This window comes from Flintibacter hominis (genome assembly GCF_014287965.1).
Lineage (GTDB): Bacteria > Bacillota > Clostridia > Oscillospirales > Oscillospiraceae > Lawsonibacter > Lawsonibacter aceti.
Genome location: NZ_JACOPO010000002.1, coordinates 56809 through 168018, shown reverse-complemented (window position 1 = coordinate 168018; position 111210 = coordinate 56809). Strand labels below are relative to the sequence as shown.

The 111210-nt window shown below is 56.7% G+C and carries 124 protein-coding genes, 7 tRNA genes and 1 pseudogene (2 of these 132 cut by a window edge); 90 read left to right on the top strand and 42 right to left on the bottom strand.

The window, feature by feature from the left end; all coding sequences use genetic code 11:
* The 3 genes from H8S11_RS04085 to H8S11_RS04075 form a co-directional block, all read left to right on the top strand.
* Nucleotides 1–428 carry the 3' end of an SPFH domain-containing protein gene (locus H8S11_RS04085; RefSeq protein ID WP_186852278.1) on the top strand. It extends 547 nt beyond the left edge of the window, so the window shows 428 of its 975 coding nt (coding positions 548–975); the start codon falls outside the window, past its left edge; it ends in the stop codon at nucleotides 426–428.
* Nucleotides 429–699: 271 nt separating this feature from the next.
* Nucleotides 700–2109, top strand: coding sequence for a TraB/GumN family protein (locus H8S11_RS04080; protein ID WP_240288615.1), 1410 nt, complete (start codon nucleotides 700–702; stop codon nucleotides 2107–2109).
* Nucleotides 2110–2267: 158 nt separating this feature from the next.
* Nucleotides 2268–3329, top strand: a complete 1062-nt coding sequence (locus H8S11_RS04075) for a helix-turn-helix domain-containing protein (protein ID WP_186852276.1) — start codon at nucleotides 2268–2270, stop codon at nucleotides 3327–3329.
* A gap of 39 nt (nucleotides 3330–3368) precedes the next feature.
* On the opposite strand, the gene H8S11_RS04070 is transcribed toward H8S11_RS04075, so the two are convergent.
* Genes H8S11_RS04070 through H8S11_RS04050 form a run of 5 tightly spaced genes read right to left on the bottom strand, consistent with a single transcriptional unit; the run spans nucleotide 3369 to nucleotide 5138 of the window.
* Nucleotides 3369–3731 carry a hypothetical protein gene (locus H8S11_RS04070; protein WP_186852275.1) on the bottom strand — a complete coding sequence of 121 codons (363 nt, stop codon included), beginning with the start codon at nucleotides 3729–3731 and terminating at the stop codon, nucleotides 3369–3371.
* 13 nt (nucleotides 3732–3744) lie between these two features.
* The gene (locus H8S11_RS04065) at nucleotides 3745–4077 is read right to left on the bottom strand and encodes a hypothetical protein (RefSeq protein WP_186852274.1); all 333 of its coding nucleotides are present in this window, start codon (nucleotides 4075–4077) and stop codon (nucleotides 3745–3747) included.
* Nucleotides 4061–4477: a DUF2178 domain-containing protein gene (locus tag H8S11_RS04060; RefSeq protein WP_186852273.1), complete on the bottom strand. Its 417-nt coding sequence runs from the start codon at nucleotides 4475–4477 to the stop codon at nucleotides 4061–4063. Before H8S11_RS04060 ends, H8S11_RS04065 begins: the two co-directional genes overlap by 17 nt.
* A gap of 12 nt (nucleotides 4478–4489) precedes the next feature.
* The gene (locus H8S11_RS04055) at nucleotides 4490–4921 is read right to left on the bottom strand and encodes a hypothetical protein (protein ID WP_186852272.1); all 432 of its coding nucleotides are present in this window, start codon (nucleotides 4919–4921) and stop codon (nucleotides 4490–4492) included.
* Nucleotides 4908–5138, bottom strand: a complete 231-nt coding sequence (locus H8S11_RS04050) for a helix-turn-helix transcriptional regulator (RefSeq protein WP_147573330.1) — start codon at nucleotides 5136–5138, stop codon at nucleotides 4908–4910. The genes H8S11_RS04055 and H8S11_RS04050 overlap by 14 nt, the downstream gene beginning before the upstream one ends.
* A 106-nt stretch (nucleotides 5139–5244) precedes the next feature.
* Here H8S11_RS04050 and H8S11_RS04045 point away from each other — a divergent pair, with 106 nt between their 5' ends.
* The 6 genes from H8S11_RS04045 (at nucleotide 5245) to H8S11_RS04020 (ending at nucleotide 11859) form a co-directional block, all read left to right on the top strand.
* The gene (locus H8S11_RS04045) at nucleotides 5245–6063 is read left to right on the top strand and encodes a polysaccharide deacetylase family protein (protein ID WP_243200924.1); all 819 of its coding nucleotides are present in this window, start codon (nucleotides 5245–5247) and stop codon (nucleotides 6061–6063) included.
* A 104-nt stretch (nucleotides 6064–6167) separates the two neighbouring features.
* A complete protein-coding gene (locus H8S11_RS04040; protein ID WP_186852271.1) occupies nucleotides 6168–6338 on the top strand; it encodes a hypothetical protein in 171 nt (56 codons plus the stop codon).
* A 190-nt stretch (nucleotides 6339–6528) separates the two neighbouring features.
* Entirely contained in the window at nucleotides 6529–7011 is a 483-nt protein-coding gene (locus H8S11_RS04035) for a MarR family winged helix-turn-helix transcriptional regulator (RefSeq protein ID WP_186852270.1), read from the top strand.
* Between the two features lies 1 nt (nucleotide 7012).
* Nucleotides 7013–8794, top strand: coding sequence for an ABC transporter ATP-binding protein (locus tag H8S11_RS04030; protein ID WP_186852269.1), 1782 nt, complete (start codon nucleotides 7013–7015; stop codon nucleotides 8792–8794).
* A gap of 50 nt (nucleotides 8795–8844) precedes the next feature.
* A complete protein-coding gene (locus H8S11_RS04025; protein ID WP_243200923.1) occupies nucleotides 8845–10947 on the top strand; it encodes an ABC transporter ATP-binding protein in 2103 nt (700 codons plus the stop codon).
* Nucleotides 10948–11016: 69 nt separating this feature from the next.
* Nucleotides 11017–11859, top strand: coding sequence for a glycosyltransferase family 8 protein (locus tag H8S11_RS04020; RefSeq protein WP_147573334.1), 843 nt, complete (start codon nucleotides 11017–11019; stop codon nucleotides 11857–11859).
* A gap of 76 nt (nucleotides 11860–11935) precedes the next feature.
* Here H8S11_RS04020 and H8S11_RS04015 read toward each other — a convergent pair whose 3' ends face one another.
* From H8S11_RS04015 to H8S11_RS03995, 5 genes are all read right to left on the bottom strand, one after another.
* A complete protein-coding gene (locus tag H8S11_RS04015) occupies nucleotides 11936–12235 on the bottom strand; it encodes a hypothetical protein (RefSeq protein WP_186852267.1) in 300 nt (99 codons plus the stop codon).
* Between the two features lie 85 nt (nucleotides 12236–12320).
* Nucleotides 12321–12731, bottom strand: a complete 411-nt coding sequence (locus tag H8S11_RS04010) for a hypothetical protein (protein ID WP_243200922.1) — start codon at nucleotides 12729–12731, stop codon at nucleotides 12321–12323.
* 106 nt (nucleotides 12732–12837) lie between these two features.
* Nucleotides 12838–13251, bottom strand: a complete 414-nt coding sequence (locus tag H8S11_RS04005) for a hypothetical protein (protein WP_186852266.1) — start codon at nucleotides 13249–13251, stop codon at nucleotides 12838–12840.
* Nucleotides 13241–14104, bottom strand: coding sequence for a DUF3021 family protein (locus H8S11_RS04000; RefSeq protein WP_186852265.1), 864 nt, complete (start codon nucleotides 14102–14104; stop codon nucleotides 13241–13243). The genes H8S11_RS04005 and H8S11_RS04000 overlap by 11 nt, the downstream gene beginning before the upstream one ends.
* Complete coding sequence (locus H8S11_RS03995; protein WP_147573338.1) at nucleotides 14101–14559, bottom strand: LytTR family DNA-binding domain-containing protein; 459 nt, start codon at nucleotides 14557–14559, stop codon at nucleotides 14101–14103. Before H8S11_RS03995 ends, H8S11_RS04000 begins: the two co-directional genes overlap by 4 nt.
* A 174-nt stretch (nucleotides 14560–14733) precedes the next feature.
* On the opposite strand from H8S11_RS03995, the gene H8S11_RS03990 reads away from it, so the two are divergent.
* The 3 genes from H8S11_RS03990 (at nucleotide 14734) to H8S11_RS03980 (ending at nucleotide 16508) form a co-directional block, all read left to right on the top strand.
* Nucleotides 14734–14810: transfer RNA gene (locus H8S11_RS03990), tRNA-Arg, on the top strand.
* 52 nt (nucleotides 14811–14862) lie between these two features.
* Nucleotides 14863–16257, top strand: a complete 1395-nt coding sequence (gene asnS / locus H8S11_RS03985; RefSeq protein ID WP_147573339.1) for an asparagine--tRNA ligase — start codon at nucleotides 14863–14865, stop codon at nucleotides 16255–16257.
* 2 nt (nucleotides 16258–16259) lie between these two features.
* The gene (locus H8S11_RS03980; RefSeq protein WP_147573340.1) at nucleotides 16260–16508 is read left to right on the top strand and encodes a helix-hairpin-helix domain-containing protein; all 249 of its coding nucleotides are present in this window, start codon (nucleotides 16260–16262) and stop codon (nucleotides 16506–16508) included.
* A gap of 32 nt (nucleotides 16509–16540) precedes the next feature.
* Here the strand turns inward: H8S11_RS03980 and H8S11_RS03975 are convergent, their stop codons facing one another.
* Complete coding sequence (locus tag H8S11_RS03975; protein WP_186852264.1) at nucleotides 16541–18904, bottom strand: SpoIIE family protein phosphatase; 2364 nt, start codon at nucleotides 18902–18904, stop codon at nucleotides 16541–16543.
* Between the two features lie 225 nt (nucleotides 18905–19129).
* On the opposite strand from H8S11_RS03975, the gene H8S11_RS03970 reads away from it, so the two are divergent.
* From H8S11_RS03970 to H8S11_RS03960, 3 genes are all read left to right on the top strand, one after another.
* Nucleotides 19130–19477, top strand: a complete 348-nt coding sequence (locus H8S11_RS03970) for an Asp23/Gls24 family envelope stress response protein (RefSeq protein ID WP_147573342.1) — start codon at nucleotides 19130–19132, stop codon at nucleotides 19475–19477.
* 27 nt (nucleotides 19478–19504) lie between these two features.
* Nucleotides 19505–21193, top strand: coding sequence for a DAK2 domain-containing protein (locus H8S11_RS03965; protein WP_186852263.1), 1689 nt, complete (start codon nucleotides 19505–19507; stop codon nucleotides 21191–21193).
* A 556-nt stretch (nucleotides 21194–21749) separates the two neighbouring features.
* The gene (locus tag H8S11_RS03960; RefSeq protein ID WP_147573344.1) at nucleotides 21750–22268 is read left to right on the top strand and encodes a QueT transporter family protein; all 519 of its coding nucleotides are present in this window, start codon (nucleotides 21750–21752) and stop codon (nucleotides 22266–22268) included.
* 465 nt (nucleotides 22269–22733) lie between these two features.
* Here the strand turns inward: H8S11_RS03960 and H8S11_RS03955 are convergent, their stop codons facing one another.
* The 8 genes from H8S11_RS03955 to H8S11_RS03920 form a co-directional block, all read right to left on the bottom strand.
* Nucleotides 22734–23723, bottom strand: a complete 990-nt coding sequence (locus H8S11_RS03955) for a hydroxymethylglutaryl-CoA lyase-like TIM-barrel protein (protein WP_186852262.1) — start codon at nucleotides 23721–23723, stop codon at nucleotides 22734–22736.
* A gap of 29 nt (nucleotides 23724–23752) precedes the next feature.
* Entirely contained in the window at nucleotides 23753–24214 is a 462-nt protein-coding gene (locus tag H8S11_RS03950) for a RidA family protein (protein ID WP_186852261.1), read from the bottom strand.
* A gap of 74 nt (nucleotides 24215–24288) precedes the next feature.
* On the bottom strand, nucleotides 24289–25308 hold the full coding sequence (locus H8S11_RS03945) for a TAXI family TRAP transporter solute-binding subunit (RefSeq protein ID WP_186852260.1): 1020 nt from the start codon (nucleotides 25306–25308) through the stop codon (nucleotides 24289–24291).
* A 20-nt stretch (nucleotides 25309–25328) separates the two neighbouring features.
* A complete protein-coding gene (locus tag H8S11_RS03940; protein WP_186852259.1) occupies nucleotides 25329–27239 on the bottom strand; it encodes a TRAP transporter permease in 1911 nt (636 codons plus the stop codon).
* Between the two features lie 2 nt (nucleotides 27240–27241).
* A complete protein-coding gene (locus H8S11_RS03935; RefSeq protein WP_186852258.1) occupies nucleotides 27242–27754 on the bottom strand; it encodes a LeuD/DmdB family oxidoreductase small subunit in 513 nt (170 codons plus the stop codon).
* On the bottom strand, nucleotides 27741–29012 hold the full coding sequence (locus H8S11_RS03930) for an aconitase/3-isopropylmalate dehydratase large subunit family protein (RefSeq protein WP_186852257.1): 1272 nt from the start codon (nucleotides 29010–29012) through the stop codon (nucleotides 27741–27743). Before H8S11_RS03930 ends, H8S11_RS03935 begins: the two co-directional genes overlap by 14 nt.
* Nucleotides 29013–29030: 18 nt before the next feature.
* Nucleotides 29031–30011, bottom strand: coding sequence for a threonine ammonia-lyase (locus tag H8S11_RS03925; protein ID WP_186852256.1), 981 nt, complete (start codon nucleotides 30009–30011; stop codon nucleotides 29031–29033).
* Complete coding sequence (locus H8S11_RS03920) at nucleotides 30001–31161, bottom strand: pyridoxal-phosphate-dependent aminotransferase family protein (RefSeq protein WP_186852255.1); 1161 nt, start codon at nucleotides 31159–31161, stop codon at nucleotides 30001–30003. Before H8S11_RS03920 ends, H8S11_RS03925 begins: the two co-directional genes overlap by 11 nt.
* 289 nt (nucleotides 31162–31450) lie before the next feature.
* Between H8S11_RS03920 and H8S11_RS03915 the strand changes: the two genes are divergently transcribed.
* Nucleotides 31451–32167 carry a GntR family transcriptional regulator gene (locus tag H8S11_RS03915; RefSeq protein ID WP_186852254.1) on the top strand — a complete coding sequence of 239 codons (717 nt, stop codon included), beginning with the start codon at nucleotides 31451–31453 and terminating at the stop codon, nucleotides 32165–32167.
* Between the two features lie 484 nt (nucleotides 32168–32651).
* Here H8S11_RS03915 and H8S11_RS03910 read toward each other — a convergent pair whose 3' ends face one another.
* On the bottom strand, nucleotides 32652–33167 hold the full coding sequence (locus H8S11_RS03910) for a putative ABC transporter permease (protein WP_147571080.1): 516 nt from the start codon (nucleotides 33165–33167) through the stop codon (nucleotides 32652–32654).
* A 181-nt stretch (nucleotides 33168–33348) separates the two neighbouring features.
* Here H8S11_RS03910 and pyrB point away from each other — a divergent pair, with 181 nt between their 5' ends.
* From pyrB to H8S11_RS03875, 7 genes are all read left to right on the top strand, one after another.
* Nucleotides 33349–34410, top strand: coding sequence for an aspartate carbamoyltransferase (gene pyrB, locus H8S11_RS03905; RefSeq protein ID WP_186852253.1), 1062 nt, complete (start codon nucleotides 33349–33351; stop codon nucleotides 34408–34410).
* A gap of 282 nt (nucleotides 34411–34692) precedes the next feature.
* Nucleotides 34693–36006 carry a hemolysin family protein gene (locus H8S11_RS03900; protein WP_147571168.1) on the top strand — a complete coding sequence of 438 codons (1314 nt, stop codon included), beginning with the start codon at nucleotides 34693–34695 and terminating at the stop codon, nucleotides 36004–36006.
* Between the two features lie 167 nt (nucleotides 36007–36173).
* A tRNA-Gly gene (locus tag H8S11_RS03895) sits at nucleotides 36174–36247 on the top strand.
* A 3-nt stretch (nucleotides 36248–36250) separates the two neighbouring features.
* Nucleotides 36251–36327, top strand: a tRNA-Arg gene (locus H8S11_RS03890).
* Nucleotides 36328–36465: 138 nt separating this feature from the next.
* A tRNA-His gene (locus H8S11_RS03885) sits at nucleotides 36466–36542 on the top strand.
* Between the two features lie 65 nt (nucleotides 36543–36607).
* Nucleotides 36608–36682 (top strand) — tRNA-Gln (locus tag H8S11_RS03880).
* Nucleotides 36683–36760: 78 nt separating this feature from the next.
* Nucleotides 36761–36836: transfer RNA gene (locus H8S11_RS03875), tRNA-Lys, on the top strand.
* A gap of 294 nt (nucleotides 36837–37130) precedes the next feature.
* Here H8S11_RS03875 and H8S11_RS03870 read toward each other — a convergent pair.
* Both H8S11_RS03870 and H8S11_RS03865 read right to left on the bottom strand, forming a co-directional pair.
* Nucleotides 37131–37580: a DUF4175 domain-containing protein gene (locus H8S11_RS03870; RefSeq protein ID WP_147571078.1), complete on the bottom strand. Its 450-nt coding sequence runs from the start codon at nucleotides 37578–37580 to the stop codon at nucleotides 37131–37133.
* 18 nt (nucleotides 37581–37598) lie between these two features.
* Nucleotides 37599–38036: a LytTR family DNA-binding domain-containing protein gene (locus H8S11_RS03865; protein WP_147571077.1), complete on the bottom strand. Its 438-nt coding sequence runs from the start codon at nucleotides 38034–38036 to the stop codon at nucleotides 37599–37601.
* Nucleotides 38037–38254: 218 nt separating this feature from the next.
* On the opposite strand from H8S11_RS03865, the gene H8S11_RS03860 reads away from it, so the two are divergent.
* The 5 genes from H8S11_RS03860 (at nucleotide 38255) to H8S11_RS03840 (ending at nucleotide 41353) form a co-directional block, all read left to right on the top strand.
* Nucleotides 38255–39046 carry a TatD family hydrolase gene (locus H8S11_RS03860; protein ID WP_147571076.1) on the top strand — a complete coding sequence of 264 codons (792 nt, stop codon included), beginning with the start codon at nucleotides 38255–38257 and terminating at the stop codon, nucleotides 39044–39046.
* A complete protein-coding gene (locus H8S11_RS03855; RefSeq protein WP_147571075.1) occupies nucleotides 39033–39713 on the top strand; it encodes a hypothetical protein in 681 nt (226 codons plus the stop codon). The genes H8S11_RS03860 and H8S11_RS03855 overlap by 14 nt, the downstream gene beginning before the upstream one ends.
* Nucleotides 39710–40330 (top strand): TatD family nuclease-associated radical SAM protein, encoded by a 621-nt coding sequence (locus tag H8S11_RS03850; RefSeq protein ID WP_186852252.1) that lies wholly within the window; start codon nucleotides 39710–39712, stop codon nucleotides 40328–40330. Before H8S11_RS03855 ends, H8S11_RS03850 begins: the two co-directional genes overlap by 4 nt.
* Before the next feature lie 283 nt (nucleotides 40331–40613).
* Nucleotides 40614–41189, top strand: coding sequence for a DUF6652 family protein (locus tag H8S11_RS03845; RefSeq protein WP_186852251.1), 576 nt, complete (start codon nucleotides 40614–40616; stop codon nucleotides 41187–41189).
* A gap of 2 nt (nucleotides 41190–41191) precedes the next feature.
* Nucleotides 41192–41353: a hypothetical protein gene (locus H8S11_RS03840; protein WP_186852250.1), complete on the top strand. Its 162-nt coding sequence runs from the start codon at nucleotides 41192–41194 to the stop codon at nucleotides 41351–41353.
* A 49-nt stretch (nucleotides 41354–41402) separates the two neighbouring features.
* Here the strand turns inward: H8S11_RS03840 and H8S11_RS03835 are convergent, their stop codons facing one another.
* The 3 genes from H8S11_RS03835 to H8S11_RS03825 all read right to left on the bottom strand — a co-directional run bounded on the left by H8S11_RS03835 (nucleotide 41403) and on the right by H8S11_RS03825 (nucleotide 45312).
* Entirely contained in the window at nucleotides 41403–42743 is a 1341-nt protein-coding gene (locus H8S11_RS03835; RefSeq protein ID WP_186852249.1) for a butyryl-CoA:acetate CoA-transferase, read from the bottom strand.
* Between the two features lie 105 nt (nucleotides 42744–42848).
* A complete protein-coding gene (locus H8S11_RS03830) occupies nucleotides 42849–44729 on the bottom strand; it encodes a DEAD/DEAH box helicase (protein ID WP_186852248.1) in 1881 nt (626 codons plus the stop codon).
* Entirely contained in the window at nucleotides 44716–45312 is a 597-nt protein-coding gene (locus tag H8S11_RS03825; protein ID WP_186852247.1) for a shikimate kinase, read from the bottom strand. Before H8S11_RS03825 ends, H8S11_RS03830 begins: the two co-directional genes overlap by 14 nt.
* A 196-nt stretch (nucleotides 45313–45508) precedes the next feature.
* Between H8S11_RS03825 and H8S11_RS14060 the strand changes: the two genes are divergently transcribed.
* From H8S11_RS14060 to rplL, 14 genes are all read left to right on the top strand, one after another.
* Complete coding sequence (locus tag H8S11_RS14060) at nucleotides 45509–45643, top strand: hypothetical protein (RefSeq protein ID WP_262669447.1); 135 nt, start codon at nucleotides 45509–45511, stop codon at nucleotides 45641–45643.
* A 59-nt stretch (nucleotides 45644–45702) separates the two neighbouring features.
* Entirely contained in the window at nucleotides 45703–47034 is a 1332-nt protein-coding gene (locus H8S11_RS03820; RefSeq protein WP_186852246.1) for a Na+/H+ antiporter NhaC family protein, read from the top strand.
* Nucleotides 47031–47960, top strand: a complete 930-nt coding sequence (locus H8S11_RS03815; protein ID WP_147571068.1) for a carbohydrate kinase family protein — start codon at nucleotides 47031–47033, stop codon at nucleotides 47958–47960. Before H8S11_RS03820 ends, H8S11_RS03815 begins: the two co-directional genes overlap by 4 nt.
* Nucleotides 47961–47989: 29 nt before the next feature.
* The gene (locus H8S11_RS03810; RefSeq protein WP_147571067.1) at nucleotides 47990–48247 is read left to right on the top strand and encodes an HPr family phosphocarrier protein; all 258 of its coding nucleotides are present in this window, start codon (nucleotides 47990–47992) and stop codon (nucleotides 48245–48247) included.
* A gap of 14 nt (nucleotides 48248–48261) precedes the next feature.
* On the top strand, nucleotides 48262–49887 hold the full coding sequence (gene ptsP, locus H8S11_RS03805; protein WP_186852245.1) for a phosphoenolpyruvate--protein phosphotransferase: 1626 nt from the start codon (nucleotides 48262–48264) through the stop codon (nucleotides 49885–49887).
* 409 nt (nucleotides 49888–50296) lie between these two features.
* Nucleotides 50297–52861 (top strand): heavy metal translocating P-type ATPase, encoded by a 2565-nt coding sequence (locus H8S11_RS03800; protein WP_186852244.1) that lies wholly within the window; start codon nucleotides 50297–50299, stop codon nucleotides 52859–52861.
* Nucleotides 52858–53121 carry a metal-sensing transcriptional repressor gene (locus H8S11_RS03795; RefSeq protein WP_186852243.1) on the top strand — a complete coding sequence of 88 codons (264 nt, stop codon included), beginning with the start codon at nucleotides 52858–52860 and terminating at the stop codon, nucleotides 53119–53121. Before H8S11_RS03800 ends, H8S11_RS03795 begins: the two co-directional genes overlap by 4 nt.
* A 390-nt stretch (nucleotides 53122–53511) precedes the next feature.
* Nucleotides 53512–53679, top strand: coding sequence for a 50S ribosomal protein L33 (gene rpmG, locus H8S11_RS03790; protein ID WP_008980220.1), 168 nt, complete (start codon nucleotides 53512–53514; stop codon nucleotides 53677–53679).
* 39 nt (nucleotides 53680–53718) lie between these two features.
* Nucleotides 53719–54015, top strand: a complete 297-nt coding sequence (gene secE, locus H8S11_RS03785) for a preprotein translocase subunit SecE (RefSeq protein WP_147571063.1) — start codon at nucleotides 53719–53721, stop codon at nucleotides 54013–54015.
* 11 nt (nucleotides 54016–54026) lie between these two features.
* The gene (gene nusG / locus H8S11_RS03780; RefSeq protein ID WP_147571062.1) at nucleotides 54027–54551 is read left to right on the top strand and encodes a transcription termination/antitermination protein NusG; all 525 of its coding nucleotides are present in this window, start codon (nucleotides 54027–54029) and stop codon (nucleotides 54549–54551) included.
* Nucleotides 54552–54722: 171 nt separating this feature from the next.
* A complete protein-coding gene (gene rplK, locus H8S11_RS03775) occupies nucleotides 54723–55148 on the top strand; it encodes a 50S ribosomal protein L11 (RefSeq protein ID WP_147571061.1) in 426 nt (141 codons plus the stop codon).
* A gap of 12 nt (nucleotides 55149–55160) precedes the next feature.
* Nucleotides 55161–55853: a 50S ribosomal protein L1 gene (gene rplA, locus H8S11_RS03770; protein ID WP_147571060.1), complete on the top strand. Its 693-nt coding sequence runs from the start codon at nucleotides 55161–55163 to the stop codon at nucleotides 55851–55853.
* A 272-nt stretch (nucleotides 55854–56125) separates the two neighbouring features.
* Nucleotides 56126–56683, top strand: a complete 558-nt coding sequence (gene rplJ / locus H8S11_RS03765; protein ID WP_186852242.1) for a 50S ribosomal protein L10 — start codon at nucleotides 56126–56128, stop codon at nucleotides 56681–56683.
* A gap of 77 nt (nucleotides 56684–56760) precedes the next feature.
* A complete protein-coding gene (gene rplL, locus H8S11_RS03760) occupies nucleotides 56761–57138 on the top strand; it encodes a 50S ribosomal protein L7/L12 (protein WP_147571058.1) in 378 nt (125 codons plus the stop codon).
* A gap of 55 nt (nucleotides 57139–57193) precedes the next feature.
* Here rplL and H8S11_RS03755 read toward each other — a convergent pair whose 3' ends face one another.
* From H8S11_RS03755 to asnA, 4 genes are all read right to left on the bottom strand, one after another.
* Entirely contained in the window at nucleotides 57194–58729 is a 1536-nt protein-coding gene (locus H8S11_RS03755; protein WP_243200921.1) for an oligosaccharide flippase family protein, read from the bottom strand.
* A gap of 125 nt (nucleotides 58730–58854) precedes the next feature.
* Entirely contained in the window at nucleotides 58855–59262 is a 408-nt protein-coding gene (locus tag H8S11_RS03750; RefSeq protein ID WP_147571057.1) for a CD1247 N-terminal domain-containing protein, read from the bottom strand.
* A gap of 77 nt (nucleotides 59263–59339) precedes the next feature.
* Nucleotides 59340–59903 carry an elongation factor P gene (gene efp / locus H8S11_RS03745; protein WP_147571166.1) on the bottom strand — a complete coding sequence of 188 codons (564 nt, stop codon included), beginning with the start codon at nucleotides 59901–59903 and terminating at the stop codon, nucleotides 59340–59342.
* Nucleotides 59904–60021: 118 nt separating this feature from the next.
* Complete coding sequence (asnA, locus tag H8S11_RS03740; protein ID WP_186852432.1) at nucleotides 60022–61035, bottom strand: aspartate--ammonia ligase; 1014 nt, start codon at nucleotides 61033–61035, stop codon at nucleotides 60022–60024.
* A gap of 299 nt (nucleotides 61036–61334) precedes the next feature.
* On the opposite strand from asnA, the gene H8S11_RS03735 reads away from it, so the two are divergent.
* The 13 genes from H8S11_RS03735 to H8S11_RS03675 all read left to right on the top strand — a co-directional run bounded on the left by H8S11_RS03735 (nucleotide 61335) and on the right by H8S11_RS03675 (nucleotide 68862).
* Complete coding sequence (locus H8S11_RS03735; RefSeq protein ID WP_186852241.1) at nucleotides 61335–61760, top strand: RNHCP domain-containing protein; 426 nt, start codon at nucleotides 61335–61337, stop codon at nucleotides 61758–61760.
* A gap of 110 nt (nucleotides 61761–61870) precedes the next feature.
* Nucleotides 61871–62323 carry a DIP1984 family protein gene (locus tag H8S11_RS03730; RefSeq protein ID WP_186852240.1) on the top strand — a complete coding sequence of 151 codons (453 nt, stop codon included), beginning with the start codon at nucleotides 61871–61873 and terminating at the stop codon, nucleotides 62321–62323.
* A 220-nt stretch (nucleotides 62324–62543) separates the two neighbouring features.
* Nucleotides 62544–63302 (top strand): exodeoxyribonuclease III, encoded by a 759-nt coding sequence (locus H8S11_RS03725; protein ID WP_186852239.1) that lies wholly within the window; start codon nucleotides 62544–62546, stop codon nucleotides 63300–63302.
* 24 nt (nucleotides 63303–63326) lie between these two features.
* Nucleotides 63327–63848 (top strand): NAD(+) diphosphatase, encoded by a 522-nt coding sequence (locus H8S11_RS03720; RefSeq protein ID WP_186852238.1) that lies wholly within the window; start codon nucleotides 63327–63329, stop codon nucleotides 63846–63848.
* A gap of 30 nt (nucleotides 63849–63878) precedes the next feature.
* A complete protein-coding gene (gene metF / locus H8S11_RS03715) occupies nucleotides 63879–64745 on the top strand; it encodes a methylenetetrahydrofolate reductase [NAD(P)H] (RefSeq protein WP_147571052.1) in 867 nt (288 codons plus the stop codon).
* 86 nt (nucleotides 64746–64831) lie between these two features.
* Entirely contained in the window at nucleotides 64832–65515 is a 684-nt protein-coding gene (locus H8S11_RS03710; protein ID WP_147571051.1) for a TVP38/TMEM64 family protein, read from the top strand.
* Nucleotides 65516–65611: 96 nt separating this feature from the next.
* The gene (locus tag H8S11_RS03705; protein WP_147571050.1) at nucleotides 65612–66031 is read left to right on the top strand and encodes a Fur family transcriptional regulator; all 420 of its coding nucleotides are present in this window, start codon (nucleotides 65612–65614) and stop codon (nucleotides 66029–66031) included.
* On the top strand, nucleotides 66028–66570 hold the full coding sequence (locus H8S11_RS03700) for an NADH peroxidase (RefSeq protein WP_186852237.1): 543 nt from the start codon (nucleotides 66028–66030) through the stop codon (nucleotides 66568–66570). Before H8S11_RS03705 ends, H8S11_RS03700 begins: the two co-directional genes overlap by 4 nt.
* A 426-nt stretch (nucleotides 66571–66996) precedes the next feature.
* Complete coding sequence (locus H8S11_RS03695; protein ID WP_186852236.1) at nucleotides 66997–67164, top strand: hypothetical protein; 168 nt, start codon at nucleotides 66997–66999, stop codon at nucleotides 67162–67164.
* Nucleotides 67165–67281: 117 nt separating this feature from the next.
* Complete coding sequence (locus tag H8S11_RS03690) at nucleotides 67282–67692, top strand: hypothetical protein (RefSeq protein ID WP_186852235.1); 411 nt, start codon at nucleotides 67282–67284, stop codon at nucleotides 67690–67692.
* Nucleotides 67693–67725: 33 nt separating this feature from the next.
* Nucleotides 67726–68181, top strand: coding sequence for a hypothetical protein (locus H8S11_RS03685; protein WP_186852234.1), 456 nt, complete (start codon nucleotides 67726–67728; stop codon nucleotides 68179–68181).
* Nucleotides 68182–68231: 50 nt separating this feature from the next.
* The gene (locus tag H8S11_RS03680) at nucleotides 68232–68624 is read left to right on the top strand and encodes a hypothetical protein (protein ID WP_186852233.1); all 393 of its coding nucleotides are present in this window, start codon (nucleotides 68232–68234) and stop codon (nucleotides 68622–68624) included.
* 64 nt (nucleotides 68625–68688) lie between these two features.
* Nucleotides 68689–68862 (top strand): hypothetical protein, encoded by a 174-nt coding sequence (locus H8S11_RS03675; protein WP_186852232.1) that lies wholly within the window; start codon nucleotides 68689–68691, stop codon nucleotides 68860–68862.
* A gap of 75 nt (nucleotides 68863–68937) precedes the next feature.
* On the opposite strand, the gene H8S11_RS03670 is transcribed toward H8S11_RS03675, so the two are convergent.
* A complete protein-coding gene (locus H8S11_RS03670) occupies nucleotides 68938–69246 on the bottom strand; it encodes a helix-turn-helix domain-containing protein (protein WP_186852231.1) in 309 nt (102 codons plus the stop codon).
* 173 nt (nucleotides 69247–69419) lie between these two features.
* On the opposite strand from H8S11_RS03670, the gene H8S11_RS03665 reads away from it, so the two are divergent.
* The 6 genes from H8S11_RS03665 (at nucleotide 69420) to H8S11_RS03640 (ending at nucleotide 75501) form a co-directional block, all read left to right on the top strand.
* Nucleotides 69420–71519 carry a hypothetical protein gene (locus H8S11_RS03665; protein ID WP_186852230.1) on the top strand — a complete coding sequence of 700 codons (2100 nt, stop codon included), beginning with the start codon at nucleotides 69420–69422 and terminating at the stop codon, nucleotides 71517–71519.
* A 497-nt stretch (nucleotides 71520–72016) separates the two neighbouring features.
* Nucleotides 72017–72295 (top strand): type II toxin-antitoxin system RelB/DinJ family antitoxin, encoded by a 279-nt coding sequence (locus H8S11_RS03660; RefSeq protein WP_007493621.1) that lies wholly within the window; start codon nucleotides 72017–72019, stop codon nucleotides 72293–72295.
* Entirely contained in the window at nucleotides 72285–72551 is a 267-nt protein-coding gene (locus H8S11_RS03655; RefSeq protein WP_007493622.1) for a Txe/YoeB family addiction module toxin, read from the top strand. The genes H8S11_RS03660 and H8S11_RS03655 overlap by 11 nt, the downstream gene beginning before the upstream one ends.
* A gap of 619 nt (nucleotides 72552–73170) precedes the next feature.
* Entirely contained in the window at nucleotides 73171–73995 is an 825-nt protein-coding gene (locus tag H8S11_RS03650; protein ID WP_186852229.1) for a hypothetical protein, read from the top strand.
* 401 nt (nucleotides 73996–74396) lie between these two features.
* The gene (locus tag H8S11_RS03645) at nucleotides 74397–75143 is read left to right on the top strand and encodes a type IV toxin-antitoxin system AbiEi family antitoxin domain-containing protein (protein ID WP_186852228.1); all 747 of its coding nucleotides are present in this window, start codon (nucleotides 74397–74399) and stop codon (nucleotides 75141–75143) included.
* A gap of 211 nt (nucleotides 75144–75354) precedes the next feature.
* A complete protein-coding gene (locus tag H8S11_RS03640) occupies nucleotides 75355–75501 on the top strand; it encodes a hypothetical protein (protein WP_186852227.1) in 147 nt (48 codons plus the stop codon).
* Nucleotides 75502–75799: 298 nt separating this feature from the next.
* Here H8S11_RS03640 and H8S11_RS03635 read toward each other — a convergent pair whose 3' ends face one another.
* Nucleotides 75800–76021 carry a helix-turn-helix domain-containing protein gene (locus tag H8S11_RS03635; protein WP_186852226.1) on the bottom strand — a complete coding sequence of 74 codons (222 nt, stop codon included), beginning with the start codon at nucleotides 76019–76021 and terminating at the stop codon, nucleotides 75800–75802.
* A gap of 211 nt (nucleotides 76022–76232) precedes the next feature.
* Between H8S11_RS03635 and H8S11_RS03630 the strand changes: the two genes are divergently transcribed.
* The 4 genes from H8S11_RS03630 (at nucleotide 76233) to H8S11_RS14175 (ending at nucleotide 79238) form a co-directional block, all read left to right on the top strand.
* Nucleotides 76233–76511 (top strand): hypothetical protein, encoded by a 279-nt coding sequence (locus H8S11_RS03630; protein ID WP_007493636.1) that lies wholly within the window; start codon nucleotides 76233–76235, stop codon nucleotides 76509–76511.
* Nucleotides 76512–76638: 127 nt separating this feature from the next.
* Nucleotides 76639–77286: a SprT-like domain-containing protein gene (locus H8S11_RS03625; protein ID WP_186852225.1), complete on the top strand. Its 648-nt coding sequence runs from the start codon at nucleotides 76639–76641 to the stop codon at nucleotides 77284–77286.
* Between the two features lie 161 nt (nucleotides 77287–77447).
* Entirely contained in the window at nucleotides 77448–78011 is a 564-nt protein-coding gene (locus H8S11_RS03620) for a tyrosine-type recombinase/integrase (RefSeq protein ID WP_243200920.1), read from the top strand.
* Nucleotides 78012–78116: 105 nt separating this feature from the next.
* Nucleotides 78117–79238 (top strand): helix-turn-helix transcriptional regulator, encoded by a 1122-nt coding sequence (locus H8S11_RS14175; RefSeq protein ID WP_186852223.1) that lies wholly within the window; start codon nucleotides 78117–78119, stop codon nucleotides 79236–79238.
* 52 nt (nucleotides 79239–79290) lie between these two features.
* On the opposite strand, the gene H8S11_RS03610 is transcribed toward H8S11_RS14175, so the two are convergent.
* On the bottom strand, nucleotides 79291–80502 hold the full coding sequence (locus H8S11_RS03610; protein ID WP_186852222.1) for a tyrosine-type recombinase/integrase: 1212 nt from the start codon (nucleotides 80500–80502) through the stop codon (nucleotides 79291–79293).
* Nucleotides 80503–80524: 22 nt separating this feature from the next.
* Nucleotides 80525–80731 (bottom strand): hypothetical protein, encoded by a 207-nt coding sequence (locus tag H8S11_RS03605; protein WP_186852221.1) that lies wholly within the window; start codon nucleotides 80729–80731, stop codon nucleotides 80525–80527.
* On the opposite strand from H8S11_RS03605, the pseudogene H8S11_RS03600 reads away from it, so the two are divergent.
* Nucleotides 80663–80800: pseudogene (locus H8S11_RS03600) on the top strand (rubrerythrin); the annotation flags it as partial. The gene H8S11_RS03605 and the pseudogene H8S11_RS03600 sit on opposite strands and share 69 nt — an antisense overlap.
* A 48-nt stretch (nucleotides 80801–80848) precedes the next feature.
* Here the strand turns inward: H8S11_RS03600 and H8S11_RS03595 are convergent.
* A complete protein-coding gene (locus H8S11_RS03595; RefSeq protein ID WP_186852220.1) occupies nucleotides 80849–81310 on the bottom strand; it encodes a low molecular weight protein-tyrosine-phosphatase in 462 nt (153 codons plus the stop codon).
* A gap of 94 nt (nucleotides 81311–81404) precedes the next feature.
* Between H8S11_RS03595 and H8S11_RS03590 the strand changes: the two genes are divergently transcribed.
* A tRNA-Ser gene (locus H8S11_RS03590) sits at nucleotides 81405–81493 on the top strand.
* Nucleotides 81494–81848: 355 nt separating this feature from the next.
* Entirely contained in the window at nucleotides 81849–82301 is a 453-nt protein-coding gene (locus H8S11_RS03585; protein ID WP_186852219.1) for a helix-turn-helix domain-containing protein, read from the top strand.
* A gap of 80 nt (nucleotides 82302–82381) precedes the next feature.
* Here H8S11_RS03585 and H8S11_RS03580 read toward each other — a convergent pair whose 3' ends face one another.
* The 6 genes from H8S11_RS03580 to H8S11_RS03555 all read right to left on the bottom strand — a co-directional run bounded on the left by H8S11_RS03580 (nucleotide 82382) and on the right by H8S11_RS03555 (nucleotide 88017).
* Nucleotides 82382–83014 carry a hypothetical protein gene (locus H8S11_RS03580; RefSeq protein WP_186852218.1) on the bottom strand — a complete coding sequence of 211 codons (633 nt, stop codon included), beginning with the start codon at nucleotides 83012–83014 and terminating at the stop codon, nucleotides 82382–82384.
* A gap of 44 nt (nucleotides 83015–83058) precedes the next feature.
* Complete coding sequence (locus H8S11_RS03575) at nucleotides 83059–83838, bottom strand: hypothetical protein (protein WP_186852217.1); 780 nt, start codon at nucleotides 83836–83838, stop codon at nucleotides 83059–83061.
* A gap of 44 nt (nucleotides 83839–83882) precedes the next feature.
* The gene (locus H8S11_RS03570) at nucleotides 83883–84605 is read right to left on the bottom strand and encodes a hypothetical protein (protein ID WP_186852216.1); all 723 of its coding nucleotides are present in this window, start codon (nucleotides 84603–84605) and stop codon (nucleotides 83883–83885) included.
* An 80-nt stretch (nucleotides 84606–84685) separates the two neighbouring features.
* Nucleotides 84686–84928 (bottom strand): hypothetical protein, encoded by a 243-nt coding sequence (locus H8S11_RS03565; protein ID WP_147571043.1) that lies wholly within the window; start codon nucleotides 84926–84928, stop codon nucleotides 84686–84688.
* Between the two features lie 169 nt (nucleotides 84929–85097).
* Nucleotides 85098–85952 carry a C39 family peptidase gene (locus tag H8S11_RS03560; protein ID WP_186852215.1) on the bottom strand — a complete coding sequence of 285 codons (855 nt, stop codon included), beginning with the start codon at nucleotides 85950–85952 and terminating at the stop codon, nucleotides 85098–85100.
* A 181-nt stretch (nucleotides 85953–86133) separates the two neighbouring features.
* Nucleotides 86134–88017 (bottom strand): TM1812 family CRISPR-associated protein, encoded by a 1884-nt coding sequence (locus tag H8S11_RS03555; protein WP_186852214.1) that lies wholly within the window; start codon nucleotides 88015–88017, stop codon nucleotides 86134–86136.
* Nucleotides 88018–88253: 236 nt separating this feature from the next.
* On the opposite strand from H8S11_RS03555, the gene H8S11_RS03550 reads away from it, so the two are divergent.
* From H8S11_RS03550 to H8S11_RS03490, 13 genes are all read left to right on the top strand, one after another.
* A complete protein-coding gene (locus H8S11_RS03550) occupies nucleotides 88254–88874 on the top strand; it encodes a TM1812 family CRISPR-associated protein (protein ID WP_186852213.1) in 621 nt (206 codons plus the stop codon).
* A 15-nt stretch (nucleotides 88875–88889) separates the two neighbouring features.
* The gene (locus H8S11_RS03545) at nucleotides 88890–89939 is read left to right on the top strand and encodes a hypothetical protein (RefSeq protein ID WP_186852212.1); all 1050 of its coding nucleotides are present in this window, start codon (nucleotides 88890–88892) and stop codon (nucleotides 89937–89939) included.
* 28 nt (nucleotides 89940–89967) lie between these two features.
* A complete protein-coding gene (locus tag H8S11_RS03540) occupies nucleotides 89968–91167 on the top strand; it encodes a Cas10/Cmr2 second palm domain-containing protein (RefSeq protein WP_186852211.1) in 1200 nt (399 codons plus the stop codon).
* Nucleotides 91160–91927 (top strand): hypothetical protein, encoded by a 768-nt coding sequence (locus tag H8S11_RS14055; protein WP_186852210.1) that lies wholly within the window; start codon nucleotides 91160–91162, stop codon nucleotides 91925–91927. Before H8S11_RS03540 ends, H8S11_RS14055 begins: the two co-directional genes overlap by 8 nt.
* Nucleotides 91928–92185: 258 nt before the next feature.
* On the top strand, nucleotides 92186–95389 hold the full coding sequence (locus H8S11_RS14170; protein ID WP_186852209.1) for an AAA domain-containing protein: 3204 nt from the start codon (nucleotides 92186–92188) through the stop codon (nucleotides 95387–95389).
* Complete coding sequence (locus H8S11_RS03525) at nucleotides 95373–96647, top strand: hypothetical protein (protein WP_186852208.1); 1275 nt, start codon at nucleotides 95373–95375, stop codon at nucleotides 96645–96647. The genes H8S11_RS14170 and H8S11_RS03525 overlap by 17 nt, the downstream gene beginning before the upstream one ends.
* Nucleotides 96648–96650: 3 nt before the next feature.
* Nucleotides 96651–97343: an anaerobic ribonucleoside-triphosphate reductase activating protein gene (locus H8S11_RS03520; protein ID WP_186852207.1), complete on the top strand. Its 693-nt coding sequence runs from the start codon at nucleotides 96651–96653 to the stop codon at nucleotides 97341–97343.
* 187 nt (nucleotides 97344–97530) lie between these two features.
* Nucleotides 97531–99918: a ribonucleoside triphosphate reductase gene (locus H8S11_RS03515; RefSeq protein WP_186852206.1), complete on the top strand. Its 2388-nt coding sequence runs from the start codon at nucleotides 97531–97533 to the stop codon at nucleotides 99916–99918.
* Nucleotides 99919–100015: 97 nt separating this feature from the next.
* Nucleotides 100016–100933, top strand: a complete 918-nt coding sequence (locus H8S11_RS03510) for an NAD(P)/FAD-dependent oxidoreductase (RefSeq protein WP_186852205.1) — start codon at nucleotides 100016–100018, stop codon at nucleotides 100931–100933.
* Between the two features lie 107 nt (nucleotides 100934–101040).
* Entirely contained in the window at nucleotides 101041–101952 is a 912-nt protein-coding gene (locus H8S11_RS03505) for a hypothetical protein (RefSeq protein WP_186852204.1), read from the top strand.
* A gap of 139 nt (nucleotides 101953–102091) precedes the next feature.
* Nucleotides 102092–103033: a metal ABC transporter substrate-binding protein gene (locus tag H8S11_RS03500; RefSeq protein ID WP_186852203.1), complete on the top strand. Its 942-nt coding sequence runs from the start codon at nucleotides 102092–102094 to the stop codon at nucleotides 103031–103033.
* Entirely contained in the window at nucleotides 103030–103833 is an 804-nt protein-coding gene (locus H8S11_RS03495) for a metal ABC transporter ATP-binding protein (protein ID WP_186852202.1), read from the top strand. Before H8S11_RS03500 ends, H8S11_RS03495 begins: the two co-directional genes overlap by 4 nt.
* Complete coding sequence (locus tag H8S11_RS03490; RefSeq protein WP_147571030.1) at nucleotides 103833–104678, top strand: metal ABC transporter permease; 846 nt, start codon at nucleotides 103833–103835, stop codon at nucleotides 104676–104678. Before H8S11_RS03495 ends, H8S11_RS03490 begins: the two co-directional genes overlap by 1 nt.
* 135 nt (nucleotides 104679–104813) lie before the next feature.
* On the opposite strand, the gene H8S11_RS03485 is transcribed toward H8S11_RS03490, so the two are convergent.
* Complete coding sequence (locus H8S11_RS03485) at nucleotides 104814–105227, bottom strand: hypothetical protein (protein WP_147571029.1); 414 nt, start codon at nucleotides 105225–105227, stop codon at nucleotides 104814–104816.
* Between the two features lie 256 nt (nucleotides 105228–105483).
* On the opposite strand from H8S11_RS03485, the gene H8S11_RS03480 reads away from it, so the two are divergent.
* From H8S11_RS03480 to H8S11_RS03465, 4 genes are all read left to right on the top strand, one after another.
* Nucleotides 105484–105930, top strand: a complete 447-nt coding sequence (locus tag H8S11_RS03480; protein ID WP_147571028.1) for a YwiB family protein — start codon at nucleotides 105484–105486, stop codon at nucleotides 105928–105930.
* A 67-nt stretch (nucleotides 105931–105997) separates the two neighbouring features.
* Nucleotides 105998–107746, top strand: coding sequence for an arginine--tRNA ligase (gene argS / locus H8S11_RS03475; protein WP_147571027.1), 1749 nt, complete (start codon nucleotides 105998–106000; stop codon nucleotides 107744–107746).
* A 53-nt stretch (nucleotides 107747–107799) separates the two neighbouring features.
* The gene (locus tag H8S11_RS03470) at nucleotides 107800–108120 is read left to right on the top strand and encodes a hypothetical protein (RefSeq protein WP_147571026.1); all 321 of its coding nucleotides are present in this window, start codon (nucleotides 107800–107802) and stop codon (nucleotides 108118–108120) included.
* A gap of 7 nt (nucleotides 108121–108127) precedes the next feature.
* A complete protein-coding gene (locus H8S11_RS03465) occupies nucleotides 108128–108754 on the top strand; it encodes an NUDIX hydrolase (RefSeq protein WP_186852201.1) in 627 nt (208 codons plus the stop codon).
* 47 nt (nucleotides 108755–108801) lie between these two features.
* On the opposite strand, the gene H8S11_RS03460 is transcribed toward H8S11_RS03465, so the two are convergent.
* Nucleotides 108802–109161, bottom strand: coding sequence for a DUF6709 family protein (locus tag H8S11_RS03460; RefSeq protein ID WP_147571024.1), 360 nt, complete (start codon nucleotides 109159–109161; stop codon nucleotides 108802–108804).
* A gap of 324 nt (nucleotides 109162–109485) precedes the next feature.
* Between H8S11_RS03460 and rplU the strand changes: the two genes are divergently transcribed.
* From rplU to obgE, 5 genes are all read left to right on the top strand, one after another.
* A complete protein-coding gene (rplU, locus tag H8S11_RS03455) occupies nucleotides 109486–109797 on the top strand; it encodes a 50S ribosomal protein L21 (RefSeq protein ID WP_147571023.1) in 312 nt (103 codons plus the stop codon).
* On the top strand, nucleotides 109797–110126 hold the full coding sequence (locus H8S11_RS03450) for a ribosomal-processing cysteine protease Prp (protein ID WP_147571022.1): 330 nt from the start codon (nucleotides 109797–109799) through the stop codon (nucleotides 110124–110126). Before rplU ends, H8S11_RS03450 begins: the two co-directional genes overlap by 1 nt.
* Nucleotides 110127–110129: 3 nt before the next feature.
* The gene (gene rpmA, locus H8S11_RS03445) at nucleotides 110130–110414 is read left to right on the top strand and encodes a 50S ribosomal protein L27 (protein WP_147571021.1); all 285 of its coding nucleotides are present in this window, start codon (nucleotides 110130–110132) and stop codon (nucleotides 110412–110414) included.
* A gap of 128 nt (nucleotides 110415–110542) precedes the next feature.
* Nucleotides 110543–110965: a PPC domain-containing DNA-binding protein gene (locus H8S11_RS03440; protein ID WP_147571020.1), complete on the top strand. Its 423-nt coding sequence runs from the start codon at nucleotides 110543–110545 to the stop codon at nucleotides 110963–110965.
* 24 nt (nucleotides 110966–110989) lie between these two features.
* Nucleotides 110990–111210, top strand: the 5' portion of a protein-coding gene (gene obgE / locus H8S11_RS03435) for a GTPase ObgE (RefSeq protein ID WP_186852200.1). 1060 nt of this gene lie beyond the right edge of the window; the window shows 221 of its 1281 coding nt (coding positions 1–221); it begins with the start codon at nucleotides 110990–110992; its stop codon lies beyond the right edge, outside the window.

Below are 111210 nucleotides of genomic sequence, written 5' to 3'. Positions count from 1 at the left end.
CCGAGCGCGAGAGGCGTGAGTCCATCCTCCAGGCCGAGGGCCAGAAGCAGTCCCAAATCTTGGTGGCGGAGGGCGAGAAACAGTCCGCTATCCTTCGAGCCGACGCGGCCAAGCAGGCGGCCATCCTTCAGGCGGAAGGCGCCAAGCAGGCCAAGATTTTGGAGGCTGAGGCCGAAGCCGAGGCCATCCTGAAGGTCCAGCAGGCCACCGCAGACGCCATTCGGCTCATCAATGACGCTGCCCCTGGCGACGGCGTCATCAAAATCAAGGCGCTGGAGGCATTCCAGGCCGCCGCCAACGGGAAAGCCACCAAGATCATTATTCCCAGCGAGATCCAGGGCTTGGCCGGTCTGGCTGCCGCCGCCAAGACAGTCTTCGACACCGAGGACCCCAAGGCTACCATCACCAAAACAGTAGTCAAAGAGTAAGCAACGGGCACGACCTTCATTCCGCCCAAAAGACAGACAGGAACAGGCCCCTTCGTGGCCTGTTCCTGTTTTGTTATATATTTCAGCAAATAATGAATAAAAAGTTTGAAAAAGTGTACTTTTTCAAACTTTTTTCAAAATAACCCTTGCGCTAATATAACACAAAGATCCAGATATTGCAACCGATTTTCCAAATCATTTTTCTTGACTTTGCCGGTTTATAAAAGTACACTTAAACAGACTAAGGCAAATGGAGAAAGGACGTCTCACTATGAAAAAATTTTTAGCGCTGCTGCTCTCCCTGGCTGTGGCCATGGGGGCATCCCCCGCCATTCTGGCGGCCGAGGAGCAGGTCCAGCCTCTCCCAACCTGGGCCTACGGCGTGCTGGCAGATGGATATGCTATGGGACTTTTTGGTGACGAGCTGTACACGGACCACGGCAAGACCATCACAGATGAGCAGTTGAACAAGATGACACAGGTGGTGGCTGACAAGCTGGCCCTGCTGGGTGTGGAGCAGCGGGAGGCGGATGACACCGGCCTGGTCCTCGATACGACCCGCGGCGGTGTGCTCAACGCTCTGTACCAGGAGGCGGCCGCTTACGCCTTTCCCGGCGTGGAGGAGGGACCAGAGGCCTTCATGACTGAGGTGGGCGCGATAGCCGGCGACGGCACCGGGCTGAATCTGGACCGTCCCTGCACTCTGCTGGAGGGGGCCGCTATGGCCAACAGCCTGATCCTCAATCTATATGACCAGCAGAACGCCGGCTCCCTGGGTCTGCTGTGGAAGGCGGAGGGCAACGGCAACACCTTGTACCTGCTGGGCTCCATCCATACGGACGTGAACAACACCTACCCCATCCATAAGCAGCTGCGGGACATCATTCTGAACGCCGAGCAGGTGACCTTTGAGTTGGACTTCAATGACCAGGCCCAGATCGCCGAGTTTGCCGCCATGCAGACCTATGCCGACGGTACGACCCTGGCCGACCACATCTCCCCGGAGCTGTATCAGGTGGTAGTGGAAACCGCCGCTCAGATGGGGATGGATGAGCAGACCATCGCCCAGTACAAAGCTTGGGCCCTGGCCAACAGCTTTTCCTCCCTGGCTACGATGGATGAGACCACCAGCTCCAACGCCATGGCCATTGATATGTATGTCAACGCCAAGGCGGTCAATGCCGGCATCGCCATCGACGCTGTGGAGACCTATGCCTTCCAGGGCGGTATTTTTGACGGCCTGTCCCCTGAGTACCAGGAGGTATACCTGGCCAGCGGCCTGCTGATGATTCTGGACCCTGATTCCATGAGCCAGCAGACGAAGGACGCCCTGACCGCCGTGCTGGGGGAGGAGGCCTTTGAGCCCGCCACCCAGGAGGCCCTGCAGGAGGAGGTGGCCCAGATCGGCGCCATGATGGACACCTGGAAGAGCCGGGACGTGGAGAGCTTTGACCAGATCTATGATAAGGATGCCATCCTGAACAGCGACGACGAGCTCAACAGCAAGCTGTTCACCGACCGGGACCCCGGCATGATCGCCTATGCGGATGAGTATCTGAAGCGGGAGGGCTCCCACACCGGCCTGCTGGTGGTGGGCGCCGGCCACATGGTGGGCGAGACCGGCGTCGTCCAGGGGCTGAAGGACCTGGGCTACACGGTAGAAGTGGTGCCTGCTCCCTGATATGAAATGATATGGAGAGATCCCCCGGCCAAAACCGGGGGATCTTTTGTGTTAAAATTAACTGAAGGTTAATATCCGCTCCCGTTCTCTGTCGTACTGCTCCATTGTAGCGGACGGGAAAGTCTGGTATGATGGTGGAAAGACAGGAGGAGAAGCTTATGAAAATCCATGACGTAATCCGTACCCGCCGCCAGACCATGGGACTGACCCAGGAGGGACTGGCTGATAGGCTCGGAGTTAGTGCCCCGGCAGTAAATAAATGGGAGAAAGGGCTCAATTACCCAGATATTACCCTTCTGCCTTCCCTGGCCCGGACCCTGGGGGTGGATCTGAACACCCTGCTGTCTTTTCAGGAGGATCTGACCCAAGAGGAAATTGGTTTATTTCTGAACCGAGTCTATGAGACAGCCCAGGGGGAGGCGCCTGCCGCGGCCTTTGATTTGGCCAGGAGTAAGCTGCGGGAGTTTCCCAATAGTGACCTGCTCGCCTTCAGCTTGGCGGGGCTGCTGGAGGGAATATTGACTCTGTTACCTGGCGGCACAGAGGGGGAGAGGCAGACCTGGCAGGAGGAGATCGACGCGCTCTATGAGCGGTGTGTCAGCAGTGCGGACGCAAGGGTGTGTGAAGCCGCTACTTACACTGTGGCCTCTAAGTGTATTAGCCGGGGGGAGTTGGACCGGGCCCAGACCCTGTTGGACCGGCTGTCCGATACCCATATGGACAAGCGTACTCTCACCGCCTCCCTGCGGAGGAAGGAGGGAAAGATCGAGGAGGCCTGGACTATCCTGGAGCGGGACTTGTTTGACCGGGCCCATGCTATCCAGACCACCCTCCTCCACATGATCGAGCTGGCGATTGAGGAGGGGGACAAGGAGGCGGCTCACCACTTTTCTGATACGGCTGAGGCAGAGGGGAGAGTTATGGGCCTTACCGATTACGCTGTGCTGTCCGCTCCCCTCCAGTTGGCCATGGCAGAACGGAACGGCCCACGGGCGCTGGAGCTGCTGGAGAGACTGCTCCACTCTTTGACGGTCCCCTGGGATTTGAGTGAATCTTCTCTGTATCGCCATCTACCCACCAAGAACGAAACCGGGGAGGCCCAGAGCATGTTGCTCAAGCCTCTGCTGGACCAGTTGGACCTGGACCCGGAGGCTCAATTTTTGAAAGGTGTACCAGGCTATCAGGAGCTAGTGGAGCAGTACCAGACGTGGAAGGGATAAAGGAGCGGGGCGGCCATTGGCCGCCCGCTTTTTATCTGTTTATCCCAGCTTACGGATCTTGGCCCACAGCTTTTCCTTGTTTTCGTCCAGCATCCGAACCGCCTTTAGAATCCCCAGCAGGGGAATGAGCAGGGCCAGCACAGCCGGAGCGGGGAAACAAAAATGGGAATAGAGCAGGTATCCCACCCAGCCCAGGGCCAGATGAGGGATAGTGTAAAAGACAAAGAACACAGCCGTATATCCCCGGTTGCTTAACGTCCTGAAATACTGGTCCCATTTTTCACCATCCATATGGGATATTTTCGATTTCATCCAGACGGCCAGCAAAAACAGTCCGATGGCTAACAGAGCAGCCAGCTTCTGCAGCAGGTAGAAGGAGAGCACGCCTCCAATGATCCACATGGATATCCTCCTTTCAGCTTCCGAAGGTGAACCAGGCCAGCAGGGTGGCGCCGAGAGCTCCCAGAAGAAGGCCGCCCCAGAGATAGTGCTTCTCCTCGTAGGCGCTGGAGCGGTACAGCATACTGGCGGACATTCCCAACAGGAGAAGGGCCAGACCGCCCCGCCAGGCGGGATCCCCCTTCACGGCGCATAGAACGGTGAACAATTCCAGACAGCCCGCCCCAAAGCCAAGAGCCTTGCTGTTGGCACAGGCCTCAATTTCCTGATCCCGCTCGTCATATAACGGGCGGCGATTGGCCCATTTGACAGGCTGTTCTATAACATTTTTCTTATCCTCGGCGCTCATAGTAGAGATTCACCCCCAACATAATGATGAACATGGCGATCAATACGCCGCACAGAGTGGCGGCAACGGACAGCGCGAGAGCGGACTTGGTAAAGCCGTACAGTACAAGGGCTATCCAGCAACCGCCCAGCAGCAGGTAGTTCATGATACGGACCGTCGCGTGGCCGGACTTGATCGCCAGATAGCGGTCCCGCTCATCGGCGTACCGGGAGAGCTCCTCCTTGATCCCTCGGTGGGTGAAGGCGAAATAAAAGCTGACCAGGGAAATGGACACAGCCAGCAGGGCGGACAGGAGGAAACGAAGCTGAAAGCCGTCCAATAGGAGTTTACAGGCACAGGCGGCCGCCAAAAACATCAACAGGATGCCGGAGGCCAGATTCCGGACGCTTTTGATCTTCACAGGACGAACCTCCTAGACATGTTTTTCATAATAGACGGCAAAGATAATGGACAGGATGAAGCATAGGCTCACATTCAGTCCACAGATTAGGAAAAGGTAGCCGAATACAAGTTTTTTTGTGACGGCATAGGCCAGAACCCCCGCCAGCATGAGGGCCATCTGAACATAAAAGAGGATGTTGCCCACCATGGCGTCCCCCTTCAGGCGGACCAGCTTGTTGCGTTCGTCCCGTTCCTCGGTCTTATCCTCGATGGTGGCCCGTTTGGAGAAAGCCCGGACAAAACCGGTGACGCCCATTGCCAACAGGAGCACGGAGAGGATCACCGACTTGATCTGCTGGGGCAGAAAATCATGGGGGTCGACAATATCTCGGTACAGACAGAAGAGACCGCCTATCGTCCAGAACACGCCCCAAATGAGACCTTTTTTGTTATATATTTTCATATTCCTTGTCCTCCAGCTCCTTGTTTTCTTCTAGGCAGCATAGCTCCTCCAGACTGACTCCGAACACCAGAGCGATGCGGTAGGCCAGCAGCAGAGAGGGGTTGTACTGCTCCTTTTCAATGGAGATGATCGTGCGGGAGGATACATGGACCAAGTCGGCCAACTGCTGCTGGGTCATGCCGGCGGCGGCCCGAAGCTCCCGGACTTTGTTTTTCAACCCCGATCCCTCCTCTTTCTAAATATGAAGCGTGCTTCACGTGAAGCTTGCTTCATATTATACACAGGCGGGAGCTTTTGTCAAGCTGCTGGAAAACATTTTTTTCATGGAGAAATTTCCGCTTGGCCGCACATACTGTTCCCGAAGGGACAAGGAAGGGGCGGAGCGGGTGAAAACAGGAAAAATACTTTGGCTGGCGGCATGGCTGGCGGCCTTTCTCCTATGGCCGGGACCGCCGCAGGAGCTGACTATGACAGGGGGAGCGACTACAGTGGAGCTTGAGGAGGGAGAGCCGCCGCTGGTGGCACTGACCTTTGACGATGGCCCCAGAAATTCCACCACCGGCCGGCTGCTGGACGGACTGGCGCTGCGGGAGGTGCCCGCCACCTTTTTCCTGGTGGGCAACCGGATCGAGGGTAGCGAGGAGCTGATACGCCGTATGGCGGCAGACGGACACCAGATTGGGATTCATACCTTTGAACACGTCGTGGTATCAGACCTATCCCGCAGGGATTTTGACCTTCAGGTGGGCAAGACAAGGGCTCTTTTGGCAGAGATCCTGGGCGATGGGGAGTTTTGGCTGCGTCCCCCCTACGGCCTGTTTGACAGCTCGGTTCGCAAGTGGGCGGACTGCCCCATCATTCTGTGGTCGGTGGACCCGGAGGACTGGAAGGACAAGGATGTGGACCGCATTGTGGCAGCGGTGGTAGAGCATGTGAAGGATGGGGATATTATCCTGATGCACGATATCTTTGACACCTCAGTAGATGCGGCGCTGCGGGTAGTGGATAATCTGTTGTCTGAGGGCTACTGTTTTGTCACCGTGGAACAGCTGATGGAGGAGCGGCAGGTGGAGCCGGCGGAGGGAACTGTATTCCGGGCCCTGCCACCGAAGGGAGAGGATGGGAAATCCTCTGGATCATAGATAAGGGCGGCCCTGGGACGATTAAATTTGTAAAAACGATTGTATTTTCCCCCGGTATCAGGTAAAATAGCGGTAACCAGTAAAAACAAAGGAGGAAAACAGATATGAAGATAGCCCGTTTCGTCCTGAAGATCGTGGCTCTGTCCCTGGGTGCCGCCGCTATGGTCTGCGCCATCATCGCCTATTGGGATGCGTTGGTTGAGCTGTGCGGGCACGCCAAGGGGAAGCTGCAGCGCACAGCCTGTGCCTCTGAGTATGACGATTACGAGGAGTAAATTCCCGTGAAAGGCCATAGAATAGAGGGCCGCCCAGGAAGGGCAGGCCCTCTATTTTGCTATTATTAGGGAAGGATGTAAACAGTTTTTGAATTTCAACGGGACCGTCTTGACATTTTTTAGAGCGGTGTTAAAATAATCAACGTGTTAATTATTAACCCGTTAATTAATTGGAAAGGAGAGGAGTGCTTTGATCCCGGTCTCCAACGAGCTGGAGCTGCTGTCCCAGCAGATTAACCTGGCGCACCGGGCCGCTGTTCAGGCGGAATTAATCGCCGCGGACCTAAACGAGATCGGCCACCCCATGCTGCTGACCATCCTGCAAAGCTGTGCCGACAGCGACCCGGACGGCCAGTGTCACGCCCAGCGGGAGCTGGCCGAGTTGCTGCATATCTCGCCGGCTGCGGTGGCAAACTCACTGAAATCACTGGAAAAGGGAGGATATATCCGGCGGGAGCGCGGACGAGACGCGCGGCGCAACCGTGTACTGCTTACCCCCAAGGGGCAGCAGGCGGTCATCGGCTGCCAAATGGCCTTTGAAACTGTGTCCCGGCGGATGCTCCAGGGCTTCTCCCCGGTGGAGCGGGAGCAGTTGCTCTCCTTCCGCCGGCGAATGCTCCATAACTTGCGGGGGGAGTCCCCCACAAAGACCCAAGCAAAGGAGGAACCTTAATTTGCTTTCTCTGTTTCTTACCCATTTGGAGGGGTACAAGAAGGACGCGATCAAGTCCCCCATCCTGATTACCCTGGAGGTCATCTGCGAGCTGATCCTCCCTCTGGTCATGGCGGAGATCGTGGATGTGGCCATCCCGGCCGGAGATGTGGGCTACATCTTTCTGATGGGCGGTCTGATGCTCCTGTTGTCCCTCTTCGCCATGGCCTGCGGCGTGGGCTCGGCAAAATACGCCACCTTCGCCAGCCAGGGCTTTGGCGCTAACCTGCGCCAGTGTCTGTTCGACAAGGTACAGGAGTTTTCCTTCGCTGACATCGACCGATTTTCTTCCGCTTCTCTCATTACCCGGATGACCAACGATGTCAACGCCATGACCATGATGCTGAATATGGGCCTGCGGATGCTGGTCCGGGCTCCGGTGATGCTCGTCGCCGCCCTGGTCATCTGTATTTCCATTAACGCCAGGCTGGCTATCGTGCTGGTGGTGGTCATCCCCCTGATGATACTGGCCATTGGAATTCTGATGAAGATATGTACCAGGCTCTTTGAGACGATGCAGAAGAAAATCGATGGGCTGAACAACACCCTGCAGGAGAACCTGGTGGCCATCCGTGTGGTCAAGGCATTTGTCCGGGAGGACCACGAGCGAGGAAAGTTCAAAAGGTCCAATGATGAGCTGATGGAGGCCGCTCTGAACGTAGGGCTGAAGATCATCGCTATCATGCCTATCATGATGCTGGCCATGAACGGCGCCACGGTAGCCGTCCTGTATCTGGGCGGCAGAATGGTTATGGCGGAGGGCTTTCTGCTGGGCGACTTGCAGGCATTTATCAATTATATCGCCCAGATCCTGATGAGCGTGATGATGGTGGCGATGGCCCTGCTCCAGCTCACCCGTGCCCAGGCCTGCGCCCACCGCATCCATGAGGTGCTGAACACCGAGCCCTCCGTGGAGAACAAACCCCAGGGCGAGATTTACCGGGTGGCCCCACCGGAGGGGCAGTCCGGGGCCGTAGACCGCGTCCTTCCCGCTCCCAGGGGCAGAGTGGAGTTCCAAAACGTTTCCTTCCGCTACGCGGCTGCCGGCACGGGGGACGACGTGTTGTCCGGTATTAGCTTTACTGTGGAGCCCGGCCAGTTCGTGGCCATTGTGGGCGGCACCGGCACCGGCAAGTCCTCGCTGGTCAACCTGATCCCCCGGTTCTATGATGTTACCGGCGGCGCCGTCCTGGTAGACGGTGTGGATGTGCGGGACTACCCGCTGGAGGAGCTGCGAGCCCGTATCGGCATGGTGCTTCAGACCAACGTGCTCTTTACCGGCACCATCCGGGAGAACCTGCTCTGGGGCCGCCCCGACGCCACAGAGGAGGAGATGATCCAGGCGGCCAAGGATGCCCAGGCCTATGACTTCATCATGTCCTTCCCGGACGGCTTCGATACCCTGCTGACCCAGGGAGGAACCAACGTGTCCGGCGGCCAGAAGCAGCGGCTGTGTATCGCCAGGGCCATGCTCCGCAAGCCAGCCATCCTGATCCTGGACGACAGTACCTCGGCGGTGGACTCGGCCACCGAGGCTGCCATCCGCCAGTCCTTCGCGGAGAACTTGAAGGATACTACTGTGATCATTATTGCCCAGCGGATCTCCTCCGTGCAGTACGCTGACGAGATCCTGATCCTGGACGACGACCACATCGCCGGCAGGGGCACCCATGAGGAACTGCTGGCCAACAATACCATTTATCAGGAGATCTATCAATCTCAGCAAGAGGGGGTGGGTGGATAATGCCAGGACCCAATAGAGCCCCAAGAGGGGGCTATGCCAAACCGAAAAATATGGCCAAGACGATCCGCCGCCTTGTAGGATATCTGACCAAGAGCAAGCTGCCGCTGGTCGCTGTGTTCCTGTTTTTGATGCTGTCTGTGTTTACCAACCTGGGCGGCTCCTATATGATGCGGGATATCATCAACAGCTTCATCTGGTCGGGCTGTACCGACTTTGCCGGGCTGGCCCTGTCTGTGGGCAAGCTGGTAGGCGTCTATCTGATCGGCTGTGTGGCCACCTACTGCCAGTCCGCCGTCATGGTCCGGCTGGCCCAGAGGGGCGTCAACCGGCTGAGAAAAGACCTGTTTGACAGCCTTCAGTCCCTTCCCCTCAGCTACTTTGACAAGCATCCCCACGGTGAGCTGATGAGCCGCTTTACCAATGACGCGGATAACGTACAGATGGCTCTAGAGCAGAGCGTAGTTTCTCTGTGCTCTAGCTGCCTGATGTTTGTGGGTCTGGTGGCCATGATGCTGTTCATCAACTGGAAGCTCTTTCTGGTTACCGCCCTGCTGCTGATAGTGACTGTGTATCTCTTTAGGACACTGGGCGGACGGAGCCGGAAATATTACCAGCAACAGCAATCTGCCCTGGGTGATGTCAATGGCGAGATCCAAGAGATCATTGAGGGGCTGAAGGTGGTCAAGGCCTTCACCCACGAGGAACAGGCCAAGGAGGACTTCCGCAAGCTGAACACCGCCTACCGGGACGCGGCGCAAAAGGCCAACTTCTACTCCATCATGATCATGCCGGTTTCGGGCAACCTAATGAACATCAGCTATGCCCTCACTGCCGCCTTCGGCGGCCTGTTGTCCGTCCTTCAGGGCTTTGACCTGGGTGGCCTGGTGGTGTATCTGAACTACTCCAAGCAGGTTGGCCAGCCCCTGAATCAGATCTCCCAGCAGATGACCACCCTGCTGTCCGCCTTGGCTGGCGCTGAACGCATCTTCGATGTGATGGACACCAAGCCCGAGGTGGACGAGGGCACCGTCACCCTGATCGAGGTGGAGAAGGATGCCAATGGCACCCTGTCCCCCTTCAATGGAAAGGGACACTCCCACACCTGGGCGTGGAAGACGCCCAGGACCAGCGGCATGGCGCTTGTCCCCGTGCTGGCGGAGGGCGACGTGCTCACCGAGCTGGGCCAGGCCGTTCGAGAGAAGACTGGGCTCAAGCTGCTGCTCCCCGGCGAGGACTCCCCGGATGGCATCTGGGTGCGGGTAGCGGCTGACGGCACCCTCATCGAAGTACAGGATCTGGCCTCTCTGGCCGGCCACGGCTGGGCCTGGAAATACCCGGACCACAACCACAATGCCTCCCTCCATCTTATCCGGGGGGCGGTCCGAAATGTCCCTGGGGAGGACTACTATCTCACTGAGCTGAAGGGCGCCGTCCGGTTCAGCCATGTGGACTTCTCCTATGTCCCCGGCAAGCGCATCCTGCATGATGTGTCCGTCTACGCCAACCCAGGCCAGAAGATCGCCTTCGTAGGCTCCACCGGCGCGGGAAAGACCACCATCACCAACCTCATTAACCGCTTCTATGAGATTGAGGGTGGTATGATCACCTATGACGGTATCAATGTACGTTCCATCCGAAAGGACGATTTGCGCCGGTCCCTGGGGGCGGTGCTTCAGGACACCCATTTGTTCACCGGCACCATTATGGACAACATTCGATACGGGCGGCTGGACGCCACCGACGAGGAGTGCATTGCCGCGGCAAAGAGTGCCAATGCCCACTCCTTTATCCGCCGTCTGCCGGACGGATACAACACTATGGTCACTGGGGACGGGGCCAACCTGTCCCAGGGCCAGCGGCAGCTGCTGGCCATCGCTAGGGCGGCGGTGGCGGACCCGCCGGTGATGATCCTGGATGAGGCCACCTCCTCCATCGATACCCGGACCGAGGCCCTGATCCAGAAGGGCATGGACGCCCTGATGGACGGACGGACTGTGTTTGTCATCGCCCATCGGCTGTCCACGGTCCGCAACTCCAACTGCATCGTGGTTATCGAACACGGCGAGATCGAGGAAAAGGGCAGTCATGATCAACTGCTGGAAAAGCGGGGCCGGTACTACCGCCTGTATACCGGGCAGTTCCAGCTTTCCTGACCGGAGGGAAGCCCTGCCCGGGGTTAGCCTGGGCAGGGCTTCAACAGACAGAGATAGGAGGACAGAGCGATGGAAACCACCCGGATGGATCTTCTTGTGACCCTGGACGAGCATTACCTGCCCCAGCTTAGGGTGATGCTGACATCCCTGCGTCTAAGTCATCCCGGCGTCCAGTGCAGGGTCTATCTACTCCATCGGAGCATCCCGGAGGAGCGGCTGGCCGCGCTGGAGAGCGGCCTTGCCGGATGGGGCTACCAGTTGGTGCTTATCCGAGTAGATGAGGCTGTTTTTCAGGATGCTCCGGTGACAGACCGGTATCCCCAGGAGATGTACTACCGCCTGCTGGCCGCCCGCTTTCTGCCGGAGGAGCTGAAACGGGTGCTGTATCTGGACCCGGACACCCTGGTGATCAACTCTCTGCTCCCTCTGTGGGAGCTGGAGCTAGACGGCCATCTGTTTGCCGCTGCGGCCCATACGGGCAAGACGGAGATTGCCAACAATGTCAACCGCTTCCGGCTGGGGACGGAGGGAGACTATTACAATTCCGGCGTACTGTTAATGGATTTAGAGCGGTGCAGAAACGAGATTCACACGGAGGAGCTGTTCGATTACGTGTCTAACCACGGGGACGAGCTGATCCTGCCGGATCAGGATATTCTCAACGCGCTCTATGGCGGCCGGGTGCTGGCTGTGGACGATTTTATATGGAACTATGACGCCAGAAATTTCAGCAACTACTTGGTGCGGAGTATGGGAGAGGCGGACCTGGACTGGGTCATGGCCCATACCGCCGTCCTGCACTTCTGCGGCAGGGAGAAGCCCTGGAAAAAGAACTACCGCCGCCGGTTCCGGGTGCTGTACCGCCACTATATGAACTTGGCGGACAAATACCTGCCGGAAGCCGGCACATGAGTTGAAAGGGCCCTGTCCACATGGACAGGGCCCTTTTTTCTTACAGATTTGAATGGGTCTCCGTTTGACGTTTTTTTCACTCCGACCACTGGGCCACGGAAAAGAGCGCCCCTGCCCCCAGGCCAAACAAGGCGGGCAGGGAGAACAGCATTCCATAAAAGTAGTCGGGGAAGGCGAGAAAGGAACCGTCATCCAGCCAGTAGGTGTTGGGCAGAGGAAGACAGTCTACTGCCCCCAGAAAGCAGACCATCCCTGCCAGCATGACCAGGACAGCGGGCCCCCGCTTGGCCCAGCGGGGCAGACGGCTCCGGGAGAGGAAGAACTGGATGATCCCTGCCGGCAGGGGCGTTAAGACGAAAAAGGCCAGGGCTTCCACAAGGCACCTCCGTTTTTCAATGTATAGGGATAAAAACAGTCAGGCTGCCGGGAAGACCCAAAGCGGCCAGATGGGAAACAAAACATTATATAGACGGATCTCTTTTTTCATGCTTGTCCCTCCCCCGGCCCAGCTTCCCAACACCCCATACAATCCAGGCCAGAATATAGCCTGCCGCTGGTGCCGCGCACCAATATAGAAACAGGACCCATCCCAGGACGGCCCATCCTGCGCTGCCCACAAAGACAAGTCCGGGGACCAGAAGCAACATCAGCGGGGCGAACAGCCGCCAGTGTGGCTTTGCCAGACGGCACAACAGCAGTTGGAGAAAAAACATGGGGATGCTGTGGAAGTACAGGAGCAGACCCTGGTGCCAGGGCGGGATGTTCAGAGGCAGGTCCCAAAAGGCGGAGAGAAAGATCACCAGATAGGCTGCCAGGGACATCAGAAACAAAGTCAACAGAATTTTATCTGTTTTACCCATGATAGGCTTCATCTCAACCGCTCCTTTCTTGTCCGCGATTCTATCACGCATCGGAAAAGGATCATAAGCCGGACACCGGCAGAGGCCAGCGGAACAGCCGCAAAGGAAACAAGAGGCTCTATTTCGGTTTGCCCAGCTTCCCTCCCAAAAAGAGGGACAGCGCCAACAGGGAGCAGTATATCCCGTACAATAGGTGCTCTAGCGTATCAAAGGAAATAAAACCGCCTCCGCTGGGATAGAATTGAATATAAGGCCCCACACCTATCGACAGGAGCAGGGCATAGCCGAGCAGCAGGGCCACACTGACCCGCGCAAGCCAGATCCCCAGAGTGTCCCGCCCGGCTCTGGCTGACAGCCGCCGTGTCAGGAAGCCAAACAGGAATAAAAGCGGGAATAGGCCGAGAAGAAGCCACATCATTACGGTATCACAGGACCCAGACACACTGTAATGGATATACCCATCCTGATATTCCGCTGAAATGTTCTCTACAAATCCCAGCATTTCCATGGGCCAATACCATTTAATCTCCATGGTCAGCCCCCTCACTGGGCGTTCGATTCTTTCTTGGGAACGCCCGACGGTACAGCCAGCCCATCACGTTGCCAGCCAGGGCGGGGAGGGCGATCATAAAGCAGTGAAACAGGGCGGAGCTGTTATATATCAGATATACCATGGGCAGATAGAACAGGAAACAGGCCAGGGGATATAGGGGGCATACTCCCTGCCGCTTTCCCAGGGACAGGCCGGATAGATAACCTACTACCGGCAGGATCAGATAAGGCAGAAGCAAACCGGACAGTACGGGAACATCTACCACAAAGGTCCTGTCCACCCACCTCAGCGCCGCCGGCAGCAGGTTGCACACCAACAGCAAGAAGGGCAGATAAGGCAGGGTTTCCCGCCACTTCAGGGGAGAGGGACCGGCAGCCAGCCCCAACAATTCCCGAAGCTGGATCACCTCCATATACCAGCCGATCCAGCGGCCCAGCCAGATCAGGAAATAGAGCAGGGTCAGCAGAGCCACCCACAGCAGCAAGTCCCAGCCGAAATCCAACCACCGGCAGCCTGTCAGTAACAGGGAGAAACAGAGGACAGTGGCCCCCCAATGGACCAGGGAGAGCAGGATCAGCTTTTTTCCCTCGTTTGCAAATGGCAGGGTGGCTAAGGAGACCACGGCCCCGAAGAGACCGCCTAACAGGAGCTGGACTACTAAGGCCAGTGCCGCCGAGCCGTAAAACTGGACCGCGGCGGGGGACACTGGGATAGACTGTCCATTGGATACTCCAAAGGAGAGGAGCAGCCAGGCCAGCAGGGTGGTCAGAATAGCGCCTAATAGGGCGCCGGCGGCCAGACGGATGGACCAGATTTTACGGATATCCCTCATGTTTTATCCCCACCTCTCAGGTTCAAGGTATCCTTGATCTTTTTCACATACCGCCGGGATACATAGGCGTGGACCGCCCCTTCCAGAGTCATTCGGATGGTCCCGGCCAGGGACAGGTCGATGGCAGTCACCCGGTCCAGATTGATGATCTCACTGTTGGAGATGCGGACAAAGCGGGTGGTGTCCAGCCGCTCCTCCAGCTCGTACAGCCGCAGATGGACCGCGTAGATCTGGTTTTCGGTCTGGGCGGATACGCCCTTGCCATCGGCAAAGAAGCGGAGAAATTCCTCCTGCCGGACCGGCAGGGCCCGCTCCCCGCGCCACACGGTGATGGGGCCCAGAGAGAGGCCGGACAGATGCGCTCGAAGCCGCTCCAGGGACGGGCTGTCCTCCCCGGCCAGGATGACCACCTTGGGTTCCTGCCGGCCAGGCTCCAGCTTCAGTTCTACCTCCATGACCGTTCCACCTCCCTATGTTTTTCTGTCCCCAGTATATCCGTTTTGACCCCGAAGGTCCAGAGATTTGGGACAGGTGGTCGTTTTTCCGGGATAAATGGTTTTACATTCCCCGTTGACAACCTCCTGACAGTGCGATAAAATACAAAAGATACCATGGAGAGTCCACCATACGCCCCTGTACCTCACCGGGATAGAGGGTCCGCCTCCTAAGCGGAATGTAGTGCGTTCGAGTCGCGCCAGGGGTGCCACTCCGGCGGACATCTCCATGGCATCGACTTTTTATACATGGAGATGAATGAAATGGAACGCGTCACCGTCGCCGCCATCTTTGCCGACCAGGAAAAGCTGGGCGGCCAGACCGTCACCGTATGCGGCTGGGCCCGGACCATCCGGGACATGAAAACCTTTGGGTTTATCGAGCTGAATGATGGCTCCTGCTTCAAGAACCTGCAGGTCGTCATGGACGCCAATGTCCTGGACAACTATAAAGAGATTGCCGGTCAAAACGTGGGCGCCGCGCTGATCGTCCGCGGACAGGTGGTGCTGACCCCCGAAGCCAAGCAGCCCTTGGAGGTGAAGGCCGCTTCTATCCAGGTGGAGGGTGTTTCCGCCCCCGATTATCCCCTGCAGAAGAAGCGCCACAGTGTAGAGTTCCTGCGGACCATCCAGCACCTGCGGCCCCGGACCAACCTGTTCTCCGCCGCCTTCCGGGTGCGCTCCGCCACCGCCCACGCTATCCACTGCTTCTTCCAGGACCGGGGCTTTGTCTATGTCCACACCCCCATCATCACCGCCAGCGACTGTGAAGGGGCGGGCGAGATGTTCCAGGTGACTACCCTGGACCTGGAGAACGTGCCCAGGAACGAGGACGGCACTGTGGACTACACCCAAGATTTCTTCGGCAAGCGGGCCAATTTGACCGTATCCGGTCAGCTCAACTGTGAGAACTTTGCCATGGCCTTCGGCAACGTGTACACCTTTGGCCCTACCTTCCGGGCGGAGAATTCCAACACGCAGCGGCACGCCGCCGAATTCTGGATGATCGAGCCGGAGATGGCCTTTGCCGACCTGAACGACTATATGGACAACGCCGAGGCCATGATTAAGTATGTCATCCGATATGTCATGTCTCACTGCCCGGACGAGATCGACTTCTTCAACTCCTTTGTGGACAAGGGCCTGAAGGAGCGGCTGGAGCACGTAGCCAACTCCGAGTTCGGTCGGGTCTCCTACACCGAGGCGGTGGAGATTTTGAAGAAGGTCAACGACCAGTTCGACTTCAAAGTGGAGTGGGGCACCGACCTGCAGACGGAGCACGAACGATACCTCACCGAGCAGGTGTTCAAGCGCCCCGTCTTTGTCACCGACTACCCCAAGGAGATCAAGGCCTTCTATATGCGCCAGAACGATGACGGCAAGACCGTGGCCGCCGCCGACTGTCTGGTGCCAGGCATCGGCGAGCTCATCGGCGGCTCCCAGCGTGAGGAACGGCTGGAACTGCTGGAGGGCCGCATCAGGGAGCTGGGCATGGACCCCAAGGACTACTGGTGGTACTGTGACCTGCGGCGCTACGGCTCCTGCCGGCACGCCGGGTATGGCATGGGCTTCGAGCGGATGGTGATGTACCTCACCGGTATCAACAACATCCGCGATGTGGAGCTTCACCCCCGTACTGTGGGCAATGCAGAGTTCTGACAATGAAGTCGGAGCTGGAGCGGATCCCTGGAGTGGGGCCGAATATGGCCCGCCACTTGGCGGATATTGGCTATACCACTTTGAATTCCCTGCGAGGCGAGGACCCGGAGCACATTTATCAAAAGGACTGCTTGTTCCAGGGCTGTCAGGTGGACCGGTGTGCCCTGTATGTCTACCGGCTGGCGGTGTACTATGCCGAACATGGGAGCTGTCCGGCGGATAGGCTAAACTGGTGGGACTGGAAGGATTAAAACATGGCGGACGCTACAGCGTCCGCCATGTTTCATTTTAACGATGACTTCATCTGGCCTGCTGCCCGCTTTTCAATGCGGATGACCAGAGCCGTTCGGTCATCGGTGACTTCTTTGGGGCTGTCGGTAATGAGTTCACGGGCCAGGTCCTTGGGGCTGGCCCCGTCAAACTGGGCTAGCTTGTCCTTGACCCACTGGTCTTCCCCGGCGCCGCAGATACCGTCGCTCACCATAAGCACTGTGTCCCCTGGCGCCAGCTTCAGGGTGAACTGGTCCAGCGCCCCCTGCTCTCCCTCGGCCAGCCCGGCGGGGAGGGAGGTGCCGGACAGCCTCTGGACCGCAGAGCCCTTTTTTACATAGCTGGGAGCGGCCCCCAGCTTGAACAGCTGGCCCTCGCCGGAGAACAGGTCCACCTGGAGCAGGTCTACCGTAGTAAAGCCGCCGGTTTCCTCTCCGCGGAGCGCCAAGGCGGAGGAGAGGGTGGACAGGGCGTGACGTGGTTCTACCCCGGCCTGGAGGAACTGCTCCAGCAGACGAACCGCCAAGGAGCTCTCCCGGTTGGCGTCAGGGCCGCTGCCCATGCCGTCGCACAGGAGGACATACAGCTTGCCGTCGGACCGCTTGAAATAGGTTCCGGAGTCGCCGCTCACCGTCTCGCCGCTCTTTTTCTGGGCGGCCACTCCGGCCAGAGCCATCAGCGGCTCCTGCTGGAGAAGGGAGATGGAGTCCTCTCCGGGCTGGTCCACCCGGAGGGGGACACCCAGCAGGTCAGACAGGTCGGACAGACGGCTGGGCCGTGCCAGGGCGGAGCAGCCGGGACCCTCTGCCTCCACCCGGAGCAGGCCCCTGCTGTCCCGGTATACCGCGGTCCGGATGTCCAGTCCCAGCTCCGCCACCCGCTGGCGCAGCTTCCGGTCTCCCAGCAGGTCGGGAATGAGCTCCCGGCTCAGTTCTGCAGAGGCAGCCCCCAGCAGATCAGCCAGTTGGGCATACTGCCGGCCCACTGCCGCCCGGCTCTCCTTGACCCGAGCGTTGTACTGGCGGCGGTAGAACAGGGCGGTAAGTTCCTCGTTTACGGTGGATAGAAAGGCGGAGAAATGGATGCATCGGTGGGAGAAATGGCTGGGAAAGTCACTCCCCTCCGCGCGGCCCCGCTCCACCATGGCGGGGGTGGCGTCATTGAGAGCGTTGAAGGTGGTAGTGTAATTCTGCTGCCAGCAGTTGTTCCGGAGAGAGCAGGAGCGGCATACCCTGCTGGCGGTTCGGTCAAAGACGGTGGCTACGTCATTGTCGTTCTCCGGGGGACGGAAGGCGGAGCGCAGGGAGTCGCACAGGGTACGGAAGGCCTTGGCTGTGGCCTCCAACTGATGCTGGACCAGGGCTTGGGCCCGCAGGTCCACAGGGCCGGCCATCTGGGGAGCCAGCCACACACCCAGCTTGCGCATGGGCCGCTGGGGCAGCAGGAGAAAGGCCACCGAGGCCACAAATACCTCGTACAGAATGGACAGAGGCAGCTCCCGCTCCCAGGTCCATAACACTGCGCCACCATTGACCAGTACATAGACCATGGCGGCCCACAGCCGTGCCTTGCCCCGGCACAGGCCAGCCATCATGCCGGACAGACCGTAGGCCATGGTGTACATGGGGATGCCTGCTCCGGCCAAGTCCATGGCCATGCCCAGAGACACCCCGGCGATGGCTCCGGTGGCCAGACCGCCCTGCCAGGCGGCGGTTATCACCGCCAACACAGCAAGGATGCGGCCTAGAGAGATATCCTTATAGATGTAGAGGGGGACCAGCGCCATCAGCGCGGTGGCCAATAAAACCAACAGGCCGGCCCGGCGGGTAGGGGAGAGGAGCCTGTCCTCCCGGTGGACACGCATAGGGACCAGGACCGCCCGGTAGCACCAGACGGCCGCTGCAGTCAGGCAGACCTCCAGAGAGAAATAGATGGCGTCAACTGTCTTCCATCCCTGTTGGGACAGATAGATAAAACCCGCCGCCCCGTTGATGGAGGCGGTGAGCAGCGGCATGGTCCAGGAGCGACGGATCGCCTTCAGATCGTAGAAGGCGAAGGCCACAGCAAAGGTGAGAATGGAGGCGGAGGCGTACCGCAGCCCGTCCGCAAAGCCCATCTGGCACAGATATCCGAAGCAGGCTCCCAGCAGAGCCGCCCCTCCGCACAGTCCGGAGCCCGCCGCCCCGACCAGGGCCACCCCGAAGGGGGAATACCCCTCAAAGATGACCGCCCCGGCCAGCACCGCCGCCAGCAGCAGATGGATACCCGCCTCCGCCCATAAGGTGAGGGCGGAGGCGGACAGCTGGATCTGACCGGTCTGTTTGGACTGCTGCCGAAGTTTGTTGAGCTTTCCGTGTATGCTTTCTCTGGCCGTCATGCCTGTTTCCTCCTATGTATACGGCCCCAGAGGGCCTGTCCTAACCTGATGTGCCCCATTATATTCCAATTTCTGGAAAAGATGCGTCGAATGGTGTAAGGGTGGGCCGGTAGAGGAAGGGAAAAGAGGACAGAAGTTGGGACTTGTATTTTTGCGGAAAATCGAATACAATAGAAACTGTATTAATATGGATTCCTATCCTGCGCGAAAGGAAGGTAGAGATCTATGAAACTGCAGAACGAGCTGGGCGAGATCCGCATCAGCAGCGATGTTTTTACCGCCATCACAGGAAGCGCCGCCACCAACTGTTACGGCGTGAAGGGGATGGCTGTCCGCTCTAAGACAGACGGTCTGGTCCATCTGCTGAAGCGGGAGTCTATGGCCAAGGGCGTGAAGGTCTATTATAACGAAGATGGAACTGTGTCCATCGAACTGCACATCATTGTGGAAAACGGGGTCAACCTGATGGCTGTCTGCCGCTCCATTATGAGCGAGGTCCGCTATGTGGTCAGCCAGACCACGGGAGTAGAGGTCGCCTCGGTGGATGTGTGTGTGGATTCCATGCGCTTTTAACCATTCATAGAAAGGAAAATAGCCACTATGGTACACAATATTGACGCGGCGGCTTTCCAACGAATGGTGATTCATGGAGCCGCTGCCATCAGCGCGCAGAAACAGCCCATCAATGATCTAAATGTATTTCCTGTCCCGGACGGCGACACAGGCACCAATATGTCCCTGACCATCGGCGCGGCCGCTGCGGAGATGAAAAAGAACCGCTATCAGGCTGTGGGTCAGGCCGCCCAGGGGACCGCTTCGGCCCTGCTGCGGGGGGCCCGGGGCAACTCCGGCGTCATCCTGTCTCTGTTGTTCCGCGGCTTTGCCAAGGCGATCAAGGAGAAGGAAACCATGGACGGCCGGGATCTGGCTATCGCTCTGGATTTCGGCGTGGCCGCCGCCTATAAGGCGGTTATGAAGCCCGCCGAGGGCACCATCCTCACGGTGTCCCGTCTGGCCGCCGCCCGGGCCGCCGGCTGTGCCCGGGAGAACAATGACGTCGAGGCCGTGCTGGAGGCTGCCATTCAGGAGGGACATGTGGCTCTGGCCGACACGGTCAACCTGAATCCCGTGCTGAAGAAAGCCGGGGTAGTGGACGCCGGCGGAAAGGGCTTTCTGGTCATCCTTCAGGGCATGCTGGATGAGCTCCGGGGACTACCCATGCCTGAGGTGATGGAGGAGAAGGAGGGCTCCGGGGATAAGGCCGACTTTGAGGCCCTGTCCGTGGAGGATATCACCTTTGCCTTCGACACCGTGTATATCATCCGCAAGGACCGGGAGGATGTGGACCTGGAGCCTCTGCGCCGCTATTTGAATTCCATTGGCGACAGTCTGGTCATTGGTGAGGACGACACCGCCTTTAAGGTTCATGTCCACACCAACATACCCGGCCAGGCCCTGACCGAGTCCCAAAAATACGGGACGCTGGAGCTGGCCAAGATCGAGAATATGCGTACTCAGGCGGAGGATCTGGCCGCCGGCAAGCACGTCCAGAGCACTGACGATCTGGAGAATGTGGAGCGGGAGCTGGAGGCCGGCGGGACTGAGGGCCCGGCCAAGGCGGCGCCAGAAAAAAAGTTTGGCTATGTGGCTGTCTGCGCCGGCGCTGGACTGGAGGCTGTATTCCGTGACTTGGGCGTGGACGGACTAGTAGGTGGAGGACAGACCATGAACCCCTCCACAGAGGACATTCTGAAGGAGATCGAGCGCACACCGGCTGAAATCGTCTATGTCCTGCCCAACAATAAAAACATCATTATGGCGGCCGAGCAGTGTGTGTCCCTGTGCGAGGATAAAAAGGTGGTAGTCCTGCCCACCAAGACTATCCCCCAGGGCATCTCCGCTATGCTGTGCGCCGAACCGGACGCCAGCGAGGAGGACAATACTGCCGCCATGACCGACGGCTTTAGCCGGGTCCGGACCAGTGAGATTACCTACGCGGCGCGGGACTCCGACTTTGGCGGCTTTGCCATCAAGCAGGGGGACTATCTGGCCCTGGAGGAGCACCAGCTCTTTGGCACGGACCGGGACTTGGAATCCATGCTGGACCGGCTGGCCCACTCGGAGGGACACCAGGAGGCAGAGTTTATCTCTATCTTCTATGGAGAGGACGTTACAGAGGAGCAGGCCCAGCGGGCGGAGGAGATCTTCGCGGCGGCCTGCCCCAAGGCGGAGGTCAGCCTGCTGCCCGGCGGCCAGCCCGTCTACTACTATATGATATCTGCGGAATAAGGACAAAACAGAGCAGGCCCTCTCCAGATATGGAGAGGGCCTGCTCTGTTTTGCGGTCAGGGACAGGGCGTTCCGTTTTCCTTCTGTCCTGTGGAAGGCTGATTTCAGAATAGCCAAGCGGGCAGTTGCCCGATATGGTGGCTGCCGATTAAACTAAGATTTGAGATTATTGCTGAACTATGAAATTGGAAATAATATCTGCTGCCTTTTCCGCGTTGGAAAAGAGAGCAGCGGGGTACCCTCCGGCTGGGAAAAGATATACAGAAGCTTGGGAAAGCATAGAGGCCATTTTTCTATATTCTTCCTCCGGCTTATGAAATAGCGGACGCTTTTCCTCTATGATTCACCAGCACGGAAAGGACAGAGATCCCTCTGGACAAACAGCGCGGACTGTGGTAAGATATTGCTCGACGAGTTCCTTCCAAACCTCGTCCAAGCATAGAAGCGCCGGGTCTCCGACCACGAGGGAGCGGAGCGTGGCAGGGGAAGATCCCTGGCTCTATGTTCGTTCAGCGGTTCCGCCGCTGTTCTCTAAACAAAAAATGGAGGTTTTTTCATGTCCAAATTTACCATCAAAGACCTGACTCTGGCGGCGCTGATCGCCGCCGTCTACGCCGTGCTCACCGTGGCTCTGCCTGTCCCTGCATTCAGCGGAGTCCAATTCCGGGTGGCCGAGGCCATGACGGTCCTGCCCTTCCTGTTCCCGGCCGCCACGCCGGGGCTGTTCGTGGGTTGCGTCATCGCCAATCTGTTTTCCCCCTATCCCCTGGATGTGGTGTGCGGCTCCGCCGCCACCCTCATCGCTTGCCTGCTCACCCAGCGGATGCCAAACCGGTGGCTGGCCTCCCTTCCCCCAGTGGTGTGCAACATGGTTATCGTGGGGGCGGAGATCGCCTGGTTCGAGGCCGGCTTCGGCCCGGGTTTTGGAGCAGCCTACGCCTTCAACGCCCTCACCGTAGGGTTGGGCGAGCTGGCCGCCTGCCTTATCCTGGGGCAGTTGCTGCTTTCCGCCCTGCCCAGGGTGCCGGCCCTCCGTCCTTTTATCCCGGAGCGGCGCCTGACTACGACCCGCTGAAGCAAAAGCTCCCGTCCAGAACCGCTGGACGGGAGCTTTTTGTATTCCGCCCCCCCGGCTATGCCGGGGGGGTCCTATTGTTGTATTATAATATCTTTCGGATATCAGGTAGTGCCATAAGAACTTTTTAAGGAAGAAGAAAAGAAGGTATCCCTTTGTATAATAAAGGGGGCGGGCTATTACGGTATAAAAGTACAATGTATGACAACAAAGAAAAATGCAGAAGCGATAGCAGAACATAACAAGCATTAATTTGTTTAGGACTGTATCACAGATTTATGATGCTGTTAAACTGTTCATAATACATAGATAAAACTAGATGACTACATACCATTCAATCTATACGTTAGGCATAGATTGAATGGTGTGCAAGTTGCTGAACTTCCGGTATTCACATCTTGTAGTGCGGCACTCTCAAATAAAAGATATAGAGCGGTAGCGATGCGATTTGGCAGCGGAAACAGCTTAAGCTAATTTTGTGGCGACCTCACGCATCAGTGTCTCGCTAGGATTCTTTCGGTTGAGTTTGGAGGTCTCAACTATCAACTGATACAAATCTACCCCAGCATCTGCGGCTACGGCGGTAAAGGTCTTCACGAAGGCTGAGTGACAACCGCTATAGCCTAAAATCAGATCTTTAGGCAGCAATGAGGGCTTATAACCCTGTTGTGTCATAGCAGGAATTAACTCTTGATCTAGAAAGTGTAGTAGACCATAGAAGTCAAGTTCGTCGCACTGGCCCTCTGTCTGCATGAGAGCAGTGGCCAACTCAGTTGGCATATTGCCGGCGCTACGAGCCATGCCCAGTAGGCCGCAATCCAGGATATCGGCACCACTGCGGTAGGCCGCTAAAGCGTTAGCAGAGCACATGCCCATATTAGCGTGACAATGGAAACCGATAGGCACTTTGACGGCGTTTTTCATAGCTTCCACAGATAGGCTAACCTGATTGGGAAACATACAGCCTGCAGAATCCATCAGAGTAATCTCATCAACACCAGCATCCTCCAGAAGACGGGCTTCCTCCGCTAGTTTATTAGGAGAGAGAATATATGCCTTCATTTGAGAGAAATATGCCTTCATTCCGTGCCCTTTGATATCTTTAATTTGCTTCAGATATAGGTGGGCATCACCTGCATCGCTACCACAACGTAGAAAGCCTAAGTTATAATGGGCGGCTAATTCAATGTTAGCCGCTTCGTAGCGCTTTGCGTTCAGAAACATACCAATTTCAGCCTTTTTAAGGAAAGGCTGGGCTAGTTTTAAATACTCTTCATCACTTAAAGGGGCCGGGAACCCTTTGTTGGAGGCACCGATTCCCTTGGCATTACCAAACTCAATGATTGGGTAGTGGTTTGTAGTCAGGCCCTTCAACATCAGTTGAGTTAATTCCGCTGAAAAGCCGTTGCCGACTACATTTGCCCCATCACGCAGGGTACAATCCATAATTTTCATAGCTGGGATCTCCTCTCAATAGAAACGATCTATATTGCGACTTGAGCAATCAGTTCGATCTCACATGCAGAATCTCCAGGCAGTTCAGTCACACCGAAGGATGTCCTAGCATGTAGCCCTAATTCACCAAATATCTGATACAGCAGATGTGAGGCTGCTTCTATCACTGCTCCCTGTTTGGTAAAACCATGTGCGCTGTTTACATAGCCCGTCAAACGCACAATACGCTTTACGTTGTCTAAACCACCGCCGAAGTCGTTAATGAGTGCCAAACAATTTCGTACGCAGATCTTTGCGGCTTCCTGCCCTTCCTCTAGGGTGAGATCACTGCCCACTTTTCCAATATAAAGTAACTTACCTTCTATTTTGGCCGTCTGACCAGAAGTAAAAACCAATTCTCCGACCTTTACCACAGGGGAGAAGGTGCCGCCGGGTTGCCTAGCGGTCGGAATCTCAATGCCTAACTTTTTGCATCTTGCTAAAATATCCATAGCGGTACCTCGTTGTCAATAAATTGTGCGGGAGCGAATCGTCTTATAATTCGCTCCCACAGGTAAGAGCCGATTTACAACACTCCGGCCTCTTTATAGTACTTTTCTGCACCGGGATGAAGGGGCGCAATACAGGCATCAGATATGTTTTCGGGAGACAAGTCACTAAAGAAACTGTGGGCCTTTACCAGTTCTTCCTTACCTTCCATAATGGACTTCACGATGCTGTAAGCAGTATCCTCATCCATGCTGGCATTACAGTATACAGTTGTCCAAAGTCCAACTGTGATAGCGTCTTCGCTTTGACCAGAGTAAGTTTCAGCAGGAATTGTCATCTGGGAATACTCAGGAGCGCCCTGTACGACAGTGTTGATTTGATCGGGAGTCAAGCTCAACAGAGTCCAGTCAGAACCATCACCATAGATGTCGGCAATCCAAGATGCGCCTAAACCGGTAGCGTCCAGAATGGCGTCTACCTGACCAGTTTTCAGACGGGAAGAGGCTTGCACACGACTGCCGCTATATTCCAAAGTCACATCGTCCAGAGAAAGGCCTAACATAGGCAGTAGCTTCATTGTGGCTAGCTCGACACCGTCACCAGGAGCCAAGCATTCAAATTTGGCACCAGCCAGATCAGTCACATTAGAGGCTCCCAGAGACTTTTTGACCAGAATATGAATGGGGGTAGCATTGAAGTTGAACAGGGTTCGGATATCCTCTGTGGCCATGCCTTCGTAACTGTCAGTACCGTTGATTCCGGAGGCCACGGCGCTGGCTTGGGACATACCCAGATCCAGCTCGCCATCATTGACAGCGCCTACATTATACACACTTCCGCCAGTTGCCTGTGCGGTGACAGACAGGCCTGTAGCATCCATGATTACAGAGGCAGCAGCGGCACCCATAGTAAAGAAATTACCGCCAAGACTTGCAGTTCCCAGACTAAGGGTCTTTCCGCTGGGATCTGGTTGCGAAGTTTGGCTGCCGACAGAGGAATTACCTTGGGATCCAGATGAGGGAGTGGTAGGATTGCCGCAGGCAGATAAGCTTAAAGACATTGCAACAGCCAGGCATAATGAGAGTAGCTTTTTCATGTTTATTTCCTCCATTTATATTAATTTTTTGGGGACACTAATTCCTTTTTCCTCAAAATAGAGACCACAACAACTATTGCTGATACCACTAAGCCAATCAAGGAAACCAGCACATCAGGCCAGATGAGTAGCAGCGCAATAATGGCAAAAGCAACACGTACATATGGGGCCACAGGCTTTATAAGCGCACCCTCAACAGCGGCACACAGGAACAGCAGTCCAAGACCTGTAACAAAGAAACTGAAAACTGTAGCCATAATATCGATATCCCCTGTAAGTAGTAATTCCGGGGAATAAATAAAGATGAACGGTACTATGAATCCAGCTACAGCTAGTCGCATAGATAAGAAGCCAATTTTGTTGGGGTTACCTCCAGACAGTCCGGCGGCGGTATAAGCACCAGTGGCTACAGGAGGAGTGATGGTGGACATGCAGCCGTAATAGAAAACAAACAAATGTGCATACAAGTCGCTGATACCTACTAAAGTCAAAGCCGGAGCGGCGCTTATACTAGCCAGGACATAGGCTGCAGAAGTGGGCAATCCCATACCCAAAATCATAGCGACCAGCATAGTCATCACGAGCGTCAGAAGTTTGACGCCCCCTGTGACCTGGAAAATAATGCGGGCGATGGTCATGGTGATACCGGTAAGAGAAAATGTGCCTACCACGATACCTACTACTGCGGTGGCAGTCCCTAGAGTCATGGCAGTTTTGGCAGAATTGTACATAATACGTACAATCTTGTCCAAATTCAGTCTGGTTTCCTTGCGCAACATGGATAGCACCAATGCAGTGACAATGCCGCCCCAAAACGCAGAAAAAGTAGGTGTATAATTCATAACCAACAGAACAACGATACCAACCATGGGTAGAAGGAGATAGGAACGTTTCAGTAAATTTCCCCAATTCTGCTTTGCTTCCCCACTACTGCCCAGGCCCAGACGAACCGCTCGGAAGTGAACAGTGCAAAACACGCTGACATAATACAGAAGGGCTGGTAGAATTGCAGCTACGGCTAATTTGATATAGGGGATTCCCAGTGTGTCAGCCAGCATGAAGGCGGTTGCCCCCATAACTGGAGGGAGAATCTGTCCACCGGCAGAGGCGGCACACTCCACAGCGCCGGCAAAGTTAGCGTCATATCCTACGCGCTTCATCAGAGGAATAGTGAAGGCTCCGGTGGTAGCTACATTAGCAGAAGTTTCGCCACTGACCATACCCATTAAGGAACTGGAAATAACAGCCACTTTTGCTGGACCGCCTCTGGCATTGCCGGCAATTGCATTGGCGAGGTCGTAGAAATAGTCGGAGATACCTACCTCCTGAAGTAGTGAGCCAAAAATGACAAAAATCACAATAGTTTCGGCAGAAACACCTAGAGCAAAACCAAAGATGCCTTCGCCTCCAAGTACAAGATGGTTAATGATCCGATTCAGCGTATAACCACTGGTTGCCAGAATGCCGGTAAGGTACTGGCCAAAAAATGCATAGGCCAGAACGATAAGGGATAAAATAGACAGACCGGGGCTGACTACCCGGCGGGCACCCTCATACATCAGGATCATGGTAAGTATACCCAGAACTACATCAACGTCGGCACAGCGCCCGCCCATTTTGATGAGTGCATCATAACGAAGGAACATTCCAATAAACACTGCTGCTGTGAAGATGACAAGGAGAGCGTCCATGATTCCAATATGATCACGTCTGCTTTGATGGAAAAACGGAGTTAGCAGGAAAATCATGATTAGTGCAAAGCCCAGATGTACAATGCGGACTTTGTGAGGAACCATGTAGATGATTTGTGCAGCGACCAGGATTTGAAAGAGCATCCACATAATACCTGCGGCTAAAGCGAACTTTTGAGAGGGACCGTCTAAGACTTTACGCAAACTTTGCCGACTGATTTTTTTCTGTTTTTCTTCCACGATCAACACCCTTCCTTTTGTCCACGTTGTTGTCTAACAAACTTGAGAAGCCCTCCGCTTAGGATAATATTCTCAAGCTCTTTACGAAAGCCGGGGCACCGGACAGACAGCTTATTACTTAAATCCTCTACCAGAATACCATTATCGTCCATGGTTATGCGGAGCAGATCCTTTTCACGGATACTACTGGTGTCCATTTCCACAATAAGTATACCGTTGTTGATAGCGTTACGATAATAGCTCCTTGCAAAGGACTTAGCTAATATGACAGGTATATTATTGCCCTTGACTACTTGAGCAGCCACTTCCATAGCAGAACCGCAACCAAAATTTTCCCCCGCTACCAAAATTGTAGTGCCGTTTAATTCATGGAAAAAACCAGGACGGATATCCTCCATGATATACTGCTTTAAAATATTTACATCCAAAGTGTCGCGTTTTCGACGGGAGGAAATAATATAATCGGTGTTGATGTCGTCCCCAAAGCAAAAAGCTGGGCCCTCAAACTGTACCATGATGCATCAACTCCTTTGGATCAGTGAATTTTCCTGTGAGGGCTGAAGCGGCTGCCACTAAGGGAGAACCCAAATAGATGTTGGCTTCGGTGTTGCCCATGCGGCCCAAGAAGTTCCGGTTAGCAGTAGATAAAACAGTAAAACCATTTCTGGGAACACCGGGGCTGCTGCCGCAACAGGGGCCACAGCTAGGCGTCAAAATCATAGCACCCCGCGACAGTAGTTCAGTGGCAATTCCTTCTTCCAGCATAGCCATATATATATTACGGGAGGCGGGTATAACCAAAGTTTCTGTCTGGAACTTTCGACCTGGGGTCTGTTTAAGCAGTTCATAAATAGTACGGAAGTCCTCCAGCCGACCGTTTGTACATGTGCCCAACAATACCATGTCCACTTTCAGGCCCTCTAGCTCGGACAGCTCTTTGCAGTTGGACACCCCGTGTGGACAGGCGATGATATGTTGAATCTTGGAAAGATTCACAGTGTAGTGCTCACAGTAGACTGCATCTGAATCAGAGGCAACTGCGCCATTAGAAGGCAGTCCCCTCTCACAGCAGTAAGCCATTGCTACTGCGTCAAAAGGCATCACACTACACTTTGCACAACACTCTGCCATCATGTTGCAGATAGTGCGCCTATCATTCATGGACAAGTGGACAAGACCTTCACCCCCATATTCCACAGCTTTATAGTTGCCACCATTAACACCTAACATCCGGATAAGCCACAGGGCTACTTCCTTCCCGCCAATTCCCGGATTTGGTTTGCCAATGAAATCAATCTTGATCGTTTCAGGTACCTTAAACCATAATTCGCCGCTTTGAAATACCATAGCCATATCAGACGAACCGATTCCGATGCCAAGGCAGTTCAGGTAACCATAGGTGGTGCTATGGGAGTCGCCGCCCACGATGAGACGACCAGGCTGAACATAGCCTTGTTCATCAAAGACCTGGTGAGCAATGCCCTCACCAGCTTGGAATATAGAAATACCATATTGTGTAGAAAAGTCGAAGACAGTCTGCTGTAACTCTGCTACTTTGCTATCTGGGCAGGGGACATAGTGATCTAAAATAAAAGCAATGCGTTCTGGATAGGGAACCTGAGTGGCGTCCATGTCGTGAAAAATTTCAATCGTCAGAGGGCCAGAGGCATCGTTGGACATGGCTGCATCGACCTGAGCTATGATTACATCGCCGGCCTTTGCATCCGATTTTGACTTTATAGAAAAAATCTTTTCAGCAATGGTCTTTCCCATAAATTTAGACTCCTTTGCTCAGCGGTGGATAACACGATCTAGCAGAGACAGGTCATTGTTGCCGCCAGTGAGGATAAAACAAACTTTATCAGTAGAATTAACGGATAATTGTCCGTCCATAGCAGCTGCCAATCCCATTACAGAAGAGGGTTCCGCCACCAGTTTTGCTTCCGTTATACATAAGGCCATGGCCGCAAGAATGCGGTCTTCACTAGCATTGAACAGTCCGTCCACCCGTTTGCGGATGATCTCGAGGTTCCCGGCGTCAGCGTGGTTACAACGGGTGCCATCAGCAATGGTGTACTGAGTCTCAATGGTGAGAGCTTTGCCATCTGCTAGGCTTTTTGCATAACGGGGGGCACTTGCTGGCTCAACGCCAAATACTCGGATAGAAGGTTTTAGTTCCTTGGCAGCGGTAGAGACGCCAGAAATCAGTCCACCACCACCTACAGGAGAGACAATGACATCCATATCCGGCTCATCCTCCAGTACCTCCAGCGCAATAGTGCCCTGACCAGCCAGGACGTAGAAATCGGCATGAGAGTGGATGAGTGTATAGCCCTTTTCCTCAACTAGTTGCCGAGCGAGGGCTACACGCTCACCGGTCTGAGTTCCTTTGAATCGTATCTCCGCCCCCAGTTTCTGGATACCGGCCAACTTGGCTGGATTGGGACCCTCGGGCATAACTACGGTGGCTTTTATGCCCATCTTCCTGGCAGCGTAAGCTACGGCCTTAGCATGGTTGCCCGAGGAGGCGGTGACCACACCATTCCGTCTCTCGTCATCTGTAAGGAGAGTCATGCGGCTGGTAGCACCCCGGACCTTGAAAGAGCCGGTAAGCTGGAACATCTCAGGCTTTAAGTAGACTTTACAACCAATAAACTCATCTAACGTGGGGACGCGAAGCAGAGGAGTGTGGATTATATAAGGGCGAATACGTTTATAGGCATCCTGGACATCTTTTAATTCCAGCATGATGTACCTCCTACTACTTGTCACTGTAAGCTAGGAAGGCTTGTAGACCTTTGCCGACAGTCTGATTCCAGCCTAGAGTTGCCATTGCACTCTCTAAAGCAGCAATGCACTGAATCATATCCTCAATATAACAATAGCCCATGTGTGCGATGCGGATAGTTTGGTTGGCATAATCCCCCAGACCTTTACCAATCTGTAGATGGTACTCGCTCTGCATGTAAGATGTAAGCTTGGCGATATCAACACCTTCGGGGGGCGTGGCGACAGTTAAGGAATCACTACGGAAGTTGCAGGTTTCAGGGAACAGCTTGAAACCCATGGCCTGAAGAGCCGCTCGAGTGCGGCAGGCTAAGTCATGGTGGCGGGCAAAAACATTCTCTACCCCTTCCTCATGGATCATCTTAACGGCTTCATGGACCGCTAATACTAAGCTAACAGGAGTCGAACCAGGAGTCTGACCGTTTTTCTCAATGCTCTTTTTGATGCTTTTGAAGTCAATATAGAAGTCACGGGATTCTATGGTAGCACAGGCATTCTCAGCTTTTTCGCTTAAGACGCAGAAACTCATACCCGCAGGGGACATCAGACCTTTCTGGGAGGCTGTAACCACAGCGTCTACCCCCCATTCATCAAATTTAAAAGGGGTGCAGCCGGCAGCACTGACAAAGTCCACGATAAGCATAAGGTCATATTTTCGGGCCAGTTTTCCGATTTCCCAAATCGGGTTGACCAAGCCATTGGAGGTATCGTTATGTACCACTGTGATGGCAGTAGCCTTCTCATCTTGAATCAGTTTTTCGAGGTATTCTAGATTCACAGTATCAGTCCAGCTTTCATAGCAGCGGACATTGGGGATACCATTGCGATCCATCATTGTAGCAGCCATTGTACCGAAGCTGCCGTTACATATAGCGATAGCTTTGTCATTAGGGGTAAGGATATTGTTGACCACGCCTTCCATGGCCCCCCGACCAGTAGTATGTATTGGATAGACTGGCCGCACGGTTCCAAAAAGAGGCTTCATAAGTTCCAAGGTTTCCGTTAAAATGTCAGAAAATACTTTGGTGCGGTGATGGTAGCAAGCACTGATAGATGCGAGTGCAACACGGTTTGGAATATTGACAGGCCCTGGAGTAAAAAGTTTATTGGGCCGCACTAAAAAAGCTTGATTCATAAGATTTCCTCCTCTAACAAGTTTGTCCATAGATTGCATGCTATTATTTAGATAATAGAATGCAATTTTTAATTATAAAATATCATTATATGTATTGTGTGTCAAGGGTTTTATTTAATATAGACTTAATATACATTTTTTGTGGGATAATTTTGTGCAGTATATATGATTTCGCTTGTAAGCTCTAATGATTGTTATTCGAACGAGTCTGTGGTATAATATGGGATAATAATTGCAATTTTAACTTTTCCTCTATAATAAAAACATCAGATGATAGGAGTATCTCTTCATGTCCGTTGGGCAAAAAGCTAGTGAAGTAGAAAAAATTTTTGTTGAGCTACAGCAACAGATAATACGGGGAGATTTACCACCGGGATATCGACTGGTGGAATCGCAAATTGCTGCGCAATTTGGTGTAAGCCGTACACCGGCCAGATTAGCGATTGAACGTCTAGCTACGGCCGGTTTGGTAGCGCATGAAACGAACCGCGGCGCTACCGTTCATCAGTTGAGTTTTGATGAACTGCGGGAATTGCTCCATATCAGGAAGATCAATGAGGGACTCACGGCCAGCATGGCTGCACAAAAGCGGAGTTCTGAGGATATCATGTTGCTGAAAAATACTGTAGCTCAAATGCAAAGAGCTCTTGAAGGGGAGGATGTCACTCTTTATTCATCTCTAAGTAGTAAGTTGCATACGCAGATTATGGAGATTGCTGGCAATCGTTTTTTGACTGATTTTGTGATGCGCATCTATATGATAACCTCCCCGTATCATATGGCTATTACTTCCCTTCCTGGACGATCAGAACAGTCGTTCCAGGAGCACTGTACTGTAGTAGATGCTATTATTGTTGGAGATAGTGATACTGCTTACCAAGCCATGGTTCAACACATTGGTATTATTGCTAATTTTTTTGATACAGAATACAGTCAAATTTACTATCGCTATTTAGATATTAAAGCTCAGAAAAAGGCCCAACTACGTGGAAAAAATGAGAGCTAAGTACTATAAAAAATGATTTCGCATACCATAGTTTATATTTGGTCCAATTCCTGCTGTTGTGGGTGACCTTGACAATCCGTTACTACCAGCGCCAGTACTTTAGAACAAGATAGTATACAGAATCCATTTCCGTCTGGGTATAGTTGTTTTATTTCTATATCAGACAGGTCATGTGGTAGAGTGACTGGAAGAGTGTACAATGTACATGTACCTCCTGTAAGAAAAGGTGCAAGACCTCACTTCCCCAGTCACAATGTAGGTATTCGATATACAGACCTTTGGCAAAAAAGCATCATATTAAAGTAGTATTTTTGCTGTGATGTTGGGCGCACCTAAGGCATACATTTTTAGTATGAACTAGTATCAAGCTATCGATTTGGAAAGTATATGACTGCCTGCGGGATAGTAAAACAGCCAGTCCATTTGGACTGGTTGTTTTTTCTGTATCTGCTGGAGGCAACAAACAGTAGTACCTTCCCCGGTATCAGGATCGGCGCCACTCCAGACAGGATCGGTCATGGGTTTGAGCCAACAGTGCCAGAGAAATCAAGGAGTCCGCCCCCACCGCTGTCACGGCGGACAGACTGACCGGCCCTGGGATGGCCTGAACCAATGGTGCTAGAGCCGGATGAACCCAGTAGATCAGAGGCAGAGCTAGAACACCCCAAGCCAGAGAAAAGGGCATACATATCCTGCCGTGGATGCTGCCTGGCAATCCTCGGTAGTCCCAGAAGGAAACCTTAAGGGCTTTTTCATAAAAGAGACTGACCCCATATTCTACCGCTGTGGCCGCTAGTCCGCCCAACAGAAAGACGGCCGGAGGAAAGCCTTTGACTGGAGCCAATAGCAAAATGGCGCAGGCACCCAACCCATAGACGGGGCATAGAGGCAGCACCAACAGACATTTGCGTTCCGGATATCCCCCGGTGATCCGGGCATAGGACACCTCTAACAAAAAGCCAAAAAAGCTGTATATCAAAAAATACCAAAACCAGACCAAATGAGACCCTCCATTCACATTTGTTAGGGTGTGGAAATGGATGATTTTCATGCGGGGAAATTTTTGTGATTTATTGGTGTGCTCCTGAGTTAAAAAATAGGAAAAGTTGTTCTGCCACCTTGCGGAGCGGGGTGGTTTGTGGTAGGATAGCTGGAAGAAAAAAGATGAGGAGTGAGGGACGATGCGGCACCTGATCGATTTTGGCGACCTGTCCCGCCAGGAGTGGGATCAGCTATATGCCAGGGCCAGTCAGATCATAGACGCCCCGGAGAAGTTCATTGATGTATGTCGGGGCAAGGTGGCGGCCAATTTGTTTTACGAACCCTCTACCCGAACTAACTTTTCCTTCCAGACCGCCATGCTTCGGCTGGGTGGGACGGTATTTGGGTTCGCGGACCCCAATTCCTCCTCTGTGGCCAAGGGAGAGACACTAAAGGATACTATTAAAATGGTGTCCAGCTACGCCGACGTTATTGTCATGCGTACACCTTGGGAGGGGGCGGCCAAGGCGGCCTCCCTCTACTCCCATGTTCCGGTGGTCAACGCCGGGGACGGCGGCCATATGCATCCCACTCAGACCATGGCTGACCTGACGACCATGACCAAGCTGCTGGGCGGCGTGGATGGACTGGCTATCGGACTGTGCGGCGACTTGAAGAATGGGCGCACGGTCCACTCCCTCATCAAGGCCATGGCCAAATTTGAACATATCCGCTTTTTCCTGATCTCGCCCCGCGAGCTGGCCGTCCCCGACTATGTGCGGGCTTTCATGCTGGAAAATGAGATGAAATTTACGGAAGTCACGGGGCTGGAGGCGGTCATTCCACAACTGGATGTGCTGTATATGACCCGGATCCAGCGTGAGCGGTTTGTAGATCCCCTGGAATATGAGCGGAACAAAGGGATCTATATTCTCACGCGGCGGAAGCTGGACAGGGCCAAGGAGAAGATGCTGGTCATGCACCCCCTGCCCAGGGTGGATGAGATTACTGTGGATGTGGATGACGATTCCAGGGCGGCCTATTTTCAGCAGGCTCGGTACGGGATGTTCGCACGGATGGCCCTGTTGTCCGACCTGGCGAACCAGCCCCGGCTGGAACGGACGGAGGCGGTGGAGATCGGGACCAAGCCGGTGTGCTCCAACCCCAGGTGCATCACCCAGACACAACCGTATCTGCCGCCTCTGGTGAAAAAGAACGGTGGGGTGGATTGCTGCGCCTTCTGTGACACGGCTCTGCGCTGAACGAACGGAGCGCCTGTCAATAAAGCGTTAAGGTTGCGGGGAATGCCTTGACGTGAGAGCCGCCTTTGGATATGATAATGTTGGCCGGTGCCACAGCGGCGCCGGAAGCCTGTGTAAAAAGGAGCCCCTCGATTCTTATGGATCCTGACCGAGACGGTCCCTGTCACTTACAAATCGATAACAGATGAAAAAAGGCATAGCCTGTTTCGCTTTGCGCGGAGCGGGCCATGCCTTTTGCATATGTCAGCACAGGCGGAAGAAATCAAAGGAGGAACTGATTTGATGACCATAGCGCTCCAACTGCTGCTCCAGGTGGTACTGATCGTGATAAATGCCTTTTTTGCGGCGACAGAGATTGCCGTGATCTCTCTAAACGCCAATAAGCTGCGCAAGTTGGAGGAGGAGGGGGACAAGCTGGCCCCCAGGCTGCTAAAGATGGTGGAGGAGCCAGCCGGATTTTTGTCCACCATCCAAATCGGAATCACATTGGCTGGCTTTCTGGCCTCGGCTTTTGCCGCCGACAGCTTCTCGGAGTACTTGGTGCGTTGGTTCTGCGAGGATCTGGGTATCACGATGTTGCCCATATCGGTGGTGGATACCCTGTCTGTGATTTTCATTACCTTGATCCTATCCTACTTTACACTGGTATTCGGAGAGCTGGTACCTAAGCGGATCGCCATGCAGAAGCCTATGGAGATGGCTCGCTTTTCCTGTCGAGTGGTATCCGCCATAGCAGTGCTGGCCCGGCCTGTGATCTTTCTGCTCTCCTGTTCCACCAATGGGGTGCTGCGGCTGATTGGGGTGCCCGTGGAGGTGGAGGAGGAGCAGGTCACCGAGGATGAGATCCGCATGATGATCGACCTGGGGAATGAAAATGGCGCTATTGACGCGGAGGAAAAGGAACTGCTACATAATGTATTTGACTTTTCTGAGCAGGCTGTGGGCGATGTGATGACCCGGGCAGCAGATGTAATTACCCTGTGGGAAGACGCGGATCGGGAGGAGGTGCTGGATGTAATTCAAAGCAGTGGGCTGTCCCGCTTTCCTGTATGTGGAGAGGACGACGACGATGTGGTGGGTGTGCTCTATGCCCGGGACTTCCTGCTGGACTGGACGGGCCGGGGCGGCCATACGGTGCGGGAGCTGATGCGCCCGGCCTACCTGGTACCAGACAGCCTGTCCGCCGGCGACCTGCTGCGGGATATGCAGCGAAAGAAGATACATCTGGCTGTGGTGATGGATGAATATGGAAGTTTGGCAGGTGTTATCACGGTGGAAGACCTGCTGGAGGAGATCGTGGGCAATATTTATGATGAGTACGACCCTGCGGAGCCGCCGGAACTGGAACAGATAGGCGAAGGCCTGTGGAGAGCCAGCGGCGCGTTGAGCGTGGGGGAACTGGCCGAAACTCTGGGGATCGAGTTGTCCGGCGACCTGGACTATGACACGGTGGGTGGAATGGTACTCAGCTGCCTGCGTACCATTCCAGAGGACGGCAGCCGGCCGGCGGTTCAAGTCAACGGACTGGATATCCAGGTGGAAAAAGTGGCGGACCACCGGATCCAATCGGCTCTGGTCCGGAAAGCGGCTACATAAGGAACACGCGGGAGAGGGGCAGCCCCCCTCCCCGCGGTTTTGACCGGAATCCCTGCCGGAGAGAGAAATATTTTATGAATTGCTGTAAACAGAAGAAAAGGGATTGACAAACCGGGTCTTGGTGTGCTACAATTTCAAGGCTGACGTGGAAGGACCGCGCCTTCTATGCGGGTGTAGTTCAATGGTAGAATCCCAGCCTTCCAAGCTGGTCGCGTGGGTTCGATTCCCATCACCCGCTCCATACGCGCCTGTAGCTCAGGTGGATAGAGCAACTGCCTTCTAAGCAGTGGGTCAGGGGTTCGAGTCCCTTCAGGCGTGCCATGTCGGAGCAATTTTGTTCTGGACATTGTGGCGTAGTCCGCCCCTGTATTCTCCCCTTATCCTCTCAAGTTGGATGGTCCTCTGACAGGGCGAAGGCCCCCGGTTTTGGGAGCCAATCTGTGAACAGTCAGCGATATGGTGGGTGTAGCTCAGTTGGTTAGAGCACCGGATTGTGGTTCCGGGTGTCGAGGGTTCGAGTCCCTTTACCCACCCCAGACCAATAAGGCGTAAGGGCCGGGAGCTTCGGCTCCGGCCCTTGCCTTTTCTTCGCGGCAGATACAGGGGTGTAGCCAAGTGGTAAGGCAAGGGACTTTGACTCCCTCATTCGCTGGTTCGAGTCCAGCCATCCCTGCCAAATCTGATGGAGACATCAGCCTCTGGCGACTTCTTATGGACTTGTGCCGGAGCCAATATTTCAAAAAAGAATATATATGACCCAGTAGCTCAGTCGGTAGAGCAACTGCCTTTTAAGCCGTGGGTCCGGGGTTCGAGTCCCCGCTGGGTCACCACGTCGGAGCAAAGTTTCTCTTTGCTCCGACGCTTTTTTATGTGTGTGCAAAAAGCGTTATCCCCCCGCCCACTTGCTCATCCTCTCCAAATCGCAACCGCTTGCTCCGACTTTTTTATAATTGGAACTCACCGGCTGGACCGGTGGTGATGATTCAAAAGGTAAAATACATATGTATTGCTGCACTGGGCTGCAATTTGATTTGGAATCAAAATGGGCTTTGCTGCGTATGGCTCGGAAATGTCCGACAAAACGGCAGGACATCCCTTCAGATGTCCTGCCGTAGTTTTGCCGTCTATTCATTCTGATACTGGCGCAGCCTCTCGTTGAGCCGTTGGGTATCCCGCCGGAGAGCCACATGGTCAGCGAACCACATGGAAGCCAGACCGAACTCCAGAAAAAGAGCCAACAGCGCGGCACCCCACAGAGGAACGCCATCAAACCAGCCGCACAGGGCTGCCCCTCCTACGAATCCCAGATTGGATGCCAGTGCCCACAGGGCGGTGCGGCGTATCAGGGCCTCGCCCTCCCATACCTCTCTCCGGGGAAAGATCCAGGACTCAAGGACAGCCACCCCCATAGATACCAGCAGCATCTCCCCCAGGACCAGGATGGGGATGGATTGCCGCCCCATAAGCCATTGGGCAATACAGTCAGTGAAAACAAGGGCCGCGGTATAGACGCCCATGTGGTACTTCATGGTGACGCCCCAGCTGTAATAGTGGATAAATTCTTCTCTGAACATAGATAACACTCCTTTCTCTCACAGTCCCAGCCGCTCCCGCAGCAGGGGCGCATAGTGGCGGGAGACCACCAGCCTCTCCTCTGTTTCCAAAGTGACCTCGATCCTCCCGCCAGGCTGACTTTTCAGGGCGCGGACACGGTGAAGATTGACGATGGACGACTTGCCTGTGCGGAAAAGGCCAAGGCTTCCATACCGCCCCTCTAGCTCCGCCAAGCTAAGAGCAGTCTGATAGACTGCCGCGGAGGTATAGAGGAAGGTGTGGTCATCCACACTCTCACAGTACACTACCTCACTGGGAGAGAGGAGGGTGACCTCGCGTCGCTCATCCCACGCACACAATTTTTGCAGGCCGGAGCGGAGAATGGACAGCACCCAGAGCATCTCCTGGTCCAAGTTGGAACAGCGCAGGATGACCTCGTTTTCCTCTAAAGGGGCGTGTTCTACTGAGATCTTCAAGAGGGACCCCTCCTTTCAACGACAGCATATCAGGCTTTGCGCCAAAGGGCAAGGGGAATACCGCTGACCTGCCTTTTTTGGGGGGCAGGAGGAAGAAGGGAGGAGTCCCCCCCATACCGACGTGAATGAAGGAGAGACAGGGGGGCCATCCACTTGCATTTTTGAGGGGATGGGAGTATGATAAAAGACACGCTTGATGAAGAAGAGAGGGGTAGCCTATGGCGGTATTCGACACCCACGCCCACTATGACTCCGGGGCCTTCAACGCCGACCGGCTGGAGGTGCTGGCCTCCATGCCGGGATGCGGGGTGGAGCTGATTTTAAATCCCGGCTGTGATTTGGAGAGCTCAAAGACGGCCCTGGAGCTGGCAGACCGCTTTCCCTATGTCTACGCGGCAGTAGGGGTCCACCCCTCCGACTGTGGAGACTGGGAAGACGGGGCTCTACTGGAGCTGCGGGCGTTGGCCGCCCACCCGAAGGTCCGGGCCATTGGAGAGATCGGACTGGACTACTACTGGAAGGATAACCCGCCTCGGGCCTTACAGCAGAATGTCTTTCGCCGCCAGCTGGAGCTGGCCCAGTCCCTCCATCTGCCCGTTATCGTCCATGACCGGGAAGCCCATCAGGACTGCCTGACCATTGTCCGGGAGTATCCCCAGGTTACCGGGGTGTACCACTGTTATTCCGGCAGTCTGGAGGACGCCAAGGTGCTGGTCAAGCTGGGATGGATGCTGTCCTTCACCGGCGTCATTACCTACAAAAACGCCAGGAAGGCCCTGGAGGTCATCGACTGGCTGCCCATGGACCGGATTATGATTGAGACTGACTCCCCCTACCTGACGCCGGAACCCTTCCGGGGAAAGCGGAACGACTCCAGCCATGTTCATCTGGTGGCGGAAGCCATCGCCCGGGTGAAGGGGCTGACTCCGGATGAGGTGGCCCGTATCACCCTGGAGAACGGGAAACGGTTTTTTGGCATCGAAGGGGGAGAGCCTAATGAGGCGCCGTAGTATCTGGTACTGGCGCTGGGACTTACTGCTGACTGTGCTGCTGTCGGCTGGGATCGCCTTTGGAGCGCAATACCTGTACGAACAGACACTGGAGGAGGGGTACCAGGCGTATTTGGAGAAGAACGCCGCGGAAGAAGGCTCAGTCGGTGCGGTGGCCAGTGAAGATATCCCTCTGGCTGAGACCTTGGCTGATATGGAGAACAACGAGTATTTTACGATGGAGATGGACTCCATTACTCTGAATAGCAACAGCCCCGGCGGCTATATCGACGGACTATTCTGGCATATTTTCCAGTTGGAAGACGGCACACGGATCGCCGCCAAAGTCAACTCGGACAGCGTGGTATACCGGGAGGAGGGGGAGACCCCTATGACAGCCAGCTATGCCCGCCTGCCCATCGGCACTCTGGCGCGGGAGTCCCTGACGGACGACCAGCTGGAGGAGCTGAACAAGTACCATGGAGTTACCGTGGATACCTGCTATATTGACATGGAGGGGGGCCACGCCACGGCTAGCCAGGAGGATTATGTGGAATACCACGGCCTGTTGGCCTGGGCCGCGGCCTTCGCGGCTGCCTGGATCATCATTCGGTTTGTGGGGGTGCGCACAGGTGTCTTTCCACCTATGCTGCCCAAGAAGAAAAAGGAGAGGACGGATCTACCATGACCATTACCTATGAATATGAGGACGCGCTGTATGTGAACCTGACCAACAAATGCAACTGCAACTGCGAATTCTGCCTGCGCCACGGCAGGGCGCAGGGGTCCATCTATACCGAGGACTCCCTGTGGCTGGAGCGGGAGCCTACCCGCCAGGAGGCTCTGGACAGCTTTTTGAGCCGGGATGTGTGCTCCTACCGGGAGATCGTATTCTGTGGCTATGGCGAGCCCACCTACCGCCTGGATGATATCTTGTGGCTGGTGGACGAACTGAAGGGGCGTTTCGGGGATAAGCTGCCCCCAGTGCGTATCAACACCAATGGACACGCCAATCTGATTCTGGGCCGGGATGTGTGCCCAGAGCTAAAGGGACGCATCGATACCCTGTCTATCTCTCTCAACTCGGACAACGCGGCGGACTACACCGCCCTGTGCCACCCCGTTCAGGGGGAGGCGGCCTATCAGGCCATGCTGGATTTTGCCGGAGAGGCCAAGCACTATGTGCCCCATGTAGTGCTGACTATCGTGGACAAGGACAAGACGCAAGAGGAGATCCAGAACTGCCGGGACATCGCTGACCGGTTGGGAGTGAAGCTGCGTATCCGCAGCTTTATCGACTCCTGAACGGAGAACACCGGCGCAGCCAATAAGAAAAGGGGGCGCCCCCGTAGGCACCCCCAAGTTGAATTTACGCGGTGAGAGCCAGCTCCTCTCTGGCCTCCCGCTCGTTATCGGCAGAGAAGCAGAACCGCCCTGCCCAGTCGTAGACCTCCACATGTCCCCGTACCCAAACGATGCTGTAATCCATAATGTTCTGCTCCTTTCTTGTCTGATCGACAACCTAAGTATAGGAAAAGAGCAGTCCCATAAAACGGACTTTTTACAGGGCGTTGAGGAGTGAGTAGACATGATCATCATAAGCGCTCTTTATTTAGTCAGCCTCTATGGGACCCAGGCCGTTTTACTGGGACCCATTCTGCTGTCGGACGGGAGTGGAGACCTGGATATCCCATGGGGACTGCTGCCGCCGGCGGTGATCGCCAACCTGATTCTTGCCGTGGTAGCCATCATCTTTCTGATCAAGCGGGTGAGGCGAGTCCAGGCAGACCTTTCCGCCCGGAGAAGGCTGAATCACTTGGCCTTGGCCATGAAGCTGCTGACCATCCCCTTTTTTATCACGCACCTGCAGATTTGGTCAATGGTGTTAGCCGCCTTTCTCGTGATTCCAGGTCTGCAGATCTTGCTGCCCTCCGGATTTCTTGGCGTAGCCTTTGCCTATTCCGTGGTGCTGGTCACCTCGGCCTACTCCATCAGCGGGCTGTATGTGCAGTACCGGCTGGGCAACCTGACGGGGAAAAAGTTTGCCCGAAATGTGATTTTTCAGCTGATCTTTGTGCTGGATGTAATCAGTTATCTCGTATTTTATTTCCAGATCCGCCGGTCCTGTAAGGAGCAGACGGGAAGTGAGAAAGGAGAGAGCTGAAATTGGACCCGATTTTTTACACAGTTCAGAGAGTCAACGGAGATTACGCCGACCTGCTGTCTGATGGGGGGCGGGAGCACTCTATTACCATGTTCCTGCTGCCGGAGGGGACCACGGTGGGCAGCCGGTTGAAGTGGGAGGACTTTCAGTGGGAGCTGATTTGAAAAATCCCTGTGCCTTTTGGACACAGGGATTTTTTTATTAGCAAGCTTTTTACTTGTTGCTGCGCCGCCAGATGCCCATTTTCTCCGCGTCCTTGATGAGCTGTTCACGGAAATCAGGGTGGGCGATGGAGATGGCTGCCTCAGCGCGCTGCCAAGTGGACAGGCCCTTCATACATACCATTCCGTACTCAGTCACGATGTAGTGGGTGCAGGACCGGGGGTCGGTGCAGATGGAGCCGGGAGTCAGAGTGGGGACGATGCGGCTCTTGACCGTGCCATCCTTGCCGGTGACGGTGGAGGACATACAGATGAAGCTCTTGCCTCCCTTGGACAGGTAAGCGCCCATGGCGAAGTCCAACTGTCCGCCAGTGCCGGAGATGTGCTTGATGCCGGCAGACTCAGCGTTGACCTGGCCGAACAGGTCCATGTCAATGGCGTTGTTGATGGAGATGAAATTGTCGATCTGGGCCATGACATGGACGTCGTTGGTATAGTCCACAGGGGCAGCCATCACGTCGGGATTGCGGTCCACGTAGTCATACAGCTTCTGGGTGCCAGCCGCAAAGGCAAAGACCTGGCGGCCTTTATCCAGCGCCTTGTGCCGTCCGGTGATCTTGCCGGCGGCGGCCATGTCCACGAAGGCGTCCACATACATCTCGGTATGGACAGACAGATCCTTTAGATCGGACTGAGCGATCATGGCGCCGATAGCGTTGGGCATACCACCGATGCCAAGCTGCAGGCAGGCACCGTTGGGAATCTGGGGCACCACCAGGTTGGCCACCGCTTTGTCCACCTCAGTAGCAGGGCCGCCGGCGCTAAGCTGGGCGATGGGGGGATTATCTCCTTCCACCACATATGTCACGTCCTGAATGTTGATTTCTGTACCAGTCAGGCCATAGACCCAGGGAAGATTTTGATTGACCTCTACGATGACGCGCTTCGCCCGGGCCAGCATATCCGCCAGGTGGGAGCAGGCCAGACCAAAATTAAAGTTGCCATGCTTATCCATGGGGGTGACCTGGAGCATTACCACATCTACGGGATCCAGGTGTTCCCGGTAGAACCGGGGCAACTCGGAGTAGCGCATGGGGCTGAAATAACCCATTCCCTTGGCGATGATCTTCCGGTCGATTCCGCTACAGTGCCAGGAGTGCCAGGCGAAGTGCTCCCCGGCGTCCTCGGCCTTGGCGATCTCGGGCATCCACATGGTGACGCCGCCCCGGACCTTGACATCGGTTAGCTCATTCTGCCGGGCGGCCAGGGCCTTGTCCAAGGCAATGGGGTGGTTGGTACACCAGGTGTAATCTACCCAGTCACCGGACTTGACCACCTTGACCGCCTCGTCGGCGGTGGTCAGCTTCTGCTGATAGAGGGCCTGATAATCCATACTGTTTTCCTCCATATTCTGTATATTAAATAGTATTTTGTAAGACAAATTGACTGGGAGCGGACATAGAAGCGGGAGAGAGCCCCTCTGCTCCGTCCACCGGGATCATCTGCCAATATCCAAGTAATAGGGCTTCATCAGGCTATGCTGCTCGGTGGAGTCCTTAGGCTGACCATTCCGGCGGGGTTCCGGTGGCTGGGAATGGCGCCTGTCGGGGCGGGAGGTCCGCTTCTTGCCGCCGGACTTCTTTTCCAACGTGGCCTTGGGCGCAGCCCCCCTGGACTCGGACTGCTGCCCGGCGCGGGACTTGGCCTTCTGCCGGTGCGCCTGACCGGGCTGGGGGGCCGGCTGGCCCTCTCTGCTGCTATGTCCCTTGCCGGCACGGCTCTCCTTTCGGTCACTCCCGCCGCGAGAGGGAACCAGGGGGGAGCGCCGGGGCGCCAGAAGCCGGGCGGTGGCGTCCATGATGACATCGCTGTCCAGAGGGTTGGGCCGGTGGAAATCGGTGCGTGGCATGGCGTCGCCGGTGTCCATCAGCGTGCCGGGACGTACTCCTCGCTTGGGTGGTTCGGAGCGGCGGATGGGACTCTCGTAATCCTGGAGGGCGGCGGGTGCGGTGTCGGGGGGCACCCCTTCAGACTGACTGGCCTTTTTCTTCCGGCGGCGGGAGCGGGAACGCTTTTCCTCCTGCTCTCCTGCCTCCTGGCCCTTCTGCTGGGCCTGGGCCGCCTTGCGCTGGAGGGTCTCCTTCTGGCTCTGGTCCCGCATCCGGCGCAGCTCTTTGGCAGCGGCCCGGGCCTCGGCGTCCTCAGCGTTGATGGGCTTGCCGTTTTTGTCCCGCTTGGGGGCCTCAAACACCTCCATAGGCCAGGGATGGTCCTCCACCACAGGTACCTTTCGTCCCATAAGCTTCTCAATATCATTCAACAGGGGTTTTTCCGAGAAATCGCACAGGGCCACGGCCACGCCCTCCCGGCCCGCTCGGCCGGTGCGGCCGATGCGGTGGACATAGGTTTCCGGGACTTCGGGCAGATTGTAGTTAAAGACGTGGGACAACTCCTCGATGTCCAGCCCACGGGCGGCGATATCAGTGGCCACCAGGCATTGGATCCGGCCAGCCTTAAAGTCAGACAGGGCCTGCTGCCGGGCGGTCTGGCTCTTATTGCCGTGGATGGCGGCGGCGGGGATCCCCGCTTTGACCAAGTCCCGGGCCACCTTGTTGGCCCCATGCTTGGTCCGGGTAAAGACCAGCGCGTTCTTCACCTTCAACTGTTCCACCAGAAGCGCCAGAAGCTGGGTCTTATTGCCCCGGTCTACGAAGTATACGGTCTGGTGGATGGCATCCACCGGGGAGGATACCGGATCTACCGCGACCTTGACTGGATCCTTCAGAAGAGAGTTTACCAGCTCGGTAATCTCCGGGGGCATGGTAGCAGAGAAAAAGAGCGTCTGCTTCTTTTGGGGCAGCCACTTGAGTATTTTTTTCACGTCGTGGATAAAGCCCATATCCAGCATCCGGTCGGCTTCGTCCAGGACAAAAATTTCCAGATGATTGGCGGAGATCAGCCCCTGGTCGTGGAGATCAATGAGCCGACCCGGAGTGGCTACCAGGATATCCACCCCCCGCTTCAGCGCCTCGGCCTGGGGGGCTTGACCCACGCCGCCGAAAATGACGGTGTGGCGCAGCTTCAGATACTTGCCGTAGGCCGCAAAGCTCTCTCCGATCTGGATGGCCAGCTCGCGGGTAGGGGTGAGGATCAGGGCACGGATCGGACGGCCGGCGGCGGGAGAGGCGGCCAGCCGCTGGAGAATGGGGGCGGCAAAGGCGCAGGTTTTGCCCGTGCCAGTCTGGGCACAGCCCAGTACGTCCCGGCCCTTCAAGGCAGGGGGAATGGCCTTCTCCTGGATGGGAGAGGGCTTGGCATAGCCCTGCTCCTCCAGGGCACGCAGGATGGGGGCGTTGAGCCCCAAATCACGAAATGTCATTGGATCCTTCCTTTTCTGATTCAGAACGGAGCCGGATCGCTGCCGTCTGGCCCACATTGACCCCGTGGGCTGGGGCAGAGAGGTCCTGGGACAGACAGTCCAGAACCGCACCCGTAGTCTGGGCAAGAGTCTGACCAGGCAGGCAATCGACGATGAGATCGGCATATTTTTCATAAAGGGGGCCTCGATAGGCCATTAAATCCGCCAGGCCCTGTCCCGGAGCCATGGCAATGCCCCGAGTGGCCAGATCCTGGATGCGGCGGTCCAGCTCCTCCAGAGGGACGCGGAGATAGATGACCCGGCCCAGTTCCTTCAAATACAGCGCGCCTTTTTCCCGGCATACCGCGCTTCCCCCTGGGGCAATGACCGCGTTCTGACACTGGAGGGAGAGAACAGCTTCCTCCTCCGCGTCCAGAAAAGCCTCGGCCCCCTGAGTATCCAGGATCTCTTGAAGAAGGGCGCCCTCCCGCCGCTGGATGACCAGATTTACATCGACAAAGCTCAACCCCAGGGCCTTGGCCAGCAGAACCCCCACAGTGCTTTTGCCAGAACCAGGCATACCGATGAGTACGAGGTTGTCCAAAAAGATTCCGCCTTTCCCTATTATAATATGCTCCAGTATGCCAAGGGCATAGGAACGATTCCAGGGAGAGGGAGGCGCACAACAAAATGGTCGGACAGCGGCCCGGCCCCGAAAAATAGTATTGTCCCATATGCTCTGAGAATTTATTATACCATACCTTTTTTGGAAAAGAAAGGGGGGACAGGACGAAAAGGAAATGGTGGGCCATGCTGAAAAACCGGATGACACTGGAGCGAAAAAATGCTATAATGGCGGCAAACAGGAGGGACACAACGGGACTGACAGCCCTGAGGAGGGGACCGAGCGGACCGACGGCATGGCACGATTGTAGTATTGCGGGATGAAAAAGTGTCCCATCTCGGGCGGAGAGGGATAAAAGGGGAGAAAAAAGTGGATCTTTTTGCGGCGTTTGGGGTGTTCCTGGCTTGTGTGGCCTGCTGTATGGTCATGGGGCTGCCCCAGTTTTTGGCCCTGCTGGTGGGGCTGGTGTGCTTTTTCCTGGTCGGGCTGCACCGGGGACACCGGGCGGCTGACCTGGTCCAAATGACCCTGACGGGAATGAAGACCTCAGTAAAGGTGCTGCGTATCCTGGTCCTGATCGGGCTGCTCACCGCCCTGTGGCGGGCGGGGGGGACGGTGGCCTTCTTCGTCTGGGGAGGCGCACAACTCATCACACCCAGGACCTTCATCCTGGTGGCCTTTTTGCTGCCAGCCCTGTTCAGCTTGGCCTTTGGCAGTTCCTTCGGTGTAGTGGGCACCGCGGGAGTGATCCTGATGGCCATCGCCCGCAGCGGCGGGGCCGATCTAACCGTCACCGCCGGGGCTATCATATCCGGGATCTATGTGGGAGAGCGGCTGTCCCCCGCTTCCTCCTCCGCGGCGCTGACAGCGGCGGTGTCAGGGGCGGAGCAGAGGGCCTTTCAGCACGAGATGTGGCGCGCTACCCCTCTGCCCATGGCTTTGTCGCTGGCTGTCTATGGTGTCCTATCCATCCTGTGTCCCATCCGGCAGGTAGACAGCCACATCATCGAGGCGTTAGAGAGCGGCTTTCAGTTGAGCTGGGTGACACTTCTTCCAGCCGCCGCCGTGCTCCTTCTGCCCTGGCTCAAAATAAGTGCGTTCCTGTCCATCGCTGTCAGCTGTGTCCTGGCCGCCATCTGCGCCCTGTTCGTCCAAGGGATGGATCTGGGTGAACTGCTGCTGGCCTGTCTGGTGGGCTACCAGACAGCTCAACCGGGTCTGGCGGACATTATGGCCGGCGGAGGCCTGAGTTCCATGATCAACGTCGTGCTGACTGTGGTCCTGTCCTGCGCCTATTCTGGTATCTTCAACGGGACCGGGCTGCTGGATCCGGTGACTGACCGGGTGGGGCATCTGGTAGACCGGGTAGGTCTGTTCCCCGTCCACATCCTGCTGTCCTTTGGCTGCTGCGGCCTGTTCTGTAACCAGGCTGTGGGCATTGTGATGGGGGCCCAACTGATGGAGGGGGAGTACCGTCGGCGGGGCCTGGATTCCATGGAACTGGCGGTCAATCTCGGAAATTCTGTGCTTAATCTAGCCGGTCTGGTGCCCTGGGCCATCTCCGCCAGCGTCCCGCTGACCACCCTTGGGGTGGGAGCGTCAGCGCTGCCCCTGGCGGTCTACCTCTATCTGGTGTCCCTGTGCTGGTGGGCTTGCCTGGTCTGGAAGGAAAAGAAGAGAAAGAAGGCGGCGGCATTATGAGAGATATCATAAGCGTTGGAGAGGTCCTCATCGACCTGACCCAGACGGGAACAACAGATCAGGGAATCCCAGCCTTTGCCGCCAATCCAGGAGGAGCCCCCGCCAATGTGGCGGTAGCGGCGGCGCGGCTGGGGGCGGAGACCGCCTTTTTTGGAAAAGTGGGCCGGGACAGCTTTGGCGCCTACCTGCGCCGGGTGCTGGAGGAAAATGGCGTGGACTGCTCCGGCCTGCGGACGGGCAGCCAGCCCACCACCCTGGCTGTGGTGTCGGTAGACTCGCGGGGAGAGCGGGACTTTCAGTTCATCCGGGGGGCCGACTGCACTTTAAGCCCGGAGGAGGTGGATGAGGAGGCTCTGGGCCGCACCAAATTTCTCCATTTTGGCTCGGTGAGCCTGACGGCGGGACTGGAGCGAAACGCTACCATTTTCGCTGCCCGCCACGCCCACCGAGCGGGCGTCCTGGTCAGCTATGACCCCAACTATCGGGCGCCCCTGTGGAAGAATCCAGAGGAGGCCGCCCAGTGGATGGCCATACCTCTGCCCCTGGTGGATGTGATCAAGCTGTCAGAGGAGGAGCTCCCCCTCCTCACCGGCACGCGGGACCCAGAGGAGGGCAGCCGCCTGTTGGAAGAGCGGGGCATTTCCCTGATCTTGGTCACGCTGGGGGAGCGGGGGGCCTTCTGCCGCTGGCGGGGAGAGAGCTTTTCTGTCCCCGGTGCCTCGGTCCAGGTCGCTGACACCAACGGAGCCGGAGATACCTTCCTGGGGGCTGTGCTGGCCCGGCTGTGCAGCCGGGGAAGGGAGCCGATGGCGGGGCTGACGGCAGAGGAGCTGCGGGACATTCTGACCTATGCCAACCGAGCGGCTGCCATCACCTGCTCCAGAAGCGGAGCGATCCCGGCTATGCCCAGGGCGGAGGAACTGTGAGTCTTGAGGGAAAAGGAGATGGTGACCAGGTGAAGCAGTTTCCGTACACGGTAAAGGACCCGCTGGGCCTCCATGCCCGGCCTGCCGGCCTATTGGTCCAGACAGCCAGAGGCCTGGACAGCACGGTTGCCATAATCAAAGGAGGGACAGCGGTGGAGGCTACCCGGATCATCGCCTTGATGACATTGGGCGTGCGCCAGGGGGATCAGATCACCGTGACCGTCCAAGGGGGAGATGAGGAGAGGTCCATAGCGGTCCTGGAGCGTTTTTTCCGGGAGAACCTGTAAAGGAGGCTGGTTTCATGGAGGCGATCAGGGGGACATGGAGCATCGGCGGAATTGCATTAGGTCCCATCCGCATCTGTCCCCGAATGGGCCGAACTGATACAGCCGGGCCGACATTGTCCCCGGAGGAGGAGCTGAACCGCTTTGAGGCCGCCCGGCGCGGCGCCATGGACCAGATGGAGGACCTCTATGGACGGGCCTTGGACCAGGCGGGGATGGAGGCGGCTGCCATTTTCCGCATCCACCAGATGCTGCTGGAGGACCCGGATTACCAGGAGGCGGTGCACACCTCCATTCGCCGGGGAGAGGGAGCTTGCCAAGCGGTTCAGAGGGCGGGAGCGCGGTTCACCGCCCTCTTTTCCGCTATGGAGGACGAGTATATGCAGGCCAGGGCCGACGACATGAGGGACATTACGCGCCGGGTGGCGGACCTGCTTACCGGAGTCCGGGAGGAGGACTTGCTGGGCGGGGAGCCGTCCATTCTGGCGGCAGAGGAATTGTCCCCCAGCCAGTTGATCGGACTGGAGCGGGACAAGCTGTTGGGGCTGGTTACCCGAGATGTGGGGGCCAGCAGCCATACCGCGATCCTGGCCCGGGCCATGGGCGTCCCGGCTGTGATGGGGGTAGAAATCCAGGAGGACTGGCAGGGAAGAACAGCCATGCTGGATGGAGACCGGGGCTGGCTGTACCTTGACCCCACAGAGCAGATAGTGGAGGAGGGGGAGCAGATGGCCCGTAAGGGCAGGGAGGAGCGGCTGCGGTTAAACCAGTGGAGAGACCGGGATACAGTTACTTTGGATGGCCGGGAGATGCCGTTGCTGGCCAATATTGGCAGCGGCGCTGAGGGGGAGCTGGCCCGGCAGAAGGGCGCCCAGGGCGTGGGGCTGTTCCGAAGTGAGTTCCTCTTCCTGGACCGGGATACCTGTCCGGATGAGGAGGAACAGTTTGCCGCCTATTCCCAGGTGGTGCGGGCGATGGCTGGCCGGCCGGTGGTCATCCGGACCTTGGATGTGGGGGGAGACAAACAGGCCCCCTGTCTGGGGCGTGAGGGGGACAGCTCCCCCTTGGGATGCCGGGGTATCCGGCTGTCCCTAGCCCGTCCCGACCTGTTTCGCCCACAGCTCCGGGCTATTCTCCGGTCTGGTGCTCTGGGACCAGTTTCCCTGATGCTGCCCATGGTGACAGCCCCGTGGGAGGTCCGGAAGGCAAGGGAGATCCTGGAGGAGTGCCGAAGTGAGTTGCAGAGCCAGGGCCGGGAGCCGGGAGAAGTGAGAGTGGGGATCATGGTGGAAACGCCTGCCGCCGTTGTGCTGGCGGATGAGCTGGCCTTAGAGGCGGACTTTTTTTCCCTGGGGACAAACGATCTGACCCAGTATACTCTGGCGGCAGATCGATGCCGCGCCGGCGGCGCTTACGATCCCCGGCACCCAGCCGTTTTGCGGATGATCCGCCACACCGTGGAGGCGGGACACCGGCACGGGCTCCGGGTGTCGATCTGTGGAGATCTGGGGGCAGATCCTGATTTGACGGAGACCTTCCTCCGGATGGGGGTGGACAGCTTGTCCATATCCCCAGAGTTCATTCTGCCCTTAAGAGAATTGATTAGCGGTCTGGATTTATCCGAAGACCGTCCAGCGGAGTGACAGACTAAGGAGCCGCGCGGTGTACAGCCGTGCGGCTCTTTTGATAAGATCCGGAAAAACGCCCATACTATCCTCTTGACAAAGCTGAGATGTCAGGGTATGATATATACACCCCACCCAGGGGGGGTATAAATAAGCGAGCGATACCTTCGAAAGCGATATCTTTGAGCGGGAAAGCTGGAGGATATGGTGGAGCGAGGACAGGAAGCAGGAATTCAATCAAACAGGCAGCGCCTGCTCCGTTTCCCATTCAGACCGTTCTATTTGAATGGTGGCACGCGCATTGTAATCTCTAAAGCAGCAGAGCCGCCCCCGAAAATCCTCCGCTCCGAATTTGTGCCGCCTCCGCAGTGTGGAGCGCGGCGAGCCCCATATGGGCGGAGCGGGGACAGCGCAACGAGGTGATACGATGAAGCAAAAATTCAACATCACAGGCATGACCTGTTCCGCCTGCTCCGCCCATGTGGAGAAGGCGGTCAGCAAGGTGAAGGGCGTCAGAAGTGCCGCGGTCAGTCTGATGACCAACTCCATGGTAGCGGAGTACGACGAAGGTGTCGTCACAGCACAGGATATCATTCAGGCGGTCACCGCCTCTGGCTATGGCGCCTCCCTGCCCCAGGAAAAAGGAAAGGCGGCTGCCCCGCAAAAAGATGACACCATGGAGCGGGAGCTGGCCTCTATGAAGCACCGGCTGATCTGGTCCTTCGTCTTTCTCATTCCCCTATTCTATATCTCAATGGGCCACATGATGGGCGCTCCCCTGCCTGCCTTCCTGCTGGGACATGAGAACGCCGTAGCCTTCGGGCTGACCCAGCTGCTCCTTACTCTGCCTATCATGTATCTCAACGATAAGTATTACAAGGTGGGCTTTAAAACGCTCTGGCATCGGGCGCCCAACATGGACTCCCTGATCGCCGTGGGCTCCATCGCCGCGGTTATCTATGGCGTGTTCGCCATTTACCAGATGGGCTATGGACTGGGCCACGGGGATATGGAGCGGGTGGCCCGCTACCACATGGACCTGTATTTCGAGTCTGCTGGAATGATTCTGACCCTGATTACCCTGGGGAAATTTTTGGAGACCCGCTCTAAGGGCAAGACCAGCCAGGCTATCACCCGCCTGATGGACTTGGCGCCCAAGACGGCCTCTGTCCTTCGGGGCGGGGTGGAGGTGGAGATTCCCGTGGAAGAGGTCCAGGTGGGGGACCGAGTGGTGGTCCGGCCGGGCCAGTCCATCCCAGTGGACGGCGTGATCGTAGAGGGCCAATCCGCTGTGGATGAGTCTGCCCTCACCGGGGAGTCTCTCCCTGTGGACAAATCTGTGGGGGATAAGGTGGCCGCCGCTTCCATCAACAAATCCGGTTTCTTTACCTTTGAGGCCAGCCGGGTGGGGGAGGATACCACTCTGGCTCAGATGATCCGACTGGTGGAGGAGGCTTCTGCCTCCAAGGCTCCCATCGCCAAGCTGGCGGATAAGGTAGCCGGTGTCTTTGTCCCGGTGGTAATGCTGATTGCCGCGGTCACCGCCGTCGTTTGGCTGGTTGTCACCGGCGGGGACGTGACAAAAGCTCTCACTGCCGGCGTGGCGGTGCTGGTCATTTCCTGCCCCTGTGCCCTGGGGCTGGCCACCCCCGTGGCCATTATGGTGGGGACCGGAAAGGGAGCGGAAAACGGCATCCTCATCAAATCCGCTGAGGCGCTGGAGACCCTCCACACCATTGATACGGTGGTACTGGACAAGACCGGCACCCTGACCCAGGGAAAGCCAGTGGTGACCGATATCCTGCCGGCGGCTGATCTGGAGGAGGACGGCCTGCTGACCTTGGCAGCCTGTTTGGAGGGGCCGTCGGAACATCCCCTGGCTGCCGCCATCGTAGAGGAGAGCAGGAGCAGGAAATTGCCCATCACTTCGGTGGGCAACTTTGAGGCCGTCCATGGCCGAGGGGTGCGGGCAACCATCAGAGACCGATACTTCCTGGGGGGAAACCGGGCGATGATGGAGGAGGCTGGAGTGGACCTGGCCGAATTTGGGGTCCAGGCGGACACTCTGGCCGCCCAGGGAAAGACGCCTCTGTACTTTGCGGACGGGGAGCGGGTGCTGGGCCTTATCGCGGTAGCGGACACCCCCAAACCCTCCAGCGCGGCCGCCGTGGCAGCTTTTCGGACGCTGGGACTGGACGTGGTTATGCTTACCGGCGACAACCGGCGTACTGCCGACGCCATTGGCAAGGAACTGGGGGTGACCCAGGTGATGGCCGAGGTTCTGCCCCAGGACAAGGAGCGGAAGGTGAAGGAGCTCCAGGATCAGGGCAGGAAAGTGGCCATGGTGGGCGACGGCATCAACGACGCCCCCGCCCTGGCCAGGGCGGACGTGGGACTGGCCATCGGAGCCGGGACTGACGTGGCCATCGAAAGCGCGGACATCGTGCTGATGAAGTCTGACCTGCTGGACGCGGCCTCCGCGGTGGAGCTGTCCCGGGCCACCATCCGAAACATCAAAGAAAACCTGTTCTGGGCATTTTTCTATAACTCGCTGGGTATTCCTCTGGCTGCCGGTGTATTTTACACCACCCTCCATTGGCAGCTCAATCCCATGTTTGCCGCTGCCGCCATGAGCCTAAGTTCGGTCTGCGTAGTGACAAATGCCCTGCGCCTGCGCTTTTTCAAAAGCAAATTCAAATCCCCGCCCACAGAGGAGCGGAGCGCCCGGGAGGGAGCCTGCCCCCTGGAGATAAAGGAAACAGAGCAAGGAGGAACAGAAACGATGAACAAGACCATGATAATCGAGGGCATGATGTGCGGCCACTGCACCGGACGGGTGGAGAAGGCCCTGTCCGCCATTGACGGAGTGGACAAGGTAGAGATGAGTCTGGAGGATAAGTCCGCCGTTTTGTCCCTATCTAAGGAAGTGGATGACAAGGTGCTCACCGACGCCGTCACCGAGGCAGGCTATGAGGTGGTGTCTGTCAAGTGAAGGCAGACCACGCCCAGGTGAACCGGCTGCTAAAGACCGCCCGCGGGCAGATCGACGGCATTTTGAAGATGGTGGAGGAGGACCGCTACTGCCTGGATGTATCCAGCCAGATCATGGCCGCCCAGTCCATCCTGAAAAAGGCCAACCGGATGGTGCTCAGGGCCCATATGGACTGCTGCGTCCGGGAGGCGGCCGCCTCCGGCGACCCGGACGCCAAGCTGGAAGAGCTGGCTGCCCTGCTGGATAAGCTGGCGGACTGAAGCGAATATTTGAGTAGACTGCGGCGGCGGGTCCTACAAATAGGGGCCCGCCGTCCATCCCGTTTCTTACCTTAACTTATAAAAAATAAAAAATTGCTTGACGAATAGCGGGAAAGATGATATAGTATCCCATACCTGTGAAAAGGGGCTTTTTTGTCGTGCGCATTTTTACGGTGTTTGACGTCCGACCCCCTTAGCCATACTTGGAACACAGGGAGGCAACAGAGCCGGATCCCACCGTAGACCATGGCGTACTACGCCCTTGTGTCGCTGGATCTGGCAATATGGCCGGGTCCGGCGTTTTCTGTTTTAGGAACGCTTTTTCTCCCGTCCGACTCAACGCGGGCCGCTGCGGCGGTCCCTGTAAATTCAAAAGGAGGTGCCGAACAAATGGCAAGCAAAGCCGGCGCGCGCATTAAGATCACCCTGCGGTGCTCTGAGTGCAAGCAGAGAAACTACAACACCATGAAGAACAAGAAGAATACCCCTGACCGCCTGGAGCTGAACAAATACTGCCCCTTCTGCAGAAAGCACACCGTCCACAATGAGACCAAGTAATTGGAGCCTCACAGGCTGAAAGGAAAGAAGGGTAGCAACATGGCTGAGAACGAGAAGCTGGAGCAGACTGCCCAGACTGCTTCTGACAAGGCCGACAAGGCCAAGAAGGACAAGAAGTCCGAGAAAAAGTCCAAGCCCGGCGTCTTTGCCCGCATTGGCAAGTGGCTCAAGGATATGAAGAGCGAGCTGAAGAAAGTCCAGTGGCCCACCCGCAAGCAGACGGTCAACAACACCCTGATCGTCATCGCCTGTGTGGTCGTGGTTGGCATCTTTATCTGGCTGTTTGACCTGGTGGCCAACAAGGGGATCGGCCTGATCCTTTCCCTGCTGGGCTGAGGGCGCGGACTATGGCTGACAACGCGAACTGGTATGTGGTACACACCTATTCCGGGTATGAGAATACGGTGAAGGCCACCATCGAGAAGTATGTGGAGAACCGCAACATGAGAGATCTGATCCACGAGATCAGCATCCCCATGGAAACGGTTACCGAGATCACCGACAACGGCCCCAAGGACGTGGAGCGGAAGGTCTTTCCCGGCTATGTCCTGGTCAAGATGGTGATGAACGACGAGACCTGGCACGTGGTGCGCAATATCCGCGGCGTCACCGGATTTTTGGGCGAGGGCAACAAGGCCATCCCCCTGTCTGAAGACGACGTGGCTGCCCTTGGGGTGGAGAAGCGCGAGATCGTAGTCAGCTACCAGCTGGGCGACACGGTCAAGATCACCGAGGGCGCCCTGGAGTCCTTCCTGGGCACCGTGGAAGAAATTGACCTGGAGCGCGGCAAGGTTAGGGTGGTAGTGTCCATGTTTGGACGCGAGACCCCCGTGGAGCTGGAGCTGGACCAGGTGGAGCCCGCAAATTCCTGACAATGACCGACTGGACGCAGGATGCGGCGGCTATGGCGCGCCGCATGCTTCAGGTTGGGTCATAAATGGCGCACCAGGGTCGCCGCGCCCTACAAAAGCGGCCCGCACAAGTGGGAGGAGCGATTACCGCTCCGCCAAACGACCACATTTTTCAAATGGAGGTGCTCTTTCGTGGCACAGAAAGTAACTGGATATGTAAAACTTCAGATCCCCGCCGGCAAGGCGACTCCCGCCCCCCCTGTTGGCCCCGCTCTGGGCCAGCACGGCGTGAATATCGCCGCCTTTACCAAGGAGTTCAACGAGCGCACCAAGAACGACGTGGGTATGATCATCCCCGTTATCATCACCGTATACGCCGATCGCTCCTTTACCTTTATCACCAAGACTCCTCCCGCCCCCGTGCTGATCAAGAAGGCCTGTAATCTGGAGAAGGCCTCCGGCGTGCCCAATAAGAACAAAGTGGCCACCATCAGCAAGGAAGACGTCCGCAAGATCGCCGAGATCAAGATGCCCGACCTGAACGCCGCCTCCATCGAGGCCGCTATGAGCATGATCGCCGGCACCGCCCGTTCCATGGGCATCCTGGTGGGCGAGTAAGGAGGGTTAGAGATGTTTAGAGGTAAGAAATATCAGGAGAGCGCCAAGAAGATCGACCGCAACGCTCTGTACGATACCGCCGACGCCATGAAGCTGGTCGTCGATACCGCCACCGCTAAGTTCGATGAGACCGTGGAGCTCCACGTGAAACTGGGTGTCGACTCCCGCCACGCTGACCAGCAGGTCCGCGGCGCCATCGTTCTGCCCCACGGCACCGGCAAGACCCAGCGCGTGCTGGTCTTTGCCAAGGCCGCCAAGGCGGACGAGGCCAAGGCTGCTGGCGCTGACTACGTAGGTGAGATGGACCTGGTGGAGAAGATCCAGAAGGAAAACTGGTTCGACTTCGACGTGGTAGTGGCTACCCCCGACATGATGGGCGTGGTAGGCCGTCTGGGTAAGGTGCTGGGCCCCAAGGGCCTGATGCCCTCTCCCAAGGCCGGCACCGTCACCATGGACGTGACCAAGGCCGTCAACGAGATCAAGGCCGGTAAGGTGGAGTACCGTCTGGACAAGACCAATATCATCCACTGCCCCATCGGCAAGGTTTCCTTTGGCCCTGAGAAGCTGGCTGAGAACTTCAACGCCATCATGGGCGCCATTGTTAAGGCCAAGCCCGCCGCCGCCAAGGGCCAGTATATCAAGAGCTGCACCGTGGTATCCACCATGGGCCCCGGTGTGAAAGTCAACGGCGCCAAGCTGATGTAAGACGCGCGCGTACCGCTGGGAGGACCTGGTCCTCGATCTGGCGGCTGCGCTGTGCCCCAATTTTGTTTGTCATGCCCGGACAGGTTTTGCTTGACAAGGCCTGTCCGGGATGATAAAATATCATTCGCGTTCAAAGACAGCAGGTTCCGGCCCGCCGGAGTAAGTCCTGCCGAGAGTGCTTTCAAAAGAATACCTTTTGATGGTACTGTCCTCCTGTCTTTTGACCGGAGGTTTTTTGTTGCGCGGAAACAATTTCTGGAGGTGAATCCAAAATGCCTAACGCAAAGGTCCTTTCTGAGAAGCAGGCTGTTGTGGCCGCTCTGACGGAGCAGCTGAAGGGCGCCGCCAGCGGCGTGCTGGTGGATTACAAGGGTATCACCGTTGCCGAGGACACCGCTCTGCGCGTCGAGCTGCGCCAGAACGAGGTGCAGTATGGCGTGGTGAAGAATACTCTGGCCCGGTTCGCCCTGAACAATGTGGGCCTGGAAAGCCTGGATGAGGTGCTCAACGGCACCACTTCCCTGGCGACCAGCGCCGGCGACCCAATCGCTCCCATGCGTGTGGTCAACAAGTACGCCAAGCAGCTGGGCGATCGCTTCAACATCAAGGGCGGCTTCATGGATGGCAAGGTGCTGTCCCTGGAGGAGATCCTGGCTCTGGCCGAATTGCCCGCTAAGGATGTTCTGCAGGCTCAGGCTCTGGGCATGATGCTGGCTCCCATCACCAGTCTGGCTATCGTGCTGAAGGCCATCGCCGAGAAGGGCGGCGAAGCCGCCCCTGCTGCCGAGGAGGCCGCCGCCCCCGCTGAGGAAGCCCCTGCCGCCGAGTAAGTCGGCGTACCTTTCCCCGCTCCCCGGTGGGGAGAAAAAATTTAGATTTTGATTACACAATTAGGAGGTAAATTATCATGGCAAGTGAGAAGATTACTGCTCTGATCGAGGAAGTCAAGGCTCTGACCGTGCTGGAGCTGTCCGAGCTGGTCAAGGCTCTGGAGGAGGAGTTCGGCGTGTCCGCCGCCGCTATGGCCGCTCCCGCTGCTGGCGGCGCTGCTGCTCCCGCCGCTGAGGAGAAGACCGAGTTTGACGTGGTTCTGGCCAGCTTTGACGCTGCTGCCAAGATCAAGGTCATCAAGGCCGTCCGCGAGATCACCGGCCAGGGTCTGGCCGAGGCTAAGGCTACCGTCGAGGGCGCTCCCAAGGCTCTGAAGGAGGGCGTGTCCAAGGACGAGGCCGAGGAGCTGAAGAAGAAGCTGGAAGAGGCCGGTGCCAAGGTCGAGCTGAAGTAAGCTGTCCCCATGCATTTAAAAGGACTGCCGCTTTTTGCGGCAGTCCTTTTTTCGTTTACCACTTGACCCGCAGTGTATCCCGCAGGCTGACTCCCTGGGCATGAAGAGCGGACAGGTAGAGGACCAGAGCGAAGGCTAGACTGCCCAGCCCAGCCCAAAGGGGAGGAAGCCCGCTGGCCTTTAGATACCGGAGCAGAAGATTGGTGTTCAATGCGGCCAGGAGAGAGGCCAGCCCAGGGGCAGTCATCCAGCGGAAGAGCTGGGGCCGCAGACCTGTGTGCCGTAGAACAAGAGACAGGCACAGGACAAGCTCCAGCGCGGTGGATACCAGAGCTCCGGCCACATAGCCTTTCATTCCAAGGCCAGGCAGGGGGATCAGAACCAGAGTGCAGGCCAGCTGCACCCCGCCGCCTAGCAGGGAAACAGCGGCCACCTCCTTCTGGAGGCCAACCCCGTTGAGGACGGCGGCCAATACGGAGCAGTAGCAACTCATGGCGGTGGTAACAGCCAGAGGGATCAGGTGCTCTCCTACGCCATCCTGCTTGAACATGAGCCGGCCCAGGTCAGGGCCCAGCACCACCATCAGAGCCATGGCAGGCAGAGTGAGGACAGAGACGGCAGCCATGGCTCGGGAGGACAGCCGCCGCACCTCACCCGGCCAGTTTAAGGCGCAGGCCCGAGCCAGACGGGGGACCAGGACCAGATTGAGGGCGCCCAGAAAGACAATGGGAAGGGAGAGCATGGGCATGGTCATGCCACAGACCACACCGAATTCGGAGATGGCCGCCGACCGCTCCATCCCTCCCTCTACCAGCTTCTGAGGAATTAAAGTGGCGTTGGCCGCTCCCATCAGGTTGCCCAGCAGGGCGTTGGCCCCTACAGGCAGGGCAATGGAGAGCACTCGCTTCCGGCGGATTCGGGCGGTTTCCCCCGGCCCGTTCAGCCCTAAACGGCCTAACCGGCGGCGGTACAGGATGGACAGGGTGCAGGCGGAGAATACCTCGCAGATCACCATCCCCAGGACGATAAGCCCGACCACCCGCTCCGGATACTGAGGCAGAAAGAAGAACAGCAGTCCAAGCACCGCTGCCGTCCGGATGAACTGCTCCACCAGTTCGACGATGGCCGGCGGCCGAACCAGCCCCGCCCCATAAAAGAAGTGCTTGTGTAGATTTTCCACACCGGTAAGGGCAACACAGGGGACCAGCAGAATAAGACCTAGCTGGGTCCTGGCGTCCCCCAACAGCTCCACAGAGATGGGGTCGGACAGCCAGATGACCAGCGCGCCTAGAGGGAGCAGAAGGAGAAAAAAGGCCCGCAGGCAGGTGCCCATTGTCTGGGACAGCCCCCTACGGTTGCCCAGGGCCAGATACTGGGAGGTAAGGTTAGACATGGCGGAGGTCAGGCCAATGGCGGTCAGAGAGAGAAGGACCGAATACACTGGCATGATAAGCTGGTATAGCCCCATGACTTCCGCCCCTACGGCCCGAGACAGGGCCACACGGTAGCCGAAGCCCAGTATCTGGGATACCGCGCCTACAGCGGTGAGGAAGAGCGCCCCCTTGCCCGCCGACAACATTTTTTCGCCCAACGATGATCACCCCTCCCTGTCACTCTATTCGCGGGGAGGGCGCTTCATGACCAAAGGAAAAAAGGAGGCGCGCCGTCTGGCGCGCCTCCTCGGCCGCTTTTTGAACGGGAGAGAGGGGAAGGGGGTTACTCCTCCTCGTCAGCCTCCACCACATCGTCGCTCAGGTCCAAAGAGAACTTGGACTGACAGTTGGGGCACTGTATAAAGCCCTCCGCCAGAGCCTCGTCGTCGATGATGAGAGGCTCCTCACAGGTGGGGCACTCCACCTCAAACCAGTCGTCGTCGTAGTCCTCCTCGTCGTTCTCATCCTCGTCAAAGACCACGGACTCCACATCAGCCAGGTCATCGGACAGCACATCGATTTCCTCTCCCAGAGCCAGAGCGTTCTCCTCCAGGTCCTCGATGGACAGGCCGACCTCCTCCAGAATGCCGATCATCACAGAGATGAGCTTTCCCTCCTTGGACTTCTCGGTATCCAAATTCAGGCCCTCGGCCAAACCTTTGAGATAGGCGACTTTTTCGGAAATAGTCATAATCGTTCTCCTTTTCAGGCGGCGGGGACAAACCCCGGCCTACGGTTGTTAGGTGGGACTCACGACGGCTGGGACACTTAACCCTTGCAACGCTCCAGATACTCGCCGGTGCGGGTGTCAATCTTGATTTTGTCGCCAGGATTGATGAACAAGGGGACCTTGATCTCGGCGCCGGTCTCCAAAGTGGCGGGCTTGGTCACATTGGTAGCGGTGTCACCCTTGAAGCCGGGATCGGTTTCGGTGACCACCAGCTCAACAAAGTTGGGGGGTTCCACACCAAAGACGCTGCCCTTATAGGACATGACCTTGCAGGGGGTATTCTCCATAACAAACCGGAAGGAGTCGCCCAGCAGATCCTTGCTGATGGGCAGCATATCAAAGGTCTCCATGTCCATGAAATAGTACAGGTCGCCGTCGTTGTAGCTATACTCCATGTCCTTGCGTTCCACGAAGGCCTGCTCAAATTTAGCGGTGGGATTGAAAGAAGTTTCGGTGACACCGCCGGTGATGATATTCTTCATCTTGGTGCGGACGAAGGCGGCGCCTTTGCCGGGCTTCACGTGTTGAAACTCGACTACCTGCATGACCTTTCCGTCCATTTCAAAAGTCACGCCATTGCGGAAGTCGCTGGCAGAAATCATTGCCATAGGAATCATCCTCCATTATCGTTGAAATAAGCTGATTTATTTTACCCTATTTTCCCTGCTTTGACAAGGGGTTTCCTGGGATTTGATGAAGCGGGCCGGTAAATTTCTCCCATTACAGCAGGATGACGCCGGACTCCTCGGCGGCCTTGAGGTTGGGCTCATCCCAGAGAGAGCTCTGGACCTCTCCGATATGGGCCTTGCCTAACAGGGCCATAGACACCCGGGATTGCCCGATGCCGCCGCCCATAGTCAGAGGCAGCTCGCCGTTCAGCAGCATTTTGTGGAAGGGCAGGCCGCGCCGGTCGTCACAGCCGGCCAGAGCGAGCTGCCGGTCCAGCGCCTCAGGGTCTACCCGGATGCCCATGGAGGACAGCTCCAGAGACTGACCGTTGACGCTGTCCCACACCAGCAGGTCGCCGTTAAGGGACCAGTCGTCATAGTCGGGCGCCCGACCGTCGTGAGGCTGGCCGGAGCGGAGCTTGCCCCCGATGCCAATGAGAAAGGTGACGGGATGCTCCTGGGTGAAGGCGTGCTCCCTCTCCTTGGGGGTCAACTGGGGGTACAGGTCCTCCAGCTCCTGGGAGGTGATAAAGGTCACTTCACGGGTCAGCTTGGGCAGGACGGACAGCTGGGGAAACACGGTGTGGAGGAAGGACTGGGTCTCGGCCAGGGCGCCCACGATGGAGCGGACGGTCTGCTTCAAGAAATCCAGGTTCCGGTCCTCTCTGGAGATGATTTTCTCCCAGTCCCACTGGTCTACATAGGCGGAGTGGAGGGCGTCCAGTGCCTCGTCTCGGCGAATGGCGTTCATGTCGGTGTACAGCCCCTCACCCACCTGGAACTGGTAGCGTTTCAGGGCCAGGCGCTTCCACTTGGCCAGGGAGTGGACCACCACCGCGGTTTCCTGACAGCCATTGATGTCAAAGGACACGGGCCGCTCTACGCCATTCAGGTCGTCATTCAGCCCGGAGGTGGAGGAGACGAACAGGGGGGCGGACACCCGGTGGAGGCGGAGAGCACCGGACAGCTTATCCTCAAAGAGCCGGTTGAGTAGACCGATGGCCTTCTGTGTTTCATAGATGGACAGCAGGGAAGTATAACCCTGGGGGATGTGGATCTGAGGCATGGTGGCAGGGTCCTCCTTTTTCAATCGAATCTCCCTTATTATAACGAATTATTTGCGGGAGCGCAACGGCGTTTTTTACAGTTTTATTACGATTTTGTTTCTGAACTTGCCTTTTCCACTCACTTTACAGTATAATGGCGGTGTTGCGGCCGCGGCGACGACAAAAATAGAAAATGAGGAAACCAAGATGAATTATCATTATGATTCGGAGCTTGTGGGTTAAACCGGGAGGTTTGCGCCCAAACGCTTCGCGCGCCTCCCAAAAGAACACATGATATCTTTTAGGAGGAAATATCCCCATGAATCGGGAAAATAAACGGAAAATATTTGAAAAAGGCTACTATAAGACACATCCCTGCCGAGATAGCTTTACCTGTAAGGTGTGCGGCTGGCTGGTGACGCCGGAGGCGGCGGGCAGCGATTACCGCAACCACTGCCCCAACTGTCTGTCCAGCCTGCATATGGATGAGGAGCCTGGGGACCGGGCCGCCGAGTGTGGTGGCGTGATGGACCCCATCGGGGTCTGGGTCCGGAAAAACGGAGAGTGGGCGGTCATCCACCGGTGCCGCCGGTGCGGTAAGCTAAGTTCCAACCGGTCAGCAGCGGACGACAACCCTGTGAAGCTTATGTCCATCGCGCTGAAGCCCCTTGCTATGCCTCCGTTCCCACTGGAGCGTATAGAAGCGATTACCACCCTCATGGGCGGAGAGGGCAGGCTTTTGTAACGGCCCATTTCAGAGCGTCCGCTTCGGCGGGCGCTTTATTTCATCTCTTGCCAAACCAGACCGCCATGGCTATAATGATAACCATAAAAAATGACAAGGAGGATCCCGCCATGAAACTGGCAGAGGCCCTGCAGGAACGGGCGGACCTGAACCGTCGCATCGAGCAGCTCCGAAATCGGCTGGAGAACAGCGCCCTCGTCCAGGAAGGAGAGCGCCCTGCGGAAGCTCCCGAGGTGCTTCTGGAGGAACTGGAGCACTGCGCCGCTAGGCTGGAGGAACTGATGGTCCGCATCAATCTTACCAATAGCAGAACGATGGTGGATGGTCTCACCCTTACGGAACTGATTGCGAAAAAGGACTGCCTGTCCCTGAAAATCAGCGTGTACCGGGATCTTCTTCAGCAGGCGGGGCAGACCACCCGCCGGGCAACCCGCTCTGAGATTAAGATTCTCAGCACAGTAGACGTGGCCCAGTTGCAAAAGGACACTGATCGGATGGCCCAGCGGCTGCGCCTTTTGGATAACAAGCTGCAGCAGACCAACTGGTCCACAGAACTGTCATAAGCTGACAAAGGATAGTTTCCGGAGCGAGTGCGATCTCTTTGGCTGAGAATGAGCCAACCATTGGTATGCGTCCTTGGGCGGACGCGGGGGTTCGATTCCCCGGCTTATCGTAATGCCCCGACCATGCATGACCGCATTGTGATCTGGCATCACGCACAACCCAGCACTGACCGGAGACGAGGGTGGGTACGGGGATTTTTGAACAACAGAGGAGCAAACAATGAAATTTATATCCTGGAATGTGAACGGGCTGCGGGCCTGTATGAAAAAAGGCTTTTTGGACTTTTATCAGGAGCGGCGGCCGGATTTTCTATGTCTGCAGGAGACCAAGATGGAACAGGGACAGGCGGATGTCCCCCTTGGGGAGGGTCTCCTGGAATACTGGAACTCCGCGGAGAAGAAAGGGTATTCCGGAACCGCCGTGTTTACCCCCCATACCCCCATCTCTGTGGCCTACGGTATGGACAAGGACCTCCACGACCACGAGGGGCGGCTCATTACACTAGAGTATGAGGGGTTCTATCTGGTGTGCTGCTACACCCCAAACTCCCAGGATGGCCTGAAGCGGCTAGACTACCGGATGGAGTGGGAGGACGACCTGCGGGATTACCTTAGCTCTTTGGACAGGCAAAAGCCGGTCATCTACTGCGGGGACTTGAACGTGGCCCACCAGGAGATCGACCTGAAAAATCCAAAGACCAACCGGATGAACGCGGGGTTCTCCGACCAGGAGCGGGAGAAGATGACGATTCTGCTCTCCTCCGGCTTTACTGACACGTTCCGATTCCTCTATCCCGACGCCACCGGGGCCTACTCCTGGTGGTCCTATCGGTTCAATGCCCGGAAGAACAACGCAGGATGGCGTATCGACTACTTTATCGTATCCGACCGCCTGCGGGATAAGATCCGCCGGGCGGAGATTCTCGCTGACGTAGAAGGCAGCGACCACTGTCCGGTGCTGCTGGAGCTGGACGTATGATATTAAGACGGAGAGGGAAACGCCATGCGATTTGAATACTGCCCACACTGTGGGACGAGAGCCGTCCAAAAGGAGATCGGGGACGAGGGGCTGATGCCATGGTGCGACCGCTGTAAGCGGCCTCTATTTGACATATTCTCCACCTGTATCATCGCTCTGGCGGTGGACGAAGAGGGGAATGTGGCCCTTCTGCGCCAGGGGTATATCTCCACCCGGCACTATGTGCTGGTGTCCGGATATATAAAGCCGGGAGAGAGCGCCGAGGAGTGCGCGGCCCGGGAGATTGGGGAAGAACTGGGCCTTGCGGTCCGGGGGCTCCACTTCACCGGGACCTACTGGCTGGGAAAAAAGGATATGCTGATGATCGGCTTTGTGGCCAACGTCCACCGGGAGGAGTTCCACCTCTCCCAGGAGGTGGACCAGGCGGTCTGGGTCACTCCAGAGGAGGCCCTGACTATGGTAAACGCCCATCCGGCCATTTCCCACCAGGTGGTGGAATATTACGTGGACCATCGGGAGAGCCTGACGCCCTCTGTTTTGGCCTAGTGCACATCAACAGAAAGGAAGAGAATTTCCATGAAGTTAGCAGAATTATTTGGGAAGGGGCGCACGGTTTTCTCCTGTGAGGTGTTTCCCCCTAAAAAGACTAGCCCAGTAGACAGCATCTACAAGACGTTGGACGGCCTGCGGGACATCCACCCAGACTTTATTAGCGTCACCTTCGGGGCGGGAGGGTCTCAGGTGAACCAGTCTACACGGGAGATCGCCGGACTGATCCAAAACCAGTACCACATCCCGGCCATGGCCCACTTGACTTGTGTGGCGGCCGGCAGGGAGGACGTGGACCGGCTGCTGGAGGAGCTGAAGGCCGAAGGGGTGGAGAACATCCTGGCGCTCCGGGGGGACGTGAATCCAGATATCCCGCCCAAGACAGACTTTGCCCACGCCAGCGATCTGGTGTCCTATATCCGCGCCCACAGCGACTTCGGAGTGTCTGCCGCCTGCTACCCCGAGGGACACCTGGAGAGCCCTGACCTGGTCAGCGATATTCGCCACCTGAAGGAAAAGGTGGATGCCGGGGCCCAGCATCTGGTCAGCCAGCTGTTCTTTGACAATGAGGATTTCTTTCGTTTCCTGGAGCGGGCCAGGATTGCCGGCATTGATGTGCCTATTGAGGCCGGCATCATGCCCGTGCTGTCCAGGTCCTCCATCCAGCGGATGGTGTCCATGTGCGGCGCCAGCCTGCCCAGCAAGCTGACCCGTATCCTAGCCCGGTATGGCGACCATCCGGCTGCCCTGCGGGAGGCTGGCATCGCCTATGCCATTGATCAGATCTCCGATCTCATTGCTGGAGGAGTGGAGGGTATCCACCTGTATACCATGAATGACCCCGCAGTAGCCCAGCAAATTGCCGGCAGCCTGACCTCCATCCGGTCGGTGTAGGATTTTAACAATTTTTAAGGAAAACTACCAGATATCCTAATTTTCCTGTGGTAGGATGAGGAAAACCACAGGAGAAGGCGGTCGTCATGAAGAAGAAAAAGCAGAGTTTGATCCTGGTCCTCGCCCTGCTGCTCCTTTTGGGAGGAGGGCTGTTCCTGTACCGAAGCGGCTTTTTCCAGGCAGCAACCTCAGCAGAAGGGCTGCAGGAGTATATCCGCCGGTTCGCTCCTTATTCACACCTGATTTTTTTCCTGCTCCAGTTCCTGTCAGTGGTACTGGCTCCGATTCCCAGCAATATCAGCGCCGCGGCCGGGGGTGTGCTCTTTGGTACCTGGCCTTCCTTCTGGCTCACTTTTGGGGCAGTGATGGCCGGCTCCCTCCTGGTCTTTTGGCTGGCCCGAGTGCTGGGCAGAGATTTTGCTGACCGGCTGGTCAGCCGAAGGCTGTCAGACCGCTACCAGGACGTGATTCGAGCGAAAACGGATATCTTTCTGCTGCTGGCTTTCCTGTTTCCCTTCTTTCCGGACGATGTGCTGTGCATCCTGGCAGGCCTGACAGAGATCCCGTTTCGCAGGTTCGCGCTCATTGCGCTGTGCGCCCGCCCTTGGGGCCTGCTGTTCGCCAGCGCATTAGGTGGCGCCTCCCTCCGGCTACCGCTGTGGGCTATGGCCCCTATCGGACTGGGCGGCCTGGCTCTCTTTCTGCTGGGAATGAAGTACGGGGACCGGGTGGAAGCAGAGATTTTGCGCCGGCTAAAGCGGGGAGGATAAGAGATAAAAAATTTTTGGGACTGGGTCTTTACAAACTCAGTCCCATATGTTATGCTTAAATAGCAAACGATAATTACTATTGTTAGGGGGGCGGATATGGAACGGTCCATTCGATACAGTAAAAAGAGAGAGGCCATCCTGGCCGCCATTCAGGGCACCAGCTGCCATCCCTCCGCCGAGTGGATCTACCAGCAGTTGAAACCCAGCCATCCCGACCTGAGCCTGGGCACCGTGTACCGCAATCTCATCTTCTTTCAGGAGAGAGGCGATATTCGGAGCGTAGGAGTCATTCAGGGACAGGAGCGTTTTGACGCCGTTGTCACCCCCCATAGCCACTTTGTTTGCGAATACTGCGGCGCGGTCATCGATTTGCCCCATCTTACTTTGGACAGTGAGATGGACCATGCCGTCAGTCAGCAATATGGGCTGATGGTCTACCGCCATGAGCTCACCCTGCATGGACTTTGTCCCGACTGTATAAAACAGAAAAAAAGTAAGGAGGAAACACGATCATGAAAAAGTTTGTTTGTACCATTTGCGGTTATGTCCACGAGGGCGACGCTGCCCCTGAATTCTGCCCCATCTGTAAGGCTCCTGCCGAGAAGTTCAAGGAGCAGGCTGGTGAGAAGACTTGGGCCGCCGAGCACGTTGTGGGCGTGGCTCAGGGCGTGGACGAGGAGATCATCAAGGGCCTGCGTATGAATTTTGAGGGCGAGTGCTCTGAGGTCGGTATGTATCTGGCCATGGCCCGTGTGGCTCATCGGGAGGGGTATCCTGAAATCGGCCTGTACTGGGAGAAGGCCGCCTATGAGGAGGCTGAACACGCCGCCAAGTTTGCCGAGCTGCTGGGCGAGGTGCTGACCGACTCCACCAAGAAGAACCTGGAGATGCGTGTGGACGCTGAGAACGGCGCCACCGCCGGCAAGTTCGAGCTGGCCAAGAAGGCCAAGGAGCTGGGGCTGGACGCCATCCACGACACCGTGCATGAGATGGCCCGCGACGAGGCTCGTCACGGCAAGGCTCTGAAGGGTCTGCTGGAGCGTTACTTCGGCTAATCCAAACCGAATAAAGAAGCACTTTTCGAGAGGGAATCGGGAAACCGGTTCCCTCTCTTTTCATTTTCATCTTGTACAAAAATGGTACATGGAGCTTTTCAGGCCCCATGTTTTCTCTTCAAGTGGTACAAACATGTACCATTTTGCATCTCTATGATACCCCGAAACCCCTTGAATTGCAAGCATTTCCGAGCATCTTTGAGACAAGAAAAATACATCTCTGAAACAGGAAAATAACATCTTTCAGGCATCTTTTTAGCCGCCATTTTTTGCGGGAAAGCACGGTTGATTTTTGACCGTGCTTTTTCTTTTACTTCAAAGCATCAGTACCATTATAACGACACGTGGCTATTCTGGAAATGCTATACTAAAGTCACAAAAGAGATGAGAAACACAAAACCTCACGAACAGAAAGGAAGAGTAAAAATGAAATCTGAGCGCATTATGATTTTGGTTTGGGCCGATTTGAACAAGCGAAAGATTTATGTTCCCCGCAAACTCATGGAGCGAGTACACATTCTGAATAGCGCCGAGGCGCAGTTGTACTTTACTTATCGAAACCGCTACCCCGACTTTGAGGTTATGGCAGGTTGAGTGAGTACCAATAAAACGACTTACGACTGTCCCGCCCCTGCTATAATAAGACCATAAAGAACAGGGAAACAAAGCCCTGAAAAAAACAAAAATATTTATAAAAAGGAGATTATTACCATGACTAACCTGACCATCAACAACAAGGCCCGCGCCATCGAGATGACCAAGAAGTTTGAGAAAGCCGCCAGCCGCTTCGGTTCCGACGAGTACAAGGCGCTCCAGGAGGCCCGCAGAGACAACCCCACTTACAAGGTCATTGTCAAGACCAGCACCGCCAAGAGCAAAGAGAGCTTCAAGGGCCTGACCTACGATTACATGAAGAAGTACATTGCCGCCCACGACGACAAGGACAAGACCATCATGGCCGAGTTTGAAATGCTCCGGGGCACCTCTGCTGAGGCGAAGGAAATGAACGCCGCCGCCCGTCCCTACGGCGAGATGAAGAAGTGGTTCTTCGACAAGTACCCGGCCTTCAAGGAGTTTACCGAAAACTGCAACAAGGCGCTGAAAAAGGAGAAGGCCGCCTAACCCCGATTACCAAAAGAAAGGAGCTGCCCGCACATGAAGAACTATGTGAGAATCGACGAAGCAAATCGGCAAATTATTATGGATAGGACATTTTCACGGCTTTCCAAGATTGTCGGTTCCGAGGAATACAACCTCTTGCAGAGGGCCCGCCAGGACTACGAGGGCTTCCATGTAGTGACCCGCACCATCCGCCGCAACGACAAGAAGGAGTGCTACCGTGGCCTCACATACGACTACATGGAGCGGTACATTCTGCTCCACGACAAGGCCGACGAGCGGAAGAAGGAGTTTGACGAGCTGCGCTTGATTGCCGAGTGCCACAGCAAGCGCTACCCCGTTATCAAACAGTGGTTCTTGCAGCAGTACCCCGAGATTGCCAAGTTCGGTATGCCCGACCTCCCCGAAAGTCCCGCCGCCGAGCAAGCCCCCGCCAATGCAGCGCCCGCCGCGCCGCTGGAAGATATGCAGCAAGTAGACCCCGCCGCCTGAATTGAAGTGTATTTTTCAAAAATGAAAAGAAAGAGGTAAAGATTATGAACATGAACAGCTACAAAATCAATTTCATCAACAACACCATGACCATCACCAAAACTTTTGAGAGAGCCGCAAACAATCCCTACTCCGAGGAATACAAGCTGGTGCAGAAAATTCGCGCCGACTTCCCCACCATGCAGTTTGTCCGTAAGGCTTCCCCCGCTGCCGAACGGCCTAACCCCTTCAAGGGCCTGACCTACGCCGCTATGGAGCGGTACATTCTCTGCGAAGGAAGCTCTGAGTTGATGAGCGAGTTTGAGAAGGTGCGGGAGCGCTCCGCGATTGCCCCCAATCCCTATCTCCTGGTTCGGAATTGGTTTGTGCAGCGGTTCCCGGAATACATGGAGCAAAGAAATGAGGGCCAGGAGCTTCATATCAAAACATACGAAGCCGCTTAATGATGAAATGCACAAATCAGTTTGAAGCGTATTTTTCAAAAATCAGAAAAGGAGTAAAGTTAGTATGAATACGAATTATGTAGTGGATGAAGCGATTGGCATGATTGAAGGTGCGTGTTTAGCGATTGAAGAGCATGGCTGGCTATGCAGCGACGGGCACTGGCTCACCGAAGAAGAACTTGAAAAATGGACAGATGAAATGTTTATTGAAGCCTACCACTTAATCTATGGCCGCTGAATATGGGCAAGAAACGGGATTGACAATGAAATACAAAATGAGAGAGGACGGTACTGCTGGTGTACCATCCTCTCTTTACTTTTGCAATAACCGCTCAACAAAAGATTGAATAAGATGTAAATCCTTCTCATTGAGCTGTTCCAAACCGGAGTTTACATCTTTTATCAGTTTAGGATTGCTGGCCCCACCAAAAAATTCGGGGAGGGTAATCTCAAAATAATCGCAGATGGCAAAAAGCTCTGTTAAGGAAGGTAAAGATTTTCCAGAAGTAATATTGTTGATATAGCCTCTGCTATGTCCGAGGTCATAACTCATTTGATATTCAGATATGCCCTTTGCCATGCGCAGTTGAGTAATACGTTCACGGACAAATGATGTATCCATCAAACCGCCTCCTTATGTACAAGGATAGCGGTATTGTCTGAAAGAATGTGCGGATTAAAAACTCGAAAATCATTGATTGGCCCGCCGAGAAATGTTATTATAGTTTTTGAAAAGTAGAGAGGTTAAAAATGTCGTTTTTTAGACTGCTATTTTTCTAAAGGAAGGTGGGCAATATGGAACAGTATAGTGAGAAGCAACTGAAAATTTTTCAAAATTTTTACGAAAGCTGCCGTAAGAAGGAAATTGACCCCACGGGCAGCGAGGCCGACAAGCAGCGGGCACTCCTGCTGGCGCAAGAGAACGCTGACTTAGTGCGGATATTTGGCGAAAAACTGGACGGAGGCCATGTGGAAGCCTACCGAATGGGAAAGCAGCGTATCGAGGAGCAGGCCGCCGCAGAGAAAAAAGCCGCCAAGGAGGCGAAAATCGCGGAACAGCGCAGGATTGACGAGCAAGCCGCCGCATTGGAGAAAGCAATATCCAAACTTTATGGACGCGACAAGCGGCTGTTCTTTTTACAGCAAGAGTTAGATGCTGCACTTAAAAACCGAAAAGAAGTGAAAGGGGTAGTAGACCGCTATGTTCAAAGGTACGAACAGGCGGACAAAGGAAGTCAGGGCAGTAGTTGGGGTACAATGGGTGGTATTGCTGCTGGTATTACTGGCAGTACTGCGGTGGGAGCTGTGGTTGCCGCTGATGCCATGAATAAAGACACAAACACCCGTGCTCAAAATGCTGCTCTAAAATCTGACCTCTTAAATCAATGGCCGATATACCAGTCTATGCAAGAAAATGCGGAAGCGAGGGTAAAGGCTGCTCAAGCAGAAATAGAAAAGGCAAAACTATCTCTTATGGAGGAACACCCATTAGCAGAACTCATGGATGAAATTTCCCTTGGTAAACCTCAGATTGCCTTTACGGCGGGCAATACAATGCTAATTCAAATAGAAGTGAGCGCTAAGAGTTATCAAATTGCAGAAGTGCCTGCCGTACTTGATGGTTGTTTTATCGCCGAAATTTATGAGAAAGAACAGAAGGTAGGAGAGGCATTTCTAAATTTCCCGCGGGACGGGATTACTACAAAGCAGCAGATATTGAAGGGACACTGTCTTGAGGCGCATCCTGGCGTTTCCTATACGGTACTCATCCTCCCGGCCGCTCTGTGGGTGATTGAAAAATACAAGTTTTCGGCTGAAGTTCCGACATTGGAGAAACTGATTCCTACCTACTCTAAGAAGTTTACATGGAAGGCAATCCCTACTCGAAATGTTTCCTGGCAACAGCGATTGGAAGAACTGCGTCTGGAGTCCGAACGCAGAGCGGAAGAGGCGCGTAAAACAGAAGAGGCGCGAAAAGCGGCGGCTGCGGAACGGGCCAAGAAAAATAAAAAGATTGCCATGATTGCCACGCCGATTGTTGCAATCGTTGTCATCGCGGGAGCACTGATTTGGAATAACCTACAAAAGAACCAACAAAATGATTCCGATTACCAGAGGGCTATTGCACTGATGGAAGCCGGAGAATACGATGCTGCCATCACCGCTTTTGAAGAATTGGGAGACTATAAGGACAGCGCAGAGCAAATTAGCAACGTGAGATATACAGAGGCACTTGAACTCGTTCAGGAAGGACGCTACGAGGATGCTATTTCCATATTTACAGAACTTGGAGATTATAGGGACAGCGCAGAGCAGGTCGAGATTACACAGGAGTTACAAACAGAAGCGGAACTGCTTATGCAATATCAGACCGCTATTGATTTACTGAACACCGAACCGGGTACAGAGCAATATTATGATGCCGTGTCGGAAAGCCGCGAGATATTGGAAGATTTAGGAGACTATCGTGACTGCGAAGAATTGCTGAAAGATTTTTATTTAGTAACAATCCGGAGAACTGGTAATACAAATTATGGCCCCTTTGAATATTATTATGGCTACGACAGCGAGGGGAAACTCATTGGTGATGGGGCCCGTGTCTATATTTATGGGGACGATGGAAGAGTTACTGGCTTTCGGACATCAGATGGTACTGCCACAGTTACCAGCTATGATGAGAATGGAAGAATGTTAAGTGCAGAAGATGCTTACGCAGTTTATACATTCAATTACGACTCCGACGGACGGTTAATTGAAATCAGTAGGACATCTTCGTATTCAGGGAACACGAATCGCGACACTTATGGCTACACTGATGAAAATGGTACCGTTCTTTCAGAAGGGGAGCAAATGTGTTATCTTGGCTGGATTTACGCGCCGGAAAAGAATAAATAAACTTGACCGCTATGCAAGGCGGGACGGATAAAATACTCCTTATTAGAGATGCTCTCAGCGAAGCTATGTCTTATCAAAAGGCCAAAGAGAGGGTGGGGAACTCCCGCCCTCTCTTTGGGCGTTAAATATCCCTTGTTTGCCGTTCCCGGTCGTGTTCTCCGTGATTTATCAGCGGTCGGGAAAACTCCCAAGAAAAGCCGCCGCCGCAAATTACAACTGTATTTTCCCAGAACCATCCCCCGCCGCCGCGAGGCGCTTCCCTGTTCCGCTCCACCTGGGGGTACTCCCAGCCTACCAGTTGACCTTCTTACAAGGGAAATTCCTTCACCCGCTCGCAATCAGGGTTCCGCTCCAAATTGAAAATGCACTTTCAAAAGTGAATTTGACAGCTCAAAGCAAAAGGAAAAACATGAACACTATGTAAATTTACGCGCAAAGTATTGATATTGCGCGTAAAAAGGAATAGAATAGTAGTGCCATAGAAAGGAGTGGTCACAATGGCAGAAACAACAAACCTCAATATCCGCATTGACAAAGACCTGAAAGAGCGTGCCGAAGCTGTCTTTGCCGACATGGGTATGAGCATGACAACGGCCTTCAATATCTTTGTGCGCCAAACCTTGCGGCAGGGCAAAATCCCCTTTGAGATTTACGCAGACCCCTTTTACAGTGACAGTAACATGCGGGCATTGGACAACAGCATCAAGCAGGCCGGGCAGGGCAAGGTGGTAGTCAAGTCTATGGACGAGTTGGAGCAGCTTGCCGATGGGGACTAACATCACATTCACGGAACAGGCGTTTGAAGAATACCTATCTTGGCAGGGACAGGACAGAAAAACACTGAAACGGATAAATGCCTTGTTGAAGGACATTTGCAGAAGTCCATTTGAAGGGATTGGCAAGCCAGAGCCATTGAAGGAAAACCTATCAGGCTATTGGAGCCGACGCATTGACGATACGAACAGACTTGTTTACCGCATGGTCGATGGACAGGTCGAAGTCTATCAATGCAAAGGCCATTATGACGATTGAGTGAGTGAAGCGGTGCTGCCAGCCGCTTCACTTTTTTGTTGTCCGGTTCCGCTCCAAATTGAAAATGCACTTTCAAACGGAAATTTTGTGTGTTGGAACAGGCGGGTTTGGAAGTGGAGCATGGCAAAGAAATTAGAGTTTTTGCGCCTCCACAAACTTCGATATTTGTTGCAGAATAAGCAACTTTTAACGAAAATAGCGGCTATTTGACGCAAAAATATTTTTATGGTATAATATATGTAGAAAGTGAGAGAGGGGGATTGAGAAAGAAAATCCTCAAATTCTCTCACTGATAAGGACAAGCAACAAGATAACGTCACGGTGCTGGGAAATCGTTATATCTTGTTCCTTTGTGGTAATCGTGTCCTTTACCAATAGGTGACCACCCAGCAGACTGTCTTGCCGCTTGCAAATTAAATTTTTTATACAAAAGGAGGATGCCCAAATGAGCATGAATAATTGTTTTGTGCTGGGCGCAAAAGCCAAAAATTAGAATGGAAAAATCATCAAGGTTCCTGTTTTCATCGACACAAAGGGCCGCATGTGTAAGCTATTCGGTGGCAAGAATGGAAATCTCTATAAAAAGTATGAGCTATCCTATGAAGATGCTAACCGAGCCATGCAAACCTATCTGCACAGCAAAAACCGAGGGCGCGGCGCTGAAAGTTTGCGTGTGAGCCTCTACCTGGACAATGCCAAGTGCGGCGATTTGCACCTCTTTGTCATCGACTTTGACAAAGTAGATGGTAAGGTCGATACGCAGAGCGCCTTTTTCCAGGGGGCAAAGAGCCTTGCCGACAGGGTAACGCGCTCCCAGGGAGGCGGCTATCACATGTTTTACGGCGTGGATAAGAGAGCCGCCGCACCGCTCTTCGACAGTATTAACCTTCTGACCGCCGAGGGCACAGAGAGCTTTGTGTGTAAGACGGGGTGTGTGACCACCGATGGCCGTAACAAGGTAGACATGTTCTGCGATGCGCTGCACTTCATTTACGAGTGGGAAGCGTGGGACAATAGCCTTGAATTGACAGACAAAACACAGCCCCTCTACGAGCTTATCAAGGCGCACTTCCAGTTGAAGCGCCCAATGGACGGCAGCAACGGAAAGCGGCAGAGTACGGGCAGAAATACGCCTTTGCTTGACAAGGTGAGCGAAGAGAGCCTGCGCCAAGAGATGACCGAAAAGCAGCAAAAGGTTTTCGATGACCTGAAAACGCAATCTTCTGATTGCTCCCGTGAACAGTGGTTCAGTATCGGAATTGATATTTTCCATGTTTTCGGGGCAGAGCTGGGCGGTAAGGTGTTCCGCTGGTGGAGCGCTCCGGGCCACAGCTTCCAGCCACAAGGTTGTGCCCGAACATGGGAGAACATTTGCAGCCGAGGCCCAAAAACAGAGTTGAAAAATTCCATTTGGATGGAACTGGTTGCTGAGAGTGCCTTTTGAGTGGAAATACCGAACTGTGTTCCGCTCCGCCGTGTGAACGGGGACATGAGGCCGAGGGCGCGGGCACCTCCGCGCCCCTGACCTTCCGTGGCAAACCGATAGCCTGGGTGGTGGTTCCGGCCATTAGGAAAACAATTCTCCCCAATGCCTTTGGGGAAGATGAGGTTTTGGAGGAACAAAGCGGTGCGAGACATCTGATTGTCTATGACGGTAAACAATAGGATAGGGGGGATTTCTTGAAAATGGTATTTCCCCAAGAGTACAAAAAGTACCCCTACAAGGTGCGCTTCAAGACGGATGATATTTTCCGCCTGGGCGGGAATTAGAGGGCGAAGCTCCAATACCATATTCTTTCACAGCATTTCCCTCTTGTCCATGTGAGAGAGCAGGACAAAAGAGATTTGGAACTGTTCTGCCAGTCTCACCATGCCGAAACCGCGCAGCGCTGGTTGAACCGTATGGGGTGGGAGAGCGGCCACGAAAAGATGATTTCCTTTGGCGTGGCGTTAGATGTGCGCGGCGCGGCCAAGGGTGTGTGGTGCTATTACGTTGCCAATCTTGACGAAAAGAGCGTTACCTACCACGGCGTACCTATGACCTGGGAAGGATGGATAAAGCCCATTCTCTTCTTCATGGACAGCCGCCGCGCCGAGCTGACCGCTCTGCGGAAGCAGCCAGACGGCGGAGCCGACGAACTGTTTCAATCGAGCTACGACACAGCCGTTATGATGCTGTACTATCAAAATGGAATGTACATGACGCTCCCCGGCAAAGAGGGAAAACTTCTGAAAACATGGGTGTTCCGCTATCTGTCCAATGGCTACGAGCCGTTCCCGTTTCCGCTCGATGATGATATTCCCGATGGTGATTATTCCTTCACCATTGATTTTGAGAGAGACACCGAGATTGTCCAGGCCTATGACCTGAAAAAAGAGATGGGCCAATACAATGCGGAACACAACGCTGTCCACAATCAAGAATTAGGCCGCAGACAGACCGAAGAGCGGTTTACACAGTTGAAGGGCGACACATGGACAGCACAAGAAATTCTTGACCAGGGCTTTAGCCGAAAAACTTTGGACAAGTTTGTAAAGTACGGCCTTATTCTGCGCGTCAAGAAAGGCCGTTATGTGAGAAATTCCGTGTGACCGCTGGCGCAATTCACCTGACCCCGTGCGTCATTTTATATAAATAATAAGACCCACGGGGCCGGGTAAAAATCCGCTTCCTGCACTTGAAAGTGTAGGTGCAAAAAAAGGAGGCAACAAAATGCTCACAATCACAGTTTAGGGACTTCCCTATGAAAACAGCTTTGACAAGCTCCCCGGCAAGTACAAGTACGCCCACATCGTTGAACCGATGGGCGGCGAAGCTCCCAGCGCCTTTGAGAACTACAAGCGCGCCAAGGAAGAATTTGTCGCGATGCTGGAAGCTGACCGGAAATGGCGCGAGGCCATCCAGCGAGAGCTTGACCGGGCTTTGAGCGATTATTTTGAAAAACGGTAAGGCTTAACCAATAGGGGGGCGGGAGTTACACTCCCGCCCCCTCTGTCATTTTTGTTTATCAGTCGTTTTCTGCTCGTCCTTTTCGTTATCCTGGGGCTTCTTCTCCCAGCCTAAAATCTCTTCCATGATAAGGGCAAGGGGCAAATCCGTATCTCCGAACATGGCGGCACACCTCCCAAGTATCGCTTGAAGCTGGCGCGTCGTGGCGAACGTCACGACGCGCTTCCTGTTTTTTGCGCTGCGCTGGATTTTCGTACTATTGTTATCCGCATTAGTGGCCTTTTGTAATTCCCATAAATTACCTATTGTCCGGGGCCTCCCTGACGTATTCCAGTAAATCGCCGGGCTGACAGTTGAGCAGCCCACAAATGGTTTCAAGGGTGGCCCACGACACCATTTGACCGCTGCGGATTTTTTGCAGCATGGCCTCTCCCATGATTTTCTCTTTCCGTATTCTTGTGGTGTTGTACCCGGCTTCTTTCAGCGCGGCGATTACATCAATCTTGTATTTGATTGGCATGTTTGGCCCTCCCTCCGGGGCGCTCCAAAAATTGCGCCTCTCTTCCATTGTCCTTATTCTAACACAAAATTACACCTTTTTCAAGTGTTGAAATTACACATAATTTGAGTGTAAATCTTGTGTATTTTGCGAATTGAATTACACTTAAAAAAGGTGTAAACTATAATCAGTTAAGGGGAACACCCCAAATAAAAAGCAAAGGAGAATGAACATGAGCAAGAACGAACTGGTAGCCAAAATCGAGGCGCTGAATGAGTGGGAAGCTGTTATTGAGGAAGCCAAGGCGGAGGCAGAGGCCATTCGGGACAGTATCAAGGCTGAAATGATGGAGCGCGACACCGAGGAAATGACCGCTGGAAAGTATATCGTCCGCTGGACTTCGGTTCTCTCCAATCGGTTCGACACCACGGCCTTCAAGAAGGCCCACGGCGAACTGTATAAGGAGTACACCAAACAGAGCGCCAGCCGCCGCTTCTCCATCAGCGCCTAAAGAAAAGCCCCTTGTCCGACACGCCGACCAAAGCAGAGGACAAAGAGCTTTACCCAAACCTCACGGAGAGGGCAAGAACATTATAGCTTGCCCTCTCCCCAAAATCAAGAATAGGAGAGAAAAAGACATGAAAGAACTGACAAGCTATAACCGCGTGGCCGGGTATCTGAACAAGGTTTTTGACCTGCTGAACGCTGAATTTTTTGAAAATGCACTTTCAAGGCCGACGATCACCATTCAATCCACGCCCCGCGCCTACGGCCATTTCTCCCTGCGGGAAGATACCTGGGTTTCCAAGCTGGGCGGCACCCACGAAATCAACATAGGAGCCGGGACACTGGCCCGGCCCATCGAGGACGTGGCCGCGACCCTGCTTCACGAAATGGTACATTATTACAACTACGAGAACGGCATACAGGATTGCAGCCGGGGCAACACCTACCACAATCGCCGCTTCAAAGCCGCCGCCGAGGCCCACGGTTTAATCGTGGAGCATAGCGACAAATACGGGTGGAGCCACACAAGCCCCTCTGACGAGCTGCTGGACTTCATATTGGAGAACGGCTTGACTGACATTCTCATAAGCCGCAACGAGTTCGCCGGGTTCCATATCACCGGGACAGGGACGCACAGCGGAGCAGAGGGCACCACACCAACGAGGACGAGCAGCACGAGAAAATATATCTGCCCCTGCTGCGGGAATTCCGTTCGAGCCACAAAGGAAGTCCACATAGCCTGTTTAGATTGCAGCGCACCGATGGTGCTTGCGGGGTGACAGGGAAGGGTGGGGAGCAATCCCCACCCAATTCCCCAAAGTTCGTATAATGCAGGTTATACGAACACCAAAACCGAGCAATCACGGGACTTTTCCGCCGCCGCCCATTATACACGAACTTTCCCGCTTGAAATAACGAACTTTTGACAATGGAGGCCACCATGAACAAGAAAACAAAGGCGCTCACCACCGAGCAATATAAAGAGATAATCCATACCATGCGCGAGGGGTTCAGTGGTTGCCGCCCCAATGAACGCATAGCCACCGCCCTTGTGCTGGAAGGGAATTTGGGCTTGCGGATCAGCGATATATTGAAGCTGCGCCCCTGCGATATTGTTCGGGACGGGGACAGATACCGCCTTGAAATCACCGAGCAGAAAACAGGGAAGCGCCGCGTGTTCACGGTTCCGCTTGTTATCCAGCAATACATAGAGAATTATTGCTTGCGCCACAATATCCGCCGTGAAGATCTGATTTTCCCCATCACCGAGCGAGCCATACAGAAACAGCTCCATATCGTGTGCGACTACCTGGGCTTTGAGGGTATCAGCACACACAGCTTCCGCAAGTGGTACGCCACCGAGATATACAAGGCGAACGGCTACGATATTGCTCTGGTGCAGAGGCTATTACAACACAGCTCCGCCGCCGTGACACAGCGCTATATCGGCATTGAGCCGCAACGGATAGAGGCCGCTATTGAGAAGCATACGCAACTAATTTGACGGCCGGGCCGCTCAACGAGCGGCCCGGCCTTATTGTTTTTTTACTGCATTTTTTGTGCTTTTGTGGTACACTTGACATAGAAATATGTAAAGGGGGCCGCGAATGTGAAAGAGAAGAGCGAAGAGAGAAATGAATTACAGATAAATCGCGGCAAGAAGCCCAATCAGAAGCTAAAGCCCTATCTTGTCTTGCAGTTTCTCTTGCGGGAAACGGATGAAAACAATGTTGTGACAGCCGATGACATTGTGGCGTATTTGAATGAGATAGGGATTGACGCAGAACGCCGCTCCGTTTACAAGGATATTGAGGAAATCAACAAGGCCACATGGATGATAGAAAACGGGAAAACGCTCCAGGAGGCAGAAGAGGCAATAGCCGATGAAGAAGAGCGACTTGTCATATTTGACCCGCACCGCAAGAAAAAGGGGTTCTATGTACGGCAACGCCGCTATGATTTGAACGACATACGCTTACTTGCGGAGTGCGTCTATTCTGCAAAGTTTATTCCCCAGGCACAGGCAGACCGCCTTGCCGCCATCGTCAGCGATTTTGTCAGCAGACACCAGGCGGAGAAGATACGCAACAACGCTCTTGTGATTGACCGGGTAAAAACAGTAAATAAGAGCGTTCTCAATAATATCAGTCTAATCAATGACGCTATGGCAACTATGCTGGATGGTAGCCCCCACAAGCCGCAGAAAATCAGCTTCCAGTATCTCGCCTATGAAATCGGAAATTTGGATAAGCCCACAGAGCGCCGCACCAAGTATATTGTCAGCCCATTTTATCTTGTCATTGATGCGGGCAACTACTATCTTTTGGCATTTGACAATATCAATCAGAAGAGGCGCACCTTCCGCGTTGACCGAATGAAAAATGTGTGCTTTGTGGACGAACCGCGAGAAGGGGCAGAAGCCTTTGCAAACCTTGATGTAGAGACTTTTATGCAGCGCACCTTTTCCATGTACAGCGGGGAAAGAACGCGTGTTAAAATGCGGTTTATTACAAAAAAACTGCTTAATACAGTCATTGACCGCTTTGGGCGGCGCGGCGTTATTTATGAAAAGGTGGACGATGACCATTTTTATGTGACCGCTGATGTGGAAGTGAGCAATCAATTCTTCGGGTGGATTTGTGGCTTTGGTCGAATGGCAAAAATCATCTCCCCGGAGCCAGTTGTAAAGAAATTTGAGGAATTTCTTGATAAAATCCGGGAAATGTATTAAGAAACGGCGGGATTTTGCTGAAATCCCGCCGTTTTCTATTAAAATCAACGATTTAGAGCAGATTTATATTACTTTTCAGCAAATCTACCCCCGATTTGGTGACCGCGAGGTAATATTTCTGCGTTACATGGATATAAGCATGGCCCATTTGCGCACAAAGAAGGTGCTGCGGCGTATTCAGTTCCGCCATCATCGTCCCGTATGTGTGACGGAGGTAGTGATATTTGAAGTTTATCCCCATGCGCTTTATCTCCCGCGTGGGATATTTCATGGAGTTCACCGTCTGGATTTGCCCGTTTGGGAGGCAGTTCACAAGCTCCGTGGAAGAAATTTTGCTTCCGTCCAGGTCATCAATGAAGCGCTGTTTCTGTTCCCGGACGGCGGCAAACTTGACGGCATCTTCCGCCCGCCGCCGCGCTAAGTCTTGAAAATACACTTTCAATTTGTCGTTCATGTAGATTGTCCGTCTGCCGCTCCGCGTCTTAACGGGGACAAGTTTGATAAGCCCGTCCTGATATTGCATCTGCCTGTCAATGGCAATTGTCCCTGCTTCCAAGTCCACATTTGACCATTTCAAGCCGTAGCACTCATTGATACGCAAGCCGCAGTACCGCCCCAGCATGTAGGCCGTTTCCGCGTTCGTGCCCTTAAAGTATTTATCCAGGACGGCAAGCTCTTCCTTGCTAAAGGAAATAATATCGTCATCATCATTTATCTTCCGTTTTGGCATGTGGATTTTGGTGTCTTTATTGACGCAGAGTTTATTGTAGGTGTCTACGTCCAGGTAATTCCGGGAGTAGGCTTGTCCAAAAATCAGGTAGAACATTTTCAAAAAGCTCTCCACATAGGTATAAGCAAGACCCTCTGTGTGGTACAGTTCCGAAAGGTAGTCGTAAATTTCCGCAACGCTAATATCGTCCACATAACGGTTTCCGAACCGGGCGTACAGGTGATTATCCCAAAGGCTGTCTTGCTTGCGGATGGTCTGATAGGCCCGGTCTGAACGTCCGTTTTTACAGTATTCGGAATAGACTTCTTTGACCGTCCTTCTACGGAGTTTCTTTTGACGGTTCCGCTCCAAGTGAGCCTGTTCGATTGCCGCCTCCCGCGCTTTTATGGCCTCTTTTTTCGTGTGCAGCTTGTTTCCGTGTTCGTCGGTTGACTTCCGCCGCGCTACCTGTTTCCCGTCAATCATCACGGCGAAACGGTAGGCCCACAGGCCATTTTCCATCTTGAACACCCCAGCATCTTTTGCTTTTGCCATTTTAGTACCTCCAAGGCTTGTACTAAAATGGTACATGGCTGCTCTTTTCACTTAAAAAGATGTACCAGACTTGTACAAAAGATGTTAAAAAGGTGTTCCGAAGTGCTTTGAAATATGTTCCCATTTCGCTTGATTTTCCAGGGAAACAGCCAATTTTTAAGCCGGCAAGTTCGAGCTGGCCAAGCTGGCGAAGCAGTACAACCTGGACGCCATCCACGACACCGTCCACGAGATGGCTCGCGACGAGGCCCGTCACGGCAAGGCTTTTGAGGGCCTGCTGAAGCGCTACTTCGGCTAATTAAGAAAAGAGTGACAGAGGGTGGAGTGTTGTGCTCCACTCTCTGTTTTATTTCGTACCGGTAAAGTGAGCTAATAACCCCTTACAGCCGGCTAAAACGTCCCGGAAGGTGCTCTCAAAGTCGCCTGTATACCAGGGGTCCGCGATGCCCTCTCCAGAACGACCCGCAAACTCCAGCAGCAGGTGGAGTTTTTCCTCTGGGTCGCCGCCTAAGATATAGGACACATTGCGGAGATTGGTGCGGTCCATGCCAATGAGAAGATCATATTGGCTATAATCTTCCTGTGTCAGCTGCCGGGCCGTCTTGCCGGCACAGCTGATGCCATGTTCCGCCAGCTTGCGCCGGGCAGGAGGATAGACTGGATTTCCCAGCTCTTCCCTGCTGGTGGCGGCAGAGGCAATATGAAACTTCCCACCAAGACCAGCATGTGTGACCAGATCCCTCATAATAAATTCCGCCATGGGGCTGCGGCAGATGTTGCCGTGGCATACGAACAGGATACGATACATCGTTTGTCCTTTCCTGGAGAGAGAACAAGAAAGTGCTTGATTTCTCCCCAATAGTTTGATATCCTATCACATAGACTTAAATGTGAATCCAAATGGAGACGTATCGAAGTGGTCATAACGGGGCTGACTCGAAATCAGTTTGCGGGCAACCGCACGTGGGTTCGAATCCCACCGTCTCCGCCACGTCGGAGCAAACGTTATATCGTTTGCTCCGACGTCTTTTTATGCCTGTGGCAAAAGAGACGTCATTTGTCCGCTCTCCTATGCCAACGGTTTCAAAAGTCAGGGGGGCTCATAGTTCACCTTACCACCCAGCTATTATTCTGGCGGGAAATACCGTTTGACACTGGTATGAGCAGTTCCTATTTTACCAGGAAGGACTATGGTGTCAATAGGAACAGAAGATAGGGGCAGCGACGACAACAAGAGAGGGCCGTCCACATGAGTACGTGGACGGCCTTCGCATACCTCTTTCCAATGAGGAAAAGAGGAGGTATAATAGGCTCTGGAAGACAACAAAACCAGGAGGGAAATGACCATGATCACATTGGCACAGCGAATCGAGGAGTTGAGGACCCAGCGGGGAATGAGCCGGCCTGGCCTTTCCGCAGCTCTGGGCCTTCCTAAGAACGCCATTGAGAAGTTTGAAACGGGCCGCCAAACACCCAACCAGAAGCAGCAGGAGAAGCTGGCCGCCTACTTTGGCGTGTCCATATTTTACCTCCGGGGAGAGAGCGACGACCGTACCCGTCAAGAAAGCTGGCTAGAAGGCGCGTACCAGGAGGACCCGGTCCAATCTCCCCCTCCCAGGCGGGAGCCTCGGAGTTCCGCTCAGTCTGTGGGAGGAGAGGGAACTGTGTTCGATTCCTTCCTGCGAAGTGCTCCCTTTCAGGAGCTGGTGCGGACGATGGTACTAGAAGTGCTCCGCTCTCCCGAAGGGCAGGAGCTCTTGTCTCGGACTGTCCGTCGGGAGCTGGACAGACAGAACTGAAGGCGCTCTGATTTCGGCGGAGCAAGGGCGTTTCCTCCTGATACTGGAGGAAATGCCCTTTTCTCTTCCTCCGGCGAAGCTCACGCTGCCCCTCCCTTCTGCGCCCGCTGGAGGGACTGGAGCAGTTGGTTATCGTCTGGGGCAGACAGAAGCTCCACTGCCAGGGCTAGGTCCTGCTCCGCTTGAGCGGACTCCAGCAGGGTGTTTTGGAGCTGCTGGTAGAACTGGGTAAGCGCCTGCCCCGTCAGCTGGTTCGCTGCTGCCTGTTGGAGCAGAGAATCCTTCCGACCACGGAGCTGGTCCCGGCGTGCCTCCAGCTGCCCCTTTTGCTGGGTCAAAAAGGCGCGTAGGGAGGAGGCCAGCCGCCCCAGTGCGGGGGAAAGGGGGACGGCGGAACGGGACGGAAGTTCAGAGGGAGAGGGGGCTACATCCGAGGGCGGAGCAGGAACAGGAGCTGGGGCGGAGCCCGCCTGTACCTCTGGCCTGGGTGTAGGGAAACAGTCAAAGGGCCGCAGAGGGGCGGGGGTGGACTTGGTCTTGGCGGCGGGTTCCATCTGCCAGCAGCTGCCGGCCATGGCAGGGCGCTTCATCACTTCCCTGACTTTATCCAGAGTGAGCGTGTCGGCCCGGTCTGGGCAGTCGGTCCGGCCGCCAGGGACCTGGGCCGCATAGTAGCGCTGATTCCGGTCCTTCAGCGTGTAAAGTGTATCCATCTAAAAAACCTCCATTCAAATCAAATCATCACCGGGTGTGAGATTCAGGCTACGGGGCACAGGGGTCTGCCCCAGGCCTTAAGATTGGCCTGATCCCGGGATACGCCGCTGATCTGGAATAGGATCTGGTCACCCGCTGCCGCCTGCCAGCCATCCGGGCGGGGGGAGATGGCATTGAAGCCGGGAAAGATCTGGAAGAAAATAGAGGCGTTCCGAGTGCCCACGACACGTGCCGGGAAGATCAGGCCGGGCTCCAGCTCCTCCAGGAAGGGATAGTTGAGGTAGTTCTCATCCTGGGGGGAGCGGAACCAGAGCCGCTGATGGGGAGAGGAGTTGGCGAAACAGACAGGGAGCAGGTCGCCCACGGAGACCTCCTGCCCCTCTGTGGGGCGGTAAAACTCCCGGAGGAGGATGGCGGGCTGATCCTCCACCATCAGAAAGAAGCCCTGCGGGGAGATGCCCATTACCCGGCCCTGGTAGACTTGGCGGCGGTCGGGATGAAGGAAGAGGCGGTCATAGATCAGCTCCTGGGCCCGCCGGCGGGAGGCCGTCAGGCTGCCGTCTTCCTCAAGCCCGCGGAGGACCACCCGGAAGCCCGGCTGCAGGTCCCGGATGGACACGGACTTATTCAACCGGTCCACCTGATTGGCGGGGACGGAGCACATCAGGGGCTCCGAAAAGCCGGGCACATCCACCAGGGCCAACAGAGAAGGGAGATGCTCCTCGGAGCGTAGGTACTTGAACAGCTTGGCGGGCAGCATTGCCTCCTGACTGATCAGAGTTTGGAGCTGGAGCTTCTGCTCCTGGGTGTAGTTTCTCATCATAAAACTCCTTTCTGTATACAAAAAATGAGGATAGAGGGATAGAATCAAGCGGTGTGGAGCTGTTCAGGGACCAACTGAGGTAAAAGCTCATACTCCACAGAGCAGGAGAGGAGTGTCTGCCAGCGATGGAAGCCGTCCTGGGGGGAGAAATCGGAGCGGAGGAGGGGGGTGTCCCCAAGCAGCAGCTTCAGCTGGGACAGCATCTGAGGGGGCAGAACAGCCCCCACAAGGTCGGCCATAGGCAGCAGAGGGAGCAGGTCAGCTACATCCCGGATGGGGAGGGGGTACTGGAGGACCGTCACTGGCCCGCAGTCGGCCTGGAGAGCGTCCAGGGCCGGCTGGGAGAGCTGGTGGCGGGACAGCCAGAGAAAGACACGGCCAGACGCGGGGGGAAGGGAGAGCTGGGCGGCGGGAAGCTCCTCCACGTCGCAGCGGAACAGCCTGCGCCAGCCCACAAACCGCTTTTCGTACTCGTCTTCCGGCAGCCCGCTGCAGTAGCCGGGGACTTTGCGCCCGGTGGCGATCCTCTGGGAGGCCCGGAACAGGACCGGAAAGCGGCCGGCGGCGGTGCGGAAGACCTGGGCGGCCTTGGGCAGAGGCAGGTTGACTACCAGAGATTCCACCCGGCTGCCCCGCAGCTGGAGCTGCTCCTCCAGCGATTCCGGCTCCATAGGCCGGATGAGAAGAGGCGCTCCGGACCGCTGGCAGAGGTCCTGGTACTCCTCCTGGTGGATGGGAGAATGAGAGATCCAAAAAATTTCTTTCATATCTATAACCTCCTTAAATGTATCATATTGGGACGGAATGGGAGAAGTCAGGCGGCGGCTCCTCCAGGGGCCGGCATTGACTAGGGGAGGGGGTCCAGAAAGGAGAGGGAAAGAACGTCCCACTGGGCCAGGTCCATAGCCTGGAGGGCGGTCCGCAGGCAGCGGTAAAAGCCCTCCGTCAGCCTGGGGTCCAGGTCGTGGGTCTGGTTATAGTCCAGTAACTGCTGGAGCTGCTCCTGCCGGCGGTCCAGCTCCCGATGGGCCTGAACACTCTCGCGCCGAACCATGGCGGCGATGGAATGGGACAGAGGAGAATGGTCCATAGCGACCTCCTTTCTTTCGACGGATGCCGGGCCGCTGTGACTTACAAGGTACTGTCCGGCTCCGGGAGCGGGAGAGAAGGGAAACAGAAAAATTATTTTTCCCACCGCTTCCGGTGCCCAGGGTACTGTCCGGACGGAAATGAGGGAGAGAAGCGAGCTGGGAAAAAAGTTACCGCACTACCACGGCGTGCTGCCGGACCAGGTACAGAGGCTCCAGCACAGAGGCGTCCTGCCAGTAAAAGTAGTCCTGCCCCTGACACTTCACGTTATAGGGGTCGGCTACATTGTACTGGTCGGTCTGGCTGTCATAGCCGCACAGAAGGACTGCGTGGTTGTTTCGCAGCAAGGTCTCCTCATGGTCCCCCATGCGGTAAGTGCGGTAGTATGGCTCCGCCCACCAGAGAGTGACATAAACCACGACAGGGTTGCCTGACAGCAGCTCTCTCTGGAGCTCCTCCACAGACCGTCCAGAGAAATCCGCCACGTCTCCGTACTTGCGCCCGTACTCCGCCAGCTTGGCGGGGTAGATAGTGGTGCGTTTGCTCTGGTCGGGCTGATAAGGGGAGCCGGCAAAGCCTTGGGCGGGGTCGTACTCATGCTTGGGCATGGCATCCAGGAAGGAGCGCAGGTCTACCTCCTGGGCATAGCCCTTGGCCTTTAGCCCCATGAGCAGGGAGGTGGGCTCGCAGCCTACCGGGGCGTACACCGGGGTCACCTGGCTGATGTAAGGGGTGTCGATCACCCGACGGTCGGGCAGGGCGGGGGCCGCGGGTTCCACCGGCTGGACTTCCTCCGACTCGGAGGGCTGCTGCATCAGGGCCAGCAGAGGGTTGGGCCCCAAAAGGGTGCCCAGCAGGTAGAGGAAGGAGGACGCGCCGTCCACCCCCGCATGGGAGAGGAGTGGGACGACCGAAGAAGCGGTACTCTGGCCCGCCGCCTCACCGGCGGCGAAGGCGGCGGGGAGTGAGGTCGTGATCAGACTGATGGCCAGGAGGAGGGCCGGGACACGGGAGTTTTTCATCATAAATCCTTCCTTTCTAACAGCGGCCTGGGGCCGCTGGGGATATCCGGCAGGCGCTGGACCGTACAGTTACCCTATCCGGAGAAGGATCAGTCAGAGAAGTGAAGCAGGAAACTTTTTTTCATAGAGAAATGCCCCGGCTGTTCAAAAAGAACAGCCGGGGCATTTTCCTTTGAAATATAGTTCATAGCATCTTGGCATTGGCCTTTTCCTGGAGCTGGCGCAGAAGGTCCTCTGTGACCTGGGGGGATGGGGACTCCGGCGGCTGGGGGAGTGGAGCGCCGCTGGCGGCCTTGACCTCGCGGCCCAAGTGCTCCAGCCGGCCTACAGACTCCAGGAAGAAGGAGGCCAGCTCCTGGGTGGTGAGACGGCCCAGGTTGGCATGGTAGCCCAGCCGGTTCAGGGCGTGCATCTTGCCCCGGTTGCTGGAGTCGCCCAAGGCGTGGTTGATCTGGTTGCGCATCAGGTTGACATACTGGTTGTCCAGGGCCAGGCGGACAAAGACCGCCACCGACGCACCGGGACGGAGCCGGAGCTTCCGGCGGTCCAGCAGGTCCAGCACCACCTGGCGGTAGGGGGCGGCGGACAGCGGGGTGAGGAGAATCCGGCGCAGACGGTCGCCATTGTGTCCGGGATCGGCCAGCCGCTCCAGTACATCGGCCATCTGGCTATCCTTTTTCCAGTCCTTTTGAAGCACTGGCAGAGCCAGCTCCAACTGGTCCTGCTGGGCCAGATAAGACAAGCTGCCCTCTCGGGTCCGCCGCTGTCCAGGGGACTGGAACAGGGCCCGGAGAAGGTGGACCAGAGCCTGACTCTCCACGGGCAGGCTGGGCAGGGCAGGGGGAATGGCCGTCCCCTCTAACGGGTCGGCGGCGGCCTCTACCATCAGAGCTGCTCGGACCCCCGGTTGGGACAGGGCCTGCTGGAGGATCTGCCGCCGCTCTGCTCCGGCGAGCTTGGGGAAGGGAACGTTTCCAGTGGAAGCGGCCCAACGCTCCAGCTCGGCCACCAGATGGTAGGAGAAGCTCTGGAAGCAGTCGGAGTCGGTGACCTCTCTCTGGGATTTGGCGTAGAAGGGTTCACGGGACAGCAGCTCCCTGGCATCAGGGGATACCAGAAGATAGGGGGTCTCCCCCTGGATCATGGCGTGGGCCAGATGCTCATTATAGATGGTCATAGCCTGCTGAATCATCCGGTTTTGGGCGCACCAGCGGACCAGGCCGGTGATGGTAAGCTTCCGGTCGCCAAAGCCCAGCTCCTGCCGAAAGACAGGGAGGAGAGCGGATAACAGGGGGTGGCTGTCCTGGAGTGCTCCACACCGGTCCAGGTCGCGGTTCAGGTCGGCAAGCATCTGCTCCAGAAGGTCCAGGTCCGCCCGACACAGGCGGATGGCCTCGGTAAAGGCCTGGAGGTCACGGATCAGGTCCTGTACCTGAGGTGCGGGGTCCTGGGCCAGCACCCGTACCAGAGTGTCGGCGCTGCCAAAGGAGGTGAACTCATGGAGGCCGTTGATGATGTCAAAGAGCTGGGGCACATTGGCCAGCTCCACCACCGCGTTCTGGCCGTTGACGATGCTGCTGTATACCACCTGCTCCACCGAGCAGTTTTTATAGGACAGAGCACGGGTGAGGAGCAGCATAAGAAAGCTGACGTTCCGGGGGCCGCCTGTCACATCCAGATAGATTCGGTCCCTGGGCTGGATGCCGGTCAGCAGGGCCCGGAGGGCCTGCTCCATGTCCGGATTGGCCGGATCGTAGTCCAGAGGGGTCATTTGGGGCTGGGGCAGCCCCCGGTCTTGGCAGAAGCGGGCCACCCGCTTCTGGAGGTACTCCTCAGCGGTGAGGGATCCCTCGCGGCCACAGTCCACCTGGTCCTCCCTTACCTGGCGGGTGCGTAGGTACAGGATCTCATCCACCGGGGCAAAGGTGGTCAGCAAATAGTAGAGCGGAGCCTCGTTCGTGTGAGCTCCAGACAGGGGCGGCCGGCCCTGCTGGCCGGGATAGCGGTATAAACGTTCGGTCAGGCCAGGACGCAGATCGCTGAAAAAGCTGATGATCCGTGTGGACATGGGGACACTCCCTTTTAGCTTCCGCCGGAAAATAATCATAATTATTATAGCATCCCAACATCTTTGGAACAAGGGAATCCCGCTTCTCTGGTAAAAAAATGTCCGGATAGGGGAGAAGAAGGGCCGGATAGGTCTGTCAAACGGAGAGGATGTGTGCTACAATATGTAAAAATGGCCCGTTATGGCTCCGTAATTGGAGCCAGGAGGAAAGATCAAACAGAAAGGACCGCGTTCCCATGAAGAAGTTTATTTGTGTCATCCCCAGGCAGAAGGCCGGGGACCTGAGCAACGTACGCTACCAGGCCCAGGGGAACCGGGCGCTGGACTATCCTGGGGCCACCCGGTTCCCGGTGATCCCGCTGATCTGGGGCTATGGCCAGGAGGGAGAGGAGATCCGTGTTATTGCCCTGTCGGCCGACTATGACAACTGCCGCTGCAATCTGGAGCTGCTCAAAGAGGAATTGGAGGCCCTCTGCAAAGACAGGGGACTCTCCTGTCCCAAGGGGGTGGAGGTGGTGGAGGTCCCCTTTGACGAGAGCCTGGACAGCCATATCACCACCTTTCAAAAGCTGATCGACCGGACGGAGGAGGGGGACGATCTATATGCCTGTCTTACCTTCGGAAGCAAGCCCACCCCGCTGGTGGAGGTGATGGCCATGCAGTATGCCTACCGGATCCACAGGGATGTGACCATCACCTGCGCGGTGTACGGCCAGATGGACCACAGCGTCCAGCCCCCGGCGGCAAAGCTCTATGACATCACCGCCCTTATCACGCTGGACGACATCGTGCGCCGCCTGGCGGAGCAGCGGGTATCCGACCCCAAGGCGGTACTGGACCGCATCCTGAACCTGTGAGGGGAGGGAAGCGGGATGGAAGAGAGGACAACAGGACCGGCGTTCACCCGACAGGAGCAGCGGGTCAACCAGCTGGCCGCCCAGTATGTAGAGCTGGTGAACAGAGGCCAGGACCGGAACAGCGAGCGGCTGACCGCTCTGTCCACCCAGATCTGGCTGGGCACGGTGGAGGCTATGGAACGGACCTTGGGGGGCCGAGCTCTGGACCAGGAGCGCCGAATCGCCAACAGCGGGCGGGATTATGAGGAACAGGACCTAAAGATGGAGCTGCTCACCGAGCTGATCATGAACGGCCTGACTGGTCGGCCAGGACAGGAGGGGGAGGGTGTTCCTCGCTTTGACCCGGAGCGGGCCCCCTGGCTGGTATATATCGCCAAGGGGATGAAATGGAAGCAGTCTGACTTCATCCGCAGGGAGCGGGACGGTGTGCCTGAATTGACCCATGGGGAGCGCCAACGCATCCGGGAGGCGGACCCGGACCGCAGGGACGAGGTGCGCCGGGCGGTCTACCGCGGCATCAGCGCCCTCTCGCTGGATGTACCGATGGGGGAGGAGGAGGCCACGCTGGGCGACATGGTCCAGGACCCGGAAGGGCTGAAGACCCTGGAGCGGGTGGAGGAGGACAGTGTGTTCGCCTCCATGGCCTGTGAGCTGGCGGCCAAGGTGTTCCTGCTCCAGCAGGAGCGGGGCCGGTCGGTCAGGAAAGACGTGGTCATTGCCTATTACCAGCTGTTTTTTACTGATAATGTGACCCAGATGGCCAGAGAGGGCTGGCTCCGCCAGGTGCGCCACCCCAGGGAGCTGTTTCGCAGTATGGACTTGGATTTTCTGGACCACTGCATGACTTGTGTGTGCCGCACACTGACGGAGCTGGGCCGGACGGCCCTGAAGGCATACCGGCTTCTGGTCCCAAAGCGGGACAGCGGAGCGGAGCCCCCTCTGCCCCTGCCCACAGACGTATATCAGGCATATGTGGCTCTGGCCTGGGGGAAGGAGGTCACCACCCGCAGCATCGACCTCCACCGGCAGAATTACAGGAAAACAATGGCTATGGCCATCCGATAAAAGGCTTCTAGCGGAGAGGAGGTCACCCATGGGGGAGCGGTACGGCTTGTTTTTTGAGGAATTTCCGGCAGATTACCCGGAAAAAAGCCGGGCGCTGCTTACCGGGTTTGCCCTGTCCGGCATCCAGGGCTATCTTTTTGGCAGGATAAACGGGGAGTGGACCCCGGCTATGGTGCGGCGGGCCTCCCGCTATGTGTCCCTGGCGACGGAGGCGGTGGGGGCCCACCTGGTCCGGGCCATGGAGGGCTACCGCCCCCATCCATTGATGATGAGCAGCGGAAAGGGTTGGCTCCTCACGGCGCCTGGGACGCCGCTGGAAAAGCTGGAGAGGGAGCTGGTCCGGCTGAAGCGGGGGCTGTTTCTGGCCTCCGGCGGCCAGCTGGAGCTGGAGGCGGGCACGGTCCCTGTTGTACTGGTCCGGCCTGGGGGCAGACGCCTGATGGGCGGGCCCTGGCCGGACGGGATGGCCCAGGTCCACCGGGCCATGGAGCGGGATAAGTTCCAGAGCCGGGCCCTGTTCGGGCTGGATTGGGCGAGGGACCGGATGCCCTGGCTGGAGCCTGCCGCCCTGCTAAAAGGGGAAGGAGAGCTCCTACCGCCTCCCTGGGCACAGCCTGGCCTGCTGAAGCTGGACTTGGACAACCTGGGCCTGTTCTTCTCCACCTTCGGCACCGTGGACCAGAGGGAGGCGGCGGGACAGGCTCTGGACCGGGCCATCCTGGGGGCTGTCACCCACCTGGAGGAGCTATATCCCCTCTTTGCCGGTGGGGATGATCTGCTGCTTCTGTGCCCACCGGAGCGGGCGCTGTCCGTGGCCGCCGCCCTGCGGCGGGAGCTGGAGCGGCAGATCGAGGGGGAGGCGGCGCTGGAGGCCTACCGCCCTCGCTTCGGCCTGTCCTGCGGCTGTCTGCCCTCCTTCGACCCCAGACTGCCCGCCCTGTACTATTTGGATCGGGCGGAGGGACAACTGGAGCTGGCCAAGGCCCAGGGAAAAGACCGGCTGGCGATGGGGGGCAGGACCTTGAGCTGGGTACAGGCGGAGGAGCTGGGCCGGCTGCTGGAGGAGAATGAATACCTGTTCCGGCAGCTTGGCCGGAGCGCCCATCACTATGGAGTTCCCCAACTGCTCCTCCAGGATATTTTGGACCACAGCGGCCGGGACAGCGACCGGGCACAGGCCCGTGAGCTGTTGGCTCTGTTTGGCAGAGAGGAGGTCCCATATGGCTGACAAGGCGCTCCGCCTGAAGATGGAGCGGGGTCAGTGCATGGATCTGTTTCCGGTACCGGCCTCCGCCGTGGCCCAAGCTCTGGCCCCCTTTGGGCTGGAGGAGAGAGACGCCCTCAGCGATCTGCTGCCTGAAGGGACATTTTATAGTCCTCTGGGGCCATCCGATGTCCAGAGCGGGGATCAGGGGGATGCTGCTAGCTATACGCTGGGTAAGAAGCTGAAGAAAAGCCAGTATGTAGCCCGGGCCCCGGGCCTGCTTCGGATGCTGTTTCAACCCTGGTTCTCTCAGGAGGCATTGGACCGGCTGGCCGCTGGCCGCTGGCGCTGTGAGAACGGGATATTGGCTCCGGCGGAGCTGGGGGAGGTGCGTCTTCCCATCCCACGGCCCCAGGCCCGACTGGACCGGGGCGGGCTGGTCCACCGGATGGTGTGGGAGGCGGACCAGGATCTGACGCTGGAGGTGTTCCTGCCCCGGGAGCTGGCGTTGGCGCCGGGGCGTGAGCTGGAGATGGCCGGCGCTGTGCTGACTGTGGAGGGGCAGATGGATGTCCCCCCGGTGGCCGGGGAACGCTGGCTGCTGCTGTCCGCCGGTATACCCGCCAGACCGGAGGAACTGCCCTCAGAGGATGGGGCTGGCAGCTGGCGGCTCTGTCTGGCGGAGGGGGGCCCCGCCTTAAAGCCAGGGAGCTGGCTGCGGTGGCCGGGCGTGCTGCCCACAGACTTTTGGGTGGGGCGGCCGCCCTACCTGTTCCGACTTTAGCCAGAGGAGAGGTGAACGGGGTTGATCCATAAAAAGAAAAACGGACAATACAGATACCGGGATGGAAGCCGATACGGAGATTGGATCTCGGCAGGCGGCGGTATGGTTTCTTTGATATGGGTCTTTCTTGCCATTGGGATATGGTTGTTTTTGTGTGATGTTCTTTACGACATCATAATAGAGTCAGGGCCAATCGGGACCGGACTGCTTTTTCTGGCCGCGGAGAGAGTCAGTGCCTGTATCAGCAGCCGGAGCCTGGTGTTTCTACAGGAACACAGGCATGGAATATTGCTGCGGACGCTGACTGTCCGGCTGCTGCTGTGTCTGACGGCAGGCTTCCTGCTGTGGAGGCTGATCGAGTATGTAAAATTCTTTCTGCCTCTGATCCCTGCTGGACTATGGATCTTTCGGGAAAAAATAGGGGCCTTGCTCCGCTGGGCCGATGGAGGCGCTGCCTGGCTGGAGGAGAGGGGCAGAGCCTCTGTGGGGACCGGAAAGGCGGCCAATGGAATCCGGATTGGCGGAGAAGCTACGGAAAGGACCGTACAGGCCGAACGTGATCTGGGATACCCTCTGGGCAATCCTCCGGCCCGCCAGACGGGGGTGCAGGTGGCTGGCTGTCCAACTGGGCTGACACCTCCTGTGGACGGGCGGCAGGCGGCCACCCTACGGGCGGAGCTGGCCGAGGGCCTGGACCTGACCGGCCCCACTCCGCTGTTCTTTCCGTCGGAGCAGATGGAGCGGAGGACCATCCCCAACGGGGAGCTGGAGCGGCTGGTCAAAGAGGAGCTGGCTCTGAACGACTACTTGTGGATTCAGCCAGGAAAGATTACGGAGCAATATGCCCAATACCTCCTCTATTCCGCTAACTGTGTCTTTGAGCTGCAGTGGAAAAAATTTGTTTCCAGCGGCAACTACTACGCTACCATCCATTTCCGGCACAGAAAGACCACCCTGGATACGGTGAATATGTTAGGGCGGACTGCCCGCTTCCGGCACAATAAAAAAATATCTCTGGCCAGGAAGGGGCAGTCCGGCGTGGAGTTGGCCTATGTGGAGCAGTTCATTAGCCGGGTGGACAGCTACTTCTGCCTGTTGGGCCAGGTGGAGTTGGAACGGGAGGAGGAACAGCGGCCCGAAGAGGAGCAGCAGAAACGGGTGGATTACTGTACCCTTCACTGTGACCTGATCGACGCCGAGGCGGCTTTGGAGCAGGAGAAGGCCATCCGGCTGTCCTACCGGGGTATCGAGAGCACGGACCAGTTCAACGCCGAGGGCGGCACCTACTGTTTCCTGCTGGCCGAGCCTTCTTCCCAGAGCGGTCAGGAGCTGGAGGGACAGGGCGTGGTGCTGTGCGGCCTGGGTGAGGAGCCGGGAGAGAACAGCCGGCGCACTGGGACCATCGTCCGGTATGAAAGCCAGCGCCCAGCGGTATGGGTCAAGCTGCCCCAGCGGCGGGAGTGTACCCTGGACGCCCTGCCGAAGGAGGGCACTTTGTTCAGCCGGCCCAATATCGGCTACGCGATCCAGAAGAGCGCCTTCCAGACTCTGGCGGAGGACAAGGCGGTGAACCGCTCTATTCTGGACATCCTGCTGGAAGGGCGGTATGCCCCCATGGGGCCGGTGGAGCAAGTGGCCAGAAAAGGAAACCCCGCCCAAAAACGGGCGGTAGACCTGGCAGTGGCCACTAAGGATTTCCTGCTGGTCCAGGGACCGCCCGGCACAGGAAAGACCACCATTATTATCGAGATGGTCCGCCTGTTTGTAGACCGGGGGATGCGGGTGCTGATCAGTTCCAAGAACAATCTAGCGGTGGACAATGTGTTGGAAAAGCTGGTGGAGAAGCAGGTAGACTGTGTCCGCCTGACCACTGACGAGGAGAAAATCCAAGTCCCCGTAGTCCGAGAGGTATGGACCAACCGGAAGCTGCTGACCATGCAGCGAAACGTGCTCCGAAACAGCGGTCGCCAGCGGGCCAGGCTGGAGGAGGAGATGACAGAGCTTGCCCCCCAGATCTCCGCCCTCCAGGACTGTGCCCAGAGCGCCGGACGCTATCAGGAGCTGCTGGAGGAGCGCCGAAGGCTGATGGGACAGCGCCTGTGGATGAAGCTGCTGGCCCTGTTCCGCTCCAAACGGACGAAGGAGTGGGAGCAGGAACTGGAGCATACCGAGGAGCGGCTGGCCTTTGCCCGAGAGCTGCTGGCCCGGTACTGTGTGGAGCACGGCATGGGGAGCCGGGATGTGGATGTGGGCCAGTTGGCGACCGATATCCTCCGGGAGTTGGCTGATCTCCAGGCCAAGGAGCGGACCTGGAGAGCCCGTCTCCAACTGTTGAGCCAGTGGGAGCGGGAGCTGCAAAACCGCTGCGAGGAACTGGAGGACGCCCTGTTTGCCCAGGTGAAGGTCATCGGGGCCACCTGTATTTCCAGCGAAACGGACCGGAACTTTAAAAAGCTGGAGTACGACGTTGCCATCGTGGATGAGTCGGGCCAGATTACCCTCCACGACGTAATCGTCCCCATGGCCAAGGCCAGGAAGGTCATCCTCATCGGAGACCACCTTCAGTTGCCCCCTGTGTCAGACAGCGACCTGATCCGGCGCATGGAGGAGGACGAACGCTTCCAGCAGGAGGAGGGCCTGGACCGATACTATTCCGTCAGCCTCTTTGAGGAACTGTTCGAGCGGGCGCCGGAGGCAAATAAAGTCATGCTGGATACCCAGTTCCGGATGCACAGCTCCATCGCGCGGTACATCTCGGACCAGTTCTATCACGGGACCTACCAAACCGGGTGCCTGGATGAATACCGTGTCCTGCCCCTTCGGGGGGGCGAAGCCCCCATCCGCTTTCTGGATACCATCGGCCTGCCCGACAAGGAGGAGACCATGGCGGAGGGAGGCGAGGGAGTATATAACGACTGTGAAGCTAGGATCCTGGTGGATGAAACCGTCAAGATACTCAAACAGCTGCCCTATGTGGTCAAGGATTTTGACGGCAGCCGGGAGTTTGACGTGGAGCTGAACTACCGCTCGGTGGGTATCATCACCCCCTATAAGAAGCAGATTGGCCGCATCCGCAAATTCTTACTCCCTGCCCTCGCCCGGGAGCTGTGCGAAGGTGACAAGCTCCACGCCCAGGAGATACTGGACCGGATCGACATAGCCACGGTGGACTCCTTTCAGGGGAGAGACAAGGAGATCATCTTCTACTGCTTTGTCCGCTCCTCTCCCCAGCACGGCATTGGCTTTGAGAGCGAGGTCCGCCGCTTGAACGTGACCATGACCCGTGCCAAGCGGCTGTTGGTCATGGTGGGGGACAGCGAGACCCTGACCCAGACCCGGGCCAAAAAGCCCCCCTTCCAGGGGAGCCGCTACCCCCGGGAGTATTTCTCCGCTCTGCTGGACTACTGCCGGCAGAACGGCGTCTATCAGCGGCTGGAGGTGTCCCATGGCAAGGAAGAATAACCGGCCCCGCCGGGTCAATGAGATATTGAGCGGCTTGGCCGCCGTACGGCCGGTGGCCTGCTTCGCCAAGGTGTACCACCCGGTCTATGGACTGCCTTTGGAGCTGGTAGAGGAGTTGGAGAGCGATTGGTCTGTGCTGGAGGAATTTATGGACCGGGCGGTGATGGAGTGCGCCCCCAGCCAGCGGTTGAAGGACCGGGACGATTTGCTCCGCCTGCTTGGGCTGGAGGGAGTGGAGATGGCCAAGAGTTTCTACTCCGCGCTGATAACCCAGGGGCACATCGTGGAAGGACCCCAGGGGTTGGAATACACCCAGCTGTGTGCCAAGTCCATCCAAAGAGGTAGGAAGATATACCCGGCCCGGTCGCTGCGGCGGCTCTATGTGGACGCCCTGGGGCTGATTCCCCTGACGCGGGAGTATCAGCCCGGTACCCGGCTGATCCCCTATAACAGCCAGGACCTCTACATTTCCCTCCACCATGAGGAGGGAGCCAAGGTACCCTTCCGGGACGGACTGCCACTGGACATGTTCGACGAGCGGGTGGTATTGGAGGAGGAGGCTCTGAAGCGGCGCATCCTGGACCCCTGGTCCGGCCAGGAGCGGATCGAGCGCAATCTGCCCCAGCGGGTGAGCCGGGTGGTCCTCAATAGCGGAGAGCCTTTGGAGCAGTATTTTACTCCCTACTACTTCGTATGCTGGCAGGGGGGCGAGACGGAGGCGCTGGACTACTACACCGGGGAGCCCTCTGAGATTTTTTCTCCCCTGCTCTACCGGAGACCTGACCTGCGCAAACAGATCCTTGGCCTGCTGGAGAACAGCCGGGATTGGACGGCACAGCAGCTGGCGGAGGGCAGGGGAGACCGGCTCTATATCCCGCTGAGAGGTTTTCCCCGCTCTCTGGGCCAATGTGCCAAAACCGGCTATCTGGACGACCAGGGCAATCTCCATTTCCGGGTGACCGACCAGGATATAGAGGTCCTGCTGGCCCAGGCCGGCGAGGGCCGGGGAATAGACGCCCTCCATGAGCTGTACCGCAACCCCTGGCTGGCCAACACACAGCCGCAGACTATGGGGAGCGTCTGCCACCCCGTGTTGGACGAAGGGCAGCTGGACCGGCTCCAGCAGACACTTTTAGAACACCGTCCCGGACCGGAGGGGGAGGAAGAGGACCAGCGGTACCTGGATAGGCTGACGGTCCGCCGTCGGCCCGCCGACAGCCCCCAGGAGCTGGCCCGTACGGAGAGAGAGGAGGTATAAGCCATGGAGATACACGGACTGCAAAAAATGACGCTGCTGGACTATCCCGGCAAAGTGGCCTGCACCGTCTTTTTGAGCGGCTGCGATTTCCGCTGCCCCTTCTGTCATAACGGCGAGCTGGTTACCGGCACCTGTCCCCCAGAAACAGACGACCAGGGGCTTCTGGCCTTCCTGAACAGACGAAAGGGCCTGTTGGACGGGGTGTGCGTCACAGGGGGGGAGCCCTTGCTGCGCCCCGACCTGCCCCTACTGCTGGGCGAGATCAAGGAGCTGGGCTTTCGGGTCAAGGTGGATACCAACGGCACCCATCCGGACCGGCTGCGCCGGCTGGTGGAGGAGGGGCTGGTGGACTATGTGGCCATGGACGTGAAGAACAGCCCGGAGCGGTACGGGGAAACAGCGGGGGTGTACGGCCTGGAGCTGGCGTCTGTCCGGGACAGCGTGTCCTATCTGCTGTCTGGGGCGGTGGACTATGAATTTCGGACCACCGTGGTACGGGAGTTTCACAACCGGGACTCCTTCCGGGCCATCGGCCCCTGGCTGTCCGGCGCCAGGAGGTACTTCCTCCAGTCCTTCGCGGACCGGGACACCGTACTCCAGCCGGGCCTCCACCCCTGCTCCCGAGAGGAGCTGGAGGGCTTCGCCGCCCTGGTTCGCCCTTATGTGGACGAGGTGAGCCTGCGGGGGCTGGAGTGAGAGGGCTTTGGCGAGGGTGACCAAAAGTTGCCCTCGCCTTTTTGTATATAGCAACAAGATATTGTGTTTGTTGAAAATATTTGAAACTATATATTGACGGCCGCTCCAGCCGGTGGTATAGTAAAAAGGCGCTGAAACGCCGGGAGAGGCCGGCTTTGTCATAGAAAGAAATGTGGAGGGACTTCTGATGTACCAGGTGACAAAACGGGACGGCACCGCCGCCAGCTTTGAGCTCAACAAGATATCCGCCGCCATTACCAAAGCCTTTGAGGCCATGGAGAAGCAGTATCACCCCAGTGTGATCGATATGCTGGCCCTGCGGGTCACCGCCGATTTTGAGCCCAAGATCAAGGACGGCCGGATCGCCGTAGAGGATATCCAGGACAGTGTGGAGCGGGTGCTGTCTGAGGCGGGCTACGCCGATGTGGCCAAGGCCTATATTCTGTACCGCAAGCAGCGGGAGAAGGTGCGCAATGTCAACTCCGCCCTGCTGAACTACAAGGACCTGGTGGACGACTATCTGCAGATCAACGACTGGCGGGTGAAGGAGAATTCCACCGTCACCTACTCCGTGGGCGGTCTGATTCTGTCCAACTCCGGGGCTATTACGGCAAACTACTGGCTCAGTGAGATCTATGACCAGGAGATCGCTGACGCCCACCGGAACGCCGAGATCCACATCCACGACCTGTCCATGCTCACCGGCTACTGCGCCGGTTGGTCTCTGAAGCAGCTCATCCAGGAGGGGCTGGGCGGTATTCCGGGTAAGATCACCTCCTCCCCCGCTAGCCACCTGTCTACCCTGTGCAACCAGATGGTCAACTTCCTGGGCATCATGCAGAATGAGTGGGCTGGGGCCCAGGCATTTTCCTCCTTCGACACCTATCTGGCCCCCTTTGTCAAGGTGGACAACCTGACCCAGAAGGAGGTCAAGCAGTGCATCCAGTCCTTTGTCTACGGCGTGAACACCCCCTCCCGCTGGGGGACTCAGGCCCCCTTCTCCAACATCACCCTGGACTGGACGGTGCCCAAGGACCTGGAGAACCTGCCCGCCATCGTGGGTGGGAAGGAGATGGACTTTACTTACGGCGACTGTAAAAAAGAGATGAATATGGTCAACAAGGCCTTCATCGAGATTATGATCGAAGGGGACGCCAACGGCCGGGGCTTCCAGTATCCCATCCCCACCTACTCCATCACCCGTGACTTTGACTGGAGCGAAACGGAGAACAACAAGCTTCTCTTTGAGATGACCGCCAAGTACGGCACCCCCTATTTCTCCAATTACATCAACTCCGATATGGAGCCCTCCGACGTGCGCTCCATGTGCTGCCGCCTGCGGCTGGACCTGCGGGAGCTGCGGAAAAAGTCCGGCGGCTTCTTCGGCTCCGGCGAGTCCACCGGCTCTGTGGGCGTGGTCACCATCAATCTGCCCCGCATCGCCTATCTGGCGGAGAGTGAAGAGGATTTCTACAAGCGACTGGACCACCTGATGGACGTGGCGGCCAGATCGCTGAAGACCAAGCGCACCGTTATCACTAAGCTGCTGGATGCGGGGCTGTATCCCTATACAAAGCGTTATCTTGGGAGCTTTGATAACCATTTCTCCACCATTGGCCTGATTGGCATGAACGAGGTGGGGCTCAACGCCAAGTGGCTCCAGGCTGACCTGACCCACCAGGAGACCCAGGCCTTTGCCAAGGACGTGCTCAACCATATGAGGGAGCGTTTAAGCGACTATCAGGAGAAGTACGGCGACCTCTATAACCTGGAGGCCACCCCCGCCGAGTCCACCACCTACCGCTTCGCCAAGCACGACAAGGCCCAGTTCCCCGACATCATCACCGCCAATGAGAACGGGACCCCCTACTACACCAACTCCTCCCATCTGCCCGTGGGCTACACCGAGGATATCTTCTCCGCCCTGGATGTCCAGGACGAGCTCCAGACCCTCTATACCTCAGGTACTGTGTTCCACGCCTTCCTGGGGGAGAAGCTGCCCGACTGGAAGGCGGCTGCCGCCCTGGTGCGGAAAATTGCGGAGAATTATAAGCTGCCCTATTACACCATGTCCCCCACCTACTCGGTCTGCGCCGACCACGGCTATCTGGCAGGGGAGCAGCACGTCTGTCCCCACTGTGGCAAGGAAGCCGAGGTGTACAGCCGTATTACTGGCTACTACCGCCCGGTGAAGAACTGGAACGACGGCAAGAGTCAGGAGTTCAAGGACCGAAAGGTGTACGACATTAGCCGCTCCTCTCTGCGTCGGGCGGGCATCGCCGGCAGCCAAGTGACGGTGGAGGACCATGCGGCCCGGCCTGTTCCCGCGGAGGAACTGATGCTCTTCGCCACACGGACCTGCCCCAACTGCCGTCAGGCGGAGGAACAGTTACAGAAGGCGGGCATCCCCTACCGGAAGGTGCTGGCAGAGGAAAATCCCGACCTGACCACTCGATACAGCGTCCGGCAGGCCCCAACCTTAGTCTTTGAGGGACAGGGCGGCCCGGCCAAGGTGGTTGGCCTAGGGCCCATCCGCCAGTTTATCCAGGAGAATCGGCCTGCCAGTGTAGGATGACCCTTGCGCTGGAGGACAAACTCGTGTATCATAAAAACAGCCCCGGATTCCGGGGCTGTTTTTCCTTCCACGACCTGACAGGAAGAGGTGCTTTGATATGTATGATATTATCGTTGTGGGCGGCGGGCCCGCCGGTCTGACTGCCGCCCTGTATGCTGCCCGGGCGGGCAAGTCGGTCCTGGTCCTGGAGCAGGAGACTTTGGGCGGTCAGATCGCCTATGCCCCCCTGGTGGAGAACTATCCGGGGCTGCCCGGCATGAGGGGCGGCGACTTTGCCGACCAATTGGCCCGGCAGGTCCGGGAGCAGGGGGCGCAGCTGCGGATGGAGGGCGTGTCCGCCATGCGCACCAGAGGAGAGGTTATTGAGCTGACAACGGACGGAGGAACGGAGGAGTGTCTGGCCCTGGTGCTGGCCACTGGGGTGAGCCACCGGAAGCTGGGACTGGCCGGGGAGGCCGACCTGGTGGGAGCTGGCCTGTCTTACTGCGCGGTGTGTGACGGGGCCTTTTACCAGGGGCGTCCGGTGGCGGTGGTGGGCGGCGGTGACGCGGCCCTCCAGGAGGCCCTCTTTCTGTCCCAGCGGTGCGCCCAAGTGACGGTCATCCACCGAAGGGACCTGTTCCGGGGGGAACAGCGGCTGGTGGACCAGCTCCGCGGCCGTGACAATGTGGACTTCCGCCTGTCCAGCCAGGTGACCAGCCTGTTACAAGCCAACGGGGAGCTGACCGGCCTGCGGCTGGCTGACCGGAAGAGGGGGACAGAGGAGGAGCTGAAGGTTGACGGCCTTTTTGTGGCCGTGGGTCAGGAGCCCCGGAACGAGATATTTGCCAACCTGGTCATGACGGACGACAGAGGCTATTTTGTGGTCCATGAGGACTGCGCTACAAGCCTGCCTGGGGTTTTCGCCGCCGGTGACTGTCGGGCGAAGGAGGTCCGCCAGCTGACTACTGCCGTGGGCGACGGGGCTGTGGCTGGTCTGGCTGCCTGCCGCTATGTGGACCAGCGCAAGAATTAAATGAGGATGGCCCCGGACCTGTCATGAGAAGCGTGTTTTTCCGTCTATACCAGTAGAAATGTACCGCCGGGAGTGGCGGGGACATGGATGATTGGGAGGGAAATGACATGAGAAAAAAGACGCTGATCAGATTGGCCTGCCTGCTTCTGATGTTGTCCGCCATGGCTCTGCCCGTCTACGGGGACACGGGGCCCAAGCCGTCAGTGAATGTAACGATCGAGGGACTGGAGGGGCGGGCTTGTTGGGCCACCCTGCTGTCTGCCCGTTCCTCCACCGGCCCACACAGCTCTCTGTGGCGGGAAAGTGAGAGGGGGCAGTGGGTAAAAAACCAGCATATCTTGCCACGGTATACCCAGCTTGATCCGGAGTATCCCGCATGGGCTGCCTTCGCCGAGTATGAGGAGGAGAGGAGGGACTGGTTTTTCCTTCAGGAGGTGTGGGACGCCTCCGATGGAGCGTTTGCCTGGACCTACTACCCGCCGGACCAGTTCCAGATAGCGCTGTGGTTTCCGGGGGAGAATGCCGTCGTTCTTAGCCAGACCTGCGAGCAGTACGCCTTTGACAGCTACTACCATCTGGATCTGTCCGGGGCGGAGTTGGAGCCTGGCGGGGCGGTCCGGCTCCCAACGGCGGCTCGGAGCTATGACTACACCAAGGAGCTGGTTTCCTTGGCCGTCCGGGTGGTGCTGACGGTTGGGGCGGAGTTGGGGGTGGCCTGGCTGTTCCATCTGCGGAGCAGGGGGCAGATGGCGCTGATTCTGGTTGTCAACCTGCTTACCCAGGGCGCGCTGAACCTGGGACTAAACTGGTACGCCTATAAGAATGGCACCATGTTCCTGTTCTTGCCCTATCTGTTGATGGAGCTGGGGGTGGTGCTGGCAGAAGGAGGGGCCTATCTCGGCCTCATGCCCGGTGGGAAGGGGCGGGGGAAACAACTCGCCGCCTATGCGCTGGCTGCCAACGGCCTGTCGCTGGCCTTGGGTTGGGTGCTGGCCCTGTTCGTCCCCGGAATATTTTAATGAAAAGGAAGGCTGTCCGCTTACTGGCGGACAGCCTTCCTTTACAAACAGAGGAAACTGCGATATACTAAATCAGTTCCGGATACCCTATGCGCCGCAGGCGCGGCTTGGGGATTCAATTTTTTCAAAAGAGGTTTCCATGAAAAAGATTATTTTAGCTTTCCTGCTGCTGGCCTTGCTCCTGCCCGCAGTTGGATGTGCGGCCCAGGAAGAAAAGGAAAGAGTGACTGTGGTGGCCACCACATATCCCATCTATCTGTTTGCGCGGGCGGTGACCGATGGGACGGAGGGGGTAGTGGTAGAGCGGCTGGACACAGGAAGCGCCAGCTGTCTCCACGATTACACCCTGTCCATGGCGGACATGAAAAAGCTGGAGAGAGCCGACCTGATTGCCCTGAACGGGGCGGGGCTGGAGGACTTTTTGTCCGATGCCCTAGCCACCTCGGACGCGGAGGTGGTGGACTGCTCCGCTGGAGCAGAGCTGCTGGAAAATCTCTCCCACGACCACAAGGAGGGGGACGAGGACCATGATCACGGCCATTATGACCCCCACTACTGGATGGACCCTGCCAGCGTGCCCACCATGTTGGACAATCTAGTGGAGGGACTTGTTCAAATTATGCCGGAGTGGGAGCCTCTGCTCCGGACCAATACTGGGCTGGCCGCTGACTTGGTGGAGAGAGAGTTGCTGGATACATACCAGGGGCGGGACGGTGGTGGGTTGACCCACCGGGAACTGATTACCTTCCACGACGGGTTCCAATATTTTGCCAGGGCCTTTGATCTGGAGCTGCTGGCTGCCATCGAGGAGGAGGCGGGCAGCGAGGCCTCCGCCAAGGAGATTGTGGAGATCTCCCAGCTGGTGCGGGAGCATGATATTCCGGCAATCTTTACCGAGGTCAATGGCTCTGACGCCACCGCCAACGCTATCGGACGGGAGACGGGCTGTCAGGTCTGGATGCTGGATATGCTGATGAGCGGTGACGACGTGCCCCAGGACTGGGGACTGGAGAAGATCATGGAGCAATACATCTCCCGGCTGAAGGGAGATCTAGAGACGGTGAGGGAGGCTCTGGGATGAGAAAGTTCAAGCATGGAAAATTATCCGGTGGCTGCGCCGACTCCTGCTGCCTGAAACTGGAGGGCCTGTCCGTCAGCATGGAGGGGGACCAGATCCTGGAGGATGTGTCCTTCCACCTCCACTGTGGGGAGATCGTGGCTTTGATCGGACCAAATGGCGCTGGCAAATCCACCCTTTTTCGAAGCATTTTAGGGCAGACCCCCTATAAAGGGAGTATTACCTTCTCCCCGGCGGGCGGCCCCGCCATCCGGCTGGCCGACGGAGCGGCGGCTGGGGGCACCCGGCCACTGGTGGGCTATGTGCCCCAGTCTCCCAGCTTTGACCGGGGAGACCCGGTGTCAGTTTTAGACTTCTTTACCGCCGCAACCTCTAAGTGGCCGGTTTTTCTCCCTATCCCGCGGGAATACCGGGACCGGGCGGCGGCCATCTTGGCCCGGGTCCATGGGGAGGACTTACTGGACCGGCCCATGGGGGCCCTGTCCGGTGGCCAGCTCCAGCGGGTGCTGCTGGCCCTGGCCCTGGAGCCAGTGCCTCACATTCTGATTCTGGACGAGCCCCTGTCCGGCGTGGATATTGAGGGGGAGCACCAATTGCTGGAGATGCTGGATGAGCTAAGAACCCAATATGATTTGTCCATCTTCCTGTCCACCCATGACTTCGCCACCCTGGGCCAGTTCGCGGACAAGGTCATTTTGCTGAATAAGAGAATGCTGCGGGCGGGTCCGCCGGACGAGGTGCTGTCCTCTCCGGAATTCTATGACACCTTCCATCTGCGGATGGGGAGAGGGGGAGAGCGCTGATGGAGCTTTGGTATTCTCTCCTGTCGGTCCTGCCCTTTGACTGGGCCCAGCCTGGGCAGATGTACTTTATGAAGCACGCCCTGCTGGCCGTGCTGGTCATCACGCCCCTGTTCGGTATCCTGTCCACTATGGTGGTCCACAGCCGGATGTCCTTTTTCTCCGACGCCCTGGGCCATTCCGCCTTCACCGGCATGGCCATCGGAGCCATTTGTGGCTTCGACCGCCCCACGCTGGCGGCGGTGATCTTTGCGGTGGTTTTCGCCCTGCTGTTCAACCTGGTCCGCCGCCGGTCCGCTCTGGCCAGCGATACGGTCATCGGGGTGTTCTCTTCCACCGCCGTGGCGCTGGGTATCTTCCTGTCCACAATGAACGGCCGGTCCTTCACCAAGTTCAACAGCCTGCTTATCGGCGACATCCTGTCGGTGGAGCCGGCCATGATCGGGGTTCTGGCGGGTATTCTGCTGCTGGTGCTGGCACTGTGGCTGCTGTCCTTCAACAAGCTGATGCTGTCCGCTGTTCACCCGGCCCTGGCAGACAGCCGGGGGATTCAGGTGTTCTGGCAGGAGACGGTGTTTTCCGTAGCCATCGCCGTGGTGGTCACCCTGTCCATGACCTGGGTGGGCCTGCTGGTCATCAATTCTCTGCTGGTGCTGCCCGCGGCGGCGGCCCGGAACCTGGCCCGGAACATGAGGCAGTACCATCTGTTTTCTCTGCTGGGAGCGGTGCTGGCCGGCGTGGCCGGCCTGATGACTTCCTATCATCTGGGTCCCTCCGCTGGAGCGTCTATCACTCTCTATCTGGCGGTGTGGTTTGCGCTGTCGTTTTTGCTCCGGAAAAAGGGATAAAATAGGCGCGCCCCCAGCAGATAACTGGGGGCGCGCCTGCTTTTCTTGAAAAAAGGAAATACTTCTCAGGTGAAATGGCCGTTGATTTGGCCAGTATATCCATACCTTACGGTCTAGTTGAATCAAAAGGGCGGATCAGCTATCAATATCCACTAAAATGTTGTCTGTGCCGTGTTCCTCAAATTCGGCGATATAGGCGTCGATGCGGCTGGTCAGTTCGGCGTAGTTGCTCTCATCGATGGGGGCGTCATCCATGTCCCGGCGGGCCAGGTCCTCGGCCAGAATATCAAAAAAGACGTTGTTTTCATATTCAATGATGGCCTCGTGGATGCCTCCCTCCACAAAGGCCCTGGAGGGAACAACCTCCCCCTGGTACAGCTCGGCCAGATCAGGCATCCCCTCTAAAGCGGCCCGGCCGAACAGCAGGCTCTCCACCTGGTCATAGTCGGCGAAACGCTGGTCTCCACGGGTGGAGTTCAGGATCCAGTTGCCGATGTATACCAGGTCCAGCAGACGGCGAAATTGCTTCTTACTCAATTCCAAGTTCATCGTCAGGACCTCCTTCCTTGGAATGGGTATCTATATTATAATCAAGTCTGAGGGATTGTCAAATAGGGGAACGGAGAAAAAACGGGTATTTTCCATGGAAATTTCCCCTTGTCTTTCCAGAGAAGATAACATAAAATAAAAAATACCTAGCTTCGCCCCCTCTGCCCTTTACAACCAGGGCGGGGAAGGGTATAATACCCCCTGCCCGGTGGCGGTCCGCCTCCGCGGCGCGAGAATGAATACCCTGGAGGGACTCATGGAAAAGGATGTCATCATCTCCATCAAAGGGACGCAGAAATACGACGGAGGGGAGCCCGGCGCTGTCGAGTTGGTCACCGCCGGGCGGCTGGCCCAGGACGAGGCTGGCTACACCCTCTCCTATCAGGAGAGTGAGCTCACCGGCCTGGAGGGGACGATGACCACCATCCAGGTGGAGGGGGAGCAGGTCACCCTGATGCGGGTGGGCGAGTTCAATACCCAGATGGTGTTCCGGGAGGGGCGGCGCCACCTCTCCATGTACAATACACCTTATGGCGCAATGGCCATCGGGGTGAATACCCGGCACCTGCTGGCCGAGCTGGACGACCACGGCGGGAACATCGAGATCGACTACTGTATCGAGGTGGACCACGCGGTAGCCAGCAGGAATATTTTTTGTATCCAATTTAAGGAGGCGGAGGGTTCCGGGAGCCTGAAGCAGTAGAGAAATATACAGACGCGGGACGGGCGATGGAGAGAAAGTCCGCGTGAGAAATGAGGATGTGATCGCTATGACAAATATGATCCAAGGCGCCAAGGCACAGGTGGCCAAACTGACCCAGGCGGCCTATGAGAAGGCCGCCGCCGAGGGCTTACTCCCCGCTGGAGCCGAGGTGAGGGCCACAGTGGAGATCCCCAAGGACACCTCCCATGGGGACTACGCCTCCTCCTTCGCTATGGCCGGTGCCAAGGCCCTCCATATGGCCCCCCGGCAGATCGCCCAGATTATCGTGGACCACCTGGAACTGGAGGGGAGCTACTTCCAGAAGGTGGAGATCGCCGGCCCCGGCTTTTTGAACTTCACTCTGGGCCCCAAGTGGTACGGCGAGGTGCTGTCCGCCGTGGAGACTGAGGGGGACCGCTACGGCTCCGGCGAGGAGGGCCGGGGCAAGCGGGTCATGGTGGAGTTCGTCTCCGCCAACCCCACTGGCCCCATGCACATGGGCAACGCCCGGGGGGGCGTGCTGGGGGACACCCTGGCCAATGTGCTGGCCCGGGACGGCTGGGACACCTGGAAGGAGTTCTACGTCAACGACGCCGGCAACCAGATCCACAAGTTCGCCGTGTCCATCAACGCCCGGTATATGCAGCTCCTTCTGGGGGAGGACAATTTCCCCTTCCCCGAGGAGGGATACCATGGGGATGACATCCGGGAGCTGGCCAAGGCCATCTATGAGGCCCACGGGGAAAGCTGGGGGAACCTGCCCGAGGAGGAGCGGCTGGACAAGCTGGCCGAATACGGCTTGTCGGTCAACATCCCCAAGATGCGGGAGGACCTGAAGAAATACGGCATCGTCTATGACCAGTGGTTTTTCGAGTCTGAGCTGCACAACAGCGGCTATGTGGAAAAAACGGTACAGATGCTCACCGAAAAGGGCTGGACCTATGAGAAGGACGGGGCCCTATGGCTGAACACCACTCAGTTGCTCAAGGAGAAATTCATGCGGGAGGGCAAGAGCCAGGAGCAGGTGGACAAGCTGGATCTGAAGGATGATGTGCTCCGCCGGGCCAACGGCTTCTACACCTACTTTGCCGCTGACATCGCTTACCACCGGAACAAGCTGGAGGTGCGAGGCTTTGATCTGGCCATCAACATCTGGGGCGCCGACCACCACGGCCATGTGGCCCGACTCCAGGCTGCCCTGGACGCGCTGGGGCTGGACGGCTCCCACCGGCTGGTCATTGTGCTGATGCAGCTGGTCAACCTGATGCAGGACGGCAAGCCTGTCCGAATGTCCAAGCGGTCGGGCAAGGCCATCGCCCTCCACGACCTGCTGGACGAGGTAAGCGTGGACGCTGCCCGGTACTTTTTCAATTCCCGGACGGCCACCAGCCCGGTGGACTTTGACCTGGACCTGGCGGTTCGCCAGGACAGCGACAACCCTGTGTACTATGTCCAGTACGCCCACGCCCGCATCTGCTCCCTGGTGAGCCGCCTGGCGGAGGAGGGAGCCAAGGTGCCCGCCGCCGCGGAGGTGGACGCCAGCCTGATGGCGGCGGCAGAGGAGTTGGCCCTGGTAAAGTCCTTGGCCCAATACCCCGAGGAGCTCCATCTGGCGGCTCGTGATTATGACCCCAGCCGCATCAACCGGTATCTGTCCGCCCTGGCTGGGGACTTCCATCGGTTTTATAATGCCTGCCGCATCAAGGGAGAGGAGTCCGCTGTGCTGTCCGCTCGGCTGAAGCTGGCGGACACAGTGCGTGCCGTTCTGGCTAACGGCCTGAAGCTGCTGGGCGTGTCCGCCCCGGAAAAGATGTAAAGAACGGGAAAACACGCCCCGACGGGGCGTGTTTTTCCAAAGGAGGATGAGCCATGGCAAAGCGTGAATGGTTCCCACGCCAGAGGGACGCCCTTCAGCGCCACCGCAATCTGATCACTTACCTGCTGGTGGTGCTGGGCCTGCTGGGCGCTCTAGTGGGCTGGGGGCTGCTGCCTGATATGGTGACCATCAGGCCCCCAACGGCGGCGAACCACCACTATGTCCCCAAGGGGCAGGGCTTGCTGCTCAATCTGGCAATGACGGAGATCTTTGCCGCCCTGTTTTGGCGCTGGCCAAGAGAGTGGGTCTATCTGGCTGGCTCCCTCATTGGGCTGCTGTTCACCTTTGCCCTGCTGTACAACAACCTGGTGTGAGGTGGCTATGGAACTGGATGCGCTGACTCGCCTGCTGGCCCGCCGCCAGCCCGGCCTGATGGACGCCACGGGGAGATATGCGGTACTGGTCCCCATGGTGGAGGGAGAGGAGGGCCTGTCCCTGCTGTACGAGGTCCGGGCCCATACACTCCGCCGCCAGCCGGGGGAGGTGTGCTTTCCCGGCGGCCGGATCGAGGGGGCAGAGTCCCCGGAGGAATGTGCCCTGCGAGAAACGGAGGAGGAATTGTCCATCCCCCGGTCTGCCGTCCGGGTGCTGGGACGGCTGGACTTTATCGCCCACCGGGCCAACTTCATCATGTACCCTGTCCTGGCCCTGGTGGACAGGAGGGCGGTAGAGAAAATGTGCCCAAACTCGGCGGAGGTGGAGGAGACCTTTCTGGTGCCCCTCCGCCACCTGCTGGCCACCCAGCCCCTGGAGTATGACTATCAGCTGATTCCCCAGACGGGGGAGAACTTCCCCTATGAGCTGGTGGGCATCCCGCGGGACTACCGCTGGCAGCCGGGAGGAGAGAACGTCCCCATCTACCCCTGGAAGGGGCGGGCCATCTGGGGACTCACCGCCCGGATCACCCGCCATCTGGTGGCGCTGGTCCGCTCCCTGGAGAGGAACTGAAAACGGCCCGGCCGCCTATGCGGCCGGGCCGTTTTGCCTATGTCTGGTCAGGGGTGGTAGCCGATCTCAATGGCGGGATTGGCGGCAGCGAGGAGGGCCAGGGCCTCCTTCCCCTTCTCCTTGGACAGCACCTGTCCCCGGCGCAGCTGGCCGTCGGTCCCACGGACCATGAGGAAAAACTGGTCAAAATTGGCCCGGCCACAGCACAAATTGGCGTTGACCTCCTCCTGACGTAGATAGGCGTTCACGATCTGGCTGTATGGGAGATAGGTAGTGCCGGAAAATTTGGGAAAGAACAGACAGCTTTCCCCCAGACGCACCCGCCCCGCCTCCCAAGCGGCGGAAAATTCCCGGTCCAGAAGCTGCCGCTCCAGGACGGCGGTGGACAATTCGGGCTTGAATTTCATGGGGAACGCCTCCTCTCAATGGTATTGGATGAGAAGAATATAGCACAGAACAAATATTAACGCAAGTGATTCTTATTAATTGGATGGTATATTCCACCTTTGGAGGAAAGAGGCCAAAAAAGGTGGAAACAGGAGAAAAAATCTCCGTTTTCTATTGACAACCTTCTGCTCTGCTGATAAACTATCATAGCCGCATTGAACAGGAAAAGCACCAGATTTCCGGTCAGGGGAGTGAACGACCCGGCCGCAAGGGGACCCAGGTGTGACAAGCGGGGAACGGCCCCCTCCTGCGAGAGCGAGCCCGTAATGAAGGAGTTGAAACAAATGCAGGCAATCATCGTGACCGGCGGCAAGCAGTACAAAGTGAACGAAGGGGACACCCTGTTTATCGAGAAGCTGGAGGCCGAGGCCGGACAGACCATCACCTTTGACCAGGTGCTGGCCATCCTGGATGGGGACAAGGCTACCTTCGGCGCTCCCGTGGTGGAGGGTGCCTCTGTGGCTGCCACTGTCGTGAAGAACGGCAAGGGCAAGAAGGTCCGTATCTTCAAGTACACCCCCAAGAAGGGTTATCGGAAGCGTCAGGGCCACCGCCAGCCCTATACCAAGGTGCAGATCGGCGCCATTAAGGCCTGATGACCACCGTAACCTTTCAGACTGAGGGCAGCCGGATCGTGGGCTTCGAGGTGAAGGGCCACAGCGGTTATGCCCCGGAGGGAGAAGACATCGTCTGCGCCGCCATCACCAGCGCCGTGCGCCTGACCGAGTGCGCCGTCAACGACGTACTGGGGCTGGAGGCCGCTGTAAAGGTGAAGCAAAAGGACGCATCCATCTCCCTCAAGCTCCCCAGCGCTCTGGGCCAGACCAACGAGAGCACCTGCCAGACCCTTCTGGCGGCGCTGATGGTCCACTGTGTCCAGTTGGCGGAGGAGTACCCAGAAAATATTTCCGTCATGGAGGTGTAAGTTATGCTGAATATCGGTTTGCAGTTTTTCGCCCACAAAAAGGGCGTTGGTTCCACCCGGAACGGCCGTGACTCCGAGGCCAAGCGCCTGGGCGTCAAGCGGGGCGACGGACAGTTTGTGCTGGCCGGCAATATCCTGGTCCGTCAGCGCGGCACCCACATCCATCCCGGCGTCAATGTGGGTAAGGGCAGCGACGACACCCTGTTTGCTCTGAAGGACGGCAGGGTCAAGTTTGAGCGCCTGGGCAAGGATCGCAAGCAGGTTTCCATTGTGGAGATCGCCCAGTAATTTCGTTGCTTAACAGAAGGCCGCAAACGGACTCCGTTTGCGGCCTTTTTCCAGTCCCGGAATGTGACGCCCCGCCTTGGACGGGGATTGGGACAGAAAACGGGAAATATTGTGAAGGAGGATAAAATATGGACTACCGCAAATTTGAACAGGGCTATGTGCTTCGCCTGGACCCCGGCGAGGAGATCGTGGGCAGCCTGACCCGGCTGGTGGAGCAGGAGAGTATCCAACTGGCCAGCGTATCCGCTCTTGGGGCGGCCAACGACGTGACCATTGGTATTTTCAACACAGTGGAGAAGAAATACTACTCCCAGCGATACCAGGGGGACTATGAAATTTCCGCTCTGGTGGGGAATGTCACCCGTAAGGAGGGCGAGCCCTATCTCCACCTCCACATTACCATCGGCAATCCGGTCACCGGCCAGGTCCATGCCGGCCACCTGTCCTCCGCCACCATCAGCGCCACGCTGGAGCTGTTCCTCCAGGTGTGGGACGGCCAGGTAGGGCGGAAATTCAGCGATACAGTGGGGCTGAACCTGCTGGAATTTTGATTTGAGAGTGAGGAGGTGCCCCAGATGGCAGCGCCTTTTGTAGATACCGCAAAGATCACCGTCCGCTCTGGCAACGGGGGAAACGGTGTGGTCTCCTTCCACCGGGAGAAATATGTGGCGGCCGGCGGCCCCGACGGGGGCGACGGCGGCCGGGGCGGAAATATTGTGGTAGAGGTCAACGACCATATGTCCACCCTGATGGATTTCCGCTATAAGAGGAAGTATGTGGCGGGAAATGGGGGCGA

Coding starts and splice junctions, on each gene's coding strand:
- H8S11_RS04080 (WP_240288615.1), top strand. CDS start 700: ATGAAAAAATTTTTAGCGCTGCTGCTCTCCCTGGCTGTGGCCATGGGG.
- H8S11_RS04075 (WP_186852276.1), top strand. CDS start 2,268: ATGAAAATCCATGACGTAATCCGTACCCGCCGCCAGACCATGGGACTG.
- H8S11_RS04070 (WP_186852275.1), bottom strand. CDS start 3,731: ATGTGGATCATTGGAGGCGTGCTCTCCTTCTACCTGCTGCAGAAGCTG.
- H8S11_RS04065 (WP_186852274.1), bottom strand. CDS start 4,077: ATGAGCGCCGAGGATAAGAAAAATGTTATAGAACAGCCTGTCAAATGG.
- H8S11_RS04055 (WP_186852272.1), bottom strand. CDS start 4,921: ATGAAAATATATAACAAAAAAGGTCTCATTTGGGGCGTGTTCTGGACG.
- H8S11_RS04045 (WP_243200924.1), top strand. CDS start 5,245: ATGGAGAAATTTCCGCTTGGCCGCACATACTGTTCCCGAAGGGACAAG.
- H8S11_RS04040 (WP_186852271.1), top strand. CDS start 6,168: ATGAAGATAGCCCGTTTCGTCCTGAAGATCGTGGCTCTGTCCCTGGGT.
- H8S11_RS04025 (WP_243200923.1), top strand. CDS start 8,845: ATGGCCAAGACGATCCGCCGCCTTGTAGGATATCTGACCAAGAGCAAG.
- H8S11_RS04020 (WP_147573334.1), top strand. CDS start 11,017: ATGGAAACCACCCGGATGGATCTTCTTGTGACCCTGGACGAGCATTAC.
- H8S11_RS04010 (WP_243200922.1), bottom strand. CDS start 12,731: ATGAAGCCTATCATGGGTAAAACAGATAAAATTCTGTTGACTTTGTTT.
- H8S11_RS04005 (WP_186852266.1), bottom strand. CDS start 13,251: ATGGAGATTAAATGGTATTGGCCCATGGAAATGCTGGGATTTGTAGAG.
- H8S11_RS04000 (WP_186852265.1), bottom strand. CDS start 14,104: ATGAGGGATATCCGTAAAATCTGGTCCATCCGTCTGGCCGCCGGCGCC.
- H8S11_RS03995 (WP_147573338.1), bottom strand. CDS start 14,559: ATGGAGGTAGAACTGAAGCTGGAGCCTGGCCGGCAGGAACCCAAGGTG.
- asnS (WP_147573339.1), top strand. CDS start 14,863: ATGGAACGCGTCACCGTCGCCGCCATCTTTGCCGACCAGGAAAAGCTG.
- H8S11_RS03980 (WP_147573340.1), top strand. CDS start 16,260: ATGAAGTCGGAGCTGGAGCGGATCCCTGGAGTGGGGCCGAATATGGCC.
- H8S11_RS03975 (WP_186852264.1), bottom strand. CDS start 18,904: ATGACGGCCAGAGAAAGCATACACGGAAAGCTCAACAAACTTCGGCAG.
- H8S11_RS03970 (WP_147573342.1), top strand. CDS start 19,130: ATGAAACTGCAGAACGAGCTGGGCGAGATCCGCATCAGCAGCGATGTT.
- H8S11_RS03965 (WP_186852263.1), top strand. CDS start 19,505: ATGGTACACAATATTGACGCGGCGGCTTTCCAACGAATGGTGATTCAT.
- H8S11_RS03960 (WP_147573344.1), top strand. CDS start 21,750: ATGTCCAAATTTACCATCAAAGACCTGACTCTGGCGGCGCTGATCGCC.
- H8S11_RS03955 (WP_186852262.1), bottom strand. CDS start 23,723: ATGAAAATTATGGATTGTACCCTGCGTGATGGGGCAAATGTAGTCGGC.
- H8S11_RS03950 (WP_186852261.1), bottom strand. CDS start 24,214: ATGGATATTTTAGCAAGATGCAAAAAGTTAGGCATTGAGATTCCGACC.
- H8S11_RS03945 (WP_186852260.1), bottom strand. CDS start 25,308: ATGAAAAAGCTACTCTCATTATGCCTGGCTGTTGCAATGTCTTTAAGC.
- H8S11_RS03935 (WP_186852258.1), bottom strand. CDS start 27,754: ATGGTACAGTTTGAGGGCCCAGCTTTTTGCTTTGGGGACGACATCAAC.
- H8S11_RS03930 (WP_186852257.1), bottom strand. CDS start 29,012: ATGGGAAAGACCATTGCTGAAAAGATTTTTTCTATAAAGTCAAAATCG.
- H8S11_RS03920 (WP_186852255.1), bottom strand. CDS start 31,161: ATGAATCAAGCTTTTTTAGTGCGGCCCAATAAACTTTTTACTCCAGGG.
- H8S11_RS03915 (WP_186852254.1), top strand. CDS start 31,451: ATGTCCGTTGGGCAAAAAGCTAGTGAAGTAGAAAAAATTTTTGTTGAG.
- pyrB (WP_186852253.1), top strand. CDS start 33,349: ATGCGGCACCTGATCGATTTTGGCGACCTGTCCCGCCAGGAGTGGGAT.
- H8S11_RS03900 (WP_147571168.1), top strand. CDS start 34,693: ATGACCATAGCGCTCCAACTGCTGCTCCAGGTGGTACTGATCGTGATA.
- H8S11_RS03870 (WP_147571078.1), bottom strand. CDS start 37,580: ATGTTCAGAGAAGAATTTATCCACTATTACAGCTGGGGCGTCACCATG.
- H8S11_RS03860 (WP_147571076.1), top strand. CDS start 38,255: ATGGCGGTATTCGACACCCACGCCCACTATGACTCCGGGGCCTTCAAC.
- H8S11_RS03855 (WP_147571075.1), top strand. CDS start 39,033: ATGAGGCGCCGTAGTATCTGGTACTGGCGCTGGGACTTACTGCTGACT.
- H8S11_RS03850 (WP_186852252.1), top strand. CDS start 39,710: ATGACCATTACCTATGAATATGAGGACGCGCTGTATGTGAACCTGACC.
- H8S11_RS03845 (WP_186852251.1), top strand. CDS start 40,614: ATGATCATCATAAGCGCTCTTTATTTAGTCAGCCTCTATGGGACCCAG.
- H8S11_RS03835 (WP_186852249.1), bottom strand. CDS start 42,743: ATGGATTATCAGGCCCTCTATCAGCAGAAGCTGACCACCGCCGACGAG.
- H8S11_RS03830 (WP_186852248.1), bottom strand. CDS start 44,729: ATGACATTTCGTGATTTGGGGCTCAACGCCCCCATCCTGCGTGCCCTG.
- H8S11_RS14060 (WP_262669447.1), top strand. CDS start 45,509: ATGGTGGGCCATGCTGAAAAACCGGATGACACTGGAGCGAAAAAATGC.
- H8S11_RS03815 (WP_147571068.1), top strand. CDS start 47,031: ATGAGAGATATCATAAGCGTTGGAGAGGTCCTCATCGACCTGACCCAG.
- ptsP (WP_186852245.1), top strand. CDS start 48,262: ATGGAGGCGATCAGGGGGACATGGAGCATCGGCGGAATTGCATTAGGT.
- H8S11_RS03800 (WP_186852244.1), top strand. CDS start 50,297: ATGAAGCAAAAATTCAACATCACAGGCATGACCTGTTCCGCCTGCTCC.
- rpmG (WP_008980220.1), top strand. CDS start 53,512: ATGGCAAGCAAAGCCGGCGCGCGCATTAAGATCACCCTGCGGTGCTCT.
- secE (WP_147571063.1), top strand. CDS start 53,719: ATGGCTGAGAACGAGAAGCTGGAGCAGACTGCCCAGACTGCTTCTGAC.
- nusG (WP_147571062.1), top strand. CDS start 54,027: ATGGCTGACAACGCGAACTGGTATGTGGTACACACCTATTCCGGGTAT.
- rplA (WP_147571060.1), top strand. CDS start 55,161: ATGTTTAGAGGTAAGAAATATCAGGAGAGCGCCAAGAAGATCGACCGC.
- rplJ (WP_186852242.1), top strand. CDS start 56,126: ATGCCTAACGCAAAGGTCCTTTCTGAGAAGCAGGCTGTTGTGGCCGCT.
- rplL (WP_147571058.1), top strand. CDS start 56,761: ATGGCAAGTGAGAAGATTACTGCTCTGATCGAGGAAGTCAAGGCTCTG.
- H8S11_RS03750 (WP_147571057.1), bottom strand. CDS start 59,262: ATGACTATTTCCGAAAAAGTCGCCTATCTCAAAGGTTTGGCCGAGGGC.
- efp (WP_147571166.1), bottom strand. CDS start 59,903: ATGATTTCTGCCAGCGACTTCCGCAATGGCGTGACTTTTGAAATGGAC.
- asnA (WP_186852432.1), bottom strand. CDS start 61,035: ATGCCTCAGATCCACATCCCCCAGGGTTATACTTCCCTGCTGTCCATC.
- H8S11_RS03735 (WP_186852241.1), top strand. CDS start 61,335: ATGAATCGGGAAAATAAACGGAAAATATTTGAAAAAGGCTACTATAAG.
- H8S11_RS03730 (WP_186852240.1), top strand. CDS start 61,871: ATGAAACTGGCAGAGGCCCTGCAGGAACGGGCGGACCTGAACCGTCGC.
- H8S11_RS03725 (WP_186852239.1), top strand. CDS start 62,544: ATGAAATTTATATCCTGGAATGTGAACGGGCTGCGGGCCTGTATGAAA.
- H8S11_RS03720 (WP_186852238.1), top strand. CDS start 63,327: ATGCGATTTGAATACTGCCCACACTGTGGGACGAGAGCCGTCCAAAAG.
- metF (WP_147571052.1), top strand. CDS start 63,879: ATGAAGTTAGCAGAATTATTTGGGAAGGGGCGCACGGTTTTCTCCTGT.
- H8S11_RS03710 (WP_147571051.1), top strand. CDS start 64,832: ATGAAGAAGAAAAAGCAGAGTTTGATCCTGGTCCTCGCCCTGCTGCTC.
- H8S11_RS03705 (WP_147571050.1), top strand. CDS start 65,612: ATGGAACGGTCCATTCGATACAGTAAAAAGAGAGAGGCCATCCTGGCC.
- H8S11_RS03700 (WP_186852237.1), top strand. CDS start 66,028: ATGAAAAAGTTTGTTTGTACCATTTGCGGTTATGTCCACGAGGGCGAC.
- H8S11_RS03695 (WP_186852236.1), top strand. CDS start 66,997: ATGAAATCTGAGCGCATTATGATTTTGGTTTGGGCCGATTTGAACAAG.
- H8S11_RS03690 (WP_186852235.1), top strand. CDS start 67,282: ATGACTAACCTGACCATCAACAACAAGGCCCGCGCCATCGAGATGACC.
- H8S11_RS03685 (WP_186852234.1), top strand. CDS start 67,726: ATGAAGAACTATGTGAGAATCGACGAAGCAAATCGGCAAATTATTATG.
- H8S11_RS03680 (WP_186852233.1), top strand. CDS start 68,232: ATGAACAGCTACAAAATCAATTTCATCAACAACACCATGACCATCACC.
- H8S11_RS03675 (WP_186852232.1), top strand. CDS start 68,689: ATGAATACGAATTATGTAGTGGATGAAGCGATTGGCATGATTGAAGGT.
- H8S11_RS03670 (WP_186852231.1), bottom strand. CDS start 69,246: ATGGATACATCATTTGTCCGTGAACGTATTACTCAACTGCGCATGGCA.
- H8S11_RS03665 (WP_186852230.1), top strand. CDS start 69,420: ATGGAACAGTATAGTGAGAAGCAACTGAAAATTTTTCAAAATTTTTAC.
- H8S11_RS03660 (WP_007493621.1), top strand. CDS start 72,017: ATGGCAGAAACAACAAACCTCAATATCCGCATTGACAAAGACCTGAAA.
- H8S11_RS03655 (WP_007493622.1), top strand. CDS start 72,285: ATGGGGACTAACATCACATTCACGGAACAGGCGTTTGAAGAATACCTA.
- H8S11_RS03650 (WP_186852229.1), top strand. CDS start 73,171: ATGCAAACCTATCTGCACAGCAAAAACCGAGGGCGCGGCGCTGAAAGT.
- H8S11_RS03640 (WP_186852227.1), top strand. CDS start 75,355: ATGGGCGGCGAAGCTCCCAGCGCCTTTGAGAACTACAAGCGCGCCAAG.
- H8S11_RS03635 (WP_186852226.1), bottom strand. CDS start 76,021: ATGCCAATCAAATACAAGATTGATGTAATCGCCGCGCTGAAAGAAGCC.
- H8S11_RS03630 (WP_007493636.1), top strand. CDS start 76,233: ATGAGCAAGAACGAACTGGTAGCCAAAATCGAGGCGCTGAATGAGTGG.
- H8S11_RS03625 (WP_186852225.1), top strand. CDS start 76,639: ATGAAAGAACTGACAAGCTATAACCGCGTGGCCGGGTATCTGAACAAG.
- H8S11_RS03620 (WP_243200920.1), top strand. CDS start 77,448: ATGAACAAGAAAACAAAGGCGCTCACCACCGAGCAATATAAAGAGATA.
- H8S11_RS03610 (WP_186852222.1), bottom strand. CDS start 80,502: ATGGCAAAAGCAAAAGATGCTGGGGTGTTCAAGATGGAAAATGGCCTG.
- H8S11_RS03595 (WP_186852220.1), bottom strand. CDS start 81,310: ATGTATCGTATCCTGTTCGTATGCCACGGCAACATCTGCCGCAGCCCC.
- H8S11_RS03585 (WP_186852219.1), top strand. CDS start 81,849: ATGATCACATTGGCACAGCGAATCGAGGAGTTGAGGACCCAGCGGGGA.
- H8S11_RS03580 (WP_186852218.1), bottom strand. CDS start 83,014: ATGGATACACTTTACACGCTGAAGGACCGGAATCAGCGCTACTATGCG.
- H8S11_RS03575 (WP_186852217.1), bottom strand. CDS start 83,838: ATGATGAGAAACTACACCCAGGAGCAGAAGCTCCAGCTCCAAACTCTG.
- H8S11_RS03570 (WP_186852216.1), bottom strand. CDS start 84,605: ATGAAAGAAATTTTTTGGATCTCTCATTCTCCCATCCACCAGGAGGAG.
- H8S11_RS03565 (WP_147571043.1), bottom strand. CDS start 84,928: ATGGACCATTCTCCTCTGTCCCATTCCATCGCCGCCATGGTTCGGCGC.
- H8S11_RS03560 (WP_186852215.1), bottom strand. CDS start 85,952: ATGATGAAAAACTCCCGTGTCCCGGCCCTCCTCCTGGCCATCAGTCTG.
- H8S11_RS03555 (WP_186852214.1), bottom strand. CDS start 88,017: ATGTCCACACGGATCATCAGCTTTTTCAGCGATCTGCGTCCTGGCCTG.
- H8S11_RS03550 (WP_186852213.1), top strand. CDS start 88,254: ATGAAGAAGTTTATTTGTGTCATCCCCAGGCAGAAGGCCGGGGACCTG.
- H8S11_RS03545 (WP_186852212.1), top strand. CDS start 88,890: ATGGAAGAGAGGACAACAGGACCGGCGTTCACCCGACAGGAGCAGCGG.
- H8S11_RS03540 (WP_186852211.1), top strand. CDS start 89,968: ATGGGGGAGCGGTACGGCTTGTTTTTTGAGGAATTTCCGGCAGATTAC.
- H8S11_RS14055 (WP_186852210.1), top strand. CDS start 91,160: ATGGCTGACAAGGCGCTCCGCCTGAAGATGGAGCGGGGTCAGTGCATG.
- H8S11_RS03525 (WP_186852208.1), top strand. CDS start 95,373: ATGGCAAGGAAGAATAACCGGCCCCGCCGGGTCAATGAGATATTGAGC.
- H8S11_RS03520 (WP_186852207.1), top strand. CDS start 96,651: ATGGAGATACACGGACTGCAAAAAATGACGCTGCTGGACTATCCCGGC.
- H8S11_RS03515 (WP_186852206.1), top strand. CDS start 97,531: ATGTACCAGGTGACAAAACGGGACGGCACCGCCGCCAGCTTTGAGCTC.
- H8S11_RS03510 (WP_186852205.1), top strand. CDS start 100,016: ATGTATGATATTATCGTTGTGGGCGGCGGGCCCGCCGGTCTGACTGCC.
- H8S11_RS03505 (WP_186852204.1), top strand. CDS start 101,041: ATGAGAAAAAAGACGCTGATCAGATTGGCCTGCCTGCTTCTGATGTTG.
- H8S11_RS03500 (WP_186852203.1), top strand. CDS start 102,092: ATGAAAAAGATTATTTTAGCTTTCCTGCTGCTGGCCTTGCTCCTGCCC.
- H8S11_RS03495 (WP_186852202.1), top strand. CDS start 103,030: ATGAGAAAGTTCAAGCATGGAAAATTATCCGGTGGCTGCGCCGACTCC.
- H8S11_RS03490 (WP_147571030.1), top strand. CDS start 103,833: ATGGAGCTTTGGTATTCTCTCCTGTCGGTCCTGCCCTTTGACTGGGCC.
- H8S11_RS03485 (WP_147571029.1), bottom strand. CDS start 105,227: ATGAACTTGGAATTGAGTAAGAAGCAATTTCGCCGTCTGCTGGACCTG.
- H8S11_RS03480 (WP_147571028.1), top strand. CDS start 105,484: ATGGAAAAGGATGTCATCATCTCCATCAAAGGGACGCAGAAATACGAC.
- argS (WP_147571027.1), top strand. CDS start 105,998: ATGACAAATATGATCCAAGGCGCCAAGGCACAGGTGGCCAAACTGACC.
- H8S11_RS03470 (WP_147571026.1), top strand. CDS start 107,800: ATGGCAAAGCGTGAATGGTTCCCACGCCAGAGGGACGCCCTTCAGCGC.
- H8S11_RS03465 (WP_186852201.1), top strand. CDS start 108,128: ATGGAACTGGATGCGCTGACTCGCCTGCTGGCCCGCCGCCAGCCCGGC.
- H8S11_RS03460 (WP_147571024.1), bottom strand. CDS start 109,161: ATGAAATTCAAGCCCGAATTGTCCACCGCCGTCCTGGAGCGGCAGCTT.
- rplU (WP_147571023.1), top strand. CDS start 109,486: ATGCAGGCAATCATCGTGACCGGCGGCAAGCAGTACAAAGTGAACGAA.
- H8S11_RS03450 (WP_147571022.1), top strand. CDS start 109,797: ATGACCACCGTAACCTTTCAGACTGAGGGCAGCCGGATCGTGGGCTTC.
- rpmA (WP_147571021.1), top strand. CDS start 110,130: ATGCTGAATATCGGTTTGCAGTTTTTCGCCCACAAAAAGGGCGTTGGT.
- H8S11_RS03440 (WP_147571020.1), top strand. CDS start 110,543: ATGGACTACCGCAAATTTGAACAGGGCTATGTGCTTCGCCTGGACCCC.